Source organism: Plantibacter sp. MCCC 1A11337 (genome assembly GCF_013349365.1).
GTDB lineage: Bacteria > Actinomycetota > Actinomycetes > Actinomycetales > Microbacteriaceae > Plantibacter > Plantibacter flavus_A.
Genome location: NZ_JABJWX010000001.1, coordinates 1379181 through 1491021, shown reverse-complemented (window position 1 = coordinate 1491021; position 111841 = coordinate 1379181). Strand labels below are relative to the sequence as shown.

106 protein-coding genes (2 of these 106 only partly in view) are annotated in these 111841 nt (G+C 70.2%); 50 read left to right on the top strand and 56 right to left on the bottom strand.

Annotation, left to right across the window (positions count from 1 at the left end; all coding sequences use genetic code 11):
• Positions 1-2822, bottom strand: the 5' portion of a protein-coding gene (locus tag HOW07_RS06880) for an MMPL family transporter (protein ID WP_175116419.1). The gene continues 31 nt to the left of window position 1, outside the view; only the first 2822 of its 2853 coding nucleotides appear in the window; its start codon is at positions 2820-2822; its stop codon lies beyond the left edge, outside the window.
• A 151-nt stretch (positions 2823-2973) separates the two neighbouring features.
• Here HOW07_RS06880 and HOW07_RS06875 point away from each other — a divergent pair, with 151 nt between their 5' ends.
• Entirely contained in the window at positions 2974-3660 is a 687-nt protein-coding gene (locus HOW07_RS06875) for a TetR/AcrR family transcriptional regulator (protein ID WP_064294157.1), read from the top strand.
• Positions 3661-3662: 2 nt separating this feature from the next.
• On the opposite strand, the gene HOW07_RS06870 is transcribed toward HOW07_RS06875, so the two are convergent.
• The 5 genes from HOW07_RS06870 to HOW07_RS06850 form a co-directional block, all read right to left on the bottom strand.
• Positions 3663-4118, bottom strand: coding sequence for a VOC family protein (locus HOW07_RS06870; protein WP_175116418.1), 456 nt, complete (start codon positions 4116-4118; stop codon positions 3663-3665).
• A gap of 86 nt (positions 4119-4204) precedes the next feature.
• Entirely contained in the window at positions 4205-5416 is a 1212-nt protein-coding gene (locus HOW07_RS06865; RefSeq protein WP_175116417.1) for an ABC transporter permease, read from the bottom strand.
• Positions 5413-6144 (bottom strand): ABC transporter ATP-binding protein, encoded by a 732-nt coding sequence (locus HOW07_RS06860; protein WP_064294160.1) that lies wholly within the window; start codon positions 6142-6144, stop codon positions 5413-5415. The genes HOW07_RS06865 and HOW07_RS06860 overlap by 4 nt, the downstream gene beginning before the upstream one ends.
• A complete protein-coding gene (locus HOW07_RS06855; protein WP_175116416.1) occupies positions 6141-7205 on the bottom strand; it encodes a peptidoglycan-binding protein in 1065 nt (354 codons plus the stop codon). The genes HOW07_RS06860 and HOW07_RS06855 overlap by 4 nt, the downstream gene beginning before the upstream one ends.
• Positions 7202-7729, bottom strand: a complete 528-nt coding sequence (locus tag HOW07_RS06850) for a hypothetical protein (protein WP_175116415.1) — start codon at positions 7727-7729, stop codon at positions 7202-7204. Before HOW07_RS06850 ends, HOW07_RS06855 begins: the two co-directional genes overlap by 4 nt.
• 190 nt (positions 7730-7919) lie before the next feature.
• Between HOW07_RS06850 and HOW07_RS06845 the strand changes: the two genes are divergently transcribed.
• Complete coding sequence (locus HOW07_RS06845; RefSeq protein WP_064294162.1) at positions 7920-8582, top strand: response regulator transcription factor; 663 nt, start codon at positions 7920-7922, stop codon at positions 8580-8582.
• On the top strand, positions 8582-9916 hold the full coding sequence (locus tag HOW07_RS06840; protein ID WP_175116414.1) for a cell wall metabolism sensor histidine kinase WalK: 1335 nt from the start codon (positions 8582-8584) through the stop codon (positions 9914-9916). The genes HOW07_RS06845 and HOW07_RS06840 overlap by 1 nt, the downstream gene beginning before the upstream one ends.
• Here HOW07_RS06840 and pnuC read toward each other — a convergent pair.
• Both pnuC and HOW07_RS06830 read right to left on the bottom strand, forming a co-directional pair.
• Complete coding sequence (gene pnuC, locus HOW07_RS06835; protein WP_175116413.1) at positions 9847-10512, bottom strand: nicotinamide riboside transporter PnuC; 666 nt, start codon at positions 10510-10512, stop codon at positions 9847-9849. The two genes, HOW07_RS06840 and pnuC, sit on opposite strands and share 70 nt — an antisense overlap.
• A 134-nt stretch (positions 10513-10646) precedes the next feature.
• A complete protein-coding gene (locus tag HOW07_RS06830) occupies positions 10647-11333 on the bottom strand; it encodes a GntR family transcriptional regulator (protein ID WP_079001387.1) in 687 nt (228 codons plus the stop codon).
• Between the two features lie 182 nt (positions 11334-11515).
• On the opposite strand from HOW07_RS06830, the gene HOW07_RS06825 reads away from it, so the two are divergent.
• Entirely contained in the window at positions 11516-11956 is a 441-nt protein-coding gene (locus HOW07_RS06825) for an FCD domain-containing protein (protein WP_175116412.1), read from the top strand.
• A gap of 226 nt (positions 11957-12182) precedes the next feature.
• Here HOW07_RS06825 and purL read toward each other — a convergent pair whose 3' ends face one another.
• Positions 12183-14516 (bottom strand): phosphoribosylformylglycinamidine synthase subunit PurL, encoded by a 2334-nt coding sequence (purL, locus tag HOW07_RS06820; RefSeq protein WP_064294167.1) that lies wholly within the window; start codon positions 14514-14516, stop codon positions 12183-12185.
• A 241-nt stretch (positions 14517-14757) separates the two neighbouring features.
• Between purL and HOW07_RS06815 the strand changes: the two genes are divergently transcribed.
• The 6 genes from HOW07_RS06815 to HOW07_RS06790 all read left to right on the top strand — a co-directional run bounded on the left by HOW07_RS06815 (position 14758) and on the right by HOW07_RS06790 (position 17409).
• Positions 14758-15216 carry an Asp23/Gls24 family envelope stress response protein gene (locus tag HOW07_RS06815; RefSeq protein WP_079001390.1) on the top strand — a complete coding sequence of 153 codons (459 nt, stop codon included), beginning with the start codon at positions 14758-14760 and terminating at the stop codon, positions 15214-15216.
• Entirely contained in the window at positions 15213-15404 is a 192-nt protein-coding gene (locus tag HOW07_RS06810) for a DUF2273 domain-containing protein (RefSeq protein WP_056008790.1), read from the top strand. The genes HOW07_RS06815 and HOW07_RS06810 overlap by 4 nt, the downstream gene beginning before the upstream one ends.
• Positions 15401-15814: a hypothetical protein gene (locus HOW07_RS06805; protein ID WP_158596590.1), complete on the top strand. Its 414-nt coding sequence runs from the start codon at positions 15401-15403 to the stop codon at positions 15812-15814. The genes HOW07_RS06810 and HOW07_RS06805 overlap by 4 nt, the downstream gene beginning before the upstream one ends.
• Positions 15811-16419, top strand: a complete 609-nt coding sequence (locus HOW07_RS06800; protein ID WP_121291586.1) for a DUF6286 domain-containing protein — start codon at positions 15811-15813, stop codon at positions 16417-16419. Before HOW07_RS06805 ends, HOW07_RS06800 begins: the two co-directional genes overlap by 4 nt.
• Entirely contained in the window at positions 16416-17039 is a 624-nt protein-coding gene (locus HOW07_RS06795; RefSeq protein ID WP_121291587.1) for a hypothetical protein, read from the top strand. The genes HOW07_RS06800 and HOW07_RS06795 overlap by 4 nt, the downstream gene beginning before the upstream one ends.
• A 151-nt stretch (positions 17040-17190) precedes the next feature.
• Positions 17191-17409, top strand: coding sequence for a hypothetical protein (locus tag HOW07_RS06790; RefSeq protein ID WP_064294172.1), 219 nt, complete (start codon positions 17191-17193; stop codon positions 17407-17409).
• Between the two features lie 74 nt (positions 17410-17483).
• On the opposite strand, the gene HOW07_RS06785 is transcribed toward HOW07_RS06790, so the two are convergent.
• From HOW07_RS06785 to HOW07_RS06765, 5 genes are all read right to left on the bottom strand, one after another.
• Positions 17484-18266 (bottom strand): amino acid ABC transporter ATP-binding protein, encoded by a 783-nt coding sequence (locus HOW07_RS06785; RefSeq protein ID WP_147427132.1) that lies wholly within the window; start codon positions 18264-18266, stop codon positions 17484-17486.
• A complete protein-coding gene (locus tag HOW07_RS06780) occupies positions 18263-19234 on the bottom strand; it encodes an amino acid ABC transporter permease (protein ID WP_199687141.1) in 972 nt (323 codons plus the stop codon). The genes HOW07_RS06785 and HOW07_RS06780 overlap by 4 nt, the downstream gene beginning before the upstream one ends.
• A gap of 2 nt (positions 19235-19236) precedes the next feature.
• Positions 19237-20130: an ABC transporter substrate-binding protein gene (locus HOW07_RS06775; RefSeq protein ID WP_175116411.1), complete on the bottom strand. Its 894-nt coding sequence runs from the start codon at positions 20128-20130 to the stop codon at positions 19237-19239.
• A gap of 1 nt (position 20131) precedes the next feature.
• Positions 20132-21835, bottom strand: a complete 1704-nt coding sequence (locus tag HOW07_RS06770) for an amidohydrolase (RefSeq protein ID WP_121291588.1) — start codon at positions 21833-21835, stop codon at positions 20132-20134.
• A 213-nt stretch (positions 21836-22048) separates the two neighbouring features.
• Positions 22049-22906: an SDR family oxidoreductase gene (locus HOW07_RS06765; RefSeq protein WP_175116410.1), complete on the bottom strand. Its 858-nt coding sequence runs from the start codon at positions 22904-22906 to the stop codon at positions 22049-22051.
• Positions 22907-23022: 116 nt separating this feature from the next.
• On the opposite strand from HOW07_RS06765, the gene HOW07_RS06760 reads away from it, so the two are divergent.
• Positions 23023-23394, top strand: a complete 372-nt coding sequence (locus HOW07_RS06760; RefSeq protein ID WP_121291590.1) for a helix-turn-helix domain-containing protein — start codon at positions 23023-23025, stop codon at positions 23392-23394.
• On the opposite strand, the gene HOW07_RS06755 is transcribed toward HOW07_RS06760, so the two are convergent.
• From HOW07_RS06755 to gabT, 13 genes are all read right to left on the bottom strand, one after another.
• Entirely contained in the window at positions 23391-24644 is a 1254-nt protein-coding gene (locus tag HOW07_RS06755) for a four-carbon acid sugar kinase family protein (protein WP_175116409.1), read from the bottom strand. The two genes, HOW07_RS06760 and HOW07_RS06755, sit on opposite strands and share 4 nt — an antisense overlap.
• Before the next feature lie 6 nt (positions 24645-24650).
• Positions 24651-25661: a transketolase family protein gene (locus HOW07_RS06750; protein WP_175116408.1), complete on the bottom strand. Its 1011-nt coding sequence runs from the start codon at positions 25659-25661 to the stop codon at positions 24651-24653.
• Complete coding sequence (locus HOW07_RS06745; RefSeq protein ID WP_121291718.1) at positions 25658-26551, bottom strand: transketolase; 894 nt, start codon at positions 26549-26551, stop codon at positions 25658-25660. Before HOW07_RS06745 ends, HOW07_RS06750 begins: the two co-directional genes overlap by 4 nt.
• 80 nt (positions 26552-26631) lie before the next feature.
• Positions 26632-27960, bottom strand: coding sequence for an MFS transporter (locus tag HOW07_RS06740; protein ID WP_121291593.1), 1329 nt, complete (start codon positions 27958-27960; stop codon positions 26632-26634).
• A 47-nt stretch (positions 27961-28007) separates the two neighbouring features.
• Positions 28008-28892: an NAD(P)-dependent oxidoreductase gene (locus tag HOW07_RS06735; protein ID WP_175116407.1), complete on the bottom strand. Its 885-nt coding sequence runs from the start codon at positions 28890-28892 to the stop codon at positions 28008-28010.
• A gap of 146 nt (positions 28893-29038) precedes the next feature.
• Complete coding sequence (locus tag HOW07_RS06730) at positions 29039-29740, bottom strand: FCD domain-containing protein (RefSeq protein WP_175116406.1); 702 nt, start codon at positions 29738-29740, stop codon at positions 29039-29041.
• 109 nt (positions 29741-29849) lie between these two features.
• The gene (purQ, locus tag HOW07_RS06725; RefSeq protein ID WP_071262430.1) at positions 29850-30551 is read right to left on the bottom strand and encodes a phosphoribosylformylglycinamidine synthase subunit PurQ; all 702 of its coding nucleotides are present in this window, start codon (positions 30549-30551) and stop codon (positions 29850-29852) included.
• Complete coding sequence (gene purS / locus HOW07_RS06720; protein ID WP_175116405.1) at positions 30548-30808, bottom strand: phosphoribosylformylglycinamidine synthase subunit PurS; 261 nt, start codon at positions 30806-30808, stop codon at positions 30548-30550. The genes purQ and purS overlap by 4 nt, the downstream gene beginning before the upstream one ends.
• Positions 30809-30913: 105 nt before the next feature.
• Positions 30914-32491 carry an APC family permease gene (locus tag HOW07_RS06715; RefSeq protein WP_079001410.1) on the bottom strand — a complete coding sequence of 526 codons (1578 nt, stop codon included), beginning with the start codon at positions 32489-32491 and terminating at the stop codon, positions 30914-30916.
• Positions 32488-33384, bottom strand: a complete 897-nt coding sequence (locus HOW07_RS06710; RefSeq protein ID WP_064294184.1) for a universal stress protein — start codon at positions 33382-33384, stop codon at positions 32488-32490. Before HOW07_RS06710 ends, HOW07_RS06715 begins: the two co-directional genes overlap by 4 nt.
• A gap of 256 nt (positions 33385-33640) precedes the next feature.
• A complete protein-coding gene (locus tag HOW07_RS06705) occupies positions 33641-34999 on the bottom strand; it encodes an NAD(P)/FAD-dependent oxidoreductase (RefSeq protein ID WP_175116404.1) in 1359 nt (452 codons plus the stop codon).
• Positions 35000-35201: 202 nt separating this feature from the next.
• Positions 35202-36668 carry an NAD-dependent succinate-semialdehyde dehydrogenase gene (locus HOW07_RS06700; protein ID WP_175116403.1) on the bottom strand — a complete coding sequence of 489 codons (1467 nt, stop codon included), beginning with the start codon at positions 36666-36668 and terminating at the stop codon, positions 35202-35204.
• 166 nt (positions 36669-36834) lie between these two features.
• On the bottom strand, positions 36835-38199 hold the full coding sequence (gene gabT, locus HOW07_RS06695; protein WP_175116402.1) for a 4-aminobutyrate--2-oxoglutarate transaminase: 1365 nt from the start codon (positions 38197-38199) through the stop codon (positions 36835-36837).
• Between the two features lie 156 nt (positions 38200-38355).
• Between gabT and HOW07_RS06690 the strand changes: the two genes are divergently transcribed.
• Both HOW07_RS06690 and HOW07_RS06685 read left to right on the top strand, forming a co-directional pair.
• Positions 38356-39951, top strand: coding sequence for a PucR family transcriptional regulator (locus tag HOW07_RS06690; protein ID WP_175116401.1), 1596 nt, complete (start codon positions 38356-38358; stop codon positions 39949-39951).
• Between the two features lie 54 nt (positions 39952-40005).
• Positions 40006-42057: a bifunctional lysylphosphatidylglycerol flippase/synthetase MprF gene (locus HOW07_RS06685; RefSeq protein ID WP_175116400.1), complete on the top strand. Its 2052-nt coding sequence runs from the start codon at positions 40006-40008 to the stop codon at positions 42055-42057.
• A gap of 14 nt (positions 42058-42071) precedes the next feature.
• Here HOW07_RS06685 and HOW07_RS06680 read toward each other — a convergent pair whose 3' ends face one another.
• Entirely contained in the window at positions 42072-43502 is a 1431-nt protein-coding gene (locus HOW07_RS06680) for an alanine--tRNA ligase-related protein (protein WP_175116399.1), read from the bottom strand.
• A 58-nt stretch (positions 43503-43560) separates the two neighbouring features.
• On the bottom strand, positions 43561-44706 hold the full coding sequence (locus HOW07_RS06675; protein ID WP_371743595.1) for an alpha/beta hydrolase: 1146 nt from the start codon (positions 44704-44706) through the stop codon (positions 43561-43563).
• A gap of 262 nt (positions 44707-44968) precedes the next feature.
• Between HOW07_RS06675 and HOW07_RS06670 the strand changes: the two genes are divergently transcribed.
• The 7 genes from HOW07_RS06670 (at position 44969) to HOW07_RS06640 (ending at position 52900) form a co-directional block, all read left to right on the top strand.
• Positions 44969-45889, top strand: coding sequence for a phosphate/phosphite/phosphonate ABC transporter substrate-binding protein (locus HOW07_RS06670; protein ID WP_175116398.1), 921 nt, complete (start codon positions 44969-44971; stop codon positions 45887-45889).
• 138 nt (positions 45890-46027) lie between these two features.
• A complete protein-coding gene (gene phnC, locus HOW07_RS06665) occupies positions 46028-47023 on the top strand; it encodes a phosphonate ABC transporter ATP-binding protein (protein ID WP_175116397.1) in 996 nt (331 codons plus the stop codon).
• On the top strand, positions 47023-48780 hold the full coding sequence (gene phnE / locus HOW07_RS06660; protein WP_175116396.1) for a phosphonate ABC transporter, permease protein PhnE: 1758 nt from the start codon (positions 47023-47025) through the stop codon (positions 48778-48780). Before phnC ends, phnE begins: the two co-directional genes overlap by 1 nt.
• Positions 48777-50039, top strand: a complete 1263-nt coding sequence (locus tag HOW07_RS06655) for a TIGR03364 family FAD-dependent oxidoreductase (protein ID WP_371743594.1) — start codon at positions 48777-48779, stop codon at positions 50037-50039. Before phnE ends, HOW07_RS06655 begins: the two co-directional genes overlap by 4 nt.
• Entirely contained in the window at positions 50036-50833 is a 798-nt protein-coding gene (locus HOW07_RS06650; protein WP_371743593.1) for an HAD family hydrolase, read from the top strand. Before HOW07_RS06655 ends, HOW07_RS06650 begins: the two co-directional genes overlap by 4 nt.
• Before the next feature lie 23 nt (positions 50834-50856).
• Positions 50857-51984 carry a zinc-binding dehydrogenase gene (locus HOW07_RS06645; protein WP_079001432.1) on the top strand — a complete coding sequence of 376 codons (1128 nt, stop codon included), beginning with the start codon at positions 50857-50859 and terminating at the stop codon, positions 51982-51984.
• A gap of 211 nt (positions 51985-52195) precedes the next feature.
• Positions 52196-52900, top strand: a complete 705-nt coding sequence (locus tag HOW07_RS06640) for a hypothetical protein (RefSeq protein WP_139205499.1) — start codon at positions 52196-52198, stop codon at positions 52898-52900.
• Positions 52901-52913: 13 nt separating this feature from the next.
• Here HOW07_RS06640 and HOW07_RS06635 read toward each other — a convergent pair whose 3' ends face one another.
• On the bottom strand, positions 52914-53852 hold the full coding sequence (locus tag HOW07_RS06635; RefSeq protein ID WP_121291608.1) for a phosphoribosylaminoimidazolesuccinocarboxamide synthase: 939 nt from the start codon (positions 53850-53852) through the stop codon (positions 52914-52916).
• Between the two features lie 94 nt (positions 53853-53946).
• Between HOW07_RS06635 and HOW07_RS06630 the strand changes: the two genes are divergently transcribed.
• Positions 53947-54588 (top strand): PadR family transcriptional regulator, encoded by a 642-nt coding sequence (locus tag HOW07_RS06630; RefSeq protein ID WP_175116395.1) that lies wholly within the window; start codon positions 53947-53949, stop codon positions 54586-54588.
• A 90-nt stretch (positions 54589-54678) separates the two neighbouring features.
• Entirely contained in the window at positions 54679-56253 is a 1575-nt protein-coding gene (locus tag HOW07_RS06625; protein WP_175116394.1) for a DHA2 family efflux MFS transporter permease subunit, read from the top strand.
• Between the two features lie 29 nt (positions 56254-56282).
• On the opposite strand, the gene HOW07_RS06620 is transcribed toward HOW07_RS06625, so the two are convergent.
• The 4 genes from HOW07_RS06620 to purD are packed head-to-tail and all read right to left on the bottom strand — an operon-like array spanning position 56283 to position 59445.
• Positions 56283-56765 carry a 2'-5' RNA ligase family protein gene (locus HOW07_RS06620; RefSeq protein ID WP_175116393.1) on the bottom strand — a complete coding sequence of 161 codons (483 nt, stop codon included), beginning with the start codon at positions 56763-56765 and terminating at the stop codon, positions 56283-56285.
• A gap of 17 nt (positions 56766-56782) precedes the next feature.
• The gene (locus HOW07_RS06615; RefSeq protein WP_175116392.1) at positions 56783-57232 is read right to left on the bottom strand and encodes an MSMEG_6728 family protein; all 450 of its coding nucleotides are present in this window, start codon (positions 57230-57232) and stop codon (positions 56783-56785) included.
• Positions 57233-57289: 57 nt separating this feature from the next.
• The gene (locus HOW07_RS06610) at positions 57290-58168 is read right to left on the bottom strand and encodes an alpha/beta fold hydrolase (RefSeq protein WP_175116391.1); all 879 of its coding nucleotides are present in this window, start codon (positions 58166-58168) and stop codon (positions 57290-57292) included.
• Between the two features lie 11 nt (positions 58169-58179).
• Entirely contained in the window at positions 58180-59445 is a 1266-nt protein-coding gene (gene purD / locus HOW07_RS06605; RefSeq protein WP_064294202.1) for a phosphoribosylamine--glycine ligase, read from the bottom strand.
• 38 nt (positions 59446-59483) lie between these two features.
• Here purD and HOW07_RS06600 point away from each other — a divergent pair, with 38 nt between their 5' ends.
• The 3 genes from HOW07_RS06600 (at position 59484) to HOW07_RS06590 (ending at position 61960) form a co-directional block, all read left to right on the top strand.
• A complete protein-coding gene (locus HOW07_RS06600; protein ID WP_064294203.1) occupies positions 59484-59849 on the top strand; it encodes a sterol carrier family protein in 366 nt (121 codons plus the stop codon).
• A 21-nt stretch (positions 59850-59870) separates the two neighbouring features.
• The gene (locus tag HOW07_RS06595) at positions 59871-60872 is read left to right on the top strand and encodes a glycosyltransferase family 2 protein (protein ID WP_240555676.1); all 1002 of its coding nucleotides are present in this window, start codon (positions 59871-59873) and stop codon (positions 60870-60872) included.
• Between the two features lie 83 nt (positions 60873-60955).
• Positions 60956-61960 (top strand): NAD-dependent epimerase/dehydratase family protein, encoded by a 1005-nt coding sequence (locus HOW07_RS06590; RefSeq protein ID WP_175116390.1) that lies wholly within the window; start codon positions 60956-60958, stop codon positions 61958-61960.
• A gap of 7 nt (positions 61961-61967) precedes the next feature.
• On the opposite strand, the gene zapE is transcribed toward HOW07_RS06590, so the two are convergent.
• Complete coding sequence (gene zapE, locus HOW07_RS06585) at positions 61968-63113, bottom strand: AFG1/ZapE family ATPase (protein WP_175116389.1); 1146 nt, start codon at positions 63111-63113, stop codon at positions 61968-61970.
• 84 nt (positions 63114-63197) lie between these two features.
• On the opposite strand from zapE, the gene HOW07_RS06580 reads away from it, so the two are divergent.
• From HOW07_RS06580 to purF, 3 genes are all read left to right on the top strand, one after another.
• Positions 63198-63677: a DUF2273 domain-containing protein gene (locus tag HOW07_RS06580; RefSeq protein WP_071262414.1), complete on the top strand. Its 480-nt coding sequence runs from the start codon at positions 63198-63200 to the stop codon at positions 63675-63677.
• Positions 63674-64786: a phosphoribosylformylglycinamidine cyclo-ligase gene (gene purM / locus HOW07_RS06575; RefSeq protein ID WP_175116388.1), complete on the top strand. Its 1113-nt coding sequence runs from the start codon at positions 63674-63676 to the stop codon at positions 64784-64786. The genes HOW07_RS06580 and purM overlap by 4 nt, the downstream gene beginning before the upstream one ends.
• Before the next feature lie 72 nt (positions 64787-64858).
• Positions 64859-66316, top strand: coding sequence for an amidophosphoribosyltransferase (purF, locus tag HOW07_RS06570; protein WP_064294208.1), 1458 nt, complete (start codon positions 64859-64861; stop codon positions 66314-66316).
• A gap of 69 nt (positions 66317-66385) precedes the next feature.
• Here purF and HOW07_RS06565 read toward each other — a convergent pair whose 3' ends face one another.
• Positions 66386-67573, bottom strand: coding sequence for a 2TM domain-containing protein (locus HOW07_RS06565; protein ID WP_175116387.1), 1188 nt, complete (start codon positions 67571-67573; stop codon positions 66386-66388).
• Positions 67574-67705: 132 nt separating this feature from the next.
• A complete protein-coding gene (locus HOW07_RS06560) occupies positions 67706-67921 on the bottom strand; it encodes a DUF3073 domain-containing protein (RefSeq protein ID WP_064294210.1) in 216 nt (71 codons plus the stop codon).
• 207 nt (positions 67922-68128) lie between these two features.
• Here HOW07_RS06560 and HOW07_RS06555 point away from each other — a divergent pair, with 207 nt between their 5' ends.
• From HOW07_RS06555 to crcB, 4 genes are read left to right on the top strand one after another with little or no spacing between them, the layout of a single operon-like run.
• Positions 68129-68713 carry an HhH-GPD-type base excision DNA repair protein gene (locus HOW07_RS06555; protein WP_121291618.1) on the top strand — a complete coding sequence of 195 codons (585 nt, stop codon included), beginning with the start codon at positions 68129-68131 and terminating at the stop codon, positions 68711-68713.
• A gap of 4 nt (positions 68714-68717) precedes the next feature.
• Positions 68718-69242: a universal stress protein gene (locus tag HOW07_RS06550; protein WP_175116386.1), complete on the top strand. Its 525-nt coding sequence runs from the start codon at positions 68718-68720 to the stop codon at positions 69240-69242.
• A gap of 53 nt (positions 69243-69295) precedes the next feature.
• Positions 69296-69673: a CrcB family protein gene (locus HOW07_RS06545; protein ID WP_121291720.1), complete on the top strand. Its 378-nt coding sequence runs from the start codon at positions 69296-69298 to the stop codon at positions 69671-69673.
• Entirely contained in the window at positions 69670-70050 is a 381-nt protein-coding gene (crcB, locus tag HOW07_RS06540; protein ID WP_056008696.1) for a fluoride efflux transporter CrcB, read from the top strand. Before HOW07_RS06545 ends, crcB begins: the two co-directional genes overlap by 4 nt.
• A 69-nt stretch (positions 70051-70119) precedes the next feature.
• On the opposite strand, the gene HOW07_RS06535 is transcribed toward crcB, so the two are convergent.
• Positions 70120-70410: a hypothetical protein gene (locus tag HOW07_RS06535; RefSeq protein ID WP_079001460.1), complete on the bottom strand. Its 291-nt coding sequence runs from the start codon at positions 70408-70410 to the stop codon at positions 70120-70122.
• Positions 70411-70469: 59 nt separating this feature from the next.
• Positions 70470-72473: an APC family permease gene (locus HOW07_RS06530; protein WP_254628170.1), complete on the bottom strand. Its 2004-nt coding sequence runs from the start codon at positions 72471-72473 to the stop codon at positions 70470-70472.
• A gap of 261 nt (positions 72474-72734) precedes the next feature.
• Between HOW07_RS06530 and HOW07_RS06525 the strand changes: the two genes are divergently transcribed.
• The gene (locus HOW07_RS06525) at positions 72735-73241 is read left to right on the top strand and encodes a septum formation family protein (protein WP_285038356.1); all 507 of its coding nucleotides are present in this window, start codon (positions 72735-72737) and stop codon (positions 73239-73241) included.
• Between the two features lie 87 nt (positions 73242-73328).
• Here HOW07_RS06525 and HOW07_RS06520 read toward each other — a convergent pair whose 3' ends face one another.
• The 3 genes from HOW07_RS06520 to HOW07_RS06510 form a co-directional block, all read right to left on the bottom strand.
• Positions 73329-73958: a PadR family transcriptional regulator gene (locus HOW07_RS06520; protein WP_064294217.1), complete on the bottom strand. Its 630-nt coding sequence runs from the start codon at positions 73956-73958 to the stop codon at positions 73329-73331.
• Complete coding sequence (locus tag HOW07_RS06515; RefSeq protein ID WP_175116385.1) at positions 73955-74812, bottom strand: DUF4097 family beta strand repeat-containing protein; 858 nt, start codon at positions 74810-74812, stop codon at positions 73955-73957. Before HOW07_RS06515 ends, HOW07_RS06520 begins: the two co-directional genes overlap by 4 nt.
• A 170-nt stretch (positions 74813-74982) precedes the next feature.
• On the bottom strand, positions 74983-75597 hold the full coding sequence (locus tag HOW07_RS06510) for a hypothetical protein (RefSeq protein ID WP_175116384.1): 615 nt from the start codon (positions 75595-75597) through the stop codon (positions 74983-74985).
• Positions 75598-75802: 205 nt separating this feature from the next.
• Between HOW07_RS06510 and HOW07_RS06505 the strand changes: the two genes are divergently transcribed.
• The 3 genes from HOW07_RS06505 to HOW07_RS06495 are packed head-to-tail and all read left to right on the top strand — an operon-like array spanning position 75803 to position 78119.
• Positions 75803-76078: a hypothetical protein gene (locus tag HOW07_RS06505; protein WP_175116383.1), complete on the top strand. Its 276-nt coding sequence runs from the start codon at positions 75803-75805 to the stop codon at positions 76076-76078.
• Complete coding sequence (locus HOW07_RS06500; protein WP_175116382.1) at positions 76075-76470, top strand: hypothetical protein; 396 nt, start codon at positions 76075-76077, stop codon at positions 76468-76470. Before HOW07_RS06505 ends, HOW07_RS06500 begins: the two co-directional genes overlap by 4 nt.
• Positions 76467-78119, top strand: a complete 1653-nt coding sequence (locus HOW07_RS06495; RefSeq protein ID WP_175116381.1) for a hypothetical protein — start codon at positions 76467-76469, stop codon at positions 78117-78119. Before HOW07_RS06500 ends, HOW07_RS06495 begins: the two co-directional genes overlap by 4 nt.
• A 166-nt stretch (positions 78120-78285) precedes the next feature.
• On the opposite strand, the gene HOW07_RS06490 is transcribed toward HOW07_RS06495, so the two are convergent.
• Positions 78286-78993 (bottom strand): response regulator, encoded by a 708-nt coding sequence (locus tag HOW07_RS06490; protein ID WP_175116380.1) that lies wholly within the window; start codon positions 78991-78993, stop codon positions 78286-78288.
• Positions 78990-80648 (bottom strand): sensor histidine kinase, encoded by a 1659-nt coding sequence (locus HOW07_RS06485; RefSeq protein ID WP_175116379.1) that lies wholly within the window; start codon positions 80646-80648, stop codon positions 78990-78992. The genes HOW07_RS06490 and HOW07_RS06485 overlap by 4 nt, the downstream gene beginning before the upstream one ends.
• Before the next feature lie 199 nt (positions 80649-80847).
• On the opposite strand from HOW07_RS06485, the gene HOW07_RS06480 reads away from it, so the two are divergent.
• A complete protein-coding gene (locus HOW07_RS06480; protein ID WP_175116378.1) occupies positions 80848-82170 on the top strand; it encodes a cation:dicarboxylate symporter family transporter in 1323 nt (440 codons plus the stop codon).
• A gap of 107 nt (positions 82171-82277) precedes the next feature.
• Here the strand turns inward: HOW07_RS06480 and HOW07_RS06475 are convergent, their stop codons facing one another.
• On the bottom strand, positions 82278-82943 hold the full coding sequence (locus HOW07_RS06475) for a YitT family protein (RefSeq protein WP_175116377.1): 666 nt from the start codon (positions 82941-82943) through the stop codon (positions 82278-82280).
• Positions 82944-83006: 63 nt separating this feature from the next.
• On the opposite strand from HOW07_RS06475, the gene HOW07_RS06470 reads away from it, so the two are divergent.
• Together HOW07_RS06470 and HOW07_RS06465 are read left to right on the top strand one after the other, a co-directional pair.
• Positions 83007-84449: a PLP-dependent aminotransferase family protein gene (locus HOW07_RS06470; protein ID WP_121291631.1), complete on the top strand. Its 1443-nt coding sequence runs from the start codon at positions 83007-83009 to the stop codon at positions 84447-84449.
• Between the two features lie 144 nt (positions 84450-84593).
• Positions 84594-88523 (top strand): efflux RND transporter permease subunit, encoded by a 3930-nt coding sequence (locus HOW07_RS06465; RefSeq protein ID WP_175116376.1) that lies wholly within the window; start codon positions 84594-84596, stop codon positions 88521-88523.
• Positions 88524-88630: 107 nt separating this feature from the next.
• On the opposite strand, the gene hutH is transcribed toward HOW07_RS06465, so the two are convergent.
• Positions 88631-90247 (bottom strand): histidine ammonia-lyase, encoded by a 1617-nt coding sequence (hutH, locus tag HOW07_RS06460; RefSeq protein WP_175116375.1) that lies wholly within the window; start codon positions 90245-90247, stop codon positions 88631-88633.
• Positions 90248-90364: 117 nt separating this feature from the next.
• Between hutH and HOW07_RS06455 the strand changes: the two genes are divergently transcribed.
• Positions 90365-91117, top strand: a complete 753-nt coding sequence (locus HOW07_RS06455) for an IclR family transcriptional regulator (RefSeq protein WP_371743591.1) — start codon at positions 90365-90367, stop codon at positions 91115-91117.
• A 46-nt stretch (positions 91118-91163) separates the two neighbouring features.
• Here HOW07_RS06455 and HOW07_RS06450 read toward each other — a convergent pair whose 3' ends face one another.
• Positions 91164-91646, bottom strand: a complete 483-nt coding sequence (locus HOW07_RS06450) for a hypothetical protein (RefSeq protein WP_064294230.1) — start codon at positions 91644-91646, stop codon at positions 91164-91166.
• 150 nt (positions 91647-91796) lie between these two features.
• On the opposite strand from HOW07_RS06450, the gene HOW07_RS06445 reads away from it, so the two are divergent.
• Positions 91797-92714: an AraC family transcriptional regulator gene (locus tag HOW07_RS06445; RefSeq protein ID WP_158596593.1), complete on the top strand. Its 918-nt coding sequence runs from the start codon at positions 91797-91799 to the stop codon at positions 92712-92714.
• 26 nt (positions 92715-92740) lie between these two features.
• Here the strand turns inward: HOW07_RS06445 and HOW07_RS06440 are convergent, their stop codons facing one another.
• Positions 92741-93355 carry an antibiotic biosynthesis monooxygenase gene (locus HOW07_RS06440; protein WP_175116373.1) on the bottom strand — a complete coding sequence of 205 codons (615 nt, stop codon included), beginning with the start codon at positions 93353-93355 and terminating at the stop codon, positions 92741-92743.
• A gap of 65 nt (positions 93356-93420) precedes the next feature.
• Here HOW07_RS06440 and HOW07_RS06435 point away from each other — a divergent pair, with 65 nt between their 5' ends.
• Complete coding sequence (locus HOW07_RS06435) at positions 93421-93906, top strand: NUDIX domain-containing protein (RefSeq protein ID WP_071262396.1); 486 nt, start codon at positions 93421-93423, stop codon at positions 93904-93906.
• Positions 93907-93960: 54 nt separating this feature from the next.
• Here the strand turns inward: HOW07_RS06435 and HOW07_RS06430 are convergent, their stop codons facing one another.
• Positions 93961-95784, bottom strand: coding sequence for a glycoside hydrolase family 15 protein (locus HOW07_RS06430; protein ID WP_371743590.1), 1824 nt, complete (start codon positions 95782-95784; stop codon positions 93961-93963).
• Positions 95785-96067: 283 nt separating this feature from the next.
• Here HOW07_RS06430 and HOW07_RS06425 point away from each other — a divergent pair, with 283 nt between their 5' ends.
• Together HOW07_RS06425 and HOW07_RS06420 are read left to right on the top strand one after the other, a co-directional pair.
• Positions 96068-98431: a DEAD/DEAH box helicase gene (locus HOW07_RS06425; RefSeq protein ID WP_175116371.1), complete on the top strand. Its 2364-nt coding sequence runs from the start codon at positions 96068-96070 to the stop codon at positions 98429-98431.
• Between the two features lie 117 nt (positions 98432-98548).
• Positions 98549-99949, top strand: coding sequence for an exodeoxyribonuclease VII large subunit (locus HOW07_RS06420; protein WP_175116370.1), 1401 nt, complete (start codon positions 98549-98551; stop codon positions 99947-99949).
• Positions 99950-99984: 35 nt separating this feature from the next.
• Here the strand turns inward: HOW07_RS06420 and HOW07_RS06415 are convergent, their stop codons facing one another.
• On the bottom strand, positions 99985-101502 hold the full coding sequence (locus HOW07_RS06415; protein ID WP_121291636.1) for a carboxylesterase/lipase family protein: 1518 nt from the start codon (positions 101500-101502) through the stop codon (positions 99985-99987).
• A 67-nt stretch (positions 101503-101569) separates the two neighbouring features.
• Between HOW07_RS06415 and HOW07_RS06410 the strand changes: the two genes are divergently transcribed.
• A complete protein-coding gene (locus tag HOW07_RS06410; RefSeq protein ID WP_175116369.1) occupies positions 101570-101992 on the top strand; it encodes a GNAT family acetyltransferase in 423 nt (140 codons plus the stop codon).
• A 69-nt stretch (positions 101993-102061) separates the two neighbouring features.
• Here the strand turns inward: HOW07_RS06410 and HOW07_RS06405 are convergent, their stop codons facing one another.
• The 5 genes from HOW07_RS06405 to HOW07_RS06385 all read right to left on the bottom strand — a co-directional run bounded on the left by HOW07_RS06405 (position 102062) and on the right by HOW07_RS06385 (position 107422).
• Entirely contained in the window at positions 102062-103153 is a 1092-nt protein-coding gene (locus HOW07_RS06405) for an Rv2578c family radical SAM protein (protein WP_175116368.1), read from the bottom strand.
• Between the two features lie 47 nt (positions 103154-103200).
• The gene (locus HOW07_RS06400; protein ID WP_175116367.1) at positions 103201-104031 is read right to left on the bottom strand and encodes an energy-coupling factor transporter transmembrane protein EcfT; all 831 of its coding nucleotides are present in this window, start codon (positions 104029-104031) and stop codon (positions 103201-103203) included.
• On the bottom strand, positions 104028-105731 hold the full coding sequence (locus tag HOW07_RS06395; protein WP_371743589.1) for an ABC transporter ATP-binding protein: 1704 nt from the start codon (positions 105729-105731) through the stop codon (positions 104028-104030). Before HOW07_RS06395 ends, HOW07_RS06400 begins: the two co-directional genes overlap by 4 nt.
• Positions 105732-105776: 45 nt before the next feature.
• The gene (locus HOW07_RS06390) at positions 105777-106358 is read right to left on the bottom strand and encodes an ECF transporter S component (protein ID WP_175116365.1); all 582 of its coding nucleotides are present in this window, start codon (positions 106356-106358) and stop codon (positions 105777-105779) included.
• A 113-nt stretch (positions 106359-106471) separates the two neighbouring features.
• Positions 106472-107422, bottom strand: a complete 951-nt coding sequence (locus tag HOW07_RS06385; protein ID WP_175116364.1) for a pirin family protein — start codon at positions 107420-107422, stop codon at positions 106472-106474.
• 118 nt (positions 107423-107540) lie between these two features.
• Here HOW07_RS06385 and HOW07_RS06380 point away from each other — a divergent pair, with 118 nt between their 5' ends.
• The 5 genes from HOW07_RS06380 (at position 107541) to HOW07_RS06360 (ending at position 111485) form a co-directional block, all read left to right on the top strand.
• Complete coding sequence (locus tag HOW07_RS06380; protein ID WP_071259781.1) at positions 107541-108659, top strand: AI-2E family transporter; 1119 nt, start codon at positions 107541-107543, stop codon at positions 108657-108659.
• A gap of 47 nt (positions 108660-108706) precedes the next feature.
• Complete coding sequence (locus HOW07_RS06375; RefSeq protein ID WP_153303381.1) at positions 108707-109135, top strand: DUF3592 domain-containing protein; 429 nt, start codon at positions 108707-108709, stop codon at positions 109133-109135.
• 166 nt (positions 109136-109301) lie between these two features.
• Entirely contained in the window at positions 109302-109916 is a 615-nt protein-coding gene (locus HOW07_RS06370) for a hypothetical protein (RefSeq protein ID WP_175116363.1), read from the top strand.
• Between the two features lie 142 nt (positions 109917-110058).
• On the top strand, positions 110059-110826 hold the full coding sequence (locus tag HOW07_RS06365) for a YcnI family protein (protein ID WP_175116362.1): 768 nt from the start codon (positions 110059-110061) through the stop codon (positions 110824-110826).
• Positions 110826-111485 (top strand): copper resistance CopC family protein, encoded by a 660-nt coding sequence (locus tag HOW07_RS06360; protein WP_175116361.1) that lies wholly within the window; start codon positions 110826-110828, stop codon positions 111483-111485. Before HOW07_RS06365 ends, HOW07_RS06360 begins: the two co-directional genes overlap by 1 nt.
• A 256-nt stretch (positions 111486-111741) precedes the next feature.
• On the opposite strand, the gene HOW07_RS06355 is transcribed toward HOW07_RS06360, so the two are convergent.
• Positions 111742-111841 carry the 3' end of a fasciclin domain-containing protein gene (locus HOW07_RS06355; RefSeq protein ID WP_064294247.1) on the bottom strand. The gene runs 560 nt beyond the window's last position, so 100 of the gene's 660 nt are visible here — the last part of the coding sequence; its start codon lies off the right edge, out of view; it ends in the stop codon at positions 111742-111744.

The following is a 111841-nucleotide window of genomic DNA, read 5'->3' as shown; positions in this document are numbered from 1 at the left end:
GTGGGAGTGGACGTGGTGGTGGAGGCGGTGCGGTCGAGGTCGAACACCTCGGCCGTCGTGGTCGGCAGGACGTCGGCGAGCGAGGACGCGTCAGCGGTGCCGACGACGATCGTGAGCGGCCGGCGCGTGCGTTCTGCGGCCCTGGTCGCCGTCAGGAGGCGCTCGTACAGTCCGCGTCTCGTGTCGTCGTCCGGCACGGTGTCGACCCCGTCGAGGACGATGACGGCGGGGCGTTCGGCCAGCGCCGTGGCGAGTGTCCCGACGGGTTCGCCGTGGTCGAGACGGACGTACGCGACGCGGGACCGCACCGCCCCGGCGCGGACCGGCAGGACCAGACCGGCGACCTTGAGGCGGCCGTGGTCGGGTTTGAGGCGACCGGCCAGTGTCAGCAGGAGGGCGGTGACCGAGACCGGGCGCGTGCCCTGCACCGCGAGCACGCCGCCGACGGCGACGGTCGTGTCGACGTCCTCGTACAGCGGTCCGTCCGCACCGGCCAGGGTGACTCCCGCAGCGGCGATGGCGACCTCGTCACCGTTGCGCCACTCGCGCAGCTCGAGTTCGCGCTGCAGCCCCTCGCCCTCGACGTCGAAGGACGGCAGGATGCGGTCGAGCCACTTCGGCAGGTACCAGGCGTGGTCGCCGAGGAGCGCGAGCACCGCCGGCACGAGGGTCATGCGCACGATGAACGCGTCGACGAAGACGCCGACCGCGAGCCCGAGGGCGATGGGCTTGATGTTCGTGTCGCCCTCGGGCACGAAGGCGGCGAAGACCGCGAACATGATGACGGCCGCGGCGGTGACGACCTTCGCCGAGCCGAGGAAGCCGGTCTCGACGGATCGCTTCGCGAGTCCTGAATGGACGAAGTCCTCGCGCATCCGGGAGACGAGGAAGACCTCGTAGTCCATCGCGAGCCCGAACAGGACACCCATGAGGATGATCGGCATGAAGCTGATCACCGGACCGGTCCTCGCGACGTGGAGGGCCTCGGCGAACACGCCGTGCTCGAAGACGAGGGCCACGACGCCGAACGACGCGGCGACCGACAGCAGGTAGCCGAGGGTCGCCTTGATCGGGACCCAGATGGAGCGGAAGACCATCGTCAGGAGCACGAGCGAGAGGCCGACGACGATGAGGCCGAAGGGGAGGAGGGCGCCGCCGAGGCGGTCGGAGATGTCGATGCCGATGGCCGTGAACCCGGTGACCTGGAGGTCGACGCCGTACTCGTCCTGGAAGTACTGGTGCAGTCCCCGGATCTCGGCGACGAGGTCCTTCGTCGCCTGGGAGTCGGGACTGCCGCTCGGGATGACCTGGATGATGCCGGTGTCGGCCGTCGCGTTCGGGGTGGCGAGCGGGACGGCGGCGACGCCGTCGAGTCCCTCGATCTCCTGCTTGAGGTCGGCCATGAGTCCGAGCGGGTCGGTACTGCCGATGATGCCGCCGGTGACGATGAGCGGCCCGTTGAAGCCCTCACCGAAGTGCTCGGAGACGAGGTCGTACGTCGTGCGGGCTCCGTCGCCCTCCGGCAGCGAACCGGCGTCGGGGAGCGCGAGTCGGAGCGACAGGGCAGGGATGGCGAGGGCGCCCAGGACGGCGACGACGGCGACGATCGTGACGATGGGGAGTCGCGTGACGCCTCGCACCCAGCCGAGGAAGAAGCGGTTGGGGTGCCCTTCGACAGGCTCAGGGACCGCGTTGTGGTGCTCAGGGACCGCGTTGTGGTGCTCAGGGACCGAGGCCTGTGGGACGTCGACCGGCTCGGCGGCGCCCCGGGCCGCCGCGCGCTTGGCGGCCCGCCTGGCCTTCGGCCGGAGGCGCTCGCCGGCGAAGCCGAGCATGGCCGGGATGAGGCTGAGCGAGATGACGACCGCGATCGCGACGCCGACCGCCGCGGCGACACCCATCGTCGTGAGGAACGGGATGTTCGCGACCGCGAGCCCGAGGAGCGCGATGATGACCGTGAGGCCCGCGAAGATGACGGCGGAACCGGCCGTCGCGGTCGCGCGGGCGGCCGACTCGGCAGGGTCGAGCCCGCTGCGCAGGCCGTCCTGGTGTCTCGAGATGATGAACAGCGCGTAGTCGATGCCGACGGCCAGGCCGAGCATGAGCGCGAGCATCGGCGTCGTGGAGGAGATCGGCCCGAAGACCGTCGCCACGAAGATGAGCGCCATCGAGATGCCGACCCCGAGCAGGGCGGTGATGAGCGGCATGCCCGCGGCGAGGAAGGAGCCGAAGGTGAGGATGAGGACGACGAGCGCGACGACCACGCCGACGAGCTCGATGACACTCAACGTCGGGAGGCTGTTGCTGAAGAGCTGCCCGCCGAGGGAGGCCTCCGCTCCGGCCGGGAGCGCCTTCGCGAGGCTCGCCTCCGCGTCCTCGACGTCACTGATGGTGGCGGCGGTGATATCGGTCTGCGCCCCGTCGAACTGGATCGAGATGAGCGCCGCCCGCTGATCCTCCGAGACCGCCCCCGTCACGTTCTCGTCGAAGGGGGAGACCGCCTGCTCCACCTGCCCGATGTCGCCCAGGGCGGTGACCGCGTCGTCGATCGCCGTTCGGACCCCGGCGTCCTCGACGGTGTCGCCTTCCGGTGCGACGACGATGATCTGCGCCGAGGCACCGGCCACCTGCGGGAAGGTGTGGTCGAGCGAGTCGAGCGCCTCCTGCGACTCCGTGCCGGGGATGGAGAAGGCGTTGTCGGTGCCCTGGTTGAAGAGCAGCGCGCCGCCACCCGCGAGGGCGAGCACGGCGATCCAGAGGATCAGCACGAGCTTGCGGGCGCGGAACGCCCAGCGGCCGAGGGTGTAGAGCAGTGAGGACACGCGTCGCTCCTAGGGAGGTCGGCGCTGCTTGCAGGCGAGCCGACGGAGAGGTTCGGACAGGATCGATACAGCGGTGTATCCGATACACGACTGTATTGGATACAGTGGTGTATCGGCAAGAAGTCGGTCGAGCTGTCAGTAAGGTGTCAGGATGCGCGTGCACGAAGCGGTCGAGTCCCCGGGCGACGAAGCGCCGGTCGAGTCCGCGCGTCGGCAGCGGACGCGCGAGCGGCTCGTCGACGCCGCCTACGAGGTCTTCGCCGAGTTCGGCGTGCACGCCGCCTCCGTCGAGCAGATCAGCGAGCGCGCAGGCTTCACCCGCGGCGCCTTCTACTCCAACTTCGACTCGAAGGAGGAGCTGTTCTTCGCCCTCGAGTCACGCGAGAACCAGCTCCGACTCGACCGCCTGGAGGCTGGACTGCAGGCGGTCAGCCCGTCGCTCCTCGACGCAGCGGGCCGCTACACCGAGGGCTCGCTCGAGGCCCTGATCCGTGCCTTCCTCGAGCTCCAGCCCGATGACCGCCGCTGGTGCCTCGTCCAGTCGGAGTTCCGGATGCTGGCGATGCGCGACGCCGACGTCGCCGCTCGCTACCTCCAGCACCAGGAGAGCGCGGGCCGGCAGCTCGCCGCGTGGCTCGACCAGGCGGCCGGACTCGCGCACGTCCGGTTCACGATCCCGACGCCCGACATCGCGAACATCGTCGTCGCCCTCTACGAGTCGGCCATCCAGACGGCCGTGCTCATGGACCCGGACGGCGACGAGGGCTCACCGCGCGAGCTCGCAATGCGCACGCTCCCGGCCATCGTCCGCGCCCTCACCGAGTCGATCGCCGACTGACCTCAGGCCGACTCACCGGGCCGATCCGGCTGCAGCGCCTGGGCCAGCATGACGATGATGCCGCTCGGCCCGCGCACATAGCTGAGCTTGTAGACGCCCTGATAGTCCGCCACGCCGCGGAGCGGGTGGCAGCCGTGTTTCGCGGCGATCGCGAGCGCCTCGTCGATGTCGTCGACGGCGAATGCGACGCGGTGCATGCCGATCTCGTTCGGCAGAGTCGGCTCGGTCTCGATCGCGTCCGGGTGGAGGTACTCGAAGAGTTCGAGGCGACCGTGACCGTCCGGGGTCTGGAGCATGGCGATCCTGGCGTGGTTGCCGTCGAGGCCCACGGCCGTGTCGGCCCACTCGCCGCTCACCGTGTCCCGGCCGACCACGGTGAGGCCGAGGTCCGTGAAGAATGCGATCGTCGCCTCGAGGTCGCGGACCGCGATCCCGACGTTCTCGAGTCTGATGTCCATGGGCTGCACGCTACCCGGCCGCGCGGGCCCGATCCAGGGTCTCCAGGAACGGGCCCGCGTCGGAGCGGTTCGTCCTCCGGCCCGACTCAGCCGCTGAGGGCCGAGGTCGGTGGCGTCCTGGCCGCGCGGATCGCCGGGTAGAGGCCGGCGATCGCGCCGATCACCAGGGTCGCGCCGACGCCCGCGAGCAGCACTCCCGGCGGTACGGCGGTCGGCCAGTCGTTCACCGCGGCGACGACGCTCGTCACGCCCGTACCGATGAGCGCACCCGCGACCCCGCCGAGGGCCGAGAGAAGGAGTGCCTCGGTCAGGAACTGGGACCGGATGTGCCCGCGGGTGGCGCCGAGTGCCCGGCGCAGGCCGATCTCCCGGCGGCGCTCCAGCACGGAGATCACCATCGTGTTCGCGACCCCGATGCCACCGACGAGCAGAGCGACCGAGCCGAGGCCGAGCAGGAGTCCGGTGAACGCCTGATCGGCGGCGTGCTTGGCGGCGAGGGCGTCGGAGGGTCGGGACACCTCGACCTCCTCGGGTGCCGCCGGGTTGACGGTGCGGGGGAGGAGCGCCCGCACGTCGCCGACGCGCTCGTCCGTCGACCGTTCGTACACCATCGTGGGTTTGCCGTCGTAGCCGAAGCGTTCGGCGGCGACGGCCTCGCCGATCATCGCGCTCGTGTCGAGCTCGGGCGCGAGGTCGATCGGTTCCAGGATGCCGACGACGGTGAACGGCTGCTCGCCCACCTGGATGACCGAGCCGACGGTGGCGACACCGAGTCGCTCGGCGGCCTTCGACCCCAGCACGACGGTGGGATAGCCACTCGTCGCCCGGTTCAGCCAGTCGCCGGCCGCCAGGGTGCCGCCGACGACGTCGAGCAGTCCCTCCGTCACGGCCGTCACGGCGAGGCCGCCGCTCTGGGCCCGGTCGATGAAGCTGCTCCGGTACACGAACGCGCCGTCGATGGTCGCAGCGCCGCCGACCTGTTCCACGCCCTCGATGAGCCCGACCTTGCCGACGGTGCTCTCCGGGAGGGCCGCGTCCTGGCCGAAGAGGCTCTTGCCCGCCTGCACGGTCAGGAGGTTCGTCCCGAGCTCCGAGAGCTGCGACTGGAGTTTCGCCTGGCTGGAGGAGGAGATGCCGACGACGGCGATCATCGCGGCGATCCCGATCGCGATCCCTAGAGCGGACAGCACCGCGCGCGTCGGGCGGGCGCGGAGCCCGGTGGTCCCGAGCCGCAGGATGTCGCGACCGAGCAGGCGTGATCGACGGTCGTCCTCGATGCCGCCGGTGCGGTCTCTCATGCCGCCCTCCCTGAGTCGTCGACGATGCGGCCGTCGCGGATCGCCACCTGACGGGGCAGTCGGGCTGCGAGTTCGGCGTCGTGGGTGATCACGACGATGGTCGTCCCACCGCGGTGGAGCTCGTGCAGCAACTCCACGATGCTCGCGCCGGAGACGGAGTCGAGGTTGCCCGTCGGCTCGTCGGCGAGCAGCAGGGGCGGGTCTCCGACGACCGCGCGTGCGATGGCGACGCGTTGCCGCTCACCACCCGAGAGCTGCGAGGGCCGGTGGTCGAGCCGGTGGCCGAGTCCGACGCGTTCGAGCGCGAGGTGCGCCCGTCGTCGGCGTTCTGTCCGCGGTACTCCGGCGTAGATGAGGCCGTCGGCGACGTTGTCCACCGTGGTCACGCCGTCGGCGAGGTGGAACTGCTGGAAGACGAAGCCGATGCGGTAGGCGCGCAGGGCCGACAACTTCGCGTCCGAGAGGCGTCCGACGTCCGAGCCCGCGATGCGGGCGGTCCCACTGGTGGGTCGGTCGAGCGTTCCGATGAGGTTGAGCATCGTCGACTTCCCGGAGCCACTCGGCCCCACGATGGCGACGAACTCGCCCTCCTCGACCGTGAGGTCGACACCCGCGAGCGCGAGCGTGGGTGGCTCGCCGTACTCCCGGGTGACCCCGTCGAGGTGGATGATCGGTGGTCCGGCCGGCTGCGTGAGTGCGGCTGCCGATGCCGTCGTGGTGTCCGTCATGAGACCGGCACCACGACGTCGAGACCTTCGCGGATGCCGTCGCCCGAGACCTCGACGCGACCGTCGGCGAACAGGCCCGTCGTGACGGGGACCTGCCGGTGCTTCCCCTTCCCGTCGAGGACCTCGACGCCGAAGTGCTCGTCGTCGATCGCGATGAGCGCTTGGACCGGGACGGAGAGGACGTTCTCGCGTCGTTCCGTCGGGAAGCCGACCGTCACGGTCGCGCGCTGCAGCTCGGCTGCCGCCGCCGGGTCGTCCAGGGTGATCCCGACCGGGATCGTGACCTTCTTCTGGCCGTCCGCATCCGATTCGGTCGGGACACCGACGTCGGTGACCGTGCCGGTCGTGCGCTGCCCGCCCGGGAGGTTGACGTCCACCTTCGTCCCGACGACGCCGAGCCGCTGATCGGCGAGCTTCAGCGGGACGTCGATGCGCTTCACGAGGGACGAGACGGTGACGATCTTGTCCGAGGCGGTGGTGCCGACCGCGGCGTCGACCGATGCGATCCGCACGTCGCCCGGCAGGAAGACGACCGATCCGAGCTCGAGGCGTCCGGTCTCCTCGACGCCGAGGGCTTTCTGCCACCGCTCGATGGCACGCGCGGTGGACGCGGCGAACTCGCCGTCCGGTTCGCGGTCGAAGTACCCGAGCGCGGCGAGGCTCTGTTCGAGCTGCTGGACGTCCGGTCCGTCGCTCATCCCGGATTCGAACGTGCGCCAGGCGGGCAGCGGTCCGTGGAGCAGGGTCACCGGGACGTTGGCGACCGCGTACAGGGTGCCACCGAGCGACACCGTGCTTCCCGGGGCCGGGGTGCTCGTCACGATGCCGGTCCCACCGCCGATGGTGCGCTGGTCCGCGTAGTCGAGGGTGCCGCTCGCCTGCGTCGTGCCCGCGAGGTCGCCGGCGGTGATCGGAGCGGTGCCGGTGCGGATGCTGCTGACCGGCTCCTCCTGGTTCGTCCCCTGCGTCGGTGCCAGCGTGACCGCCGCGACGGCGCCGCCTGCAAGCAGGACGGCGCCGACGCAGACGGCCACGACGACCCCGCGTCGTCGGTTGCTCATCGGCCGGTGGAGCCGAGCGGCGCGCTCGAGTCGGACGAGAGACCGCAGGCTTCCATCACCTCTTCCGTGACGTCGGAGGGGATCTGCATGGCCTGCCCCTTCACCGGGTCGGCCATCTCGTATCCGTGTTCGCGGAAGCACTCGGCCATCTCGAGCTGTTGCTCGAAGGCGTCGGCGACCGCGGGGTTTCCTCCGGCGGGTGCCGGAGGCGTCCCGAGACGGTCGATACAGGTCGCGGAGGCGTCCTGGAAGGCATCCTGGTCTCCGTCGCCGAGGGTCACGGACGTACCGCCGGAGCCGTTCTGCTCGGGGTCGGGCATGTCGACCCCCTCATCGCGCATGCATGAGGCGAAGGCGACCTGCCAGTCGTCGAACGACTGCACAGCCTTCGGGGTCTTGCTGCTCGGGTCGGGCGAGCCCGAGCTGCAGGCCGCCAACGATCCGATGAGGAACGGGATCGCGATGAGGGCGGCGAGTCTGCCGGCCGGACGGCGGACGGAACGGGTGATGGTGATGTCGGACATCTGCACTCCTCAGTGGGTGGGGCTGACTGGTGACGACCAGTCCACTCGGCGGCGCGTTGTCCGGGCGTCAAGGAAAACGTTGACGTTCTCTGAACGTCCCGAACGGCACGATAGATAACCGACACTCGGGGGTTGCTCGATCGGCGTCCGTACGATCCCGGAGTCACCACACCCCATCGAGAGGAACATCATGCGCGTCCTGGTTGCCGAGGACGAGGTCTACCTGGCCGAGGCGGTCCGAGCCGGCCTCCGGCAGGAGGCGATCGCCGCGGACGTCGTCCACGACGGCGACGCAGCGCTCGAGGCGCTCACGATCAACGATTACGACGTCCTGCTCCTCGATCGGGACCTGCCGGGCACCCACGGCGATGACGTGTGCCGAACGGTGGTCGCCGAGCATCCCGGTGTCCGCGTCATGATGCTGACGGCGGCACGTCGACTCGACGACACCGTGTCCGGCCTCGGCCTCGGCGCCGACGACTACCTGGTGAAACCGTTCGAGTTCCCGGAGCTCGTGGCCAGGCTCCGCGCGCTCGCCCGGCGCACGGCGGAGTCGCGCCCTCCGGTCCTCGAGCGCGCGGGGGTGCGACTCGACCCGTTCCGGCGGGAGGTCTTCCGTGACGGCGTGTACGTGAAGCTGTCGCGGAAGGAGTTCGCGGTCCTCGAGCAGCTGCTGCTCGCCGACGGCGGCGTCGTGAGCGCCGAGACCCTCCTCGAGAAGGCCTGGGACGAGAACGTCGACCCGTTCACGAACACCATCCGCGTGACCATCTCGAACCTCCGCCGACGCCTCGGCTCGCCGTGGGTGATCACGACCGTCCCGGGCGCTGGCTATCGGATCGAGGGCGACTGATGCCCCGTTCCGACGCCGCGGGGTTGCTCAGCCGCCCGAACCGCTTGACGGTGCGCATGCGCTTGACGCTGACGTACGCGCTGCTGTTCGCCGTCGCCGGCTCGATCATGCTCGCCCTCATCTACGCCTTCATGCGGTACGTCCCGACGTACGCGATCACCGCGGTGCGGGCCGATGCGGCCATGGACGGCGCGACCCGGCTGCAGGCGACCGTGCCGACCGAGGTCGCCGGGGCGGCCACCTACCAGCCGGCCGAGGGGCTGACTTCGACGAACGGTACCGCGGCCCTCGTCGTCTCGGACCAGAGCGACATCCTGAACACGCTTCTCGTCTGGTCGCTCATCGTGCTCGTCGTCCTCGCGGCGGCGAGCGCGTGGGGCGGATGGATCCTGTCGGGCCGGCTGCTGCGTCCGCTGCACGAGATCAACGTGGCCGCGCAGCGGGCGGCGACCGGATCCTTCGACCATCGGGTCGCCCTCGCCGGCCCACGGGACGAGATCACCGACCTCTCCGACACCTTCGACCACATGCTCGAGCGGCTCGACCGCTCGTTCAGAGCCCACCAACGGTTCGCCGCGAACGCCTCTCACGAGCTGCGGACCCCGCTCGCGACGACTCAGGCGATGCTCGACGTCGCGGCGACCAGCGACGACCTCGACGAACAGACCGTCCGGGGACTCATCGCCCGACTCCGTGAGACGAACACGCGCAGCATCCAGACCGTCGAGGCCGTGCTCGACCTCGCCGACCTCGAGCACTCGGAGCTGCGGGGTGAGACCGTGGCACTCGGAGAGCTGGCCTCCGACGCCTGCGTCGCCGCGGCCTCAGCGGCTCGAGCGCTGGGGATCGACTGCACGGCCGAGGTACAGGACCTCGCGGTCTGGGGCGACGAGGCCATGCTGCATCAGCTGTGCGGGAACCTCCTGCAGAACGCCGTCCGGCACAACGTCGACGGCGGCTTCGTGCACGTCTCGGTGCGTCGGTCGGGCGGGCCGTCGGGCGGCGCGGTGGTCCTGCGGATCGAGAACTCCGGGGAGCCGATCCCGGCGGACGTGGTCGCGAGGCTCACCGAACCGTTCTACCGCGCCGGCGGCCGGGTCGCGCGCGGTCCGGAGCGGTCACGCGGGCTCGGACTCGCCATCGTGGAGAGCATCGCCGAGGTGCACGGGGCGTCGCTCGAGCTCACCGCACGGTCGGAGGGTGGGCTGGTGGTGACGGTCACGTTTCCGCCGCACCGCCCGGACATGGATGCAGCGTCGTCGACTCAGCGCGCCGTGACGCCGCGCTCGCCGCGGGCCCACACGAAGAAGCCGGCGAGGGTGAACGCCCCGTAGAACAGGTACATCGACGCCGAGACCCAGTACCCGGCGCCGAACAGGAGTGGCACGCCGACCAGGTCGACCGCGACCCAGATGAGCCAGAACTCCACCCAACGTTTCGCCATCCCCCAGGTGGCGAGGAGGGATCCCATGAAGATCCAGGCGTCGGCCCAGACCGGCTCGTAGGAACCGAGTGCCCGGAACACGGGGATCAGGAGCAGCGTGCCGCCGAGCAGGAGGCCGACGAGGACGAGCCGCACCCGCCAGCCGGCCCAGCGGGGTCGGATCACGGCGACCGGACCGGTCGTCGCCTCGACCCGTTCGACCCGTCGCCACTGCACCCAGCCGTAGATCGACACGACGATGAACATGAGCTGGCGGCCCGCCTGTCCCAGCAGGTTGGTCGGGTTCGGCGTGTGGAAGACCGCGCCGAGGAAGACGGTCAGGAGGAGCGCGTTGCCGATGATGCCGACGGGCCAGGCCCAGGCACGGCGACGCATGCCTCCGAGGGCGCTCGCCAGGCCGAACAGGTTACCGACGACCTCCCGCCAGAGGACCACCTGGTCGCCGACTCGGAACGTCGCATCGAAGAGCCAGAGCAGGATCCCCACTGCAGTGCTCCGATCAGGTCCATGGCCAGATGATGCGCGGTCACGCGACCGACGGTCCACCGTACAACGTGCAAAGCCGCCTCCCGATCGGGAGGCGGCTCTGTGACGGTCCGCTGTTCGACAGCGTTCGCCGGCTAGCTCTCGGCGGGCAATGCTCCGCCGGCGGCGATGACCTGCTCGAGGAAGGCGTCGGTGGCCTCGGCCTGCTTGCGCATGACGCGCTCGGCGTCCTCGGCGCTGCGTGCCTCGGCGGCCGCGACCAGTCCGGTGACGTACGCGGCGAAGATGTCCCACTGGAAGAAGTCGATCGTCGGCAGCGAGGTGTAGGTCACCCGGGTGTTCATCTGACGGGCCACCTGCTGCAGCAGCGAGTTGCCCGAGCGCTCGACCATGAAGTCGGCGAAGGCGGAGGACGACCGGAGGACGTGCTTGTCACGCGCTTCGATGTCCGCGAGCACCGCGTCGCCGAGCTCGCGGAACGCCGCGACGTCCTCGTCGGTGAACTGCGGGATGCTCCACCTCGCGCTGAGCTCGTGGAATCCGTTCAGGAGGCGCAGTGCTTCCGCGTACTGCTCGGCGGTGGGCTTCGCGACGCGGGTGTACCGCTGCGGGGCGGTCTCGACCAGTCCGATGTCGGCGAGCTTGCTGATCGCTTCGCGGATCGGGGTCCTCGAGACACCGAGCCACTTCTCGAGCTCCTCGTCATTGAGGCGTTCCCCGGGCTCGAGGGTGCCGTCCTCGATGGCGGTCAGGAGCTGCTCGAAGACGATGTCGCGCAAGAGCTTCCGAGGGCTCGTCTCGACGGTCTTGGGAACAGGCATGGGACTCCGATCGTCGAGCTGGGATATGACCAGTTCAGAATACCGATATCCAAGGTGTGTTGGATAGTTTTGTGCCTCATGTGTTGTAGAACATGCCGGATGCACAGGGTGTCGTCGGGCGCGCTGAGCCTTGCTATCCTGACGCGCACGGGTTGACCTGGAACGGCAGGAAGGTGGGACGCATGTCGACGGATTCGGCGGCGAGCAGACCCCGCCATCGGCGGATCCATCTCTTCCAGACGCTCGGGGCGCTGCTGGGCGGTGTGACGCGCGTGACCGTGCCCGTCCTCGAGGACGCCGACCGAGCGGCGCTCGTCGCCGAGTTGGACGAGGTGTCGCGAGTGATCGGCTCGCAGGACCCGGTCGCCTACGCCGAGCTCTCGTGGCCGCTCATGGACCATCTCGTCGCTCTCTGCCCGAATCGCATCCTGGTCACGACCGCTCGCGACGCACTCGCGCTACTGTCGCCGCAACTCGAGGTCACCGCCGACACCGACTGGCTCGATTGGCCGTCACTCGCGGTGGACTTCCCGCTCCTCCGGGACGCGGTCGCGGAGGGCGACGCGATCGCCGCGGAACTGGCCGTGGAACGACTGTGGGGGATGGCCGCGACGCTTCCGTGAAGCATTCCAAATGCTGATATGCTGAAGTAGTCGCTTGCGACACCACTGCCGGAGACGCCGGTCAGGACATTCGGGTTCCTGGCCTGAGCGCCCGGTGGTGAGTCGGGTGGGTGGGTTTCGGGTATCCGCCCACCCGGCGTATCGAGCCCCATCCGATAACGACACAGCCCCGACAACGACACAGCCCCACGCCGTCGGGCGCAGGGGCTGTGTGGAGTCGGGTCGCTCAGCCGATGACCGGGCCGAACCGCTCGGGGAGCACGCTCTTCGACACCCGACGCAGTTCGGAGACCGGGATGGTCAGGACGTCCTGGATCTCGAGGGCGGGCTCGGTCGCGTCGCCGACGGCAGAGGCGTCGGTCACGCCGATGCGGAGCACCGGGTAGCCGCGGCCCTCGCACAGGCCCTGGAACTTGACGTCGTCCTCGCGCGGCACCGAGACGATGACGCGTCCGGTGGACTCGGAGAAGAGCGCCGTCGTGAGGTCGACGCCGTCGCGCGCGAGCAGCTCACCGAGGAAGACCCGGGCACCGACACCGAAGCGCATGACGCTCTCCGCGAGCGCCTGAGCGAGACCGCCGTCGGAGAGGTCGTGGGCGGAGGACACGAGGCCCTCCTTGGCCGCGGCGTGCAGCAGCTCGGCCAGCGTCTTCTCGCCGGCGAGGTCGACCTTCGGCGGCAGACCACCCAGGTGGTCGTGGATCGTCCCGGCCCAGGCGGATCCGTCGAGCTCGAGTGACGTGGTGCCGAGGAGGTAGAGGTTGTCGCCCTCGTCCTGCCATCCGCTCGGGATGCGGCGCGCGACGTCGTCGATCACGCCGAGGACGCCGACGACGGGCGTCGGGAAGATCGGGACGTCGCCCGTCTGGTTGTAGAACGACACGTTGCCGCCGGTGACGGGCACGCCGAGCTCGAGGCAGGCGTCCGACAGGCCGGCGACGGCCTCGGAGAACTGCCACATGACCTCGGGGTTCTCCGGCGAGCCGAAGTTCAGGCAGTCGGTGACGGCGGCCGGGACGGCACCGGTGACGGCGACGTTGCGGTAGGCCTCCGCGAGCGCGAGCTGTGCACCCTGGCGCGGGTCGAGCTGGCAGTAGCGGCCGTTCGCGTCGGTCGCGATGGCGAAGCCGAGGCCGGACTCCTCGTCGACGCGGATCATGCCGCCGTCGTCGGGGAAGGACAGCGCGGTGTTGCCCATGACGTAGTAGTCGTACTGGTTGGTGATCCAGCTCTTGTCCGCGAGGTTCGCCGATCCGAGGAGGGAGCGGAACTGCTGCTCCAGCTCGGCAGGGGCGTCGGTGCGGGGGAGGGCCGAGGCGGAGTCGGCCTGCAGTGCGTCGATCCAGGTGGGGTAGGCGACCGGGCGCTCGTAGACCGGGCCGTCGACCGCGACGGTCGAGGGGTCGACGTTGACGATCTCCTCGCCGTGCCAGTTGATGACGAGGCGGCCGGTGTCGGTGACCTCACCGAGCACGGAGGTCTCGACGTCCCACTTGTCGGTGACGGCGAGGAACGCGTCGAGCTTGCCCGGCTCGACGACGGCCATCATGCGCTCCTGCGACTCCGACATGAGGATCTCCTCGGGCGTCAGCGAGGGGTCGCGCAGCAGCACGTGCGACAGCTCGACGAACATGCCGCCGTCGCCGTTGGCCGCGAGCTCGCTCGTGGCGCAGGAGATGCCGGCGGCACCGAGGTCCTGGATGCCCTCGACGAGGCTGTCGCGGTAGAGCTCCAGGCAGCACTCGATGAGCACCTTCTCGGCGAACGGGTCGCCGACCTGGACGGCCGGACGCTTCGTCGGGCCGTTCGCGTCGAAGGAATCGGACGCGAGGATGGAGGCGCCGCCGATGCCGTCGCCACCGGTGCGGGCACCGAAGAGGACGATCTTGTTGCCGACACCCGAGGCGTTGGCGAGGCGGAGGTCCTCGTGACGCAGGACGCCGACCGACAGGGCGTTGACCAGCGGGTTGCCCTGGTACACCTTGTCGAAGTAGGTCTCGCCACCGATGTTCGGCAGGCCCAGGCAGTTGCCGTAGGAGGAGATGCCGGCGGTGACGCCGTGCACGACGCGTGCGGTGTCGGGGTGGTCGATGTCGCCGAAACGGAGCTGGTCCATAACGGCGACCGGTCGGGCACCCATCGAGATGATGTCGCGGACGATGCCGCCGACGCCCGTGGCCGCACCCTGGAAGGGCTCGATGTAGGAGGGGTGGTTGTGGCTCTCGACCTTGAAGGTCACGGCCCAGCCCTCACCGACGTCGATGACACCGGCGTTCTCGCCCATGCCGACCATGAGGTTCTTCTTCATCTCGTCGGTGACCTTCTGGCCGAACTGGCGCAGGTAGATCTTGCTGGACTTGTAGGAGCAGTGCTCGCTCCACATGACCGAGTACATGGCGAGCTCGCCGCTCGTGGGACGACGGCCGAGGATCTCGCGGATCTTCGCGTACTCGTCGGCCTTCAGGCCGAGGGCGCCGTAGGGCTGCTCGCGGTCCGGTGTCGCGACGGCGTTCTCGACGGTGTCGGCGACGGCGGAGCTGGTGGGGGTGGTGGTCGTCACGAGGGCAGGACTCCAAAGGAAGTGGTGGGATGCCGGACCCACCAATCTTAGCGGCGTGCAGCGACGAACAGATGCTCGGATGGGCGTCGGAGGTCGACGCCCATTCGTCACGGTGCGGTGCAGGATTCGAGGTCTCTTCACGAGCTTCGAGATCGACCGTGACGATCGGTGCGATGGTTGCGTCCTATCACCAACGAAGCGATCAACCGCTCGCTCGAGACGAACCAGGAAGGGCAACACCATGTCGAACACCACCAACTCCCCGAAGCCCACCGTCACGAAGGGTGTCGTCGGCGAGAACAACGCCGCCACGCAGACGAACACCCACGGCAAGACGGTCATCGACAACGGCGTGGTCGCGAAGATCGCCGGCATCGCAGCCCGCGAGGTCCGCGGCGTGCACGCCCTCGGTGGTGGCGCAGCCCGTGCCTTCGGTGCCATCCGCGACGCCATCGGCTCCTCCGACCTGTCGCAGGGCATCCGTGTCGAGGTCGGCGAGACCCAGGTCGCCGTCGACGTCGTGATCGTCGCCGACTACCCGGTGGACCTGCAGGCCGTCGCGAGCGAGGTCCGCGCCTCCATCATCCGCGCGATCGAGCAGTTCGTCGGCATGGAGGTCACCGAGGTCAACGTGACCGTCAGCGACGTCTTCATCCCGTCCGACGACGAGGACCAGAACGCCGAGGCGCGAGTCCAGTGACCGCCACCAACACCGGCATCCTGATCGGAGCCGTCCTCGCACTCAGCTGGGTCGCCTTCGGGTTCTGGGCGTTCGTGTTCGTCGCGGTCGCGATGGGGATCGGCGCCCTCGTGGCCCGCATCGTCACCGGCCAGACCGACCTGAACGCGATCGTCGACGCCGTCCGCGGGAAGCGCGTCTCGTCATGACCACCGCCGTCCTCGACCGGGGAGTCCCCTCGGTCGCCGAAGCGCCCGTCGTGCACCCGCACGGCGGGCCGGGCCGGACGCGGATCACCGCGAAGGCCCTCGAGCACGTCGCCGTGAACATCGCGGCCGAGTCGCTCGGGGTCCCGGCGGGACGTGTGAAGGTCGAGCTCGCCGACGACCAGGGCGCGCTCGCGCTCATCGTCACCTCGCCGATGCGTGCGATCCCACTGTCGCGCGTCTCGGCCACCCCCGACGCGCTCCAGCGCTCAGGGGGCTCCATCGTCGAGCGCGTCTCGGCCGCCACCGGTGCCATCGCCGCTCGCGTCGAGCAGCTGTCCGGTTCGAGCGTCTCGCGCGTCTCCATCCGCGTGAGCGGACTCGAGATCGACCAGGAAGGACGCGTCTCATGACCGCCACCGCAGCCACGACCCCGGCCGCCGGCCCGACGAGGGTGCTCCGGCGCCTGGCTCGCCGCGAACTGCACTCGCCGCGCTCGACCGCCGCGATCCTCCTCGCGGTCCTGCTCGTGCTCGTCGCGCTCTGGATCGCCGTGGAGACGGTGCTCGCCCTCATCGGCGTCCGCCCGCTCCTCGTCGCCCCGGGTGAGATCCCGGGAGCCGCGGCGAGCCTGCCGTCGACGCAACCGGTCATCCTCGGTGTCGCGGGGGCACTCGTGCTCCTGCTCGGAGTGGTCCTCATCGGGATCGCGCTCGGACCGGGACGTCGTCACCGCCATCTGTTGTCGACCGGGCGCGTACTCGCGGTCGTCGATGACGAGGTCATCGCGTCGGCCCTCGCGCAGCGCGCTTCGACGACGGCTGCCACGCATCCCGACGGCACCTCCGTGGCCGTCGGGCGGCGGACCGCAGCGATCCGGATCACCCCGGCCAGCGGCATGCGCGTCGACCGGTCCGAAGTCGACCGCGCCGTCGCCGCAGACCTCGATGCGTTCGGCCTGCAGCCGTCGCTCCGGGCGACCACCTCCATCTCGTCGAACGGGAAGGTCGGACAGTGAACTCCACCAACCGCGGACTGAACCGTCTGCTCATCCTCCTCATCGGACTCGTGTTCGTCGTGATCGGGGCGGCGGCGCTCGCCGTCGTCACCGTGCCCGTCGTCGCCGACTGGTGGCGCGACAATCGGGCCGCCGTGCTCGACACGATCGACGGCTGGTTCGCCTGGAACCCGTTCGCAGCGGTGTCCAGCGCGGACGCCGGTCAGACGGCCTCGGTCCTCGTCCCGATCGCCGGCATCGTGCTGCTCGTGGTCGTCGCCGCCCTGCTCATCTCGTTCGTCCTTCGCCAGGGGCGCGGCCGTTCCGGCGTCGTGCATCGCGCGACCGTCGAGCACGGCGACATCGTGCTCGAGACGGACGTCGCGGCCAATGCCCTCGGCGATGCCCTCGACGACACCGAGGCGTTCTCGTCCGTCCGCGTCTCCGCCTGGGACGTGAACCGGGCGCAGGCGCTCAAGGTCGCCGTCACCTGCCGGCGTGGCGTCTCACCCCGCACGGCGGTGGAGACCGTCAGCACGGCGGTGGAGTCGCTTGACCGCCTGCTCGGCGTCGAGCTCCCCGTCCTCGTCGAGGTCGGCGGCGGCTTCCGCGCCGCCAAGCCGAAGCGCGTCCTCCAGTGACCGTCACTGATCCGGACGTGCCGGTGCAATTGCAAGCCCCCGTCCGAATCGGCTGATCCGCAGCCGCGCGTCGCAGAATGCCAGTGTCGCGGGATGAACCATCGGGACACATCAACGCCCCACGGCGATCCGTGGGAGAGGGAGCAACATCATGGGTAAGAAGATCCTCCTCATCATCGTCGGCCTCATCGCCTTCGGTGCCTACACGCTCGGCGCGAAGGCCGGACGCACCCGGTACCGCGAGATCAAGCACGCCGCAGAAGAGTTCTGGAACGACCCTCGCGTCGAGAAGGCGCGCAAGAAGGCCGTGAAGAACGCGAAGAAGGCCACGGCGAAGGCCCAGAAGGAAGTCCAGAAGAAGCTCCACTGAGTTCTTCGATCGCCCGTCCGCGGACGAAACGCCGCCCGCTCGCCCCAGTCTGGGAGAGCGGGCGGCGTTCGTGCTCACAACACTTTCGACAGGAACGCGCGTGTCCTGGCGTGCTGCGGATTGGCGAGCACCTCGCGGGGCGCTCCCGTCTCCACGACCACGCCGCCGTCCATGAACACGAGCGAGTCGGCCACCTCTCGGGCGAACCCCATCTCGTGCGTCACGACGATCATCGTCATGCCGTCCTTCGCGAGCCCCTTCATGACGTCGAGGACCTCGCCGACCAGCTCCGGATCGAGTGCCGAGGTCGGCTCGTCGAACAGCATGAGCTTCGGATCCATCGCGAGGGCCCGCGCGATCGCGACCCGCTGCTGCTGACCGCCCGACAGGTGACCGGGGTATGCAGCCGCCTTGTCGCTCAGACCGACCCGGTCCAGGAGTTCCCGGCCGCGCTGCTCGGCGACCGCTCGCCGTTGACCCTTCACCTGCATGGGCGCCTCGATGATGTTCTCGAGCGCCGTCATATGCGGGAACAGGTTGAACCGCTGGAACACCATACCGATGTCGCGCCGCTGCTTCGCCGCCTCCTTGGGCTTCAACTCGTAGAGCTTGTCGCCTCGCTCGCGGTAGCCGATGAGGTCCCCCTCGACGAGCAACCGTCCGCCGTCGACCCGCTCCAGGTGGTTGATGCAGCGCAGGAAGGTCGACTTGCCGGAGCCCGACGGCCCGACCAGGCACATGACCTCGCCGCGTCGTACCGTCAGGGAGATGTCCTTGAGGACCGTGTTCGAGCCGAAGGACTTCACCACGCCCTCCGCGTGGACCATGTCGATCGTGTCCGTGTCCGTGATCGTCATCGTCGTTCTCCGCTCTCGCCGTCGGTTGGGCTCTGCTTGGCGCGCGCCTCCGCCTCCTGGACCTGGATGGCCTCGGTCGTGACGGGTGCCCCCGCGTCGATCCGGGTAAGGCCGCGCGCGAATCGCTTCTCCAGGAAGTACTGCCCCACCATCAGGATCGAGGTGAACAGCAGGTACCAGAGCGACGCGACGATGAGCAACGGGATCGGGTTGAACGTCTCGGACGAGATGTCCCGCGACCTCGTGTAGAGCTCCTGCGTGAACGGGACGGCCGTCACGAGCGACGTGGTCTTGAGCATCGAGATCACCTCGTTGCCGGTCGGCGGGATGATGATCCGCATCGACTGCGGCAGGATGACCCGCCGCATCGTCTGCGCCCAGCTCATCCCGAGCGCCGTCGACGCCTCCTCCTGTCCGCGGTCCACCGACAGCAGACCGGCGCGCACGATCTCCGACATGTAGGCGGCCTCGTTGAGTGCCAGCCCGATGACGGCGATCCAGAACGTGTTCAGCGCGGCATCGGTCGGCAGCTGCGCGATCGGCGGGAGGAAGGGCAGTCCGATGTTGAGCGTCGGATAGATCGTCGCGAGCAGGCCCCAGAAGACCAGCTGCACGTAGACCGGCGTCCCGCGGAACAGCCAGACGAAGCCCCACGCGATGGCCTTGAGCACCGGGTTCGGCGACAGCCGCATGATCGCGAGCACGACGCCGAGGACGATGGCGCCGATCATGGAGTACACCGTCAGCTGCAGCGTGATGAGCGCTGCCATGGTGATCCGCCGGTCGAAGACGTACTTGCCGACGGCCGGCCAGTCGTACGCCGGTCGCGTCGCCGCGTCGACCACGAACGCGACGAGCAACAGCACGATGATGACGGCGAACACGTTCCGCCAGGGATGGCGGAGCTTGACGACCTTCAACGGCACCGGGGGCGCGGACGCCGTCCCGGTGGTTCTGGAGTCGCTCACGGTCAGCTCGTCGCGCCGTTGATGTCGATCTTGTCGATGGCGCCGGACTCGACGCCCCACTTGCTCAGGATCGAGCCGTAGGTGCCGTCGTCCATGAGGGACTGCAGGGCGGCCTGGAGGGCCTTGCCGAGGTCGCCACGGTCCTTCGCGATCGGCATGCCGTAGAGGAACGTCGAGTAGACGTCACCGGAGAGTTCGAGCTTGCCGTCGCTCTGCTGGACGGCGTACTGCACGACCGGGGAGTCGGCGGTCATCGCGTCGGCGCGGCCGAGTGTGACTGCAGCCGTGGCCTCGTCCTGCGTGTCGTAGCCGAGGGCCTCGATCGCCGGCTTACCGGCGTCGGTGCAGGCCTGCGACTTGGCGGGGACGTCGTCGAGGGCCTCCGTCGTGCCGTTCTGGACGGCGACCTTCAGCCCGCAGGCGTTGTCGGGGTCGACGGACTTGCCCGCCAGGGTCGCCCACTGGATCCCGGCCGTGAAGTAGTCGATCATGTCGACCTGCTGCTGACGCTCCTTGGTGTCGAAGAACGACGACAGCCCGACGTCGTACTTGCCACCGGTGATGCTCGGGATGATGTTGTCGAACTTCGCCACCTGGTAGTCGGTGGTGAGGCCGAGCTTGCCGGCCATCGCGTCGGCGAGCTCGATCTCCCAACCGATCGGGTCGCCGTTCGCGTCCTTGAACTCATTGGGCGCGTAGGTCGCGTCGGTGCCGAGGATGAGCTTGCCGACCTGACGGATGTCGTCGGGGAGGAGCGCCTCGGCGGCCTTGTCGACGGTCACCGCGGCGGTAGAGCCGGTGGCGTCGGGCGTGGCGACCTCGTTGTTGACGCAGCCGGTGAGCAGCAGCGCGGCGGCGGCCGTGAGTGCGGCCGGGAGCAGGTATCGGTTCTTCATGTCAGGTTCCTTGCTCGGTTGATGTGGTGGTGGAGGTGAAGACGCGGCGTCCGGCGATCCAGGTCCCGACGGTCCTGGTGTGCGCGATCTCGGTGGTGGGGCCGGCGAACGGGTCACGGTCGACGAGGACGAGGTCTGCGACGGCGCCGACCTCGATCACGCCGGTGTCGTCGCGGTGGTCGATCCGGTTGGACCCGTGCGTGTACGCGGCGATCGCCGCTCCGAGCGTCAGCGACTGTCCTGGGTTGAGCGGTTCGGGGTGGTGGTCGGGATCGTCGGCCGGCAGCGTGCGGTTGACCGCCACATGCAGGGCCTGCCACGGGTCGGGGGTCGTGACGGGCCAGTCCGATCCGGCACAGAGCAGGGTGCCGAGTCGTGCCGCATCGCCGAACGGATACTGCCAGGAGGCGCGTTCGTCGCCGAGCAGCGGCAGGTTCAGCTCGACCATCTGGGGCTCCCACGTGGCCCAGAGCGCCTGCATGTTCATCGTGACGCCGAGTCGGGCGAACCGCGGCAGGTCGTCGGGATGGACGATCTGCACGTGCGCGATGTGGTGCCGGTTGTCGCTCTCGCCGTTGCGCGCCCGCGCGGCCTCGAGGGCGTCGAGGCACTCGCGGACCGCCCGGTCGCCGATCGCGTGGAAGTGGACCTGGAACCCCGCGGCGTCCAGCCTCGTGACCGCCTCGACGAGGATCGCGGGCTCCAGGAAGGAGATGCCGCGTTCGGGCGTGGTGTCTCCGCAGTGACAGGTGCGCAGGTAGGGGTCGATCATCGCGGCGGTCCGGTTCTCGGGGATGCCGTCCTGCATGATCTTGACGGTGCCCGCGGTGAAGCGCCCGGTTGTCGTCCCGAGGGCCGCGGCGCGGCGTGCGATCGCGTCGCGGCGAGCGATGAGTTCGTCGATCTGCTCGAGTCCACGATCCCGGTCCCACCAGAGCGCCCCCACGACGTCGCTCATGAGCAACCCGTCCGCCATCGCTTGCAGGTAGGCGTCGCTCGTATCGGTGTGGCTGCCGTAGTCGCCGACGATCGCGTCCTGCCAGCCGGTGACGCCGAAGCCGTGGAGGGTCTGCTGGGCTGCGACGAGGGCGGCCGCGACGTCCTCGTCGGTGTCGACGGGGACGAACCGGGACACGAGCGAGCGGGCACCCTCGTGGAGCATGCCGTTCGGGGTGCCGTCCGCGTCCCGTTCGATTCGGCCGTCGGCGGGGTCCGGTGTGGTGTGGTCGACGCCGGCGAGGCGGAGCGCCTCGGTGTTCACCCAGGCTCCGTGGTGATCGCGGTTCTGGAGGAAGACGGGCCGGTCCGGCACCACTCGGTCGAGCTCCGCGGCGGGCGGGGTGCCGCCGGGGAAGGCGGCCTGTTGCCAGCCGCCGCCGACGATCCACGGGCGCTCGGGGTGTGCCTCGGCGTAGGCGGCGATCGTGGCGAGGTATCCCTCGGGGGTGCGCTCGCCCGACAGATCGCACGCGAGCTGTTCGAGTCCGGCCTCGATCGGGTGGACGTGCGCGTCCACGAAGCCGGGGAGCAGGAGACCGCCTCGGAGGTCGACGATCTCGGTGTCGGGACCAATCGCCGCGTGTGCGTCGGCGTCGAGGGCGACGATCCGGCCGTCGGAGACGGCGACGGCACCGTTCTGCGGCGTGAGCAGGGCGTTCCGGAAGACGGTGCCTCCGGTGAAGACCGTGTCCGCGTTGCTCGTCATATCACCTGCTCGAAGCGTCGGTGGTGCCGTCTGGCCGGCGCGTCATCCTCGGCGCGCTAGCGGTATCGAGAGCATAACCCGGATCGAGGTGACGGATTCGTGCGTCGGATCGCGTTTCTGCAACGGAATCCTTCAGCCGGAGTGTCAGTGCACGCGAACGGGCCCGGAGCGTACGCTCCGGGCCCGGCTGATTGCAGGAGATGTCGACGCGGCTCAGGCGACGAGCGTGCGCAGCCCCTCGACCAGCGGCGTCGTGGGGTGGCCGATCAACCGGCTGAGGTCGCCGCTCGTCTCGGCGAGCAGGCCGTCGCGGGTGTTGCCGTCGAGCGCGACGACGAAGCCCGCGGTGCCCTCGTCGAGACCGGCCGCCAGCAAGGCCTTCATGTGGTCCTCTGGGGAGAGGTCCTGGTAGACGACCTCTCGGCCGACGACCTCGCCGATCGCCTGCGCCAGCTCGGGGTGCGACCATGCGACGTCGCCGGCGAGCTCGTAGGCCTTGCCCTCGTGGCCGTCGGTGGTGAGGACGACGGCGGCCGCCTCCGCGTAGTCGGTGCGAGACGCGCTCGACACGAGGCCGTCGCCGACGCTCCCGACGAACGATCCGGTCGCCTTGGCCTGGTCGACGGACTGGCCGTAGTTCTCGGTGTACCAGCCGTTGCGGAGGATGGTGAAGGGGAGGCCGGACGCGCGGATGAGCTCCTCGGTCGCCTTGTGCTCGGGGGCGAGGATCAGCGGGGAGGTGTCGGCCCGGAGCGCGCTCGTGTAGACGAGGCGGGCGACGCCGGCACGCTTTGCGGCGTCGATGACGGCGGCGTGCTGGGCGACGCGCTGGCCGACCTCGCTCCCGGAGACGAGCAGCAGGGTGTCGCCGGCCTCGAGCGCGGCGTCGAGGGTGGCCGGGTCGGTGAAGTCGACCTTCGCGGTGCGGACGCCCTGTGCGGCGAGATCGGCCAGTGCCTCGGTCCGGCGGCCGGTGGCGACGATGGTGGCGGGGTCGGTGCCGCGGGCGAGCAGGTGCTCGACGACGAGGTGGCCGAGGTGGCCGGTGGCTCCGGTGACGACGAGAGACATGTGAGGGTCCTTTCGATGGGGTTCGCTGAGGAGGAACCCGCTTCCGATCACATTACTTCCCGATCTGCAGTACCCACTTTGAGGTAAGCTACTGTCCGACGAGTAAGGAATGAGCCATGACGAGCGTGGACACGCAGCTGGGAAGACGCCCTGGATTCACCGACGGCATCCTGCCTGCCGCATGCCCCTCGCGCACGGTGCTCGACCACGTCACCAGCAAGTGGGGCGTCCTCGTCCTCCTGGCGCTGTCCGACGGCACCCATCGCTGGGGTGAGCTGCGACGGGTGGTCCAGGGCATCAGCGAGAAGATGCTGGCCCAGACGCTCCGAACGCTCGAGGAGGACGGCCTCGTCATCCGCGTCGCGCACCCCGAGATCCCGCCCCGTGTCGAGTACAGCCTGAGTGACCGCGGTCGCGACCTCAACGAGCACCTGATGCCCTTGATGGCGTGGATCGACCACAACGCGTCGGAGATCCTCGGGCGCTAGGCGGTCCGGCCGAGCGCGGTGAGGACGTCGACGAGTGTCGACGGGTCGCCGACGTTGCCCGGGACGACCACGTAGAGCTTCTCCTCGTGCTCGGGTGTCACCACACTCCACACCGAGACCCCGGGCAGCACCTGTCCGAGGACGCGAGCGCGCCGTGCACCGAGTCCGACCCGGGCGACCTCGGCGGAGGTGATGCCGCCCTTCGACACGACGACCTCAACCGATCGTCGGAGCGCAGCGGTCGCCGACGTCAGGGCGATCATCACCCGCTCACCGTGGTCGAGCGTGTTGTGCGAGGCGTCCCGTTCCCGCTCGGACGAGATCGCGGCGAACCCCGTCGCGGTGAGTCTCGCTCGAGCGGCCTCCGCCACGGCCCGCCCGGTGGCGACGGCATCCTGGAGGGCGTCGCTCGTGGGGACGATCTCGGCGGGGCCGAACGCCGCCTCGACGGGCGCGAGCTGTCGCGTCGCACCGATGGTGTGGGAGCCGCAGACGAGGAGCGCGGCGACCGGCTCCGCGACGAGCGGCGAGGGCAGGAGGCCGTCGCTCTCGACGCCCGCGATGGCTGCAGCGAGGGGTGACGCGGACCGGACGACCACGTCGGCTCCGTCGGCCCACGCCGCCGTGATGGCCTGCGCGATGATCCGCACGTCGTCTCCGGTCTCCGCGTCCGGAAGGAGCACCGTTCCGGGAACGGCATCGCGGAGAGCTGCACGGAACCCGGCGGCGCCGTCGCGGAGACCCGCCAGGCCGAAGTGGGCGGCCTCCCGACCGGACTGCTCGCGCACGTAGTCCGGCAGGTGTCCCGAGCGGAACGGGAACACGGGGTCCTGGGCGTACTCCGTCTCGTGGGCCGGCAGCGTCTCGTCGCCGATGCGGACGTAGTGGGTGCCGTCGATCGTCGTGCGCCCGCCCTCCGGGAAGGCCGGGACGAAGACGATGACGCTGCGGTCTCCGGTGAAGACGGCGGTCTCGGGGAACACGTGCCCGCGCAGGGTCGAGTCGCCTCGGAGGACGACGTGCACCCGTTCTCCGAGACGGCGTCCCGCCTCCTCCGCTTCGGCTCGAGTGCGTTCGAGGAGCGCCACTGCCTCCCCCTCGGGGACGGCGCGGGTGTTCGTGAGCAGGTAGACCGCATCGGCTCCGCCGAGCATCTGCTCGATGAGATCGGCGTCCCATTCGAGGAGGACGTCGACGCCGGACGCCGACTGCGTGCCGGTGGGGTCGTCGTCGAGGATGATCGTCTTCATATCGTCCTAGGCGGTGTCGTCGCGACGAAGTTCGGTGAGCACGCGCTCGACGATACCGCTCGTCGCGAGACCGTAGCGTTCGTGGAGGGTCGGGAGCGCGCCGGCGTCGAGGAACGCGTCGGGCAGGGCGATCGGAACGACGCGCTTCCCGAGCCCGCGGCGCACGACCGCGCTCGCGACCGTCTCGAACAGCCCACCGACGACGGTGTGATTCTCGAGGGTCACGGCGAGGCGCGGGGTGTCGATCTCGGCGAGGACGGTCGCCTCGTCGAACGGCTTGATGGTCGGCGTGTGGACGACGGAGACGTCCACACGGTGCGCGGCCAACGCCTCCGCAGCCTGGAGCGCGCGCATCGTCATGAGCCCGCTGGAGATGAACACGACGTCGTTCCCGGGACGGAGGACCGCGGCCTTGCCGAGTTCGAAGCGGTAGTCGTACTCGTCGAGGACGAGCGGCACGTTCCCGCGCAGGAGGCGGAGGTAGGTCGGACCCTCGTGCGCGGCGAGTTGTGGCACGGCCTGCTCGATGTCGAGGGCGTCGCAGGGGTCGACGATGGTGAGGTTGGGCATCCCCCGGAAGATCGCCATGTCCTCGGTCGCCTGATGGCTCGGTCCGTATCCCGTCGTGAGGCCGGGTAGGCCACCGACGACGTTGACGTTGAGGTTGGGCTCGGCGATGTCGAGGCAGATGAAGTCGTAGGCGCGACGCGCGGCGAACACGGAGTACGTCGAGGCGAACGGGATAAAGCCCGTCTCCGCCAGGCCGGCAGCGGTGCCGTACAGCAACTGCTCGGCCATGCCCATCTGGAAGAACCGCTCCGGGTGTGCCTTCGCGAAGACGTGCATGTCGGTGTACTTGCTGAGGTCTGCTGACAGACCGACGATGCGTGGGTCCGTCTCGGCGAGGGCGGTGAGAGCTCGACCGAAGGGAGCCGGGGAGGTCCGCTGACCGGGGTCGGCGAACGACGCGATCATCGCCGACGTCTTGAGCCTGGGGCTCGTGGTGGTGGTGCTCATGCCTGGTCCGTCCCGTCGAATCCTGCGGTCAGTTGGTCGCGGCACAGCTGCCACTCGTGCTCGTCGATCTTCATGAAGTGCGCCTTCTCCCGCTGCTCGAGCAGTGGCACGCCGCGTCCGACGAGGGTGTCGCACAGGATCACCGCCGGAACCCCCTGGGCCTCCGCTGCGGTGGTCGCGCGGTCGACCGCGTCGAGGAGCGCGTCGACGTCGTTGCCGTCCACGCGCTGCGTGAACCAGCCGAACGACGCCCATTTCTCGTGGGCGGGCTCGATCCCGAGGACGCCGGCCGTCGGTCCGTCGGCCTGCAGGGCGTTCATGTCGACGAACGCCAGGAGGTTGCCGAGACGGTGGTGGTGCGCGCCCATCGCGGCCTCCCAGGTCGAACCCTCGTCGAGCTCACCGTCGGAGAGGAAGTTCACGACGCGGGCGTCGTTGCCCTGCAGACGGAGGCCGAGGGCCATGCCCACGGCGACGCCCAGCCCGTGGCCGAGGGAACCGCCGGAGATCTCCATCCCGGGGGTGTAGCTCGCCATACCGGACATCGGCAGGCGCGAGTCGTCGGAGCCGTAGCTCTCCAATTCCTCGACCGGGATCACCCCGGCCTCCGCGAGTGCGGCGTACAGGCCGATCGCGTAGTGCCCCGTCGACAGCAGGAAGCGGTCGCGACCCTCCCAGTGCGGATCGGACGGGCGGAGACGCAGGAGGTCCGCGTAGGCGACGGCGAGGATGTCGGCGGCCCCGAGGCCCTGGCCGACGTACCCCTGGCCCTGCACCTCGCCCATGTCGAGGATGTGGTGGCGGATGCGATGTGCGGCCGCCCTGACCGCGGTGCTGCGTGACGACCGGGTCGTCGGCTGACCGGCGGTGCCGGTGATGGTGGAGGTCATGCTGGATTCCTTCCGGATCGGATGGTGCCGACGTCGGTCGCCGTCGGCCGACACCACCCGGTGGATCGTGGGGCGGTCGGTCAGCGGCGGACGAGTTCGGCCGGGCTGGTGTCCGCAGCGGTCAGTTGCCCTGTCTTGATCGGCGCGGTCTCGCGGGCGGTGAGCGCGCAGAGCGTGGAGACGACGCCCAGCGCGCTGAGGAGTACCGCCGGACCGACCCAACCGATCCAGCCGTACAGTGCCGTCGCGATGAAGGGCAGCAGTCCGGCGACGACGCTCGCGCCGTTGTAGCCGAGCGAGATGCCCGAGGAGCGGACGTTCCGGTCGAACTGCTCGGAGAACCACGACCCCTCGACCGCGAAGATCGGGTCGTGACTGAGGATGAGGCTCAGGGTGACGGCGACGATGATCATGATGATCGCGCCCGTGTTGATCAACAGGAACATCGGGACACCGAAGAGGATCGTGAAGATCGAGCCGATCAGGAAGACGTTCCGACGACCGATGCGGTCACTGAGCGCGCCGTAGGCCAGATGGGTTCCGAGGCCGAGCGCCGAGCCGACGAGCGTGCCGTACAGGACGTACTGCTTGTCGGAGATGCCGGCGAGCACCACGTACGACAGGGCGAAGCTCGTCGTGATGTAGTACCCGCCGGTCTCGGCGAGCCGCAGACCCATGATGCGGAGGATGATCCGCCAGTCCTGCTTGATGACCTGGATCGCCGGGCGCTTGTGGATCTCTCCGGCCGCCTTCATCTGCTCGAAGTCCGGCGACTCGTGGATGCCGAGACGGATCCAGAGGCCGATGGCGACCATGACGATGGAGAACAGGAACGGTACCCGCCACACCCAGTCGCCTTCGAAGAGTGCGGCGCTGAGGAGGAATGAACCGTTCGCCAGGAGGAGCCCGGCGGGAATGCCGATCTGCGGGACCGCGCCGAAAAAGCCCCGGCGCTTGAGCGGTGCGTGTTCGACCGCCATCAGGACGGCGCCACCCCACTCGGCCCCGTACCCGATGCCCTGGATCGCGCGGAGCAGGATCAGCAGGATCGGTGCCAGCACACCCACCGTCCCATAGGTCGGGAGGAGGCCGATGAGGAAGGTCGCGACCCCCATGATCGACAGCGCCCAGATGAGGATCGTCTTGCGGCCGATGCGGTCGCCGAAATGCCCCGCGAGGTACCCGCCCAATGGACGGAAGAGGAAGCCGATCGCCAGGGTGGCGAAGCTGGCCAGGACGCCGACGAAGGCGTTCTCGGCGTGGAAGAACGCCGTCCCGAAATACGCCGCTGCCGCGGTGCCGTAGATGAAGAAGTCGTAGCTCTCGACGGCCGTCCCGATCATCGAGGCCGTCGAGACCTTGATCGGGTTGTCCTTCACCGGAGCCGGTGCGGGGGTGGGGTGTGCCATGGGTTCCTCCTTGAACGAATGGTGCGGGGTCGTGCGGTCGAGGTCGCTCAGACGCTCGGGCGATAGGTCTCGATCACGCGGGAGTCGTCGCGGGTGCCGAGGCCGGCCTCGGCCGCGGCCAGGTACCGCTCGCGGGCGGCGTCGAGGACGGGCGTCGACGCCCCCGCAGCGCTCGCCGCATCGGCCACGAGCCCCGCGTCCTTGACGAAGATGTTGATCTGGCTCGTGACCTCGACGTCGGTGCCCTGCAGCATCCGCGGCCCGCGGTCGGAGAGCATCCAGGACGCGGCGGCACCCGACTCGACGAGGGGGAGCACCGTGGCCGGGTCGAGGCCGAGCGACTCGGCGAGGGCGAGCGCCTCGGCTGCGGCGACGATGTGCACGGCGCAGAGGTGCTGGTTGACCACCTTGATGCCCTGGCCGTCGCCGACGGCGTCGCCGACGATGCGGACGGTCCCGAGTGCCGCGAGCACACTCGACACGGCGTCGGTCGCCGCGCTGGGGCCGGACACGAAGAGGGTCAGTTCGCCGGTGCGTGCCCGGGCGACGCCGCCGGTGACGGGTGCATCGACCACGGCCGCCCCGGCATCGGTGAGGCGGGCGCCCTGCTCGGCGACGGATGCGGGGCCGACGGTGCTCATGACCACCCAGGTCTGCCCGGCGACGTCCGTGGCCTCGAGCGCCTGGTCGACGAGGGTCGACAGCTGGTCCGGCGTCGCGACCATCACGATGACGACCTCGGCCCGGGGTGCTTCAGCGATCGAGGACACGGCGTCGACGCCGACGGCGGAGGCGCGCTCGTGCGCTGAGGGGAACGGGTCGACGCCCGTGACGCGGTGGCCGGCCGCCGCGAGCTGGGCGGCCATCGGGAGCCCGATCGCGCCGATACCGACGAAGGTGAGCGTGGTTGCGGGCTGTGGCGTCGTCGCCATGGCGTCCTCCATCGGTGCGCGGGGTGAGCGGATGATTGGTTGAACCAATCTGCTGGGGACGATCGTATGGCGACCCTCTCGCGCTTGTCAAGTATTGGTTGGACCAATGGGAGACCGCAGCGGCATCCAGGCGTGGGCCGCGAGGGTCAGTGCGCGTCGACGCCGAGCCGCAGCCAATCGACGAAGTGCTGGTGCATGGCTCGGCGCGCGGCTTCGGGGTCGCGGGAGACGAGGGCGTCGACGACGGCGTAGTGGACGCTGTCGGTGTTGCGGACGCCGTGTTCGTCGGGCTCCTCGACGGCGATGGCCTGCAGTCGCCTGGTGCGGATCGCCTCGCGGAGGACGTGGCTGAAGCCCTCGTGCATGAGCCGGAAGATCGGATCGTCGACGATCGCGTTCAAGCGGCTGTGGAACGTCACGTCCGCTTCGAGGGCGGCCTCGTGGTCACCAGCTCGCGTTGCCTCGATCATCCGGTCGACGTCGGAGCGGAGGAGGGCGATCTGTTCATCGGTCACCAGACCGGCCGCGGCCTCCGCGACGGTCTCCTCGAGGAGCATCCGCGAGCGGGCGAACTGCTGGTCCGTCAGATGGCCGAGCTGGCGGGAGATCGTGAACCAGCTCCGGACGAAGTCGTCGCCGGGGGCGTCCAGGTAGGTGCCGCGTCCCTGCGTCCGGTACAGAAAGCCCAGTCGCTCCAGCACGGCGAGCTGTTCGCGGAGCGCGCCGCGGCTCATCTCCAGTGCCTCGCCGAGTTCGCGCTCCGGGGGGAGCCGTCTCGCCGTCGTGTCCGGCTCCGGGGTGGAGAGCTCGATGAGGCGACTCACGAGCGCTTCGAGCGGTTCAGCCACATCCGCCCCCTCGATTGCTCCGACCAGCTTCGATCGTAGCCGGTGCGTTCGTTCGCCCGAAGATGGGCGAACGAACGCTCCCTCGCCCGAAGATGGGCGAACGAACGGGCTAGACGGCCTGGAGGGCCTGGACCGCGCTCGTGAAGAAGGCGAGACCGTCGACACCGGAGCGCATGGCGACCGGGGTGTCGGGGCCGAAGCCGGGCTCGATCGCGTGCTCGGGGTGCGGCATGAGTCCGACGACGTTCCCGGCCGGGTTCGTGAGGCCGGCGATGTCGTCGAGCGAACCGTTCGGGTTCACGCCCGCGTAGCGGAACGTGACGAGACCCTCGCCCTCGACGCGTGCCAGGGTCTCGGCGTCGGCGATGTAGCCGCCGTCGGCGTTCTTGAGCGGGATGGTGATCTCCTGCCCCTTCGAGAACTGGTGCGTCCACGCGGTGTCGGCGTTCTCGACCGTGAGCAGCTGGTCGCGACGGATGAACTGCTGGTGGGCGTTCCGGATGAGGCCGCCGGGCAGCAAGTGGGCTTCGACCAGCATCTGGAAGCCGTTGCAGATCCCGAGGATCGGCATGCCCTTGCCGGCGGCGTCCTTCAGCTCGGTCATGATCGGCGAGACCGCGGCGATCGCTCCGGCGCGGAGGTAGTCGCCGTAGCTGAAGCCACCGGGCAGGATCACGGCGTCGACACCCTGGAGGTCGTGGTCGCCGTGCCAGAGCGCGACGGGCTCGGCGCCCGCCATGCGGACCGCGCGCTGGGCGTCGCGGTCGTCCAGCGAACCGGGGAAGGTGATGACACCGATACGGGTCGTCATGCCTCGGAGCCCTCGGGGTAGTGGATGGCCACGACGTCCTCGATCACGGCGTTCGAGAGGATGTCGTCGGCGATCTGCTGCACCGTGGCGCGCGTGGCGTCGGTGATGGGGCCGTCGACCGTGAGCTCGAACCGCTTGCCGATGCGGACATCGGTGAACTCGCTCTCGCCGAGACGCGCGAGGGCGCCGGCGACGGCCTTGCCCTGGGGGTCCAGCAGTTCGGCTTTCGGCATGACTTCTACGACGATGGTCGGCACGGAGGTCTCTTTCGTTGCGACGCGGCGGGGATGCGAACAGTCTAGCGCCGAGCACACGACGACCGTCCGACGGCGGGGCGTCGGACGGTCGTCGTGGTCAGCGGATCATTCCGGGAGGGCGGCGTCCGCTTCGTTCGCGTCGCCGGCGATGCCGCGGGCGAGCGTCTTGTTGCGGAAGAAATCCGGTCGGAGCTTCGCCTGGATGAGCATGATGACGATGCCCGCCACGATGATGATCATGCCGAGGATGAACACGAGCCCGACACCGCCGATGTTCGACCCGCTGCCGTAGTCGGGGTCCGCGCTCTCGATGATCGTGGTGAAGAAGAGCACGCCCAGGATGAGACCGCCGACGAGCGGGGAGAAGAACTGGAAGAAGAAGTTCCGTGCGCTCGAGAACCACTGCTTCCGGAAGTACCAGACGCACGCGAACGCCGTCAGGCCGTAGTAGAAGCAGATCATCATGCCGAGGGTCGTGATCGTGTCCCAGAGCACGTCCTCGGAGATGAAGCGCATGACCGCGTAGAACACCGACGCGACGACACTCGAGACGATCGTCGCGTAACCGGGCGTGAAGAACTTCGGGTGCACCTTCGAGAACTTCGGCGACAGCGCGCCGTAGTGTCCCATCGCGAGCAGGGTCCGCGCAGGGGAGACGAACGTCGACTGCAGCGAGGCGGCCGAGGACGACAGCACCGCGATCGACACGAGGATCGCGAGCGGGCCGAGGATGGGCCCCGCGAGCGAGAAGAACACGTTGCCCTGGATGTCCTCGTTGCCGAGCCCGAACTCGCCGTCGCCGACGCCCGCGTAGTTGATGAGCGCGACCGACAGGAACAGGTAGAGGACGACGATGATGATGACGGTCGCCGTGGCGGCCTTGCCCGGCGTCGAGCTCGACCCCTTCGTCTCCTCGCTCATCGTCAGCGTGACGTCCCACCCCCAGAAGATGAAGATGGAGAGCGAGAGGCCTGCGGCGAAGGCGCTGAACGACCCGACGGCGAACGGGTTGAACCAGTCGAGCGAGATCGGGAGGGCGTCGAACGCGTCACCGCCCGCCACGTGCGCGAAGGCGACGATGCCGAACAGCACCATCACGAGCAACTGGAAGCCCACGAGCACGTACTGCAGCTTCTGCGTCGTCTGCATGTCGCGGTAGGAGATGAGCGTCGCCCCGAGCATGAACGCCAGACAGGTGATGACGTTGATGAACGGGTTCGACGTGAGGCCGGCGATGTCGGGGTTCTGGAAGATCTGCGACAGCATCAGGTAGAAGAAGTCGACCGCGATGCCCGCGAGGTTCGAGAGCACGACGATGGTCGCGGCGATGAGGCCCCAACCGGCCATCCAACCGACCCACGGGCCGAACGCGCGCGTCGCCCAGGTGAACGAGGTGCCGGAGTCCGGCATGCGGCTGTTGAGTTCCCGGTAGCCGAAGGCGACGAGCAGCATCGGGATGAAGCCGACGAGGAAGATGGCAGGCACGTGGGTGCCGACCTCCGCGACCGTCGGACCGAGAGCGCCGGTCAGGGTGTACGCCGGGGCGATGCACGAGATGCCGATGACGATCGCACCGATGAGGCCGACGGTGCCGGCGCCGAGGCCCTTCTTGGAGAGGGCGCCCGTCGCGGTCGTCTCGGGGTGGGCGACGTCGCGAGGCGGGGTGGTTTCGGGAGGGGTCATGTCGGGTCTCCGAGGGTCAGCACGGAGTCGCGGGGCACGACCACCATGGGTACGGGGAGCTCGCGCAGCATCTTCGCTGCCGTGGAGCCGAGGAAGAGATGCTTCGGGGTGGCGAGTCGGCTGGAACCGACGAGCACGATCTCCGCGGGCTTCCACTCGAGGTTCGAGACGGCGTCCTCGATACGGGTGCCAGAGGCGATCTCGGTGGTCACGTCGATGTCCTTCGGCAGGTGCTCGGTCGCGTAGGCGAGGACCTCCGCCGCGTGCGACTCGGCCCTGGCGGTCGCCTCGGGGTGCTCGGCGCCCTCTGGCTGGTCGAGCGCGACGAGCGAGACCAGCCGGAGCGGGATGACCGCGTTCTTGGCGACGACGATGGCCGCGTCGAGCAGCTGGTGCGCGCCGGCACGGGTGCCGATCGCGCAGGTGATCCGGCTGACCGTGCCGCCGGTGGGCTGGGCCTCGAGGAGGTCCCGGCTGCCGACCGGAGCGAGGGCGACCGGGACGACCGCCGAGTGCAGGAGCGTGTTCGCGACGCTGCCGAGCGTGAACCGCCCGAGGAGTCCGCCGCGCGCCGCACCGATGATGATGAGCCCGCCCTCGAGGATGCGGGAGGCCTCCAAGAGGCCCTCGGCGAACGACTCGTCGTACACGAGGTGCGTCTTGGCCGTGATGTCGGCTGGGACCGCGTCGAGCGCCTCGGCGAGCCAGCGTTCGGCCGTCTCACGGAGGAACCGTTCGTACCCGGGATCGGCCGGGGTGATCGTCGGGCGTTCCTCGTTGGCGAGCACGAGGACGATGTCGAGCCGGGCTCCGGTGGTCCGAGCGATCCGGATGCCGAGCGCGAGCGCGTCGCGTCCCGCCGGCGTATCGGTGTAGCCAACGATGTATCTCATCTGGTGTTCGCTTTCGATCGGGTGCGAGCGTGTGATGGCGGTTCCTGAGCCTGTCGAAGGGCGGGACCGGGACCAGGATGCACGGCGGTGTGCGGGTGTTTCGTTGGTGCAGGGTATCGACGGGGGTGGCCCTTCGACAAGCTCAGGGACCGGAAGTGGTGCTCAGGGACCGGAGGCGGTGGGCGGGGAGTGGAGCGCCCTTCGACACGCGGTTCCTGAGCTTGTCGAAGGGCAGGGACCGAGGAGGTCGGAGACGTTACGCCTGGTGGCGGGCGATGATCGCCTCAGCGGTGTCGGTGCCCTTGCGGATCGCGCCGTCCACGTGCTGGTAGCCCTCGGCGGCGAGGTCGCTCGTCGACCAGAAGATCGGACCGACCGGCGTCGACTGCATGGCGCCGTAACGCGAGAGGCCGCCGAGGTCGAAGCTCGCCGCGTACGCGCCTCGCGTCCACTCCTCGCTGCCCCAGTCGCTCTCGTAGTAGACGACGGGGGAGAGGGCCTGCTCGCCGTAGTAGTGGGAGAGCGAGGTGAGGATCCGCTCGCGACGCTCCTCGGCGCTCAGCTTGAAGACCTCGTCGGCGCGCTCGTCCGAGACGAACCCGACGAGCGTGCCGCGCGGGTCCTCGTGGTTCGTGTTGTCGTAGGCCTCGTGGACGAGCTCGTACGGGCTGAACGCGGTGGCCGACAGGCCGTCCTCGCGCCAGAACGGCGTCTCGTACACGGCGTGGACCTTGATGACGAGCCCGAGCGACATGTGCTGGTGCATCTGGTGGCTGAGGCGCGGCAGCGGCGGCTGGAAGTCGATGCGGGAGTAGAGGTTCGGCGGAACGGCGACGATCGCGTACCGCGCGTTGACCGTCACACTGTCCGCCTCTGCCGAGACGCCGGTGTCGGACCACTCGAGGCGACGCACGGGCGAGGACAGGTGGACGTCGTCGCCGAGGGCCTCGGCGAGCTTGATCGGGACCTGCTGCAGGCCGCCGACGACGCGCTTGTCGAGGATGAAGTCGGCCTCGACGAGGTGGGTGAAGCTGCCCGCGGACGCCGCCATGAGGAGCGCCTGCAGGAGCGAGAAGGAGTGGGAGGGCTTCGTGAGCATCGCAGCGGCGATGAAGAGGGCGATGTTGTCGCGCGCCTCGACGTCGTCCGTCTGCTCGGCGAGCCAGGCGCTCCACGAGATGCGGTCGTACTCCTTCGCCCGGGCGTGCGCCCACGGCTCGGTGACGCCGACCTCCTCCACGAGCTCGTCGAGCAGGGCGATGAGCCGCTCCATCTCCGCTGCGGTCGACTCGGCGACGGGGAAGATGTCGCCCGTGAAGCGGGTGCGCACGCCCTCGGCATCGACGTAGACGCTGTCGCCCTCGCGGTAGCGGGAGTAGGTGTCGAGCCCGAGTTCTTCGAGCGTGGCGAGCAGCGCGGTCTGGTCGGGGGAGACCCACTGACCGCCCAGCTCGAGCATGGCTCCGTCGATGTGGTTCGTCCAGAGGCGACCACCGACGCGGTCGCGCGCCTCGAGGACGGCGACGGACAGGCCCGCCGCGCGGAGCTTGGTGGCGGCCGTGAGCCCGGAGGCCCCGGCGCCGATGATGACGACGTCGCGTTCGATAGCGCTCATGAGGTGTCTTCCTGTTCGTGGCCCTTCGACAAGCTCGGGGACCGGGGTGGTGCTCGGGACCGGGGTGGTGCTCGGGTGGTGCTCGGACCCGGCGCCGATAGTCGAGTATGGCGGATCCGGCGGTCGGATGGAACCGAGGATGGCGAGGTCGCCGGTCGGATCGGTGATCGACGACGGTTTCCGTTGTGCCGACCGAGGTGGATCAGCCGATGGGTGTCATGGTGTACTTCGTGTACAGGTACTCGTGGATGCCCTCGAGCCCGCCCTCGCGTCCGATGCCCGACTGCTTGACACCACCGAACGGTGCGGCGGCGTTCGAGATGACGCCGACGTTGAGGCCCATCATGCCGGTCTGCAGGCGGCCGATCATGCGCTGTCCGCGGGCGAGGTCGGTGGTGAACACGTAGGAGACGAGCCCGTACTCGGTGTCGTTCGCGAGCCGCACGGCCTCATCCTCGTCGTCGAACGGCACGATCGCGAGGACCGGGCCGAAGATCTCCTCGCGGAGGATGTCGGACCCCGGTACGACCCCGGTGACGACCGTCGGCTGGAAGAAGGTGCCCGGTCCGTCGACGGCCTCGCCGCCGGTGAGGACCTCGGCGCCGCGCTCGACGGCGTCGCCCACGAGGGTCTTCGCCTTCGTGACCGCGCGGTCGTCGATGAGCGGACCGATCGTCACGCCGTCCTCGGTGCCACGACCGATGCGGAACGCGTTCACCTTGTCGGTGACGCGCTTCGCGAACTCCTCCGCGACGTCGCGGTGGACGATGAAGCGGTTCGCCGCGGTGCACGCCTGTCCGATGTTGCGGAACTTGGCGGCCATCGCGCCCTCCACGGCCTTGTCGAGGTCGGCGTCCTCGAACACGACGAACGGGGCGTTGCCGCCGAGCTCCATCGAGGTGCGGAGGACGTTCTTCGCGGACTGCTCGATGAGCTTCTGACCGACGGCCGTCGATCCCGTGAAGCTCAGTTTGCGGAGCCGCGGGTCGGCGATGATCGGGCCGGAAACCGCGGAGGAGCTGGAGGTGGTGATGACGTTCACGACGCCTGCGGGGAGCCCGGCGTCCTCGAGCAGCTTCACGAAGTACAGGGTCGTGAGCGGGGTGAGCTCGGCGGGCTTGACGACGACCGTGCAGCCGGCTGCGAGCGCCGGGGCGATCTTGCGGGTCGCCATCGCGAGGGGGAAGTTCCACGGGGTGATGAGGAAGCACGGGCCGACGGGGTGCTGCGAGACGGTCATCATGCCGGTGCCCTCGGGGTTCGACCCGTAGCGTCCGGAGATGCGGACGGCCTCCTCGGAGAACCAGCGGAGGAACTCACCACCGTAGGTGACCTCGCCGTTCGCCTCGGCGAGCGGCTTGCCCATCTCGAGCGTCATGAGGAGGGCGAACTCCTCGCGACGCTCCTGGAGGAGGTCGAAGGCCTTCCGGAGGATGTTGGAGCGCGTGCGGGGAGCGGTCGCCGCCCACTCGTCCTGGGCTGCGACCGCGGCGTCGAGGGCCGCCGTGCCGTCGGCGACCGAGGCGTCCGCGATCGTCTTGATGACGTCGCCGGTGGACGGGTCGCTCACGTCGAGCGTCGCGCCCTCCGTCGCGTCGCGCCAGACGCCTCCGATGAACAGGCCGTTCGGGACCTTGGCGAGCAGATCGGTTTCACGTGCGTCGGTCATGGGTGGAGCTCCTTGGTGGTGTCGGTGCCGTCGGTCACAGTGTTTCAGCGTGCATGCCCCTCGACAAGCTCAGGGTCCGGGGTTGTGCTGCGGGGGCCGCCTCGGTCCCTGCCCTTCGACAGGCGGTTCCTGAGCTTGTCGAAGGGCGGGACCGGCGGGTGTGGTGTCAGTTCGCGGCGAGCGCCTCGAGGACGACGTCGAGTCCTTCGTCGAGCAGTTCGAGGGGGATGGTCAGTGGTGGGAGGAAGCGGACCACGTTGCCGTAGGTGCCGCAGGTCAGGACGATGACGCCGGCCTGGTGAGAGGCCTTCGCGACGCGTGCCGTGAGGGCGGCGTCGGGCTCGCCGGTGGCCGGGTCGACGAACTCGACCGCCATCATGGCGCCGCGCCCGCGGATGTCGCCGATGCGGGGGTCGGAGGTCTGCGCCGCGGTGAAGCGGTCGACGATGCGGGTTTCGATCGCCCGGGCCGAGGCGGCGAGGTCCTCCTCCTCGTACGCTTCGATCGCCGCCAGGGCGGCGACACAGGCGAGTGGATTGCCACCGTAGGTGCCGCCGAGCCCGCCGACGTGCGGGGCGTCCATGATCTCCGCGCGTCCGGTGACGGCGGAGAGGGGCAGGCCGCCCGCGATGCCCTTGGCGGTGATGATGAGGTCGGGCACGATGTCGAAGCGCTCGGACGCGAACATCGCACCCGTGCGGGCGAAGCCGGTCTGCACCTCGTCGGCGATGAAGACGACGTCGTTCGCGCGGGCCCAGTCGAGCAGGGCCGGCAGGAAGCCGTCCGCCGGGACGATGAAGCCGCCCTCGCCCTGGATGGGTTCGACGATGATCGCCGCGAGGTTGTCTGCGCCGATCTGCTTCTCGATCTGGGTGATCGCGCGCTGCGCCGCTTCGGGGCCGGTGAGCCCGCCGTCGCGGAAGGGGTAGGACAGCGGTGCGCGGTACACCTCGGAGGCGAAGGGACCGAAACCGCTCTTGTAGGGCATGGACTTCGCCGTCAGGGCCATCGTCAGGTTCGTGCGGCCGTGGTACGCGTGGTCGAAAGCGACGACCGCCTGCTTCTTCGTGTGGCTGCGGGCGATCTTCACCGCGTTCTCGACCGCTTCGGCGCCCGAGTTGAACAGTGCCGTCCGCTTGGCGTGGTCGCCGGGGATGAGGCGGTTGAGCGCCTCGGCGACCTCGACGTAGGAGTCGTAGGGGGTGATGGTGAAGCAGGTGTGGGTGAACTCCTGCAGCTGTCGCGTGACGGCCTCGACGACGCGCGGGTTGCTGTTGCCCACGCCGGTCACGGCGATGCCGGATCCGAGGTCGATCAGGGAGTTGCCGTCGACGTCGACGAGGACACCACCGCCCGCGCCGGCCGCGAACACCGGCATCGTCGTGCCGACGCCGGACGCGACCGCAGCGTGTTTCCGGGCCATGAGTTCCTCGGAGATCGGTCCGGGGATGGTGGTGACGAGGCGACGTTCCTGGGGGAGCGAGGGTCCGCCGAGGATGGAGGGTGCGGGGGCTGCGGTGCTGCTCGTCATCGGTACTCCTTCGGCTGCCGCGTCCGGCGGGGGCGCCGAGGTCGTCCGCGAGCAGTGCCACCAGGCTAGGCAGCGGTCCGCATCGGTACATTCGACAGTCTGTCCATACCAGCGGCTTCAGTTGGACGATCCGGCATCCCTGCGTAGACTCGCGCCATGGCACCGACGCTGCAGGACCTCCTCGACCACCGTGCGCTCGGCCTGAAGCTCGTGGTGGCAGGAACCGAGGGCGCCCTCGACCGCCAGGTCGCCTGGGTCTCCGGGTCGGACCTGCCGGACCCCACGCCCTTCCTCCTCGCCGACCAGGTGCTGCTCACGACGGGCACGCAGTTCGGGACCGCCGTGTCGACGACGCAGGTCGAGGCGTACGTCGCCCGCCTCGCCGACGCCGGTGTCGCCGGACTGGGGTTCGGTACCGAGGTGATCACGGCCGGGACACCGCCGGAACTCGCCGAGGCCTGCGCGGCGCACGGGATGCCGCTCGTCGAGGTCCCGTACCGCACGCCGTTCATCGCCGTCATCCGGTACGCGGCCGACCTCCTCACCGAGGCGGCTCGGGCGAGGGACGCCTGGGCACTGGGCGCCCAGCGCGCGATCGCGTTCGCCGCGCTCCGCCCCGACGCGACGGTCGCCGTCGTGACCGAACTCGCGCGGTCCCTCGGCGCCTGGGTCGTGCTCTTCGACGCGCACGCGACCCCGGTGGCGATCGCGGGCGACGGGCCCACCGCCGCTCCCGAGGCCGAGCGCCTCCTGGAGCGGGTGGCCGGCGAGGCCACCATGCTCCTGAGCCGCGGACAGCGTTCGGGGGCGACGCTCGCGAGCCGCACGCGGACGGTGTCGCTGCAGACCCTCGGCCGACGCGGCGACCTCCGGGGCGTGCTCGCCATCGCCGGGACCGACGGCCCGTTGGACGCCGCGGCCCAGAGCGTCGTGACCTCGGTCGTCGCCATCGCCGGGCTCACCCTCGAGCAGGGCGGCGCACTCGGACGGGCGGGGCGCTCGCTGCGCACCGGTGTCTGGCAGCTGCTCCGCGCCGGACAGACCACCGCGGCGCGCGAGGTCGCCGAACAGCTCGGCACGCCGTTGCCGAGCGGAGCGGTTCGTGTCGGCGTCTGCTCCGGGCCGACCGACGGGCGCGAGGCGCTCCTCACCGAGCTGGAACGGGCCGAGACGCTCGGTCCGGGTTCGCTCTTCGTCGCCGAGCAGGACGGACGGCCCGTCCTGCTTCTCGCAGCGGCTGAAGGGGACACCGAGACGGACGTCGATCGGGCGGTCGAGGCGGTGATCGCAGCGGCCCCCGCACGGCGGCTCGGACTCTCCCGATCCCTCGCGCTCGCCGATCTGCCGACGGGGATCGAGCAGGCGGTCTCCGCGCACGAGCACGCCGTCTCCGCAGGCGAGGCCGTCGTGCGGTTCGGGGCGCTCGCCGCGGCAGGGATGGCAGGGTTGCTCGACCCCGTCCGCGCCGCCGCCGTGGCCGAGGAACTGCTCGAGCCCGCGCTCCGCGTCGACCGCGAGGAGGGCTCCGACCTCGTGCCGAGCCTCCGCGGCTGGCTCGAGGCGAACGGCCAATGGGAGCCCGCCGCGCGGCGACTCGGGATCCATCGACACACGCTCCGCAACCGCATCACCCGGGTGGAACAGGTGCTCGGGCGACCGCTCGACACCTTCGCCGCTCGGGCCGAACTCTGGCTCGCGCTGGCCAGCCTGCCGGACGGGGATGCGTTGCGGTCCCGCGAGGCCGTTCTGTAGCCTCGACCGCACGGCGCGCGTGTGCTCCGTGGAACCACGAAGGGGGCGGCGCGCATGAGGATCCGAACGGTGGTCGCCCGGGTGCCGGTCACGATCGCCCTGGTGCTGGTCGTCCTCGTCGTGGGTGTCGTCGGGCGTGGCCTCTGGGAGTCGACGACGGCGCAACCGTGGTGGGACGCGGTCGCCTACGGCCTGCCAGCCTTCGAGGCCGGGCGCTGGTGGACTCCCGTCACCGGGACGTTCCTCGTCGTGGAGCCGTGGGCCTACGTGTTCGCGGTGATCGGGTTCGCCTGGGTCGGCCTGCTGGAGTGGTGGCGGGGATCGAAGGCCGCGCTCATCACCTTCGCCGCCGGTCAGCTCGTCGCCGTCCTCGCCACCGCCGGGTTCCTCTGGGCCGCGAGTCAACTGCCCTGGCCGTGGGCGACGAGCCTCGCCGGGATGCTCGACGTCGGTCCCTCCGGCGGGACGATGGCCTGCTTCGCCGCGTGCGTGTCGCTCTTCGCCTCTCCGTGGCGGCAGCGGGGCTGGATCATCGTCGCGTCCTACGCCGCGATCGGGGTCCTCTTCATCGGGTCGCTCGCGGACCTCGAGCACGCCTTCGCGGTGCTCTTCGTCCTCGCGGTGAACCGTTCCTTCCGCATCCAGCGGGCCAGTGTGCGCGAGCGCCGACTGCTCGCGTTCACGACGAGCGTGGCTCTCGGCGTCGTCCAGATCGTCGCCCTGCTCGTGCCGACCAACGGCCCGTTCGGCCCGACCGCTCCGGCGGAGGGCCCGTGGCTCGACGTCGCGATCGACACGGTCGTGATCATCCTGGTCGCCAACGGCCTGCGGCTCGGTCGTCGCTGGGCGTGGGTGCTGAGCGTCGTCTGGGCGATCCTCAACGTTCTGGTCGCGGTCCTGTACCTGGCGCTGTCGCCGCTCGATCCCGCCGACCTCCCGATCGACTGGGGCGACACCGACGTGTTCCTGGCGACGTCGGTGCTCTGGCTCGCCTTCCTCGTCTACCTCGTCGCGACCCGCAGCGCGTTCTCATCCCACCGACGCCGACAGCTCGGCGTCGGGCGCAAGCAGCAGCAGGACCTGCCGTCGGCGGACGACGCCCGCGCGCTCATCCGGACCGAAGGCGGCGGCTCGCTCTCCTGGATGGCCACGTGGGACGGCATGGAGTACTTCCGCACCTCGGTGGGCCTCGTGCCCTACCAGAAGCACGCCGGTGTCGCGATCGTGCTGGCCGACCCGCTCGGCCCACCGGATCACCTGCAGGCGAGCGTCGCGGAGTTCGTCCAGGCGGCCGAGCGCGACTCCCTCATCCCGTGCTTCTTCAGTTCCAGCCAGGGGACGAAGGACGCGCTGCCCGAGGGATGGCGCGACCTCATCATCGCGGACGACACGATCGTCGACCTTCCCGGTCTCGCGTTCACCGGCAAGGCCTGGTCGAACATCCGCACGGCGCTCAACAAGGCCGAGCGCGAGGGGATGGTCTTCCGGATGGGCACCTATGGCGCCGAGACGTGGGGCGTCCGACAGCAGATCCGTGCCATCTCCGAGGGCTGGGTCGGCGACAAGGGGCTGCCGGAGATGCGGTTCACCCTCGGGACCCTGCAGGAGGCCGACGACCCCGAGGTCCGTCTGGCACTCGCGATCTCGCCGGACGGCGACGTCGACGGCTTCCTCAGCTGGCTCCCGGTCTTCGGCCCCGACGGCGAGCACCGCGGATGGACGCTCGACCTCATGCGGCGCCGCGAGGAGGGCTTCGGTTCGGTCATGGAGTTCCTCATCGCCTCCTCGGCCAAGGTCTTCGCTGAGGAGGGAGCGCAGATCCTCTCGCTCTCGGGTGCGCCGCTCGCGCACCGGGTGGAGGACGACGAGGGCCGCATCGCGCACCTGCTGGGTCAGCTCAGCGGCATCCTGGAGCCCGTGTACGGCTTCTCGTCCCTCCACCGGTTCAAGCAGAAGTTCAACCCGCGATCGGAGCCGATCTACCTCCTGTACCGCGACGAGGGCGACCTCACGCGGATCGCGGCGGCGCTGACCCGTGCGTTCCTGCCGGACGCGACCCTCCGGCAGTTCGCCGGCGCCGGCATCGACATGCTCAAGCGCGACTGAGCGAGGCCTACCCCTCAGGCGGTGTCGCCGCCCGGGAGTCCCGCGGCGCCGAGGTGCGTCGCCCCGCGGGACCGCGCACGCTGCTCGGCGAGGGCGGCGGCGAACTCCGTCTCCCAGTCGGAAGCGACCTCGATGCCGAGGCGCCCGGCCTCCTCGATGGTCAGCTCCTTCGGGAAGCCGTTCGTGTCGGACAACCGGAACACGTCGTGTCCCGTCATGACCCGCCCGGCGTACCCCTGGACCATCTGGAGCCCTGCGCCCAGCGTGCGCCGGAACGACTGCTCCTCCTTGACGAGGACGGCGACGACCTCGTCGCGGGCGGCGGCCACCTCCGGGTAGTCGTCGGCGTACAACCCGGCGATGACGGGCACGATCTCGCCGAAGAAGTTCTCGTGCAGATCGAGCGAGAGCGCCAGCCTGATCGCCCGTCGGAGCAGTCGTCGCATGACGTAGCCCTGCTCCTTGTTCGACGGACGCACACCGTCGACCGCGAGAAAGGTCGCCCCGCGGAGGTGGTCGGCGATGATGCGCATGGCGGTGGTCTCGTCCTCGTAGCGTCTCCCGGTGAGCTCCTCGAGGCGCGCGACGATGGGCCAGAGCAGCGAGATGCGGAAGACGTCGTCGGAGTCGATCGACGCGGCGGCGATGCGTTCGAGGCCGCCGCCGAAGTCGACGTTGCGTCTGGCGAGTTCCTCGAACGAGCCGTCCTCGCGCCGTCGGTACTGCATGAACACCTGGTTGCCGATCTCCATGAACCGTCCGCCGTCGCTCGCGGGATGCGCGAGGCCGTACGACGGGTCCTGGTACTCGGGGCCGAAGTCGTAGAACACCTCGCTGTCGGGGCCGCACGGGTCGCCGATCGGGGTGCCCTCGAGTGACCCGCCGCGGGACCACCAGTTCTCGCCGCCGTCGTAGAAGAAGATCCGCTCACCGGGCCGCACCCCGCGGGCGTCGCCGTCGGCCTGGGAGCCGATCTCCGCGATCCCGTTGGAGACCCCGCGCTCGGCGAACACCGACGCCCAGATCGAGGCGGCCTCGTCGTCGCGCGGGATGCCGTTCGCGGGATCGCCGATGAAGCAGGTGACGGAGATCCGCTCCGGATCCAGTCCGACGATGTCGACCAGGAAGGTGAAGAACTGCCGGATCTGCGTCTCCTTGAAGTAGTCGCCGAGCGACCAGTTGCCGAGCATCTCGAAGAAGGTGGTGTGCCGGTTGTCGCCGACGTCCTCGATGTCCTGGGCCCGGACGCACGGCTGGCTGTCGGTCAACCGCCGTCCGTCGGGGTGATCCTCACCGAGGAGGTACGGCAGGAGCGCCTGCATCCCGCTGCCGTTGAAGAGGGTGCTCGTGTCGCCGCGCGGGACGAGCGGAGCCCGCTTGATCAACGCGTGGCCGTTCCGTTCGAGGAAGTCGAGGTAGGCGTTCCGGATGTCGTGGGCGTCCATGCCGACACGATTCCAGCTTTCCGGTCCGAGGGGAAGCCGCTGGGCGCGGCGACCCGACTCAGTCCGCGTCGTGGAGTGACCGCAGGGCGGTCACGACGTCGTCGTGCCAGCGGCGGGCCGCCGGGAGCACGCCGCCGAAGATCGGGGTGTCGTGCGTCGCGCCCAGGTACATCGTCCCGCTCGCGTCGACGCCGTCGGCCCGGAGCGCGGCGAGGTAGGACGCACCGTCACCGCGGAGGGGGTCGTACTCGGCCGTGAGGATCACGGCGCGGGGGAGGTCCGCGTGCGACCGGGCGAGGAGGGGCGACGCGTGCGGCTCCTTCGCCTGACGTCGGTCCAGGAGGTAGGTCTTCGCCACGGAGCGCAGTTCCTTGATCGCGAAGATCCTCGGGATGCCCATCTCCCGCACGGGACGGAGGTCGATGTGGCCGCCGGTGAGGTCCGTGACCGGCACCTCGAGCAGCTGGAGTCGGATGGGCAGCCGGCCGCGTTCACGGTTCGCGAGCGTGAGCGCCGCCGCGATGCTGCCGCCGGCGGACACCCCGGCGACGGCGATCCGCCCCGTGTCGATCCCGAGCGTCGTGGCCTGGGCGAACAGCCACTCGAGCGCCGCGTGGGCCTGTTCCAGCTGGGTCGGGTACCGGTGCTCGGGAGCGAGCGCGTAGTCGACGGCGGCGATGACCACGCCGGCGTCGGCCGCCCGACGACGGAACCCCGCGTCGGTCGTCGGGTAGTCGATCCCGCCGATGCGGAACGCCCCACCGAAGAAGGACAGGACCGCGGGCACCGCCTGGTCTCCGTTGGCCGTGGGCGGGTGATAGAGCCGGATCCGGACGTCGGGGAAGCCGGCGACCGGGATCGTGTGCTCCTCGATGCGCAGCTCCGGGCCCGGGACACCGACGGTCGCGAGCTCCTTCTTGTCCCAGTTCCGCGCGGCCTTGCGGTGCTGTGCGCGTGTCTTCTTGCGGCGGGGTGCGGCGGTGGTGGCCTTCGCCGTCGGGCTCGAGGGCTTCGCCTTCGGTCCGGTGGCCTTCGGGGAGGTCGCCTTCGGGTCCGCGGCGGGAGCGGGCTTCGGGCGCGCGACGGTGGTCGTCTTCGGCCGCAGGAAGAAGGCCTTCGCCTGCTCGAGTGCGGTCGAGATGAGGTAGGCGCGGTGCGTCCGCGCTCGTTCGACGAAGATCGGGTCGAGAGGCAAACGACTCACCTGCCTTGCTGCTCGGATGGGCGGATCCCAGCAGTCTAGGCGGGCTCGGCAGACGACGACCGTGGCTTGCCCGATCGATCCTTCCGCGCGGCTTCACCTCCTGTTCACCGGGAGGCCCGGCCCTGTTCGGGTGCCGCTCGTAGCGTGATCACACGTACGGCACACAGCAGTGCCCGCGTCGGTCACTCGCGGTTCCGCTCCACCGGAGCCACGCGCGGAGCGGGCGGGTGCATCGGTCCTTCTGAAAGGTACGTCCCAGCACATGAAGCTCTCCCTCACCCGCGTCGCTGCGCTCGGCGCCGCCGCCCTCCTCTCGATCGGCCTGGCCGCCTGCTCGAGCGCCAGCGCCACCGACACCGGTTCAGCCGCGGCCGGGACCTTCGCGGTCGACGACCAGACCCTCGTCTTCGGCGTCGTCCCCGACTCGGTCGACACGCAGACCAATTACCAGCCGCTCATGGACTACATCGCCCAGGAGACCGGCAAGAATGTCGAGTACCACGAGTCGACCGACTACGCGGCCCTCATCGAGGCGGCCGTCGCCGGCAAGATCGACGTCGCGTCCTTCTCCGGGTTCACCTACGTGACCGCGCTCAACAACGGGGCCAAGATCACGCCGATCTCGTCGATCATCACCGCCGAGGGGCAGGAGCCGGGCTACTACTCCGAGGCGATCGTCCCGAAGGACTCGTCGATCACCAAGATCGAGGAATTTAAGGGCAAGAAGGTCTGCTTCGTCGACCCGTCCTCGACGTCCGGGTACCTCTTCCCGAGCTACAACCTGCTCGAGGCCGGCATCGACCCCGAGAAGGACATCACCCCGGTCTTCGCCGGCAAGCACGACGTCTCGGTGACGAAGACCGCCGAGGGCGTCGAGTGCGAGGCGGGCTTCGCCGAGGACTCCGAGGTCGAGAAGAACGACGGCGTGAAGGTCATCGACCGCACGATGGTCCCCGGTGCGCCGATCGTCGAGTCCGACTCCCTGCCCGCCGACGTGAAGGAGAAGCTCGAGAAGGCCCTCTCCGAGGTCACGATCGACCAGATCATCGACTCCGGCGTGAAGAGCGCCGACAGCGACGCCTTCCGCGCGACCTTCTACGGCACCTCGCCGGTCGACGACGCGTACTACGACACCATCCGCGACATCTGCAAGAAGACCAACGCCAAGCAGTGCCAGGCCTGATCTGAGCACCGGCACCGCCCTTCGACAAGCGGTTCCTGAGCTTGTCGAAGGGCAGTGACCGGTGTTCCGGTTCCCGGTCACCGAGCCCGTCGCGGTGCGACGTCCGCATCACCACCAACCTCACGAGAGGCAGCAGTCATGAGCGTCACCGAGCAGCAGGCGCGTCACACCGCACCCGACGGAGCGGAACCGCTCGTGCGTCTCCGCGGGGTCACGAAGCGCTTCGACAGGACGGTCGCCCTGGAGCGCGTCGACCTCGACATCCGTCGCGGTGAGATCGTCGTCCTCCTCGGTCTGTCGGGATCCGGCAAGTCGACGCTCCTCCGTCACCTGGACGGTCTCGAGCGGCCCACCGCCGGGTCCGTCTCGGTCCTCGGCGACGAGGTGCCGGCCCTCGGGCAGCGCGCCCTGCGCCGGCTCCGCGCCCGCGTCGGGTTCGTCTTCCAGCAGTTCGAGCTGGTCCCGTCGCTCACCGTCCTCGAGAACGTCCTGACCGGTTCGCTGGCGGGCGTCCGCGGACCACGTCTCGGCATCCTCGGCTACGGCCGCAACCTGAAGATGAAGGCGCTCGGCCACCTCGACCGCGTCGGCCTCCTGGAGCGCGCCTACCAGCGCGCCGACACCCTCTCCGGTGGTCAGCAGCAGCGCGTGGCCATCGCCAGAGCGCTCATGCAGGACCCCGAGATCCTGCTCGCCGACGAGCCCGTCGCCTCCCTCGACCCGGAGTCGAGCGAGCAGGTGATGGCCCTCATCCGCGAGATCGCGATCGACCGTGGACTCACCGTCGTGTGCAGCCTGCACCAGGTCGACCTCGCGCTCTCCTGGGGCGACCGTATCGTCGGTCTCCGGCACGGCGAGGTGGTCCTCGACACCACGACCGACGGCCTGTCGAAGACCGAGGTGATGGAGATCTACGGCCGGGTCGCGACGAGCACCCGTGAGCTGCAGGCGATCGCCGTGGAGTTGGAGACCGACGAGCTGCTCGGCGACCCCGACGACGACCTCCGCGGCCTGCTCGGCGTCGAGGAGCGCGTGGGCGAGGACGAACTCCCCGACGAACCGGAGTGGGAGTTCGACGCCGATATCGACGGCCGCGAGCCCGACGAGCTCCGTCGACCTGGCAGGACCCGCTGATGGTCGTCACCGCGCCCGCGAAGACGGCACCGCCCGCCGACCGCCCGCCCGGACTCTCCGGACCCGTCCCGGTCGGTCGGCTCCGCCCGCAGACGATCGCCGCCGTGCTCACGCTCGTCGCGCTGCTCGCGTTCTCGGTCTACTCGCTCCTCGAGGTCGGGATCTCGATCCCGAACATGGTGGCGAGCTGGGGCAACGCGGTCAACTTCTTCAACCGGGTGGGGACGATCACGTTCCCGCCGGCCGGGGAACTGCTGTCGCTCACCGCCCTGACCCTGGGGATCGTGATCTCCGGCACCGTCCTCGCTGCGGTGCTCTCGATCCCGGTCGCGTACCTCGCAGCCGCCAACACGACCCCGGGACCGGCCTGGCGCGCAGTCGGTCGGTTCATCGGCGTGCTCAGCCGTGCCGTGCCGGACGTCGTCATCGCGATGATCCTCGTGCTCATGTTCTCGCTCGGCTCACTGCCCGGCATCATCGCGATCGGGCTGCACTCCGTCGGCATGATCTCGAAGCTCTTCGCGGACGCGATCGAGCAGGTCGACGAAGGGCCGCGACTCGCGATCCGGGCGGCCGGCGGCTCGAAGCTGCAGGAGTTCACCTCGGGCGTCCTGCCGCAGGTCCTCCCGTCCTGGGTGGCCACGGTCCTCCACCGCGGCGACATCAACCTGCGCGGTTCGGTCCTGCTCGGCTACGTCGGCGTCCTCGGCCTCGGCCGTGAACTGTCGCTCGCGTTCAAGTCACTCGACTACTCGCTCGGCATCGGACTCGCGATCGTCATCTTCGCGCTGTGCGTCGTCATGGAGATCGTTTCGAGCACCGTGCGCACCGTGATGCTCGGGGTGCAGCCGACCGGACGCGGACTCGGTGACCGCGTCGTGCGTCGGGTGGCCGCGGGTCGGGACGCGCGTCGCGCGGTGAATGGGAGCAGTCGGACGACCGCTGCTCCGAGCGCCGAGTCCCGGATCGCCGCTGCAGCGAGGCGACCCTGGACGCCGGCCCGCGTCCGTGACACCGTCGGTGCCTGGCTCGCCGTGGCGGTCGTGGTCTGGGGCGTCGTCGTGTCCGACATCCAGTGGGGCGACCTCGTGACGTTCTGGGCGAAGGCGCCCGACGTCCTCGCCCGTCTCTGGCCGCCGTCGTTCGGCATGCGCACGACGGAGCAGATGGTCGAGGCGATGTTCGAGACCGTCGCGATCGCCTTCGCGGCGACCCTCATCGCCCTCGTCTGCTCGATCGTCATCGGGTCCCTCGCCGCACGGAACGTCGCCCCGAACCGTGGTGTCCGCACCGGCGCCCGGTTCGCGCTCGTCGGCATCCGCGGCATCCCGGAGCTCATCCTCGCGATCCTGCTCATCGTCGTCACCGGGCTCGGTGCCCAGGCGGGGACGCTCGCGCTCGGCATCTGCGGGATCGGCCTCCTCGGCAAGCTCATCGCCGACTCCTTCGAGGAGGTCGCGCCCGGACCGGAACGGGCGCTGATCGCCGTCGGTGCGACCCGACCGCAGGTCTACGCCGCCGCGACCCTCCCGCAGGGGGCCCGCGCACTGGTCGGGCACACCTTCTACACGCTCGACACGAACATCCGCGCCGCGACCATGCTCGGCATCGTCGGCGGAGGCGGCATCGGCTACTACCTGATCCAGGCGGACCAGGGCGGGAACTACGACCAGGTCACGGCCATCGTGCTGATGATCCTCGCGGTGGTCCTCGTCGTCGAGGGCATCGCCATGTGGATGCGGAGGGTGTTCTCGTGAACGGACGACGGATGAGCGGCGGGGTGTCGGCGGCGCGGGTCGGCCTCGGCGTCGGCTCGCTGGGTGCTTCGGCCGATCGCGCCGACGTCGTGATCGTCGGAGCCGGCATCGTCGGGCTGTCGGCGGCGCTCGCCGCCGTTGACGCCGGTGCCGAGGTCGTGGTCGTCGAACGCTCGGCCGAAGCCCAGGGCGCGTCGGTCCGCAACTTCGGCCACCTGGCGGCGACGCCGCAGGCCGGGCTCGCCTCGCGCCTCGCCGCGCGTTCGGCCGAGATCTGGCAACGACTCGAGCAGGACGCGGGGCTGTGGGTCCGGCGTTCGGGCACGCACGTGGTCGCCCGGCACCTCGACGAGCTGCGCGTCCTCGAGGACTTCGCGGCGTCCCGTGCCCAGGCGGGTGCCGCAGCCGACGTCCGCCTGTACGACGCGGCCGAGTTCCTGCAGCAGGTGCCGATCAGCGCCGACGACGTGGTGGGCGGCGCCTGGCTGCCGCGCGACCTCCAAGTGAACCCGCGCCAGGCGCTGGGCGCCGTCACGGCGTACCTGGAACGCCGCGGTGTCGAGTTCCGACGCCGGACGACCGTGACCGGACTGCGCTCCGGCTTCGTCGACACCAGCCGCGGCGTCATCGCCGCAGGCCTCACCGTGGTCGCGGTGAACCACGACATCGACACGCTCCTCCGCGAGCTGGCCGAGCGGGCGGTCGTCCGTCGATGCGCGCTCGACATGGTCCGGGTGCGCGCCGAGCTCCCGATGCCGATACCGGCGCCGCTCCTGACCGGGTGGTCGCTCCTGCGCTACGCGGGATTCGCCGACTCGCCCGCCATCCCGGCACTCCGCGAGCGACTGCAGCAGGACCACCCCGGGCTCGCTTCGCTCGACGTCAACCTCATGGCGACCCAGCTGCCGGACGGGTCGATCATCCTCGGCGACACCCACAGCCGCGGCGAGGCGGTCTCCCCGTTCCAGTCCGAGCACGCCTTCGACGAACTCCTCCGGGCAGGAAGCGCGCTGTTCGGGACGAGGCTCGACGTCCTCGAACGCTGGCAGGGCGTCTACGCCACCGCCCCGGAGGAGCTGCTCATCGACGAACCGACCCCGGGCGTCCGCGTGGTCGCCGCGACGACGGGCATCGGGATGACGACCGGACCCGCGCTCGGCGAGCTGGCCGTCGCCGAGCACCTCGGCCCGACCTTCTCGCCCGCGCAGCCGACCAGCATCCGTGCCGCATCAGCCCACCTTCAGAAAGGCCTCTCGTGACCAGCATCGATCGACCCCAGCAGGACAGCACCGCGGCGCCCGACCTCGACGACGTGGAGACCGACCTCGACGACCTCGACGAGCTGGAGGACGGGTTCGACGACGCACACGAGGACGACCTCCTGCTCGAACTGGTGGTCCTGGACCTCGCCGGGACGACGGTCTCGGACGACGGCGTCGTCGAGGACGCCTTCCGCGTCGCCGCCGAGACGATCGGCATCGACACCGAGGACGCGCTCGACGCGGCCATCGAGCTCATCCGCGACACGATGGGCCAGTCGAAGCTCGACGTGTTCCTCATGCTGACCGACGGCGACGAGGCTCGAGCCGCTTCCGGCAACGCCACCTTCGAAGCGGCCTACGAGCGCCTCGTCGGCGAGGGTCGCGTCGAGGCGATCCCCGGAGCCGAGGACACGGTGCGGCGGCTCCGTGAGCTCGGCGTGGGGGTCGTGTTCACCACCGGGTTCGCCCCGGCGACGCGCGACGCACTCCTCGCGAGCCTCGGGTGGTCCGAGCTCGCCGACGACGCCCTGTCACCCGCCGACGCCGGCCGAGGGCGTCCAGCGCCCGACCTGCCGCTGACGGCGCTCCTCCGGTTCGGAGCGAGCGCCGTCGACACCGTCGTCGTCGTCGGCGACACGGCAAGCGACATGCTGTCCGGGGTGAACGCCGGCGCGGGGCTCGTCGTCGGGGTGCTCACCGGAGCGCACGACGAGGAGACGCTGCTCGCGGCGGGCGCCGACGAGACCATCACGAGCATCGCCGAGCTGCCCGCGCTCCTCGGTCTCGACTGAACGACCGACCGACCGGGGGAACCATGCACACGACGCTCACCGCGCACGCGGGCAACGACGTCTTCATCAGACCGTCGCCGATCGCGATGGTCTGGCAGGGGCCCGGGCACCCGCACCAGGCGATGGCGGTGCCCGGGGTGACGCTCGGGCCGGGGGACGTCCTCGTCGAGGTGGAACTGGCGACCGTGTGCGGCTCCGACGTGCACACCGTCCTCGGGCACCGTGACGCCGCCACACCGCTCGTCCTCGGGCACGAACAGGTGGGACGCGTCGTCGCGGTCGGGGGACCGGTCACGGCGGTGGACGGCACCGTCCTCGTCGCTGGGATGCGGGTCGTGTGGTCGGTCGTCGTGAGCTGCGGCGTCTGCGACCGCTGCTCCGCCGGCCTGGAGCAGAAGTGCCGCCGGCTCGCGAAGTACGGGCACGACCGGGTGCACCGCGGGTGGGAGTTGAGCGGTGGGTTCGCGACCCACGTCGAACTCCTCGAGGGCACGGCCATCGTCGTCGTGGGGGAGACGCCGCCCGCCGCCGTCTTCGCGCCCGCGTCCTGCGCGACGGCCACCGCGATCGCCGCACTGGATGCGGCCGGGCACGACCTGCCCGGCACGGCGGTGCTCGTGACCGGCGCCGGAATGCTCGGGCTGACCGTCGCGGCCATGGCGGCCGATGCTGGGGCACGCGTCGTCGTGAGCGATCCGGACCCCGCCCGCCGGCTGCTCGCCGGCCGTTTCGGGGCCATCGCGACGGTCGACCCCACCATCGGCGCCGCCGAGCACCTCGACGCCGCACACCTCGCGGCGGGTGTGGAGGGCTTCCCCGTCGCCATCGAGATGTCCGGCGACGCCCGTGCAGTGGACGCCGCCATCGCGTCGCTGTCGATCGGTGGAACAGCTGTCCTCGTCGGCAGCGTGTCGCCCGGTGCGCCGCTCGGCATCGACGCCGAACGCATCGTCCGACGCCTCCTCACGGTGCGCGGGGCACACAACTACCGACCGCGGGATCTGGCCCGCGCGGTCGACTTCCTCACCGGTGCGTGGCGTCGGTATCCGTTCGCCGAACTCGTCGGCCCGGAGTTCCCCTTGCAGGACGTCGACGACGCGCTCGCCGCAGCCGCGTCGGGCGCCTTCCCGCGCGTCGGGGTACGACCCTGAACGGACCACGGGGTGCGCTTCGACCTGGCGCGGATCGTCCGATGAGCCAGGCGGGGTCCCGACGACGGCTCGGCGACGTCCCGCCAAGGCGGCGTGACCCCTTCGGGCGCCCCCATTCCGGGGGCCACCGCGGTCGATCCGCCGCGGATTTCCGCCGATCTCGGCTCGTGAATCCCGCCGCATGACCCACCTTGTGGGGTATCCTCGGGCCATGACGGTCACGACTCGCCACCCCGGGGTGGTCCGTGTCGGTGGTCGCCTCATGGTCGTGGATCCCTTCGCGGAACGAGGCGAGCTCACCGAGGGTCAGCAGCGCGGTCACCAGCTGCGGCGGAGGATCACCCTCCTGCTCGGTGCCTTCCTCCTCCTCACGGGCTTCGTCCTCGGTGCGACGGCGGGCGTGCTGGTCGAGTGGTGGCTCGTGCACGACGAACGCTCGTCCGTGTCACTCCCCGGCTTCGACCCGGATTGGGCGCCCGGGCTCGACGTCGTCGGCGCCTTGCTCGGTGCGATCCTCGTCGCCGTCCTCCTGCTCGCGTCGGCCGAGCGACGCAACCGCCGCCGCCGACTGGACGGCGGACACCAGCCGTCGCGGTGGATCGATCCGCTCAACGATCACCTCATCGGGCTGAGTGACGACCTTCCGTGGACCTCGCTCTGGACGCTGACGCGCATGTACGCCACTGCGGAGCGGCTGCAGCGGGAGCTCGTGGAGCGCAGCGGCACACGCAGCGAGGTGGGCAGTGACGATTCATGCGATCTCGTCGAGGCACGGCTCGCGGCCGACGATGCACGCGACGCGCTCGAGAAGACGGCCACGCTCATGGGTGTCATCGTGCCGGAGGGGCCGCTGCCCGATGCGCAGGCCATCCTGGCCGACAGCGCTCGGCTCCGTGCCCGTCGGAAGACGAGCTGACCGGTACCTTCGATCAGCGACCGGTGCCGGTGAGGCGCTCGAGGAGTTCGCGGTAGCGGGCGGCCGTCTGCGTGACGATCTCGGCAGGCAGGGTCGGTGGTGTGGGCGTCGAGGCGTCGTCCTGGTCCCAGTTGTGGGCCAACCAGTTGCGGACGATCTGCTTGTCGAAACTCGCCATCCGTGCGGTGGGGTCGTCGCTCGTCAGGTAGACGTCGCGGTCCCAGTATCGGCTGGAGTCGGAGGTGAGCACTTCGTCGCCGAGCGTGATGACGCCGGTCGCCGGGTTGCGGCCGAACTCGAACTTCGTGTCGGCGAGGATGACGCCGTGACGCTCCGCCGTGAGCGCTGCCGTCTCGTAGATGCCGAGTGACAGGTCCTTCAGTGCGACCGCGTCGTCCTCGCCGATGAGTTCGACCATGCGGCTGAACGAGATGTTCTCGTCGTGCTCGCCGAGCGGCGCCTTGTACGCGGGGGTGAACAGCGGCTCGGGCAGGCGATCGCCGTCGCGCAGACCGTCGGGCAGCGGGATGCCGCAGACGGTGCGGTTCGCGACGTACTCCTTCCAGCCGGAGCCGGTGAGGTAGCCGCGGACGACGCACTCGACGGGGAACATGTCGAGCTTGCGGACGAGCATCGCGCGCCCGGCGAACTCCACCGGGATGCTGGACACCGCGACGCCCGCGGCGTCGAGCTCATGATCGGGCACGAGGTGGTTCGGCACCTCGCGGAGCTGGTCGAACCACCAGAGGCTCAGGCTGGTGAGCAGATCGCCCTTGCCGGGGATGCCCGGCTCGAGGACATGGTCGAAGGCGCTCACCCGGTCGCTCGCGACGACGAGCAGGAGGTCGTCGGGGCCGGCGGCCGGCTCGTACAGGTCGCGGACCTTGCCCGAGTAGACGTGGTTCCAGGCGTTGGTCTCCGAGGGTGCGCTCACTCGTTCATTATCGCGCATGGCCTCCTCTCTGGCCGATCGTCGGCCTTGCGTCAGCGTCGACGGCAGCGTATATTCCATGTGGAATAGTTCGAGCGGAACGATGGTGGGGGTCATGGGCAAGGTCAAGCCGCTCGGTCCGCTCGCCGTCGCCGCGCTCGGGTATCTGGCCGAGCGACCCATGCACCCCTACGAGATGTACCAACTCGCGCTCCACCGCCAGGAGGACCGCGTCGTCAAGGTGAGTCCCGGCTCGCTCTACCGCGCCGTCTACGGACTCGAGGCCGACGGCCTCGTGCTCGCTTCCGGGACCGACCGCGAGGGAGCCCGTCCCGAGCGCACCACGTTCGAGATCACCGATCTCGGTCGGCACCTGCTGGGGGAGCGGCTGCGCGAGCTGCTCAGCACCCCCACGAACGAGTACCCGGAGCTCGGGCTCGCGCTGTCCGAGGCCCACGAACTGGGCGCCGAGGAGGTGCGGATGCTGCTCGAGACCCGTATCCTCCGGCAGCAGGCCGAGCTCGCCGACCTCGATCGCCGCATGACGTGGGCGCTCGAACGCGGGATCCCGCGCGTGTACTGGATCAACGTCCCCTACTCGGCCGCCATGGTGCGCGCCGAGATCGCCCACCTCGAATCGCTCCTCGCCGAGATCGCCGACGGTGCACTCGCCTGGCACGTGCCGGGGACCCGTGCGCCACTCCACGAGCAGGCGGCGACCCCGCCCGTGTCAGCTCAGCCGACACCCTCCACCTGAACCTCCGGGACGACCGACCAGTCCGGCCGGCGGTCCCGCTCATCCTCGCGTCCCGAACGCGAACCCGTCCTCCATGCAGAAAGGGACATCATGTCCGCATCCTCCACGCCGCCGCCCGCCGGCGTCCCGTCTCCTGCGAAGGGGGCGGTGCGCCCCTGGCCGGCGCTCTGGTCGCTCGTCATCGGCTTCTTCATGATCCTCATCGACACGACCATCGTGTCCGTGGCGAACCCCGCGATCATGCGCGGCCTCGACACCGACATCAACAACGTCATCTGGGTCACGAGCGCCTACCTGCTCGCCTACGCCGTGCCGCTCCTCATCACCGGTCGTCTCGGCGACCGCTTCGGCCCGAAGAACCTCTACCTCACCGGTCTCGTCGTCTTCACCCTCGCCTCGCTCTGGTGCGGCCTGTCGGGCTCCATCGAGATGCTCATCGTCGCCCGCGTCGTGCAAGGTCTCGGTGCGGCGCTCATGACCCCGCAGACGATGGCCGTCATCACGCGCATCTTCCCGCCGGATCGCCGTGGCGCGGCCATGGGTCTCTGGGGAGCGACCGCCGGTGTCGCGACGCTCGTCGGCCCGATCCTCGGCGGCGTGCTCGTCGACGGCTTCGGGTGGGAGTGGATCTTCTTCATCAACGTGCCCGTCGGTGTCATCGGCTTCATCATGGTCTGGCGCAACGTCCCCGCGCTCGCCACGCACCCGCACAAGTTCGACGTGCTCGGGGTCGTCCTCAGCGGGCTCGGGATGTTCCTCCTCGTGTTCGGCATCCAGGAGGGCCAGAGCTACGACTGGGGCACGATCACCGGTCCGATCACCGTGTGGAGTCTCATCATCGCCGGTGTCGTCGTCCTCGGCCTGTTCGTCGTGTGGCAGGCCGTCATGAAGGGTGAGCCGCTGCTCCCGCTGGCGTTGTTCCGCGATCGCAACTTCTCGGTCGGCAACCTCGCGATCTCGACGATCGGGTTCACGATCACGAGCATGTCGCTGCCGCTCGTCTTCTTCTACCAGACCGTCCGCGGCCTGACCCCGACGCAGTCCGCGCTCATGCTCGTCCCGATGGCCGTGCTCTCCGCCGGCCTCGCGCCCGTGGTCGGGCGGGCGATCGACCGCGTGAACCCGAAGTGGTTCGCGCTCGCGGGGCTCCTCCTGCTCGCCCTCGCGCTCGGCTGGTACTCGATCCTGCTCACGCCGGAGCAGCCGATCCTCATGCTGCTCCTCCCGAGCGCCGTCCTCGGTCTCGCCAACGGCTTCATGTGGGGCCCGGTCTCCAATCTCACCACCCGGGGGCTCCCGCAGCACCAGGCCGGCGCCGGCTCAGGTGTGTTCAACACGACCCGTCAGATCGGAGCCGTCCTCGGCAGCGCCGCGATCGCAGCGCTCATCCAGGGACGCCTCGCGGCCGAGCTGCCCGCCGCTCCCGGTGGGGCGACCGGGGGCGTGAGCGAGGTGACGGGCGGCGAGCTGCCCGAGTTCCTGCACGCCGGCTTCACCACCGCGATGGCCCAGTCGCTGCTCCTGCCCGCAGCGTTGGCGCTCGTGGGCGCCGTCGTGGTGCTGTTCTTCCAGAAGCCGAAGGCGGCGTCCTGGTCGACCCCGGAGACGCAGCACGGTCAAGCGACCGCAGCGGCCGAGGCGGCGAGTCGCGCAGTCGCCGAGTGACGCGTTCGGAGCGACGACACCGGGTCGGCTCAGGGATCGACGAGGTCGCTGACCGTCCTGGTGCCGCCGTTCCAGAATCGGAGGCCGAGGACCCGTCCGTCCGGGAGCGGGCCGATCGCAGCCAAGGTGTCGAGCGCTGTGGCCGTCTGCTCCCGGGTCAGCCGACGGGAGAGCGTGACGTGCGGCGTCCAGAACCCCGGCCGAGTGTGGTCGAAGGCGCCCTGGACCAGCGCGGCGATCCGGTCGTGCAGCTCGAGCAGCGCCACCCCTGGGACGACACCGAGCGCGAGGACCGCGCCCGACCGACGAGGGAAGGACAGCGGGGCGCCGAGGCGGACGGGGAACGGTCGGAAGTCGGGTCGTCCCTGCAGCTCCAGCGTCGCCCCGGCGGCCAGGGTGACGTGCGGACGGTTGCTGGCACCCTGGTGGGTGGACAGGCTCGGTAAGCCGGCCTCGGTCAGGGCGCGCCATCGAGCCCGGACGGCCGCGTCGAGCTCGTCGTCGAAGGTCACGTCGACACTGTCCGTCATCAGTCGGTCGGCACCGGCCAGACGTAGTCGAGCGTCGCCGGGTCGTCGGGGAAGATCCCGCTGTAGAGCTCCGGCGCTTTGGCGAGGAGCTTGGACCGGTGGGAGCGATGGACGTCGGCCCGCCCGAGCCACGGCGGCAGCTCGAAGTCGTCCGCCTCGTAGGCTTCGCGGTCGTCCGGAGCGTCGGCGAGTGCCAGCAGGGTCTTCTCGAGGCAGGTGTCGGCGTGACCTCGGCCGACCCAGACCGCGCAGGTGGCGACCTGGTAGTCCATGAGCGCGGGCCGATACCCTCGCCACATCGCCGTCACCGGATGATGCTGCCAGCCGTACCCCGGGACGATGAGCGCCTTCATCACCTGCAGCGTCTCCACCCGCTGCTTGCCCAACCGCTTGTCGTCGAGGACCGCGGCACTCGCCAGGAAGTCGGGGTAGGGGAGGAACGTCTGCACCCTCCCAGTCAACACGGTGGCAGCGCCCGTCGACAGGGCTTGCGGTCCTGGACCGCCTCAGTCGACGGGGAAGAACGGGGAGACGGCCGCGGCGAAGGATCGCGGCTGCTCCACCCAGGGGTAGTGTCCGCACCCGTCGAGCACGATCGCCTGGCCGAGGGGGAACCGCTGCGCGAGGGCGACGACGGGCGCGAGTCCCGTCAGGCCGTCCTCGGAACCCGCGACCACGAGCACGGGTGCCGTGACGGTTCGGAGGGCGTCGCGGATGTCCTCGACCTCGTCGATCGTGGGGGTGTGCACGAACGCGTCCTGCGCGGCCGGGTGCCAGGCGCCCAGACGCTCGTGTTCGCGGGCGGTGTCGTCCCACTCGCCCCAGGCGATGGGCGCCACCGCCGGAAACAAGCGGTTCCCCGACGCGGAGTCCGGCGCCGCGAGCAGCGCGGGCAGCGCCTCGAGGAAGCCGGGGTACCAGTCCTCCGCCGCGTGCCGGGCGATGATCTCCGCGCTGTCGTCGTCCGTGTCGACGAGCCAGGTGGCGGGTGGCGTGATGAGGCACAGGCGGTCGAGCCGGTGCGGGTAGCGCGCGGCGTAGCTCACGGCGACGCGGGTACCGGCGGAGTGCCCGAGGAGTTCGAGGCGGTCGACGTCCAGCCAGCGACGCACGGCCTCGACGTCCTCGGCGAGTTCCGGCCAGCTGGCCGCAGCGGTCGACGATCCGCTCTCGGAGCGTCCGACCCCGCGCTGGTGCAGCAGGATGAGGCGACGCCTGGTGCTCAGGCCCGCGAGATCGCCGAGGTAGACCGGGTGACGCGCCGGACCGCCGGCGAGGACGACGAGGGGCGGCAAGGCGTCGTCGCCGATCACGTCCACGTGCAGCCTGGTGCCGTCGTGACTCTCGACGACGGCCGACGACCCGGTTCCCGCTGCTGCGCTCATCCGGGCCGCGATCAGGAGACGCGTGCGGCGATGTCGGTGCGGTACTGACCGCCCTCGAGTTCGATGCGCGACAGCGCCTCGTACGCACGTCCGCGTGCCTCCGGGAACGTGGATCCGAGGGCCACGACGTTGAGGACGCGGCCGCCGGTGGCGACCAGGCCACCGTCGACGTCGGCCGTGGCCGCGTGGACGAGGTGGACCCCCTCGACGGCGACGGCGGCGTCGAGGCCGGTGATGCTCCGGCCGGTGACAGGCGTCTCGGGGTAGTTCTGGCTCGCGAGCACCACGGTCACCGCGCTCGCCTCGGCGAACGCGGGCCGTGGCTGCTGGTCGAGCGTGCCGGTGGCCGAGCCGAGCAGGAGCGCCGACAGCGGGGTGACGAGCCGGGGGAGGACGACCTGCGTCTCCGGGTCGCCGAAGCGTGCGTTGAACTCGATCACGCGGATTCCGCGTTCCGTGAGGATGAGCCCGGCGTAGAGGAGCCCCTGGAACGGGTTGCCCTCCGACGCCAGCTGCCGTACGACGGGGACGGCGACGGTCTCCAGGACCTCGTCGACGAAGGCCGTCTCGCTCCCGAAGCGGTTGTCGAGCCAGGGCAGCGGGGAGTAGGCGCCCATCCCGCCGGTGTTCGGGCCGGCGTCGCCGTCGAGCAGTCGCTTGTAGTCCTGCGCGGGGGAGAGCGGGAGCACCGTCTCGCCGTCGGTGATGAAGAAGAGGGAGACCTCCTGGCCGTCGAGGAACTCCTCGACGAGGACGCCGCCGTAGCCCAGCCAGTTGGTGGCGTGCTGGATGGCCGCGTCGCGGTCGTGGGTGACGAGGACGCCCTTGCCCGCCGCGAGGCCGTCGGCCTTGACGACGTACGGGGCACCGAAGTCGTCGAGCGCGGCGATCGCTGCGTCGAGGTCCTCGGCGCGGACCGCGCGACCGGTGGGCACGCCGGCTTCGTCCATGATCCGCTTCGCGAAGGACTTCGAGCCCTCGAGCGCGGCCGCCGAGCGGTTGGGGCCGAAGACCGGGATGCCGGCGGCGCGCAGCTTGTCGGCCACGCCGGCGACGAGCGGGGCCTCGGGCCCGATGACGACGAGGTCGACCGCTTCGTCGCGGGCGAAGTCACGCACGATCGAGGGGTTCTCCTGGTCGATGCCGACCACGGTCACGTCGCCCGCGATGCCCGCGTTGCCGGGGGCGGCGATGATGTGGTGCCCGGCCTCTTCGGAGAGGAGAGCCTTGATGATGGCGTGCTCGCGAGCACCGGAACCGAGGACGAGGATCTTCACCCGTCTAGCTTAAGGCGCAATGGCCTAGCCTCGAATGCATGGCCAGACCCAGGATCACGGACGCCGTCGGTCGCGCTGCCCTGGAGCAGGCGCTCGGGGACGCACCGGCGTCGCGCACGGACACGGCGACAGCGGTCCGCTACCTGTTGGAGCTCCTCGTCGAACGGGCACCCGGCAACACCGTCGAGGTGCGGGTGCCGCCGTTCGGCGCAGTGCAGTGCATCGAGGGCCCCCGCCACACCCGAGGCACGCCGCCGAACGTCATCGAGATGGATGCGCCGACCTGGCTCGCCCTCGCCTCAGGCCGCATCGACTGGACCACGGCGATGGCCGGCGGCACGGTGCACGCGTCCGGCCAACGCGCGGACCTCACGGGCCTCGTGCCACTGCTGCTGCCGCGCTGACGTTCCGGGTACATTGGTGCGGTGACCTCCGACATCGAAGCCCCTGCCGAGACGACGCTCGACGCGACGATCGTCATCCCCACGTACAACGGCGAGATGTACCTCGAACAGATCCTCTCCGCCATCGAGGCCCAGGAGTACGACGGCACCTTCGAGACGCTCGTCATCGACTCGGGTTCCACGGACCGCACGCTCGACATCGTCGCCGCCCACCCGGACGTCCGGCTGCATGTCATCCCGAACAGTGAGTTCGGCCACGGCCGGACCCGCCAGCTCGCCGCTCGCCTCGCCCGCGGGAAGTATGTCGCGTACCTCACGCACGACGCCATCCCCGGCGACTCGCGATGGCTCCATGAGCTCACCGCGCCGCTCGACCCCGACGGCATGGACGTCGTCGCCGTCATGGGCAAGCAGATCGCCCGCCCGACCTGCTTCCCGCTGTTGAAGTACGAGATCCACGACGTCTTCCACAACTTCGGGCCCGACTTCGGTACGACCGTCTTCGCGAACGACGGCTTCGCCGACGGCAACGGCGGACTGCTCGACGCCCTCGCGTTCTACTCCGACGTCAATTCGGCGACCCGCCGCGAACTCCTGCTCGGCGACATCCCGTACCGCGACCTCCCGTACTCCGAGGACATGGCGTTCGGCGCCGACATCATCGCGGCCGGCCTGCGGAAGGCGTACGCGCCCCGGGGCTGGGTCATCCACTCGAACGACCTCACCCTCGACGAGTACCGCAAGCGCATCTTCGACGAGACGACGGCGCTGCGTCGGATCGGCAAGCCCGTGGCGCGGCTCCGGCGGTCCCGGCAGATCGGCTACACCGTCGTCGGCGCCATCCGTGATGCGAAGCGGATCGTCCGCGACAAGGAGTACGGCTGGAAGCGCCGGGCGTACTGGTTCGTCATGAACCCCGCGTACCACGCGGCCAAGTGGAGCAGCTACTACACGGCCTCACGCGTCGACCTGAACGACGAGGCCGCCATGCGGGCCGGGTCGCTGGAGCACAGTCGCAAGTAGCCCGCACGCGACGCTCGACTCGGGCCCGCTGCTCCCAGCGAACCGGGGTGGTGCATCACCGCCTCGTGCGCTGTGATGGAGGCATGAGCACGAAACGGCTGTTGGTCCTGGGCGGTACCGAGTTCGTCGGGCGAGCGGTCGTCGACGAGGCCGTCGCCGCCGGCTGGGAGGTCACCGTCTTCCATCGCGGCACGAACCGGTCCTCCTCGTCGGACGCCGTCAGCGTGCTGCACGGCGACCGGACGCTGCCCGGCGGACTCGACGCGCTCCGGGTCGGGTCGTGGGACCTCGCCGTCGACACCTGGTCATGGGCTCCGGTCGCCGTCCGCGACGCGGCCGCGCTGCTGGCCGACCGGGTCGGGAGCTACGTCTACGTCTCGAGCCGTTCCGTCTACGCCGACCCGCTTCCCGCCGGAGCTTCGGAGGACGCGCCGGTCGTCGAGGGATCGGCGCACGACGAGGGCTTCGCGGACTACGCCCGTGCCAAGCGCGGCGGTGAGCTGGCCGCCGTGCAGGCGTTCGGTGACCGAGCGGTTTTGGCGCGAGCGGGCCTCATCCTCGGCCCGCACGAGAACATCGGGCGGCTTCCCTGGTGGCTGGCGCGGATCGCCGAGGGCGGTGCGGTGCTCGCCCCCGGCGCCGCCTCCGACCCCATCCAGTACATCGATGCGCGGGATCTCGCGGCCTTCCTCCTCACGGCCGGTTCGACGGGCGCGAGTGGTGCGTTCAACGTCGTGAGCGAGCCGCGGGCGGCCACGCTGGGCGATCTGCTCGACGCCTGTATCGCCGCAACCGGGTCAGGTGCGACCCTGCGCTGGGTGGATCAGGAGCGGGTGCTCGCGGCCGGGATCCAACCCTGGACCCAGCTCCCCGTCTGGCTTCCGACTGGACCCCACGCGGACGCGATGCATCACGGTGACGTCTCGCGTGCGATCGCGGCGGGTCTCCGTCGTCGTCCGCTCGCCGAGACCGTCGCCGACACCTGGGGTTGGCTGCAGGCCCTCGGCGGTGTGGCGCCGCAGCGTCCGGACCGCCCCGTCGTCGGACTGGACCGTGCCCTCGAGCGGGCCGTGCTCGCCGGAAGCTGAGCGCCTGTCAGCGGACCTCGCGGAGGAGGGCGAGCCGACTGCGCGTCCTGACCGCGTCGCGGGCGAAGCCGCCCGGCCCGAGGGCGGGGTCGGTCACGAAGGTCTCCCGGTCGGTGGCGGCCACGACGTGGAGTTCGACGCCGAGATCGCACAGGGCGTCGATGAGCAGGACGAACCGGGCGCGCGCCTCCCTGGTGAGGGCATGGGATTCGGGCAGGGCGTCGAGCACCCACCGGTCGTAGTCCGCCGCCCAGGCGAGGTAGTCGCCCACGGAGGTCGGACGTTCGATGAGTTCGGCGCTGGCGAACCACACCCTGCCGTCGCGCGCGGCGGCCGCGTGGAAGGTGTGGCCACTGATCGTCAACGTCGTCGCATCGCCCGGCCCCGGTCGGTGGAGGCCGAGGGTCGCGAGGCGGGCGTCCGCGGCCTCGCCGGCGAGGGACCAGCTGCCACGGGCGAAGCCGTCGCGGTGACTGACCGGCGAACTGCGACGGTGGTCGGTCGAGCCGGCGAGTTCGAGCACCTGCATGTTCGCCTCGATCAGGGCGATGCCGGGCTCGAAGACGTGATGGTACGCCGGGTCCGGCAGGAGGTCCTGCGGCCGGAAGTTCGAGCTCGTCAACAGGGTCACCTGTCGGGCGAAGAGCGCGTCGAGCAGCCGGATCATGAGGGTGCCGTCGCCGGGATCGTGCACGTGGAACTCGTCGAAGAGCACGACGTCCACGTCGGCGAGCAGCTCGTCGACGGCTTGCTCGACCGCGTTCGTCACCGCTCCCGCCGCCGCCCGGGACGCGGCGCCCGGCTCGCCCGTCGCGCGGGCCGCGTCGGCGGCCTCCGCGCGGACCCGGTGGATCGCGGCGTGCAGCCCGCGGAAGAAGGAGTGGAAGTGGACGCGACGCCTCCGCTGCGTCGGGAGCGCTGCGAGGAACGCGTCGAGGAGCCAGGTCTTGCCCCGCCCGGCCGCACCCCACAGGTACAGGTGTGCGGGTCGATCGTCGGCGATCCGGAGCGATGCCAGGCGCCTCGCCACCTCCAGCTGCTCCGGTTCGAGCGTGAACCCGGCGTCGGCGGCGGCGGACTCGACCGCCGCGAGCAGGGCGTCGTCGGGCGGGATGGGAGCGGGATCGGTCGTCTCGGTCCCCGTCGTGTCCACCGCTCGATCGTACCCGTCGGCTCGTCGACCGCGGCCGTTCACCATCGGTTCACGATGCCCAGGATCGTGGGGGAGAATGGAGGCATGACAGACGCCACCGGGCAGCCAGCACCGGAAGCTCAGCACCCATCCGAACCGACCGGTCCGACGCCCTCGACCGAGCCCGACACCGAGGTCGCGACCGTGTACTCCTCCGGTTCGGTCTCGGTGCGCCGGTCACCCCGCTACTGGCGGTTCCTCGTCATCGGTGCCTTCGTCGGTGTCATCGCCGCACTCATCCTCACCTTCGCGTTCCCGGGGAGCGCCGACTACTCGCTCACCCAGGTGTTCGGCTTCCTCCTGCTCGTGTGCGTCGTGGTCTTCGGCGCGATCGCCCTCGTCGTCGGTCTCCTCATCGACCGCTCCATGGCGCGACGGACGCGGATCGTCGCAGCGGATAGAGTTGACGTGCATCCAGCCGGGACCCCCGCGGCCGACGCGGAACCGACCGGTTCCGTCAGTGCCGAGCCAGGTGAGTCCGGCCCCCCGAATCCACCCATCGCAGAAGGTTCAGGACGGTCATGACCTCATCCACCAGCTACCGGGAGGCCGGTGTCGACACGGCGGCCGGTGACCGCGCCGTCGAGCTCATGAAGGCCGCCGTCGCGAAGACGCACGGCCCGGAGGTCTTCGGCGGCTTCGGCGGGTTCGCCGGCCTGTTCGACGCCTCGGCCCTCACGGCCTTCCGTCGGCCCCTGCTCGCGACGTCGACCGACGGCGTCGGCACGAAGGTCGCCATCGCCCAGGCCATCGACAAGCACGACACCATCGGCCAGGACCTCGTCGGCATGGTCGTCGACGACATCGTCGTGGTCGGTGCGAAGCCGCTCTTCATGACCGACTACATCGCCTGCGGCAAGGTCCACCCGGAGCGCATCGCCTCCATCGTCGCGGGCATCGCCCGGGCCTGCTCCGACACCGGGACGGCGCTCATCGGCGGCGAGACCGCGGAGCACCCCGGACTCCTCGGGGTCGACGACTACGACGTCGCCGGCGCCTGCACCGGTGCGGTCGAGGCCGACGCCATCCTCGGTGAGCACCGCGTCGAGGACGGCGACGTCGTCCTGGCGCTCGCCTCCTCGGGCCTGCACTCGAACGGCTTCTCCCTTGTGCGGCACATCCTCGCCCAGGCAGGCGTCGGCTACACCGACCACAGCGACGAGCTCGGCACGACGTTCGGCGAGGCCCTCCTCGAGCCGACGCGGCTCTACACCCTGCCCCTCCTGCGGCTGCTCGACGCCCCGGCCTTCGCGGGTGGCGTCCACTCGCTCAGCCACGTCACCGGCGGCGGGATCGCCGCCAACCTCGCGCGCGTCCTGCCCAAGGGGTCCTGGGCCGAGGTCGACCGCTCCACCTGGAGCCCGTCACCGGTGTTCCACGCCCTGAGCGAGCTGGCCGGATCCTCGCTCGAGTCGAGCGAGGGCACCTGGAACCTGGGCGTCGGGTTCTTCGCCGTCGTCTCGCCGGCGGTCGCCGACGGCGTCACGGCCGCCCTCGAGGCCGACGGGATCGCGACCTGGCAGGTCGGCACCGTGCACCTCGGCGACGACGCCGCAGACCTCAGCGCGTTCGAACAGGGTGCCAAGGGGGTCGACGGCGGCGCCGTCCGCCTCGTCGGCGCCTACCGCGACTAGTCCCGCCGCTCTCCGGCCCACCTTCCTCCGTTTCGCCACTCGCCCAGCACGAACCCCAAGGAGTCCCCACGCATGTGCGGCATCGTCGGCATCGTCTCAACCGAGCCTGCCAACCAGCAGGTCTACGACAGCCTCCTGCTCCTCCAGCACCGCGGTCAGGACTCCACCGGCATCGCCACCGCCGACGGCAGCACCTTCCACATGGTCAAGGCCAAGGGCCAGGTGCGTGAAGCCTTCCGCACCCGCGACATGCGCTCGCTCCTCGGCAACATGGGCCTCGGCCACGTGCGCTATGCGACGAAGGGCGACGCCGCCAACGAGAGCGAGGCGCAGCCGTTCTACGTGAACGCGCCCTACGGCATCACGCTCATCCACAACGGCAACCTCACGAACACGCGCGAGCTCAGCAAGGACCTGTTCCACGTCGACCGTCGTCACGTGAACTCCACGAGCGACACCGAGCTGCTGCTCAACGTCCTCGCGACGGAGCTGCAGGGTCAGATCAGCGGCCTCGACCTCGATCCCGACCAGGTGTTCAACGCCGTCGAGAACGTGCACGAGCGGGTCGAGGGCTCCTACGCGACGATCGCCCTCATCGCCGGTCACGGCCTGCTCGCCTTCCGCGACCCGTTCGGTATCCGCCCGCTCATCCTCGGCAAGCGCCAGACGGGCATGGTCGGCAACGACTGGGTGGTCGCCTCGGAGTCGCTCGTCCTCGAAGCCGGCGGCTACGAGATCGTCCGTGAGATCGCCCCGGGAGAGGCCGTCTTCATCACCGCGTCGGGCGAGCTGTACTCGCGGCAGTGCGCGAAGAACCCGCGTCTCGTGCCGTGCTCCTTCGAGTACGTCTACCTCGCGCGCCCCGACTCCGTCATGAACGGCATCTCGGTCTACGAGGCCCGGCTGCGTCTCGGCAACCGGCTCGCCGACACCATCGCCGAGTACACGCCGATGGGCGACATCGACGTCGTCATGCCGATTCCGGACTCCTCCCGTCCAGCGGCCATGCAGGTCGCGCAGAAGCTCGGCATCGAATACCGCGAGGGCTTCTACAAGAACCGGTACGTGGGGCGCACCTTCATCATGCCGGGCCAGGCGCAGCGCAAGAAGAGCGTCCGTCAGAAGCTCAACGCGATGGGCTCCGAGTTCAAGGGCAAGAACATCCTCATCGTCGACGACTCGATCGTCCGCGGGACGACGTCGAAGGAGATCGTCGACATGGCGCGTCTCGCCGGTGCCAACAAGGTGACCTTCACCTCCGCCGCACCGCCGGTCCGCTACCCCCACGTGTACGGCATCAACATGCCGTCCCGCCAGGAGCTCGTCGCACACGGTAAGAAGATCCCCGACATCGCGCGTGAGTTGGGCGCTGACAACCTCATCTACCAGGAGGTCGCCGACATGAAGGCCGCCATCCTCGAGGGCTCCGGCATCAGCGACCTCGAGATGAGCTGCTTCACCGGCGAGTACGTCACCGGTACGGTCTCCGAGGAGTACCTCGAGTGGGTGGAGCGCTCACAGCTCTCCTGAGCCCTGCCTGAACGACGAAGCGCGCGAGCCCCGAGGGGATCGCGCGCTTCGTCGTTCAAGAACCGACTGCTACTCCGGCGTACCGGGCTGCTCGAGCGGTGCCGGCGTGGCCGCGGGGGCCGCCTTCGGCTTCGTCGTGCGCGGCTTCGCCGGTGCCTTCGCGTTGGCCGGCTTCGCTGCGGCGCCCGTCGTCTTCGTCGTCGGTGCCTTCGCGGCTGCGGTCTTCGGCGTCGTGGTCTTGGCCGCTGCCGCCTTGGGCGTCGTCGAACCGGTGGTGGCGCGCGTCGAACTCGTCTTGCGGACGGTGGTCCCCGCGGCCGTCGCCGTGGTCGTCTTCGCGGCGGGCTTCCGAGCCGTCGTCGAACGCGTCGTCGTCGACCGGCTGGTCGAGGTGCGTGGCGCGCTCACGGCCGCGGCCGGTGCGGTGGCCGACACGGTCTCGTCGCGTCCGGTCGTGTCGGCGGCTCCGGTCTCGTCGCTCGCGAGGCGCGCCTCGGTCTCGTCGGCGGCGGCTGCGACGGTCTCCGCGTCGCCGGTGGACGTCGACTCCAGGACGATCGACTCGGCCGGTTCGGCGGAGGTGTTCGCTGCGGCGGCGGCCTCGGGCGCGCGGTCGGTGCCGGAGAAGACCGCGGCGAACTGCTCGGTCGGGGTGGGCCCGGCGGCGCGCACCCAGTCCGAGGTGGGCTCCGCGGCCGGAGCCTCAGCGGTCGGAGCCTCGGTCGACGGTGCCTGGTAGGCGCCGTACTGCTGCGTCGCCTGGGAGCCCTGCTGGGTCTGCGTCGTGCCGTATCCGCCGGTCTGGCCACCGGCATACTGCGAGGTGTCGTAAGCGGTGGTCTGTCCGTACTGTGCGGGGTCGTACACCGGCGCCTGGCCGGTCTGGCCCGCCTGGTAGGGGTGCTGCTCGTAACCGTTCTGACCGGCGTACGGTGCCTGCGTGGAGTTCGGCTGCGAGGCGGCCTCGCGAGCGGCAGCGCGCTGCTGCTGCTGGTTCACGAGGCGCGCGACCTCGGCGTCGATGGCGTCCTCGGTGATGTGCTTGGACGGACCGTAGGCGTCGAGTCCGACGAAGACCAGGGCGATGCCCATCACGAAGATCGGCCAGATCGGCCAGAAGTACCCCCAGGCGCCGGTGAGGAGCCAGATGACGATCAGGAGGACGGAGACCGCACCCCAGACGGCGAGAAACTGCTTGAAATCGTGCTGCGCCTTCAGGCGCTTCTTGGCGGCAACGCGGAGTTCGTCGGTGTTCATCCGTCCAGGCTAGTCTCCGCCCAGCGAGAACTCCATTTGCCGACATTCGTCTGGGAGATCACCCGGCCGAGACGTGCCGGAGCGATGGCGAACCGCTGATGCAGACGCGCCGGAACGGTGAGAAGGACGCGCCTACGCGCCCTTCGCCTCACCGTCGGCGTACTTCTCGGCGTACTCAGCCCACTTGGCGATCTCGTCGTCGTAGCTCTCGTCGACGCCCGTGCCCGGGTGGTCGACGGAGTGCCCCGTGAGCTCGCGCTCGAGCGCGTTGTAGTTCACGTCCGGGCTGAACGACTTGAGCTCACGAGCGATCTTCGTGTGCTTTGCCTTTTGACGGCCACGACCCATGCGAGACCCCCTCATGATTTTCTGACCGGCCGCGCTTGCGGGGCGTCCGGGGCTTTCGCCTACCAGGGAACGATAAAGACTAGCGTTGAGCTTACCATGCCGCCCGTGGACGGGGCGCTCGTACGGGGACGGTCCGGCGCTCACCGCTGCCGACACCGCGACGGAACGGGGCTGGGCCAGCACGCCGAGTGGTGGGACGATGGACCCATGACCGGAACCCTGCACATCACCGGAGATGCGGACGCCGACCGCCTGTTGTCGACCGACCCGCTCGCCCTCCTCGTCGGCATGCTGCTCGATCAGCAGGTGCCGATGGAGACCGCGTTCGCCGGCCCGCTGAAGATCAGCGACCGCCTCGGTTCCTTCGACGCGGCCACCATCGCGCGGGAAGAACCCGAGGCGTTCGCCTCGCTCTTCAAGACGAGTCCCGCCGTGCACCGGTTCCCGGGTTCCATGGCCGGCCGGGTGCAGGGGCTCTGCGCCGCGATCGTCGACGATTGGGACGGCGACGCTGAGGCGATCTGGACGCGCGACGCGCCCGACGGCCCGGAGATCCTGAAGCGCCTGCTCGCCCTGCCGGGGTTCGGTGAGCAGAAGGCGAAGATCTTCCTCGCACTGCTCGGCAAGCAGTACGGGCTCGACGCCGCCGACTGGCGGGAAGCGTCGGCGCCCTACGGCGAGGACGGCAGCCTCCGGTCCGTCGCCGACATCGTCGACGCGGAGTCGCTCGCGCAGGTGCGGGCGGCGAAGCAGGCGGCCAAGGCCGCCGCGAAGCACGCGAAAGGGGAGTGAGGACATGAGCGAAGCGCAACGGTCGGCCGCGATCGTGGTCGGTGTCACGCCGGGGCAACCCGACACCGTGCTCGTCGAGGCGGCGTCGTTCGCGCAGGCCTTCGCCTGCCGGCTCGTCCTCGCCCACGTCGACGCGAGCCGGTTCGTCGTGGTCGAGAACGTCGACGGCACCGTCACGTCACTCCCGTTCGACGCCGATCTGCACGACTTCGATCCGGAGCCCGTCGATCCCGGCCTGGAGGCGACGGCGCATCGCCTCCTCGACGACACCGGCGTCGCCTGGGAACTGACCCAGCTCGCCGGTGATCCGGCACGTGCCCTCGGTCGGCTCGCCGATTCGGTGTCCGCCCGGGCGATCATCGTCGGGACCCGGGAGCGGGGCCTCCGGAAGGGCATCCTCGAGTTCTTCAACGGTTCCGTCGCCGCGACGCTGGCCCACCGGCAGGCGCGTCCGGTGGTCGTGGTCCCGCTCGCGCCGAGCGCCACCGACGAACCGCTCTGGGACGCCCCCGCCGGCGACCTGCGGTGACGGCCGCTCCGACGGGGACGCGGGCTCCGCACCTCCGGCCCGCCACGATCGCGATGGTCGCGCTCGGAGGCGCGATCGGGACGGGCGCCCGCGAGGCGATCTCCCTCGCGGTCCCGCCCATCGGCGGTGTCCCCGTGGCCATCCTCGGCATCAACGTCGTCGGCGCCTTCCTGCTCGGCCTCCTCCTCGAGTCGCTCCTCCGACGCGGACCCGACGACGGCCGTCGACGCGATCTCCGCCTGTTCCTCGGCACCGGCGTCCTCGGCGGCTTCACGACGTACAGCGCGCTCGCGGCCGACAGCAGCGTCCTCCTCATCGAGGGGAACGCTCTGGTGGGGGTGCTGTACGCGGTGGGGAGCGTCGTGCTGGGCTTCCTCGCGAGCTGGGGCGGCATCGTCCTCGCCCGACGGATCGGCGATGGCCGCTCATGACGCCCTGGCTCTTCCTCGCGATCGCGGCGGCCGGCGGTGTCGGCGCCGCTGCTCGCTTCGTCGTCGACGGCCTCATCCGGTCCCGCGTGGGCGGCGCGTACCCCTGGGGCACGACCGTCATCAACGTCAGCGGGTCGCTTCTGCTCGGCCTCGTCACAGCGCTGGCCCTCGGCGGGGTCGTCGACGAGGCGTGGCGGCTCGTCCTCGGGGGCGGGCTGCTCGGTGGGTACACGACGTTCAGCACCGCGAGCATCGAGACCGTCCGGCTGCTCCACGACGGACGTTCCCGGGCCGGACTGACGAACGCGTTGGGCATGCTCGTGGCGTCGGTCGTCGCAGCCCTGGTCGGCTACGGGCTCGGTTCGTTGCTCGCCTGACCGCCCATTCGCCCAAAGATGGGCGAATGAGTATTCGTTCGCCCGAAAATGGGCGAACGAATACGGCGGCTACGCCTCGAAGCGGCGGTTGTGCCGGAGGTTCAGCACGATCGGGATCCCGAGGGCGACGACGAGCAGGAGGATGCTCCAGAAGCCGATCTCCGACCACAGCAGGAAGACCCCGAAGACCCCGAGCCCACCCGACAGGCCGCGCAGGATGATGGTGAACTGCGGGAGTCGCTGCGGGCGGCCCTGCCACATCGGCAGCGGCGAGTCGGGGTTCGCGGCGATGAGGCGGACCATCGACAGCGTCCCGAAGACGGCCGCGAGGAACAGCAGCGAGAGACCCCAGGTGAACATGTCCCCAGTCTGTCAGCCGGCGGCCGACCCCTCACGCCGTCGCCGGAGTGCGAGGCCGATCAGGAGCGCGGCTGCCCCGTGTTGCGGTCGATGTGCGGCTTCCGCTCGATCGGCTTCTTGACGCGGACGATCTCGCCCCGTCGCTCCTGGCCGGGCAGCGGCCGTGACCGACGCCCGTAGATGAGCTCCGAGGAGTCGAGCAGCCAGGGCACGAGGGCGACGGTCACGCCGTGGACGAGCATGATCTGGTTGCGGATCCGCGACGCCCGCCGGTTGTGGAGGAGGCTCTCCCACCAGTGCCCGACGATGTACTGCGGCATGTAGACGGTCACGACCTCGGCGCCGTGCTCAGCACGGTGCGCCTTGATGTACTTCGCGAGCGGCATCGCGAACTCGCGGTACGGCGACTCGAGGATGACGAGCGGAACGTGGATGTTCTGTTCGATCCACTGCTGTTCGAGGAGCTTCGTGGCCTCGGGGTCGACCGACATGTGGACCGCTTCGAGACTGTCGTGCTTCGCGGCGATCGCGTAGTCCAGGGCCTTGAGGATCGGCTTCTGCATCTTGCCGACGAGGACGATCGCGTGGTCGCCGGTCGCACCGAAGGTCGTGGTCGGGTCGACCTCGACCTCCTTCTCCACGTCGCGGTAGTAGCGGTTCACGCCGAGCATGAGGATGAAGAGGATCGGCATGAGCACGAAGACGAGCCAGGCGCCGTGGGTGAACTTCGTGATCGTGACGACGATGAGGACGCTCGCGGTGAGCAGGGCGCCGAACGCGTTGATCGCGAGTCCGCGGTAGACGGAGCCGCGGTTGTCGCAGCCCTCCCGGAGCATCCGCAGCCAGTGCTTCACCATGCCCGTCTGGCCGAGCGTGAACGACACGAACACCCCGATGATGTACAGCTGGATGAGCTGGGTGAGGTTCGCCTGGTAGACCACGAGGATCGCGCATGCGGCGAGACCCAGGATGATCATGCCGTTCGAGAACACGAGGCGGTCGCCGCGGGTGTTGAGCGACTTGGGGGCGTAGGAGTCGCGCGCGAGGACCGCACCGAGCAGCGGGAAGCCGTTGAAGGCCGTGTTGGCTGCGAGGAGGAGGACGCACGCGGTCGCCGCCTGGATGAGGAAGAACGGGATGCTGTTCGCGCCGAAGACCGCGGTCGCGACCTGCGCCATGAGGCTCGGCTGCGGCGTCGTCGCGCAGTCCGCGAACCCCTCGAGGTGACAGGCGTTCTCGGCGTAGTGCACGCGTGAGATGAGGGCGAGTGCGGTGAGGCCGACGAACAGCACGATCGCGGTGCCGCCCATGAGGACCAGCGTCTTCTGGGCGTTCTTGATCTGTGGGCGGCGGAACGCGGGCACACCGTTCGAGACCGCTTCGACACCGGTGAGTGCGGAGCAACCGGAGGAGAAGGCGCGCAGGAGGAGCAGGATGAACGCCGCCTGGGTGAGGCTCTCGCCCTGCACGGTGAACTCGGCGCTCGAAGCGACCGGGGCGTCGCCCATGAAGGTGCGGGCGAGTCCTGCGACGATCATGACGAGCACGCTCGCGATGAAGAAGTAGGTGGGGATCGCGAAGGCCTTGCTCGACTCCCGGACACCGCGCAGGTTGACGGCCATGAGGACGAGGACGAATCCGACGGCCAGCTCGACGCGCCACGGGTTGAGCCCGGGGATCGCGGAGATGATGTTGTCGACGCCCGAGGCCACCGAGACGGCGACCGTCAGGACGTAGTCGACGAGGAGAGCGGAGGCGACCACGAGGCCGGCCTTCTCGCCGAGGTTCCGGTGGGCGACCTCGTAGTCGCCACCGCCCGACGGGTACGCCTTGATGAGCTGCCGGTAGCTCGCGACGACCACGACGAGGAGGATCACGACGCACGCGGCGACCCACGGCGCGAAGCTCAGGAAGGCGAGCCCGCCGAGCGTCAGGATCATGAGGAGTTCCTGCGGTGCGTACGCCACACTCGACAGTGCGTCGCTCGCGAAGATCGGCAGCGCGAGCCGTTTGGGGAGGAGCTGGCCCTCCAGGTTCTCGGTCGGCAGCGGGTCCCCGATCAACCAGCGTTTTGCCGATCGTGGTTCTGTCCCGGGCTCTCGACCCTCAGTTGTCACGAGCGGCGATATTACTCCTTCGGGAACCGGAGTCAAGCGGGGATGAGCTGGATGGACAGGCATCGTCACCCGACCGTGACGCAGCGTTCATCGACCGGGGGAGTGGCGGACCGGAATGGTCGACCAATATCCTGATCGACGGCTGTTGCCTGGCTGTGAGCCCGGACAGTCGCTCGTGATCGACCACCCACCTCAAGGACCCTCATCGTGACCGCTCGCCGTCGTCTCCTCCCGCTCGCCCTCGCCGCCCTCGCCGCGACCCTGACGCTCTCCGGGTGCAGTGTCGTGGAGGGCATCCTCCCGAAGCCCGCCGAGACCCGGGACGCGCAGTCCGGCGAGATCGTCGGTGGAGGTACGACGGACGTCTTCACCCTTTCGGTCGGCGACTGCCTGAACGACGAGTCGTCGTCCGACGAGGTCACGGAGGTGCCGACCGTGCCCTGTTCCGAGCCCCACCAGTACGAGGTGTACGGCGAGGTCACGCTGACCGGCGACGAGTGGCCCGGCGAGGAGGCCGTCACGCAGCAGGCCGACGACGGTTGTTACGCGCAGTTCCAGGCGTTCGTCGGGATCGTCTACGAGGACTCCAACCTCGAGTTCAACTACTACACGCCGACCGAGGCCAGCTGGAACGGGGTGGACGACCGTCTCGTCACCTGCGTGATCTACGACTCCGAGGCGACCACGGGCTCGCTGGCCGGGGCCGCACGGTAGCTCGACCGCGCGCGCCGCGCCGACGGAACCGCCCGACTCCAGCAAGGGGTCGGGCGGTTCCGTGTCTCGGCTCGCATGGCGGGGCGATCAGCCCTGCAAGCGCTCCCGCAGGCGGTCGCGGACGGCGACGAGGTCGGCACGCAGGGCTGACACGGTGTCATCGTCCAGCGCGCCCCCACGGGCGACGTGCTCGCGGAGTTCGGCTCGGACCGCCTGTCGGAACTCGTTGATCGACACATCGGTCTCGTGGAGCGCCAAGCGACCCTGCACCTTCTGATCGGCGCTCTCCTCGGCGGTCGACGTCCAGCTCGGACCGGGCTTCGCGGACTGCTTCGCCTCGCGCGCGGCGGAGGCGAGATCGGCCCGGAGGCTCTTCATGGCCGCCGTGACCCCGCTGCGGACCTCGTCGGCGATACGGCGGACGGAATCGGTGAGCTGGTCCTCGATGCCGTCGAGCTCACCCGCCCGTGCCGCGAGCTCGGCCCGGCCCGCCTCGGTGATCTCGTAGACGGTCTTCCGGCCGTCACTCGTCTTCGTGACGAGTCCCTCCTCCTCGAGCTTCGCGAGGCGCGGGTAGATGGTGCCGGCGCTCGGGCTGTAGGTGCCACCGCTCCGGTCGGTGAGCGCCTGGATGAGTTCGTAGCCGTGCTTCGGCGACTCGTCGAGCAGGCTCAGGAGGTACAGGCGCAGGCTGCCGTGGGCGAAGACGGGGCTCATGCGCCTGCCTCGCTCCCTGCGGTGGTGGCCGCGCCCGCCGGCTCGGCAGCCGGGCGGCGGAGGACGGTCACCGCGCCGCCGACGGTGTTCATGCGCACCTCGGCGAACTGTCCGGAGAGGGCGCCCGTGTGCGAGTTGTACCCGCCACCGCGCAGTCCCTTGAGGACGACGCCGTCGATCGCCAGGCGGCCGCCGACCGAGTTCGCCGTGTAGCGTGCGGCGAGTTCCTCGTCGAGACGGACCGTGATCGCGCCGCTCACGGTGTTCAGGTCGAGCTGCTCGCACGCACCGTGGATGTCGAGGAGCAGGTCGGAGGAGACGCCGTCGATCGAGGCGCGCGTGATGTCGCCGGAGACGGTGACGTCGCCCGAGACCGTGTGCGCCTGGATGCGACCCGTGTGGTTCTGGACCGTGAGCTCGCCGCTCACGGAGTTGAGGTCGAGTCGTCCGGTCATCCGGTCGGCCACGAGGTCGCCGGACACCGTGTTGAGTTTGGCGTCCGCGGTGAGGCCTGCGACCAGTCCGCTGGCGCTCACGACGCCGAGCGTCAGGGCGATGTCGCGGGGGACGAGGACGCTGGCCTGGGCCGTGGCGCGGTTGGCGCCGAAGTTCGAGAACACTTCGAGGAAGTTGTCCCACCGCAGCTGCGGGTGGTCGATCTCGGCGACGTCGCCGTCGATGGTGATCTTGAGGTCCTTGCCGGTGACGGCCCCGACCTCGATGCGGGCGCCGGGCTCGTCGTGTCCGATGATGTCGACCTGGCCGCCGATGAGGCCGACCTTGAGCCGTCTCACGAGTTCGAGGTCGATGATGCGGCTCTCGCCGGGAGCGATGATCCACTTCTCCTGTGCCATGGTGCGGTTCCTTCCGAGTGATCGCGATATATCGCGTTGAACTGAAGTTCACGATATATCGCGTTTTGGTGCATGGCAACCCCCGGAACCTGCGGGATCACCCTGAGTCGACCCTGGGATCGGCGGCCGCTCGGTCGCGGCCCCACACGTCCGGCCGGACCGGCCGTCGCTCAGTACCAGGGAGCGATGGCCAGGTCGTCGGGGACGGACCCCTCGTCGGCCGGCGGCCCACTGCCGTCGAGGCAACTCGATCCGGCGGGGACCTCCGAGTGGGCCGACCACGGGTCGTCGGCCTCGGCATGGAAGGGCACGTAGCCGACGAGCTTCGAGGACGGGGGCCTCACCACGGCCTCGAGCGCAGCGGTGAAGTCGCCGAACTCCTTCGTGGCGAACACCGTCGCTCCCTCCAAGCCCGACGACCGATCCAGCTCGCACGAGACGGCCACCGGCCGCCAACCGGCTTCCCGCAGCTGGACCAACATGGCGGTGGCGGCAGGCCAAGCGGGCCCGCTCGGTCCCGGTTCCGCGGTCACGTCCGACGGCCAGAGGCCATCGACCGTGATCGCCCCGCGTTGCACGCTGACATTGGCGGAGGTGTCCGGAACCTGCGGCCCGCTGACGCTGCCGTCCGTGAAGAGCGGATCATCGGCAAGCGCTGCGAGCCGGGCGTCGTCGGTCCCGTCAGCGACGACAGGTTTCGCCGACAGGCCGCATCCCGTGCAACAGAGCGCGGCGACGAGGATGCTCAGCGACACGGTCGCGAGGCGGCGATGGATCTGCTGCATGACGGCCCCTTCCGCGGCGCCCGGGCGGACGCGTCACCCTCACCGTAACCGACGCCCCGGCGTGTGCCACGTCCGACGCCCGACGGGTGATGGGTAGTGCTGCCCATCGTCTTCCGGTGCTGGCGGGGACAGGGTGGAACCATCGGATCAGGCGCATCACCGGGATCGACCGGCAAGCGCGAACAGCATCGGAGAGCGGGGACCCATGAGTGGCACGATGCAGGTGGACGACGCGGGCCTGACGGCGGTCGTCCAAACGGTGGGTGGGGCGGCCACGAGCGCGACGGGGATGTTCTCCACGTGCCTCGACACGTCGTTCCTCGACGAGCAGGTGGCCGCGAACGCCGCCGCCTTCGAACTGACGTGGCGGACCGAGATGACGGAGGCGGGCAAGACGCTCGACGACTTCGCACGGTGGATGCAGCACGTCGCGGACACCATGGCCGGCACGGACGTGGCCCTCGCCGAGGACGCCTCATGACCGCGCCGTCGCCGCAGGCTCCGCCATCCACGGTGGTCCCGTCCGATCGGCGTGACGCGTCCGAGCGGGCCGCGACCGGCGCACGGGTCGCGTCGCTCGCCGCGGAACTCCGCGGGGCCGGTGTCCCCGCCAGCGTCACCGGACAGGTCGCGAGCGTGGTCCGCACGGCCGGTCTCGACGCCGTGATCGACCTCGGTGCCGGCATGCTGACGGACGAGCAGGCGGGGGTCGTCCTGCTCGACGCCCTCCTCGACGCGCGTCGTCGAGGTGCCGGCAGCGCTGAGACCGCCGCCGAACTGCGCGCGGTCGCCCGATTGCAGACCGTCGTCCGGCAGCTCCTCTCCGGACTCGCCATGACCACGCGCACCGCCGGGATCGGAGACCGCTCGTGAACCTCTCCGAACTGCGCACCAAGAGTTCAGCCGAGATCGATGTGCTCGCCACCTTCATCGGTTCGCTGAGCGGCGACCCGATGAGCTTCATCACCTCGATCGGATCGTTCGTCGATCGTGCGGTCGGGCTCATCCCCAGATCCTCCACGTTCGCGGACACCCCACCGCCGGGTGATCCGGCCACCATCGACGGGCTTGCGGAGCAGTACGAGCACGCGGCGCTCGCCGCCGAGACCATCCAGACCACGCTCTCCACCGTCACGGCGTCGAGCCTGCCGGACGCCTTGGTCGGGGTGACCGGCGCGAGCGCGGCACACGTCCTGGCGTCCGTCGACACCCTCGTCGGCAGTGAGATCGAGGGGCTCCGGACCGGGGCCACCGGTCTGCGCGACTACGCGGACGCCATCACCGCGGCCCGCAGCGCTCACCATCCGGGTGCGGACACCATCCGCGACGGTCAGCGGACCATCGGGAACATCTCCGTGAACCCATGGGCGATGACCAACCCGATCACCGGAGCCGGAGAGGTCGCCGGGGTGATCTCGGACCTCATCCGCGGGGCCGGCCAGATCCTCGACGGCGTGTCCGTCTGCCACGACGCCTACGACGACGCATGGGCGGCCGGTGAGGCGCTGCAGCGGGCACTGTCGGACTCCGAGGGCCACGCCGTGCTCGCGGGCGTCGAGGTGCCCGTGGGTCAGACACGGCTGGACGTCCTCGTCTCGCGGACGCAGTTCCCGAACGGCGACCCGGACGGTTCGGTCCTCTCCGAGACGGAATGGGCGAACTACGTCCAGAACTGGAACGCGATGAGCGACGACGAACGCGAACGCATCCTCGCGGCGATGGAGGAGTCCGGCGATCCCGCCGTCAGCGCCCTCCTCATGAGCGCGATCGCCACCGGCGCCGGCAGTTCCTCCGTGCTCGCCCTCGCCGACGCGATCAAGAACGCTCCGCCCGGCGAACGTCAGCGCATGATCGACGAACTCACGAACCTCGGCGTCGGCGACAACGGGGACGCCACGGTGAACGGCGAGACCTTCGACCAGTACAACAACAAGACGTGCGGATCGACGACGCTCATCACCCTGGCCGCCCAGTCCGATCCGTTCCTCGCGTACTGGCTGCGGACCGGCGAGCTCCTCGACGGACATGTGCCCGACTACCTCCGGGGACTCGACCTGGCCGACGCAGCCGGTCTGGACACCGAGGATCGGATGACGTTCCTGCAGCAGGCCGTCCAGGACCGCGCGAACGACCTGTTCCCCGGCCCGGTCGACTACCCGAACGTCGCGGGTACGGCACCCGGCGGCGCGGTCGACGAAGCCGACCGCACCGGCACCGACTACCACATCGACTGGACCAACCTCCTGGGTGGCGACTCCGGCAGAGGGGCTGCGCTCACCGAGGCGGCGGTCGCCGCGAACGACGGGACCCCCGTCCCGCTGCTCGTCGGCCCCGGCGACAACACCATCCCGCAGCACTATGTGCTCATCATCGGCTTCCACGACGGCGACTACGAGATCTACGACCCGTCGACCGGCGAGACGAACTCGGTGGACGAGGACATCATGCTGAACGGCTCGGATGAGCCGGTCACGGGCTTCGCGAACTGGAACCAGATCTACGCCGTCGTGAACCCGAGCTGACCCTTCGACAAGCTCAGGGACCGGGGGGTGCTCAGGGACCGGGGGGTGCTCAGGGACCGGGGGGTCGGGGAGCGGGTTGGGTGGTTCAGGGAGCGGGTGGGGTGGCTCGGGGACCGGGTGCGGCTCCGGGGCCGGGGTGCGCGACCGGGTGGAGACCGACGTCCGCTCACCGCCAGCGGTACTCGAGCTCCGGGCGCCCAGGCGTGCCGTAGCGCGGCGAGCGCTCGACGGCGCCCGTCTCGGCGAGGTACTCGAGGTAGCGCCTCGCCGTCACCCGCGACAGGGACCCGGCGGCCGCCGCCTCGCTCGCCGAGAGCGGTCCGGCCGCCTGCCGGAGGAGGTCCGAGACCAGACGCAGGGTGTCCTCCGAGAGGCCCTTCGCCAACTGCGGACGGGAGGACGGCGCTCGCAGCGTGGCGAGGGTGAGGTCCACCTCGTGTTGGCTTGCGACCGAGCCCTCCGCCGACATCGTGTGCCGGAAGGAGCGGTACGCCTCCAGCTTGTCGGCGAACGCGGGGAACGCGAACGGCTTGATGAGGTATTGGACGATGCCCGCCGAGACCGCCGCCCGGACGATCCGGAGATCACGGGCCGCGGTGATGGCGATGACGTCGACGTCGATACCCGCCGTCCGGATGCGTCGGCACAGCTCGAGACCGTGCGCGTCCGGCAGGTTGAGGTCGAGCAGGACGAGGTCGATCCGGTCGTCGGGGGAGCGACCGGCCGCAGTGGCCCGAAGCGCCTGCATCGCGGTGGCCGCATCGCCCGCCACACCGGCGAGCTCGAAGCCCTCCACGCGGCGCAGGTAGGACGCGTGGGCCTGCTGGGCGATCGGTTCGTCCTCGACGACCAGGACCCGGATGTGCCCGCTCATGTGCCTGCCTCGTCCCGGACCCCGACCGCGGCCGGCAGCGTCACGACGAACGCCGAGGACGGCTCGCGGACGACCTCGATCGTGCCATCGAGCCGTGTCACGGCCTGCTGGACCAGCGCGAGACCGAACCCCCGACCGTATCGGCCGGGCTCCTTCGTCGACCAGCCGCGCGCGAACGCGACGTCGAGCGCCTCCGGGGGCAGGCCCGGCCCGCTGTCGGTCACCTGGATCACGAGCTCCGTCGTCTCGGCGTCGGCGGACCGCCCGGCGCCGAGCTCGTCCGGCAGCCCCTGTCCGAGGTAGACCTCCACCCAGGGGCGATCGCCGGCCGCCGCGTCGATCGCATTGTCGATGAGGTTGCCGAGGATGGTGACGATCACGGCCGGGTCGACGCGCACGCGTCCGAGCGCCGGGTCGCTCTCGAGGTGCAGCTCGACCCCCTGCTCGGCCGCCTGCGCCGTCTTGCCGAGCAGCAGGGCCGAGATCACCGGCTCGTGCTCCGCCGCGAGCACGCGGTCGGTCAACCGCTGACTGGCCCCGAGTCCCTGCGCCGCGAGGTCGAGCGCCTCCTCCCGCCGGTCGAGCTCGATGAGCGAGACGATCGTGTGCAGCCGGTTCGCGAACTCGTGGGTCTGCGAGCGCAGGGCGTCGCTCATCGTCCGCATGGACGCCAGTTCGCCGCTCAGGTGTTCGATCTCGGTGTGGTCGCGCAGCGTCATCACCCAGCCACGCGGGTGCGGGCCCGCCGTCTCGCCCGGACCGACCGCCGACTCCTGGTTCACGACGAGCACGTGCTCGCGTGTGAGGTGGATCTCGTCGACGGCCTGACGCCCGCTCGCGAGGAGCTCCCGCAGGCCGGCGTCGATCGGCAGCTCGTCGACCGGCACCGCGCCCGGGGAACGCTCACCGAGCGGCAGCCCGAGCAGTTCGGCCGCCTGGTCGTTGACGAGCACGAGACGCCGGTGTCGGTCCACGAGGACGAGCCCCTCGCGCACCGAGTGGAGCACCGATTCGTAGTAGTCGAACATCCTGGCGAGGTCCTCAGGTCCGCGCGACCCGGTGACCCGCGCGAGGTAGCGGCGGAGCGTCCAGGAGCCGATCGCGCCGACGACGAGCACGAGCAGGGCCGTCCCGAGCAACCACGGCACCCGGGTCTCGAAGGTCTCCGACACGTTGCTGACCGTGACCCCCGCGGCGACGAGGGCGACGACCTCGCCGGCGCCGTCACGGATCGGTGCGACGGCGCGGACCGAGGGGCCGAGCGTGCCCGTGTACGTCTCGGTGAAGGTCCCTCCCTCGAGCGCCGGTCCGATCGTGCCGATGAACGGCTTGCCGATCTGGTCGCGCTCACGGTGCGTGTACCGGGTGCGGTCCGGAGCCATGATCGTCACGAAGTCGACGCCGGTGTCGCGCATGAGCGCCTCGGCGTACGGCTGGAGCGCGTCCGACGGGCGTTCCGAGCCGAGCTGCGCGACGACGTAGGGGTTGTCCGCGACGCCGTTCGCGACGTCGAGGCACTTCGCGACCGCGCGGTCCTCGGTCTCGGTACGGGCCTGGAACCAGAGCAGGACACCGGCGACGAGTGTCATCGCGACGACCGCGACGAGCTGCACGAGGAAGAGCCGCGAGGCGATGCTCCTGGACCGACCGGCCATCGCGTCACCTCCGTCTGCTCCGTCGCGTCGACCCCTCAAGTATCGGGGGTGACGAGGGCCTCAGGCGTCGCCGACCGCGACCAGTACGACCACAAGCGGCCACTACGACCACAACCCGGCCGATCCGCCGACGTGGTCGCAGCATGGGTCGATCGACCACCCGCTGCCGCACTGACGCGGCCGACGAAACGGATCCGGAATGGCAATGACGCTCTCCTCCCTGAAACGGCTGGACAAGACCCACTACCTCTACCTCGCGGTGATCGTCGCGGTGCTCGCCGGCATCGTCGTCGGCCTCGCCGCCCCGGAGTTCGCGAAGGGACTCAAACCCATCGGCGACGCCTTCGTGGCGCTGATCAAGATGATGATCGCCCCGGTCATCTTCTGCACCATCGTGATCGGTGTCGGGTCGATCGCGAAGGCCGCGACCGTCGGCAAGGTCGGCGGGCTCGCGCTGCTGTACTTCATCGTGATGTCGACCTTCGCGCTCGCGATCGGCCTCGTCGTCGGCAACCTCATCCAGCCGGGCGCCGGCTTGAACCTCGCCGAGACGAGCTATCCGGTGGAGGGGGAGGCCAAGAGCACGACCGAGTTCATCCTCGGCATCATCCCCACGACGCTCGTGTCATCGCTGACCGGCGGCAACATCCTGCAGGTCCTCTTCGTCGCCCTGCTCGTCGGCTTCGGCCTGCAGAAGATGGGCGCGACGGGTGAACCGATCCTGCGCGGTGTCAAGCTCATCCAGGCGCTCGTGTTCCGGGTGCTCGCGATGATCATGTGGATCGCCCCCGTCGGCGCCTTCGGAGCGATCGCCGCGGTGACCGGGTCCGCCGGTGCGAGCGCGCTCGTCGGGCTCGCCACGCTCATGATCGCGTTCTACATCACCTGTGCGTTGTTCATCGTCATCGTGCTCGGCGGGGTCCTGCGCCTCGCCACGGGCTTCAACATCTTCAAGCTCATGAAGTACCTCGGCCGTGAGTACCTCCTGATCGTCGGCACCTCCTCCTCCGAGGCTGCGCTGCCGCGACTCATCGCGAAGATGGAGCACCTCGGTGTCTCCAAGCCGGTCGTCGGCATCACCGTCCCGACGGGCTACTCCTTCAACCTCGACGGCACCGCGATCTACCTCACCATGGCGTCGATCTTCATCGCCGACGTCATGGGTGTCCCGATGAACCTCGGGGAGCAGATCTCGCTCCTCGTGTTCATGATCATCGCGTCGAAGGGCGCCGCGGGCGTCACCGGCGCCGGTCTCGCGACCCTCGCCGGCGGGCTGCAGGCCAACCGACCCGACCTCGTCGACGGGGTCGGCCTCATCGTCGGCATCGACCGCTTCATGTCGGAGGCGCGTGCGCTCACGAACTTCACCGGCAACGCGGTCGCCACGATCATCATCGGCACGTGGGTGAAGGAGGTCGACCGGGTGCAGGTCGGCGAGGTCCTCTCCGGTCGCTCGCGGTTCGACGAGGCGACGATGAGCGTCGACGATCACACAGGCGCAGTCGCGGTGGCGAAGCGCTGAGGCTCCGGCACGTCGACAGGCTCAGGGGCCGGACATCCGGTCCCTGAGCCTGTCGCTCCCGGTCCCTGAGTCTGTCGCTCCCGGTCCCTGAGCCTGTCGAAGGGTGCTCAGTTCGCAGGGGAGTCGACGATCGGCTTCGTCGGCGGGGTGTCGCCCTCGAGCACCGCCTCGTCCACGGCGGTGGTCGACCGTTCCGTCCGCGGAGCGATCCGGAACAGCGGGATCGTGTAGCCGCAGATCGGGCCGATGAGCACGGCGAAGACCACCGTTCCGATGCCGACGTTCCCGCCGAGCAGCCACCCGACACCGAGGACGACGAGCTCCACGCCCGTGCGCCCGACCCAGATCGGCCACCCGGTGACGCGGTGGATGCCGGTCATGAGGCCGTCCCGCGGGCCGGGGCCGAAGTTGCCGCCGATGTAGAGGCCCGAGGCGACGCCGAGGAGGAGCAGTCCACCGGCGAACAGCAGGATGCGCGCCCACAGGTCGAGGTCCGCAGGGATGAACGCCAGCCCGATGTCGGCCGAGGGCCCCACGAGGAGGACGTTGAGGACGGTGCCGACACCCGGCCGCTGCTTGAGGGGGATCCAGGCGAGGAGCACGAGCCCGCCGACGATGATCGTGATGAGTCCGAAGCTCAGGCCCGTCCGCAGATTGAGTCCCTGGGTGAGGACGTCCCACGGGGCGACCCCGACCGCACCGCGCACGATCATCGCGATGGCGATGCCGTACAGGAAGAGGCCGATGAGGAGTTGGAGCACACGACGGGTCATGGTGGACAATCCAATTGCACGATTGGCTTTGGCGCTAGAGGCCAATCCGGGTATCGTGGTTCAATGGCTTCCATCACCCTGAGTGCCCGATCGCTCGCCGCCCTGCTCGGGCAGTGGAAGACCGCTGCGCCCGCCTACCGCGGTCTCGCCGACCGCATCCGACTCCTCGTCCTCGACGGACGCATCCCGGTCGGCACCCGTCTGCCGGCCGAGCGGGAACTGGCGGATCGGCTCGCGCTGAGCCGCACCACGGTCACCGCGGCGTACCGCGAACTCCGGGAGGCGGGCTACCTCCGCAGCATCCGCGGTTCGGGCAGCGTCACCCTGCTGCCGTCGGCGCCCACTGCGCTGGCGCCCGTGCCACAGGGCGGGTTCCTCGACTTCAGCAAGGCGGCCGTCCCGCCGTGCCCTGAGATCATCGACGCCGTGGCCACCGCCGCCGCAGAGCTGCCGCGGTACATGCACGACTTCGACTACGACCTCGTCGGCATGCCCGAGCTCCGGCAGGCCATCGCCGACCGCTACACCGCGCGCGGTCTGCCCACCGACCCCGACGAGATCATGGTGACCGTCGGGGCCCAACACGCGATCGCCCTCATCGCCCGCACCCTGCTCAGCCGAGGTGACCGCGTCCTCGTCGAGATGCCGAGCTATCCCCACGCCTACGAGGCACTCCGGGCGGCCGGGGCCAGACTCGGCGCGGCGACCGTGTCCTCGGAGACCGGTTGGGACGTCCGCGAGCTCGAGCAGTGGTTCGAACGCACGAGCCCCGCGATGGCCTACCTCATGCCGGACTTCCACAACCCGACCGGGGCGTCGATGCCGCTCGAGACCCGCCGACGGGTCGCCGCAGCCGCCGAGCGGCACGGGACGGTGCTCGTGATCGACGAGACCACGGCCGAACTCGACATCGACCGGCCGACGGACCAGGGGCTCGACGGCACCCCGTTCGCCGCACTCGAGGGCGCGCCGGCGTCGATCATCACGATCGGCTCGGTGGGCAAGACGATCTGGGGCGGCCTCCGCATCGGGTGGATCCGGGCCGAGCGCGGCACGATCAGGAAGCTCGTCTCGGCGCGCTCGCTGGGCGATCTCGGCACGCCGATCCTCGACCAGCTGACCGTCCAGCAGTTGATGCCGGCGATGGACGGCATCGTCGCCCGGCGCGGTGTCGCGCTCGGCGAGACCCGCGACCGGCTCGTCGACCTCCTGGCCGATCGCCTCCCCGAGTGGACCGTGCCGCGGGTCGACGGCGGGATCGCCACCTGGGTGAACCTCGGCGAGGCGGCGTCATCGCAGCTCTCGCTTGCGGCTCGGAGTCACGGGCTCGTGATCGTCGCCGGGCCGCGGTTCGGGATCGACGGTGCGTTCGAGCGCTACCTGCGCATCCCGATCAGCTATCCGTGGGCCCAGACGGAGCAGGCGGTCGAGCTGCTGACGCAGACGTGGCACTCCGCGATGTTCGGGCACGTGCCGGCCCTGGACTACCTCGAAGACGTCGTCTGACCTCGTCGCCGACGAGCGTGACGCCGCTCCACACGCAGTGCTCGTGCGAGCCGTGTCCAGCCTCCGCGCGAGACCGCCGTCGGACGGGTGCGCGGTGACATACTTGCAGAGTCGGCACCTCTCGCAACAACCGAAAGCGGCTCCGTGCACCTGCTCTCCGTCCTCAGCATGAAGAACCGCGCGTTGATCGCGCTCGTCACCATCGTGGCAGCCGTGTTCGGCGTCCTGGCGGTGGGCGGCCTCAAGCAGGAGCTCATCCCGTCGGTCCAGTTCCCGCAGCTCGCGATCATCACGAGCTACCCGGGTGCGGCACCCGAGGTCGTCAACGACGACGTCTCGACCCCGATCGAGACCGCGATCCAGGGCGTGCCCGGTATCGAGTCCACCTCGGCGACGTCGAGCACGAACTCGAGCCTCGTCAGCGCGACCTTCACCTACGGCACGGACCTCGCCACCGCCGAACAGAAGATCACCCAGGCGATCAACCGCATCAAGTCGACCCTGCCCGACACCGTCGACCCGCAGGTGGTCAGCGGCAGCATCGACGACCTCCCGGTCATCCAGATCGCCGTGTCCGGTGCGGCCGACCAGGACTCCCTCGCCGAGGTGCTCTCGAGCTCCGTGGTCCCCGACATCAAGGACGTCGACGGCGTCCGCGACGCGGCGATCGTCGGCGAGGTGGGCAAGCGGGTCACGATCACCCCCGACGACGCCAAACTGGCCCTCGCGGGGCAGACCAGCCGGGTCATCGGGACGACGCTGCAGCAGAACGGCTCCCTGCAGCCCGCGGGCGACATCACCGAGGGCGACAAGACGTTCTCCGTCCAGACGGGCACGAAGCTCACCTCGGTCGACGACATCGCCGCCCTGCCGATCACGGGCGCCTTCGCCGCCGACGGCTCCGTCCTGACCATCGGCGACGTCGCGACGGTCGCCCTGAGCGACGACCCGATCACCTCGATCTCCCGCGTCGACGGCGAGCCGGCGCTCACCATCGCCGTCACGAAACTGCCCGCGGCGAACACCGTCGAGGTCTCCCAGGGCGTGCGCGACATCCTCCCCGAGCTCGAGCGCACCATCGGGTCCGACGCCAAACTCACCGTCGTCTTCGATCAGGCGCCCTACATCGAGCAGTCCATCGAGGCCCTGACGACCGAGGGCCTGCTCGGTCTCGTCTTCGCGGTCCTCATCATCCTCGTCTTCCTCCTCGATGTCCGGGCCACGCTCGTGACGGCGATCTCCATCCCGACGTCCGTGCTCATCACCTTCATCGGTCTCCAGGTCGCCGAGTACTCGCTCAACATCCTCACGCTGGGTGCGCTGACGATCGCCATCGGGCGGGTGGTGGACGACTCCATCGTCGTCATCGAGAACATCAAGCGGCACCTCTCGTTCGGCGACAACCGCACCGGCGCGCAGCGCGCCGGGTCCATCCTCAGCGCCGTCCAGGAGGTCGCGGGCGCGATCACCGCCTCGACCATCACCACCGTGGCCGTGTTCCTGCCCATCGCGTTCGTCGGCGACGTCACCGGCGAACTCTTCCGACCCTTCGCCCTCACCGTCACGATCGCCCTGCTCGCCTCGCTCCTCGTCGCGCTCACCATCGTGCCCGTGCTCGCCTACTGGTTCCTCCGCGCCCCGAAGGCCCAGCGGCTCGCAGCCGCAGCCGCAGCGGAGGAAGCGCCGTCCGACGCGACGACCGGACCGGTCCGGAGCCGACGCGAGCGTCGCGTCAGCGTGCAGGACGAGGACGACCTCGAGAAGCCGTCACGGCTCCAGAAGGCGTACCTCCCGATCATCCACTGGACCCTCAAGCACTCGGTCACCACGCTGCTACTGTCGGTGCTCGTGCTCGTCGGCACCTTCGCGCTCACGCCGTTCATGAAGACCAACTTCCTGGGTGACTCCGGCCAGAACACGCTGACGGTCACGCAGACCCTGCCGGTCGGCACGAGCCTCGACGCCCAGGACGCGGCGGCGAAGCAGGTCGAAACGAAGCTGCGCGACATCGACGGCATCGACACCGTCCAGCTCTCGATCGGATCGAGCGGAAGCTCCCTGCGCGACGCGTTCTCGGGCGGCGGCGGTGGAGCCATCACCTACTCGATCACGACCAGCGAAGACGCCGACCAGACGGCACTCCAGAAGACGGTCCGCAAGGACCTGTCCGGCCTCGACGACGTCGGCGAGATCGAGGTCGCCGCGTCCGCGGGCTTCGGTGGGTCGAGCGACATCGAGATCGACATCACCTCCGCACGGCAGAGCGACCTCGCGGAGGCCGCCGACGCGATCCAGCAGGCCGTCACCGGCCTCGACGGCATCGACCAGGTCACGAGCAACCTCAGCGAATCGCGACCCTACGTCCAGGTGGCCGTCGACCGCGACGCCGCTGCCGCTGCGGGGTTCAGCGAGGTCGCGCTCGGCGCGTACGTGTCGCAGCTCATGCAGCCGACGACGGTGGGCTCGATCGTCATCGACGACACCACGCTCACCATCTACGTCGACGCCCAGGACCCACCGACCACCATCGACGCCCTCGCGGCGACGGAGGTCCCGACCGCCACCGGCCCGAAACGTCTCGACGCCCTCGCGACGGTCTCGCAGGTCGACGGACCCGCGACGATCTCGACCGTCAAGGGGCTTCGCTCGGCCACGATCAGCGCGACTCCGGGCAGCGACAACCTCGGCACCGCCAGCGCCGAGGTGCAGACGGCGATCGACGACGTCAAGCTGCCCGCCGGCACCACGGCGACCCTCGGGGGTGTCACGGCATCGCAGAGCGACGCGTTCGGACAGCTGGGCCTCGCGCTCCTCGCAGCGATCCTCATCGTGTACGTCATCATGGTCGCGACGTTCCGTTCGCTGCGGCAGCCGCTCGAACTCCTGGTGTCGGTACCGTTCGCCGCAACCGGCGCGATCGGGCTCCAGATCATCACCGGCGTGCCGCTGGGCGTCCCGTCCCTCATCGGCGTGCTGATGCTCATCGGTATCGTCGTGACGAACGCGATCGTGCTGGTCGACCTCGTGAACCAGTACCGGCGACGCGGCATGACGGTCGTCGAGGCCGTCGAGCACGGTGCTGCACGCCGGCTCCGCCCGATCCTCATGACGGCGCTCGCGACGATCTTCGCCCTCACCCCGATGGCACTCGGCATCACCGGACACGGCGGCTTCATCTCGCAGCCGCTCGCGATCGTCGTCATCGGCGGGCTCGTCTCCTCGACCATCCTGACGCTCGTCGTGCTCCCCACCCTCTACAACCTCGTCGAGGGGTTCCGGGAACGTCGCGAGCAGCGGCGGGCTGCAGCCGAGCCGAAGCCGACAGCGCGCACGGTCGCCGCGATCGAGGGGCCGCGGGCCGCGACGGTCCCTGCTGAGGAACCGGCTCTCGTCGGCGCCGATGGTGGAAGCGCTGCGACCACGGCGACCGCGCCTGACGCGGCCGTTCCGTCGGATGCTGTGGACGTGACTCCGGTCGACGCGGCTCCAGATGCCGCCGCTCCCGCTGGCGCGGAATCGACGGAGGAGGCCCCGATCGATTCGGTTCCCGCGGACGCCGGACCGGCCGATGCGGTTCCCACGGACTCGGGTGCGGCACCCGAGACGCAGGTCGCTGCGCCGAGTGAGCCGGCGGTGGATCGACCGATGACGCGCCCGGCTGCGCACGAAGCTCACGAAGCCCACGAGGTGCACGGGGCGCATGTGGCGACGGGTGACGAGCTGCCGCGCACCGAGGCGATCACCCTCCCCGACGCGGTCTCCGACGCCCCTGCGGACGAGGTCGCGCATTCCGGCGAGCACGCCGCCCCAGCGGCGGAGCCTGAGCCAGACGCGCAGGCTGATGCTGATGCGGTCGCTGAGCCGGTCGCTGAGCCTGAGCCGGCCCTGGAGCCGGGGCCAGCGGCGGAGTCCGAGCTCCCTGCTGAGTCTGAGCGAGCTACCGAGTCCATGCCGACGACCGACGCCGAATCGACGCCAGCCGCTGAGTCGACGCCCGGTGCCGATACGGCACCCGGTACGGAAGCGTCATCGGGCACCGAACGGCCGAAGCGCCGCCGCGCGCAGTGGCCGTGATCGACCACCTGCCGCTCGGTCGCTGAGCTGCGGCTCACGCGGATCGACACGAAGCCCTCGGAAACGCCGACACCGGCGCCCGAGGGCTTCGTCGTGTGACGCCCGACTCAGCGGAGATCGCCGACCGCGCCGGTGACCGCCCGCACGACCTCACCCGACTGCACCAGCGCGGTGACCGCCTCGATCTCGGGGGAGAGGAACCGGTCGGGACCGGGACCCGTGACCTGCTCACGCACCCGGCGGAGCACCGCTCCCGTGCCGACGGCCGGCTCGAGCGGGCCGCGCAGGTCGAGGCCCCGGGCTGCCGTCATGACCTCGATCGCCAGCACCCGGCTGAGACCGTCGATCGCCCTCCGGAGCTTCCGCGCCGCCGCCCAACCCATCGAGACGTGGTCCTCCTGCATCGCGGAGGACGGGATCGAGTCGACGGACGCCGGGTGCGCCAGGCGTTTCAGCTCGCTCACGATGCCGGCCGCCGTGTACTGGGCGATCATGAGGCCCGAGTCGACACCGACCTCGTGTGCGAGGAACGGCGGGAGGCCGTTGCTCCGGCTCCGGTCCAGGAAACGGTCGGTGCGGCGCTCCGACATGGACGCGACATCCGCGACGGCGATCGCGAGGAAGTCGAGCACGTAGGCGACCGGGGCACCGTGGAAGTTCCCGTTCGACTCGACGCGTCCGTCCGGCGTGAGCACCGGATTGTCGACGGCACTCGCGAGCTCACGCTCGGCGACCATCGCGGCGTGGTCGACCGTGTCCCTGGCGGCACCGTGCACCTGCGGGGCACAGCGCAGCGAGTAGGCGTCCTGCACCCGGGTGCACTCGGGACCCCGGTGGCTCGCGACGATCGGGGAGCCGTCGAGCAGCAACCGCAGGTTCGCGGCGCTCTCGGCTTGACCCGCCTGCGGGCGCAGGGCCTGCAGGTCCGCGGCGAACACGGCGTCCGTGCCGAGCAGGCCCTCGACGCTCATCGCCGCGGCGACATCGGCGGTGCGCAGGAGCATCCGCAGGTCGTCCACGGCGAGCGCGAGCATCCCCAGCATGCCGTCGGTGCCGTTGATGAGCGCGAGCCCCTCCTTCTCGGCGAGCTGTACCGGGACGAGGCCGGCGTCGGCGAGGGCGTCGGCTGTAGGACGACGGCGTCCGTGCGAATCGGTCACCTCGCCTTCACCCATCACCGCCAGCGCGCAGTGCGCGAGGGGCGCGAGGTCGCCGGAGCAGCCGAGCGACCCGTACTCGCGCACGACCGGGGTGATGCCGGCGTTGAGCATCGCCGCGTAGGCGCGGACCGTCTCGACCCGCACCCCGGTGCGGCCCGTCATGAGCGTCGAGAGCCGCAGCGTCATCAGGGAACGCACGACCTCCCGCTCGACGACGTCACCGCTGCCGGCGGCGTGCGAGCGGACGAGACTCGCCTGCAACTGCGAGCGGCGTGCCGGCTCGATGAACGTGGTCGCGAGCGCACCGAACCCGGTCGAGATCCCGTAGTGGGGCTCGGGGTCGGAGGCGAGCGCTTCGATGATCCGACGGGATGCGGCGACGTCGTCGAGGGCCTCGCCGTCGAGGTCGATCCGAGCGCCGTGCCGGGCGACGGCGACGACCTCGGCGATCGACAGCGGTCCGGTGCCGAGGGAGACCGAGGTCGGATCGACGGGCTCGGGATGCGGGCGACCGGAGGTCGTCGGGTCGCTGGTGGTCGGGGTCGCGCCGGGCTGGATGTCCATGTTCCGATCGAACACCCGGACGCCGACCGCGGCGGTGCGCGTAGAGTCGTCCGTGTCTGGGATGACAGACGTGGACGACCAGGCGGCCGCGTCCGAGCCGCGGAGACGAGGTCAACGGTGAGTCAGGTCCCGGCAGCCGACGCCACTCTGCGCGTGCTGAGCCATCTCGCCGGAGCCCGCGGCCCGCTTCCGGCCGCGGCCATCGCCTCGGCACTCGACCTCCCGCGATCGACGGTCTACCACCTCCTCAGCGTGCTGCAGGAGCACGGCTTCGTGGTCCACCTGCCCGAAGCCCGTCGCTACGGGCTCGGGGTCGCCGCCTTCGAGCTCTCCGGCGGATACGCCCGGCAGGAGCCGCTCAGCATGCTCGGGCGCCCGTTGCTCGCCGAGCTGGTCGACCGGGTGGGTGAGAGCGCGCACCTCGCCGTGCTGCACGGCCGGGACGTGCTCTACATCGTGGACGAGCGTGCCCCGCGTCGGCCGCACCTCGTCACCGATGTCGGTGTGCGCCTCCCGGCTCACCTGACCGCCAGCGGCTGCGCGATCCTCGCCTCGCTCCCGGCCGGCCAGCTGCGCGCCCTGTTCCCCGACCAGGCGGCGTTCGTCGACCGCACCGGCCACGGGCCGAAGCGGTACCGGGAGCTCCGACAGGTCCTGACCCAGACGACCCAGGACGGGTATGCGCGCGAGGCGGGCGGGGTGACGCTCGGTCTCGCGAGTGTCGGGGTGGTCGTCCGCGACCACACGGGGTGGCCGGCGGCGGCGATCGCGGTCACCTACGACGCCGACGCGGGACTCGATCCGGCGTGGCTGGCCCGCGAGATCCAGCCGGCGGCCGCCGAGCTGTCGCGGCGGATCCGAGGTCGCTGAGCGCTCGGCGGAGCGGGCGGGCGGTGCGGCGGCTCAGGAACCGTGGTCAGGCGACCGAGCGCAGGATGAGCTCGAGCAGTGCGGTCGCATACGCGTCGGGCGCCGTCGCGGCGCTGAACCGTCGCAGTTCGCCGCCGAGCTCGACCACGACGGTGTACGCCTCGGCGTCGCCCAACGACAGGAGGACGTCGAGTTCGTCGTCGAGCGTCGGCTCGCCGTCGGTCGGCGCAGCCGGGGACACCGCGCGTTCGAGCGACCGGAACGAGCCGCGCAGCAGAGCGCGCAGCTGGTGCTCCGACGGCAGCCAGAGCGTCTCCTCCTGGTCGACGGAGTCCAACGCCCACTCGGTCGTCCCGTTGAAGCCGAAACTGCGGCCACCCGGGTGCTCGTGCACCTCGACGGTCATCTCGCTGACCGTGAACACGTCGCCGGCGAGCTCGCCGCCGTCGATGGTGAAGCGGTCGCCGGGTTCGGGGGTCCAGCGCAGGCCGGCGGTGCGGAGCGCTCGGGCGAGGTCAGCGGAGATCATCAGTCCAGTATCGCCGACCACCGTGCGATGCGGCTGGCAACCCCTCGTTTCGGACGGAACCCTGTGCGAGGGTGGATGGACTCTTCGAAGGGTCCGATGATGCCCGCACCTGATGATGGCCTATCCGGTCGCTTCCCTGCGCGCGGCCGCGTGACCACACGACGGTTCGAGGGGACGACCGGGATGCAGGAGGCGTCTGGCGCGCTGCGATTCGTGGACGTGGACCCCGATCGGTTCTCGATGACCGTCGACTCGGTCATGCTCGGCGAGTACGTCCTCCATCGCAACACGGTCGGGCCCGGGACGTTCGACGTCCTCGCCGACGCCTACGGGCTCGATGAGCCGGTCGCCACGATCGTGATGCTCATCGAGGGTGCGGCCAGCCTGGTCCACGGCCGACAGCAACTCGAGCTGCTCCCCGGGACCGGAACGCTCACGGAGGGCGCCGAGACGTATCGGACGACGATCCACGACCACGCGACCTATCTGTACGTGTTCGTGCCGATGCGTGCGCTTCGCCGCCTCGGCATCGCCCCGACGAGCGCCCTCGGCCCGTTGGCGCCGTCGCCGCTGCTGCGGGGGAGCGCCGCGTTCCTCGTGGAGGTCATCTCCGCGTTCGAGCCGATCGGCGGCGCCGCGCAGCTCAGACTCTGCCGGGTGATCGACACGATGCTCGCGACGCTCTACGCGGAGAACGACCTCTTCCGGGCCGAGGGGGAGGCCGGACGGGTTCCGCTCCGGCTCCGGATCATCGAGCACATCGCCGCGTCCTTCGCCGAGCGGGAGCTGCGACCGGAGACGCTGGCGCGTCGCTTCAACATGTCGACCAGGTCCCTGCAACGGGTGTTCGAGGGCTCGGGAACGAGCGCCGCGGGCGAGATCGCCGAGCGGCGGGTGCAGCTCGCGCTCGCCCTCCTCTCGGACCCCGATCACCGAGGCCTGTCGATCGCCGAGGTCGCGGCCCGCTGCGGCTACCACTCGCAGGCGCACCTCCGTCGAGCGGTCGTCGCGCACACCGGGCTCAGCCCGAGCCAGTTCCGGGAGCAGACGAAGGCGGAGGACGCCTGACGTCGCAGCGTCGTCAGGCCGCCGGATCAGCCTGCGGTACGCCTGCTTCGACGCGGGGCCGTCAACCATGGACGCAGCAGCCTCGTGACGAGCGGCAGGAGCCAGTAGGTCATGATCGGCGTCAGGATGAGCGTCGAGATCAGCACGTGGAGGAACACGCCGAGCGGTTCCCAACCGGGCACGAGTGCCGTGACGAGGAGGGTGAAGACGAGGTTGAGCGGGAAGAAGCCCAACCAGATGCTCACCGCCTGCTTCCAGCGCGGCGGTGCCGGCGGGATCGGGTCCGGGTCGCCGGAGAGCTCGGCCTCCTCGACGCGGAGGATCCCGTCGGGCGCGTCGAACCACCCCTCGATCCCGCTGCGCCGTTCGACGCGGGACGGCTCCATGAACTCGCGGCCGCTCGAGAGCCACCAGGCGCGTTCCTTCGACTCCTCCCAGTCGGTGAGCGTCTGTTCGTCCGCGAAGCGGTACAGCATGTACCAGACGTCGCTCTCGGCACCCGCGCGCACCCAGCCGGAGCCGAGGAAGCCGGGGTACCGGTTCGCCAGGTTGATGCCCGCCTGGACCCAGATGGTGGCCTCGGAGATCGACGCCGGGTTGACGCGTCGCTCGATCGAGACGGTGATGGGATCGTGTTCCATACGCCCAGTAGACCGCACTCGTGTTTCGATCTCGTGTCCCACCGCAGCCCCCGTAGAGTCGAGGCATGGCGACTCCTGACTTCGTACTGGCCCTCCGCGAGCGGATCGGGCACGCGCCGCTCTGGTTGACGGGGGTGACCGCGGTCGTCCTCCGCGGTCTCGGGACACCCGAGGCCGAGGTCCTGCTCGTCCGGCGACAGGACAACGGGGCGTGGACACCCGTCACGGGGATCATCGACCCGGGCGAGGAACCCGCGGTGGCGGCGGAGCGCGAGGTCCTCGAGGAGGCGGCCGTGGTCGCGGTCGCCGAGCGTCTCGCCCAGGTGCAGGTGCTCCCGCAGAACGTCTACGACAACGGCGACATCACGCAGTACATCGACCTCGTGTTCCGATGCCGCTATGAGTCGGGCGAGCCGTATCCGGCCGACGGCGAGAACTCCGAGGCGCGGTGGTTCCCGCTCGACGCCCTGCCCGAGCAGGTCTCACAGAACTTCCGCACCCGGATCGCGCTCGCCGCCTCCGACGAGCGCGAGGCCCGCTTCACCCGCTGACGTCGCCCCACCTGCCCGCGAACTGTCACGTGAGGCTCGTTCCGGGGCCTGTGACTAGCGTTCGGTGACAGTTCGCGGGCTGGAGGGGGTGGCTGCGGCTGCGGCGATGGCATCGGCGGCTCGGACGAGGGTGAGGTGCGAGAGCGCCTGCGGGGTGTTGCCGACCTGCCGCGCCTGCTGCACGTCGTACTCCTCGGACAGCAGGCCCAGGTCGTTGCGGAAGGACAGCAGCCGGTCCATCAGCTCGCGGGCGTCGTCGAGTCGGCCCGAGGCCGCGTACTGCTGCACGAGCCAGAACGAGCACGCGAGGAACGGGTGCTCGTCGCCCGGCAGACCGTCGACCCCGCTCGTGGTGCGGTAGCGCAGGAGCAGACCGTCCTGGAGGAGGTCCTCCTCGATGGCCGCCACCGTCGCGAGCATGCGCGGGTCGTCGGGCGCCACGTAGCCGATCTGCGCGAGGACGAGCAGGGACGCGTCGACCTCGGTCGTCCCGGCGTGCTGGACGTAGCACCCGCGTGCGTGGTCGACGTTCTCGCGCTCGATCGTCTCGCGGAGGGTCTCGCGCAGGGCCTCCCAACGCTCGACGGGCCCGTCCAGGCCGTGCTCGCGGACCGCGCGGACGCCGCGGTCGAGCGCCGCCCAGATCATGGCGCGCGAGTGGGTGAAGTGCTGCTCGTCGCCCCGTACCTCCCAGATGCCGCGGTCGGGGCGGTTCCAGTGCTCCTCGAGGACGCCGAGCAGGGCGCGCTGGAGGCTCCACGAGAAGTCGTCGTCCGCGAGACCGACGGAGCGCGCCTCGTCGAGGGCGATCATCACGGACCCGAAGACGTCGCCCTGGTACTGCGTGTAGGCGCCGTTGCCGACGCGCACGGGGGCGGCACCGAGGTAGCCGGGGAGGCTGTCGAGCTCCTCCTCCACGAGGTGGCGTTCGCCCGCGAGGCCGTACATGATCTGCAGGTCGTTCGGATCACCGGCGATCGCCCGGAGGAGCCACCTGCGCCAGTCGTGCGCCTCCTCGGTGAAGCCGTGCTGCATGAGGGCTTCGAGGGTCAGCGAGGCGTCGCGCAGCCAGACGTAGCGGTAGTCCCAGTTGCGGACGCCCCCGAACGACTCCGGCAGGCTCGTGGTCGCGGCGGCGACGATGCCCCCGGTGTCCTCGTGTGTGAGCGCGCGGAGGACGAGCAGCGACCGCACGACCGCGTCCTCGTACTCGTCGGCGGGATCGCAGCGGGACGCCCAGTCGCGCCACCAGGCGATCGTGTGGTCGATCCGCGGACCGACGTCGACCGGGTCCGGCACCTCGCGGTGCGAGGGGTACCAGGTGAGGGTGAGGTCGACGGTGTCGCCCGCGGAGACCTCGACGGTCGCCGAGTGGGCGTGATCGGAGGCCGTCAGGTGCACGCCGCGGACCACGACGGCGTCGGGGCCGGCGACCGCGACGATCCCGGATCCGTCCGGGAGCTGCCGCACCCAGGGGATCGCGTCGGCGTACCCGAAGCGGAGGCGCACCTCGACGTCGACCGCGACGGTGCCGCTGAGTCCTTCGACCCGGCGGACCACATCCGCCCGGCGGTCGCCGTGGGGCATGAGGTCCGTCACGCGCACCTGACCGTCGGGGGTCGTCCAGACGGTTTCGAGGACGAAGGTGTCGTCGAGGTAGGCGCGGCTCGCCGTCGCCCGAGCGTCGGCGGGCCGGACGGTCCAGCAGCCGTGGTCCTCGGTGCCGAGCAGCGCGCCGAACATCGACGGCGAGTCGAAGCGGGGGAGGCACAGCCAGTCGATGCTGCCTTCCGACGAGACGAGCGCGGCGGTGTGGCAATCACCGATGAGGGCGTAATCCTCGATGGGGCTGGGCATGCACCCATGCTGCCACGCCACCGTGCGCGTGCCTGGGAGCGATGCTCCGTGACTTCTCAGGGGGGATCGGGTAACGTAGGTGAGTCGGCTCGAGACACCGCGTTTGTACCGCGGAGGGTTATGTCAGTCTGGTGGGCCGGTTTCGTCGGAGAGAACTCCGCGAACACACACATGATGTGGACGGCCCCGGCCAGTGATCGCCCGGGTATGAGCATGCCGCAGCGCAGCCGAGGTTTCGGATGGCGCTGTGTGAGTCATGCAGGTTGTTCATGCGAACGAGTTATAACCCGGAAAGCATTTCTCCATGCCCAAGAACAACACCCCCGCCGGCAAACGCCCGGCCAAGAACTTCGACCCCAAGTCCAAGTACGGTGAGAACAAGCGGCCCTTCGGCTCACGCCCCGGCGCGAAGTCCGGCAGCAAGAGCGAAGGCCACCGCGGCTACCGTCCCGACGCCGGTGGAGCGCCGCAGAAGTCCCGCTGGAACGCAGACGAGCGTGCCGAGCGCGCCGCCCGCTTCGAGTCTGAGGAGCGCGGCGACCGCGCACCCCGCGGCGACCGCAACGAGCGCCCCGCGTACAACCGTGGTGGCGACCGCAATGAGCGTCCTGCGTACAACCGTGGTGGCGACCGCAATGAGCGTCCTGCGTACAACCGTGGTGGCGACCGGAACGAGCGTCCTGCGTACAACCGTGGTGAGCGGACTGAACGTCCGTCCTACGGCGACCGGAACGACCGTCCCGCGTACAACCGTGGTGGCGACCGGAACGACCGTCCTGCGTACAACCGTGGTGGCGACCGGAACGACCGTCCTGCGTACAACCGTGGTGGCGACCGGAACGAGCGCCCGTCGTACAACCGCGGCGAGCGGTCCGAGCGTCCCTCCTACGGCGATCGGAACGAGCGCCCGTCGTACAACCGCGGCGAGCGGACCGAGCGTCCGTCCTACGGTGACCGGAACGAGCGCCCGTCGTACAACCGCGGCGAGCGGACCGAGCGTCCCTCGTACGGCGACCGGAACGAGCGTCCTGCGTACAACCGTGGTGGTGACCGGAACGAGCGACCTGCGTACAACCGTGGTGAGCGGTCCGAGCGTCCCTCGTACGGTGACCGGAACGACCGTCCCGCGTACAACCGTGGTGGCGACCGCAACGAGCGCCCGGCCTACAACCGGGGTGAGCGCACGGAGCGTCCCTCCTACGGCGACCGCACCGAGCGTCCGTCCTACGGGGAGCGCCCGGCTCGCCAGGGTGACCCGCGTCAGGCGAACCGCACCGACCGCCCCGCGCGTTCGTACGACGACCGCCCCAAGCGGTCCTTCGAGGAGCGTCCGGCGCGTTCGTACGACGACCGCCCGAAGCGCTCGTTCGACGACCGCGGCGCGTCCGACGCCGGCCGTGGCAGCGACTACTATCCGAAGCGCGACGCCGGCTCCTACACGCCCCAGGACGACGTGGTGCTCGAGCGCCTCGAGGCCGACGCGATCCAGGCCGGCGACGTCGAGGGTGTGACCTTCGAGAGCCTCGGCCTCGGCGGCAACATCGTCCGTGCGCTCGCCGAGCTCGGCGCCGACAGCCCGTTCCCGATCCAGGCGGCGACCATCCCGGATGTCATCGCGGGCCGCGACGTGCTCGGACGTGGCCGCACCGGCTCCGGCAAGACCATCGCCTTCGGTGCCCCGCTCGTCGAGAAGCTCATGGAGAACGGCGGCGGCAAGAACCGCAAGCCGGGTCGCAAGCCCCGCGCCCTCATCCTCGCCCCGACGCGTGAGCTCGCCCTGCAGATCGACCGCACCGTGCAGCCCATCGCGCGCGCCGTCGGCCTCTTCACCACGCAGATCTACGGCGGTGTCCCGCAGGGTCGCCAGGTCGGCGCACTGCAGCGCGGCGTCGACATCATCGTCGGTACGCCCGGTCGCATCGAGGACCTCATCGAGCAGGGTCGCCTCGACCTCTCGCAGGTCACCGTGACCGTCCTCGACGAGGCCGACCACATGTGCGACCTCGGCTTCCTCGAGCCCGTGCAGCGCATCCTGCGTCGCACCGCGCCCGACGGCCAGAAGCTCCTCTTCTCCGCCACCCTTGACAAGGGTGTCGCAGCCCTCGTCAACGAGTTCCTCCCGAACCCGTCGGTGCACGAGGTCGCCGGTGAGGACCAGGCGTCCTCCACGATCGACCACCGCGTGCTGGTGGTGGAGCACAAGGGCAAGGACCGCCTCATCGAGGAGCTCGTCAACCGCACCGAGAAGACCCTCGTGTTCGCCCGCACCCGGGCGTACGCCGAGCGTCTCGCGGAGCAGCTCGGCATGGCGGGCATCCCCGCCGTCTCGCTCCACGGCGACCTCAACCAGGCGCGCCGCACGCGCAACCTGGAGAAGCTCACCTCGGGTCGGGTCAACGTGCTCGTCGCCACCGACGTCGCCGCCCGCGGCATCCACGTCGACGACATCACGCTCGTCGTGCAGGCCGACGCCCCGGACGAGTACAAGACGTACCTGCACCGTGCCGGCCGCACCGGTCGTGCCGGCAAGATCGGTCGCGTCGTCACGATCATCCCCAAGGCCCGTCGCCGCCGGATGACCGAACTGCTCGACCGCGCTGAGATCGAGGCCGCATTCGACGACGCCGCCCCCGGTGACCAGCTCGTCGAGGACATCGCCACCGCGTAGTCCGTACCGCAGCAGGAACGCCCGCCGAGCTCACGCTCGGCGGGCGTTCTCGCGTTCCGGTCGGCGTTCTGCGGCATCGCTTGAAGCGGCCGATGGTGACGAGTAGGCTCAAAATATATGAGTGAATCCTGCGAAGCCATCGTCGAAGCAGCAACCGAACGCGTCGTCGATGCCGCGCGGAGACCGCTGGGCCGCCGACCGGTCGACGTGAGCCATGGCGCAAGGCTCTACACCGATGCAGTTGCGGCGATCGGGACCGTGGCGCTGGTCGGCGAGTGCCGAGCCGCCCAGACATCGGCCGACCGGCGCACGGCCTGGTTCGACCTCGCAGATCCGCGAGGCGAGTGGACCTCCATGCTGGTGCTGCCGCATGAGCGGAAGCGGATCGAGGGTTTCCTCCGCATGGACCTCCTCGAATTCCTGACCGAGGGCAAGGTCCTCGCGGTCAGCGGTCGCTTCGTGCCGGGGAGACGAAGCGGCGAGCGACAACTTCGCGTGGAGAAGATCAGTACGACTGCTGTCGCGGACGCAGGAGCCGCCTTCTTGGCTCGAGCGGAGGCTCAATCCTTCCTCGAGTCGGCCTTCGCGCAGGATCCTGAACGGTACGGCGCGAGGGATGCCACTCGTCCGTACCGAGGCCGTGCCAAGGATCTCGCACCGCTGCTCTCCGCTCGAGGGGTGCGGGTGAAGCGGGTCATCACCTTGCGGCCGGCCAGCTCCCAGACGCAGGACGAGTTCGCTCGAGGGTTCGCTCGAGCAGGGCTCCTCGAGGAGCAGCGGTCCGTGCCGTTCGACCCGACAGGTCTCTCCGCGGCGCTCGACTCGATCGAGCCGGCCGACGACGTCGTTGTGGCGATCCATCGGGGAGGTGGCCATTGGAGTGACCGCTCGGCGCTGGACGACGTCCAGGTCGTCCGATCAATCCTCGAATGTGCGGCCCCCGTGTTCACCGGGGTGGGTCACTGGGCAGATGAGACCGTCGCGGATCGAGCGGCCTTCGCTTCAGCGGCCACGCCGACCATGCTCGGAAGTCTGATCACCTCGCTGGCGCGTGAACAGGCTCAGGAGCGTTCGCCGCGCTCAGCGCGGAGCGCTGCTCAACCATCCACCTCAGCGCCGGTTGCGAGGCCGAGGCCAGACGAGGCCGTTCGTACCGCGCAGCAGTCCGCGGATTGGCAATTCCGCCGACGTATCGACGAGGCGAAGGCCGCGGCGCTCTATCGCGTGCGGATGCGGGGAACGATTCTGGCGATGCTCTGGGCGGCGCTCACGTTCATCCTCGCCGGTTCAGCGCTGGCGGTGCTCGAGAACGGCCTGGCCGCAGCAGCGACCTGGGGCTGGATGGCACTGGCGAGCCTCATGCTGACGGTGTGGAACATGTCAGCCCAGCGGCGCGCGACCCGGGTGACCGCTAGGCAACGGAAGCGAGGCTGGCCGCCGGTCGATGACGAGTCGTGGTTCGTCACCGCGGCTGGGGTGCGAACTCCAGGGCAATTCCGCCGCCATTTCGCCGCTTGAGTCGTCTCGTGGACCTGCCGCCCGGCAGGTGACCGCTAGGGGGTGAGGGCCGCCCGCTCGTCGTCGCGCGGGGCGAGGACGACGGCGTCGTCGACCCCGTCGAAGGTCCGGACCGGGCGGGTGGCGTCCCAGCGCTGCCAGCCCGGGTCGCCTGCCTTCGCGAACGCGACCCAGGCGTCGTGCATCGCGGTCGCGAGCGACTGCGGGGCCGAGCGGCCAGCCATCCGGACGGCCTCCGGGGAGTCGAGGTGGTCGAAGACGAAGCCGATCTCCATCGCGTGGGCCGCACCGAGCTCACCTTCGCCGTCCCCGCCGACCGGGCTCCGCCAGGCGAACTCGTACACCCAGGTGTCCGAGCCGTTGTCGGCGCGTGCGTCCGCGAGTTGATTGAGCGGTACGCGGAGCAGGATGTCGGTCGCGATCGCCCCGAGGATCTCCCCGGACTTCGCCTTCGGACGGTTGCGGCGGAAGGTGCGCACGGCCGAGGCACTCACCCCGAAGCGCAGTCGCGCCGCGAACAGCTGGAGACGCGTGATCCGCCGGGAGATACCGGTCGGGACGAGGAACAGGCGGTGCTCCTCCGTCGTCGTCCCGATGAGCACGGGGATGTCGGCGGAGCCGCCCGACACCAGGGCATCCAGCGGACTCAGCGGCGCGAGTGGTGACGACGTCGTGATCGAGAACCCCGGACCGCCGGTCAGGGGGTTACCGCCACCCATGACCCGTTCCTGGGCCCCGACGAGTCCCTCGGGCGGCACACGGCGGAAGCCGGCCCTGGTGGTCGGCACGCCGAGGTCCTTGGCCATGAGCTTCGAGATCCGGCCGGAGCGCTCTCGGGGTTCCGAGCGCAGCGGGCCGCTCTGGATGATCGCCCGTCGCATCACGGACGAGGCGTCCGGGTGCGCGAGGAGCGCCGCGACCGAGGCTCCGCCCGCGGACTCTCCGAAGACGGTGACGTTGTCGGGGTCACCGCCGAAGCGGGCGATCTCGTCCTGCACCCACGTCAACGCGGCGAGTTGGTCGGCGAGACCGAGGTTCAGCGGGACGTCGTCGAGCACCGAGAACCCCTCGGACCCGAGGCGGTAGTTGACGGAGACGAGGACCACGCCGTCGCGCGCGAACGCGGTGCCGTCGTACGAGTCGAGTGCGTTGGAGCCGTGCACGAGCGAGCCGCCGTGGATCCACACCATGACCGGGAGCGGGGTGTCGGACCGCTCGGCCGGGGTCCAGATGTTGAGGTTGAGGATCTCGTTGCCCGGCACCGTCACGGTGGCGAGCAGCTCGCCGACCGCGCCGGCGTAGGGCGGCTGCGGGGCGGTCGCACCGGGACGGGTCGCATCGCGGGGGTCCTCCCAGGGGACGACCGGCTGGGGGAGTCGGAAGCGGTCGTCACCGAACGGAGCTGCCGCGTACGGAATACCGAGGAATCGGGAGACACCGGCTTCGGTGAGCCCGGTGATCGGGCCGCTGCCGGTGGCGATGGTGACCGGTGTCGATCCGTCAGGCGCCGGGATCGGTTCGCCGGTCGGTTCCAGGCCAGGGTCGATGCTCATACGGGTCCGTTCGTCGATGCTCGGGTGACCAACTGTATCGACGCCGCGCGTGCGGAAGACTGGGCTGATGCAGATCCGTCCCTTCACGCCGTCCGACACCGAGGCCGTCATCGCCCTCTGGCACGCTGTCGGGCTCACCCGACCGTGGAACGACCCGGCGAAGGACATCGAGCGCAAGTCGACGACGCAGCCCGAGCTGTTCCTCGTCGCGGCGGATGCCGACGGCGCCCTCGTCGGCACCGCGATGGTGGGGTACGACGGCCACCGCGGTTGGGTGCACTACCTGGCGGTGTCGCCGGCCCAGCAGGGCGGCGGGCTCGGACGGCAGCTCATGACCGAGGCCGAACGCCTGCTCACCGAACTCGGGTGCCCGAAGATCAACCTCATGGTCAGGACGGGTAACGACCGGGTGATCGGCTTCTACGAGGCGCTCGGCTACGGCACCGACGAGGTCGCGCTCCTCAGCAAGCGCCTCATCCCCGACGCCTGACGCCGGTTCGTTCGCCCATTCTTGGGCGAGGGAGTTCTCGTTCGCCCGAGAATGGGCGAACGAACGGGGTCAGAAGAGGGTCGGCTGGACCTGCAGGCCGGTCGTGACGAACTCCGGGGCGCGCTTGCGCAGCTCGGCCCGCTCGCCGTACCCGTCGCGCAACATGCCGAGCGCCGACGAGCGGACACCTCCGGTGGCGGGGTCTTCGATGCCGCGCTCGAGCCCGTGCTCGCGGATCATCGGGCGGATGCGCGCGGCGAGCCACTTCCGGTACTCCTTCGGGGCGTAGGTGCCGTCGGCGTACATCGAGGTGTAGCGGTCGACGAGCTCGGGGTGCTCCCGCGACAGCCACTGCATGAACCAGGGTTTGACGCCGGCCTTCAGGTACAGGGTCGAGAAGAGGACGGTGCTCGCGCCGGCCTCGCGGATGCGCGACAGGGCGAGGTCGAGGTGGTCGACGGTGTCGGTCAGGTAGGGGAGGATCGGCATCATGAAGACCCCGACGTCGAAGCCGAGGTCGGCAGCAGCGCGGACCGTCGCGAGTCTGGCCGCCGCCGTCGGGGTTCCGGGTTCGATCGACTGCTGGAGCTCGTCGTCGTAGATGGCGATCGACATGGCGAGGTCGACGGGTACGCGCTGAGCGACCTCGGCCAGAAGGGGCAGGTCTCGCCGGAGCAGCGTGCCCTTCGTCAGGATCGAGAACGGCGTCCCCGAGTCGGCGAGGGCATTGATGATCCCCGGCATGAGCCGGTACTTGCCCTCGGCGCGCTGATACGGGTCGGTGTTCGTGCCGAGCGCCACCGGGTGCCTGCCCCAGCTCGCCTTCGCGAGCTCCTTCTCGAGGACCTCGGCGACGTTCACCTTGACGATGAGCTGCGAGTCGAAGTCCTTCCCGGCGTCGAGGTCCAGATACGAATGCGTCGGTCGGGCGAAGCAGTACACGCAGGCATGCGAGCAGCCCCGATAGGGGTTGATGGTCCACCCGAACGGCATCACGGACTGGCCGGGTACGCGGTTGAGCGCGGACTTCGCGAGCACCTCGTGGAAGGTGATCCCGGCGAACTCCGGCGTCTGGACGCTGCGCACGAGGTTGTTCAGCTTCGCGAGGCCAGGCAGCGCCGACGTCGTCTCAACCCCGAGTTCCTGTCCGCTCCACCGCATGCCTCCATTAGAACATATGTTCGAGTCATCAGGGTGACTCCGGACGGTCAGTTCCGGGCGACGGGACCCGGACCGGCGGCGAGGCTCCACCAGAGGAGGGCGGCGCTCACGAGCCAGAAGGCGACCATGAAGCACCAGTCGCGGGTGCGGAAGGGGGTGCGGGTCCGCTCCGTGCGCTGCGGATGGGCTCCGAAGGCGCGGGAGTCCATGGCGAGCGCGACCCGCTCCGCGTGACGGATGGCGCCGGCCAGCAGCGGCACGACGGTGCCGGCGGCGCGGCGGACGGCGGCGATCGGTCCGCGACCCTCGGCCATACCGCGGACCCGGTGGGCGGAACGGATGACCTCCAGCTCGTGCCCGAACCGCGGCACGAACCGGTAGGCGGCGAGCGCCGTGTACCCGATCCGGTAGGGCACGTGCAGCTGCTGGATCATCGCGCGGACGAACTCCGGACCGGTCGAGGTGAGGCCGCCGATGCAGGCGAGGACGAGGAGGGCCGCGAGCCGCAGGGCCGTCGCGAGGCCGACGAGCAGCGCCCCGAGGAAGAACCGGTAGTCGCCGACCTGGAACAGCAGGACGGATCGGTCGACGCGGCTCGGGTCGGTCCACAGGCCGAAGCTGAACGACATGATCGCGACGAGGAGCGGCAGCGCAACGAAGAGCAGGAGGGCGACCGTCCGCGTCAGGCTGGCTCCCACGAGGATGACGACGACCGCGAGGGCGATGAACAGCGCCGGCGTGACCGGGTCCCTCGTGAACGCCAACAGGATCATCGCCGGGAGCGGAGCACCGAGCTTCGCCAACGGGTTCAACCGGTACAGGAATCGACCGGCCGGTGCCGCGCCCGAGGCGTACGGGTCGATCGTCGTGGCGCTCATCGGGCGGCCGCCCCGGGCAGGTCGTCGAGTCTCGACAGGTGCCGCCAGTCGGGGTGGTTCGCCAGCGAGCGCATCGCCTGGGCGAGCGGCGGTGGCCGGAGCCCCGCGTGGCGCAGGAGCTCGTCGTCGCCGAGGACCGCGGCGGTCGTGTCGTGGGCGAGCAGGCGACCGCCGGCCATGACCGCGACGTGACTCGCGTGATCGGCGACGAGCTGGAGGTCGTGGGTCACGACGAGGACCGTGGTGCCCTGCGCGTTGAGGCCGGCGAGGAGGTCCAGGAGCTCGTTCGCCCGCGCCCGGTCCTGACCGAAGGTCGGTTCGTCGAGCGCGAGCACCGGAGCTCCGGCGATGAGGGCGCTCCCGACGGACAGCCGGCGCTTCTGGCCGCCGGACAGGAGGAACGGGTGCACGTCGCGAGCGGATTCCAGGCCGAACCGCCGCAGCAGGTCGTCGACGCGCCGCTCGATCCCGGTGTCGTCGACGCCCCGGATCCGCAGGCCGTGCGCGAGTTCCTCGTGGACGGTGTGGGCGATGAACTGGTGCTCGGGGTTCTGGAAGACGAAGCCGATGTGTGCCGCGATCGTCCGGACCTCGCTGCGCCCCGGGTCGATCCCGCCGACGTCGATGCGCCCGCGGGGAGGTCGGACCACCCCGGCGATCGCCTGGAGCAGCGTCGTCTTGCCGGCGCCGTTCGTCCCGATCACGGCCAGGAAGTCGCCCGCAGCGACCTCGAGGCTCACCTCGTGGAGGATCGGGGTGCGCCGGCGGCCCCGACCGCGTTCGACGCCGAGCCGGTCGACACGGACCGCGACCGACCGTTCGGCGGTGATCGGGGCGACGGGTGCCGTCGGCGGCGCCGGCAGTGCGGTCGCATCGAGTGCGGCGGTCAGCTCGGCGGGTGTCAGGGGGAGGTCCGGCAACGTGACACCGGCCGACCGCAGGCGCAGCGCGGCGAGCGTCGCGACGGGGAGCCAGACGCCCATGGCGAGGAGCTCGTCGAGGTGGCCGAGCAGGACCTCGCGGGTCGGACCGTCGAAGGCGAGCCGCCCGTCGCGATCGAGGACGACGACCCGGTCGACGAGGTCGATGGCGGCGTCGAGGTTGTGCTCGACGAGCAGGATCGCATGCCGCTTCCCGGCGTCGTCGGGTCCGGAGACGAGCGAGCGGAGGGCGGCGTAGACCTCCTCGATCCCGGCCGGATCGAGGTTCGCCGTCGGCTCGTCGAGGACGAGGAGGTCGCTGCCCATGGCCAGGGCGCAGGCGATCGCGAGTCGCTGTCGGCCTCCGCCCGAGAGGCGGTCGGGGTTCTCAGCCCGGCGCTCCCAGAGCCCGGCCTGCCGGAGCGCCCGTTCGGCGCGGGACAGCACCTCCTCGACGGGGAGCAGGAGGTTCTCCGGACCGAAGCACACCTCGTCGAGGACCGTTCCGGTGACGATCTGCGCGTCGGGGTCCTGGAACACCATCGCCACGTGCTCGCTCAACTGCGCGACCGTCGAGGTGGCCGTGTCGAGCCCGCCGGTGATCACAGCCCCCTCGAACTCGGCCGGGACGGCGTGGGGGACGAGGCCGTTGAGCGCTAGAGCGAGCGTCGACTTCCCCGAGCCGCTCGGCCCGAGCAGCAGGACCACCTCACCGGGCGCGACCTGGAACGACACGTCGTCCGGGGTCCACTCCTCGCGCTCGTCGTGACGGATGCGCACCCGCCGGACGACGGTGGCGGGGTGAGTCGGCGGTACGAGGTCCACTCAGGCCCGCGTGCTGGCCGAGCCGCGGTCGCGCTGCAGCGGTTTCGCGATGGACCGCCCCACACCGGCTCTCGCGAGGGCCGCTGCGACCGCCCGCCCGAGCGCGGTGAAGGCGATCGGGCTCAGGACGAAGAGCGCGATGTAGACCGTCTGGGCGAGGGGCGCGAAGTGCTCGATCCCGAGGACGACGAGCACGGAGCCGCCGAAGACGAGTCCAGCGATGCCCGCAGCCAGGTAGAAGACCCAGGCCTTCCAGACGCGGTAGCGCGACACGGCGAAGGGGATCTCCTGCAGGAGCCCGATCGCGAGGCCGGTGCCGAAGTAGCGGAAGAACCACTGCGGGCTGAACGCCGCCGAGACGAGGCCTGCGGTGAGCCCGGTCATGAGGGCCACTCCACCTCGTCGGAGAAGTGCCTGCGAGACGACGCCCGGCAGGAAGTACACGCCGATGATCAGGCCGTAGAGCACGGGGGCGGTCGCGGAGATCGTGCCGCCGACGTACCCGGAGACGACGAAGACGAGGCCGCCCCCGACGCCGATGGCGGCGCAGGTCAGCAGCAGTCGCGTACTCAGACGTTGCATGAGCCCACCTTCACGAGCAGCCGATCTCCTGAGGACAGCCTATCCTTTATCAGCCCATGGAGACGCCGACGGAAACCGCTCGGAACGGGGTCCCGAGCACCCGATCCGGGCGATCAGATCGAGCGTCGGCGCGGGGTCAGTCGGACGTTCGGCAAGGGCGGCGCCGGGATGCGTTCCGTGCCGTGGCCGGCGACCGACCCGAAGCGCGGCGACCCCGCCTCCCAGTCCTCCCGGGCGGACGCGATGTCCTCGTGAGTGCGACCGACGAAGTTCCACCACATGACCAGTTCCTCCGGGAACGGCGTCCCTCCGATGAGCACGAAGCGGGCACCGGTCGCGCTCCGGAACCCGAGGCGATCGCACCCGGGCGCCAGGTAGAGCAACGGGCCCGAGTCGAGTTCGACGCCGCCGACCTCGAGCACCCCGTCGAGCACGAGGACGCCGTGCTCGAAGGCCGGATCCACCGGCACCTCGACGACGGTGTCGGCCTCGAGCGTCACGTCGGCACCGAGCAGGGGCGAGTGGACGGTCGCGGTCGACGTCGCCCCGCCGAGCGTGCCGACGAGGACGGTCGCCTCCAGTCCCGGAGCGCGGTGGACGGGCAGGTCCGTGTGCTGCTCGAACGCCGCCGGCACCGAGGCGGCTGCCTCCGGGAGCGCCACCCACAGCTGGAGGCCGTGCATGGCGGCCGTCTCCTCGCCCACTGAGAACTCGGAGTGCGACACGCCGCGGCCGCTCGTCATGAGGTTCAGCTCGCCCGGGCGGACGACCACGTCGCTGCCCACGCTGTCGCGGTGGCGGATGTCGCCGACCAGTGGCCACGTCACGGTCTGCAGGCCGGTGTGCGGATGGGGCAGGACGCGCATCAGCGAGCGGTCCTCGTCGAAGCGGTCGAGGAAACACCAGGCGCCGATCATCGGCAGCTCCCGCTGCGGGAGGGTGCGGTGGACGCTCAGGCCGCGGACGCCGCCCAGGGGGACCTCGCGGGCCTCGAGGAGCCTCGTCCCGGATCCGTCAGGTGCGTGGCAGACGCTGGGGACCGGGTCGGCGTCGAGTCTCGTCATGAGCGCCTCCTTATCACGGACAACGCTACTCCCGCTCGGCCTGACCTCGGCCCGCACCGACGTGGTTGACTGGGCGCGGGGCCCGTCCGGCTCCGCCGCTGCCGAGATTGGGGATCCCATGGGCCTGTTCGACAAGCATGAGGACGCACCGGAGCCGCTCGCCCGCGGCCTCTGGCACGACCGCATCGGCACGCTCGCGACCCGGAGTGTCCAGACGCTCGCCATCGTCGCGGTCGCCGCGCTGATCGTCTTCGCGCTGACCCAGCTCTCGCTCGTGATGATCCCCGTCGTCATCGCACTCATCCTCGCCTCGGCGATCTATCCGCTCATGCGGTGGATGCGGTCGAAGGGGCTCCCGTCGATCCTCGCCACCTGGATCGCCCTCGTCTCGATCCTCGTCGTCCTCGGCGGCATCGGGTGGCTCATCGTCTGGGCCGTGCGCAGCCAGTGGGACGACCTCGTCGACTCCGCCTCGAAGGGCTTCGGTCAGCTGCAGGACTGGCTCGGCACCCTGCCGTTCGACATCGACGAGAAGCAGATCGAGGACGCCAAGCAGACCGCGGTCGACTTCCTCACCTCGAGTCAGTTCGGCAGCGGGGCGCTCGCCGGCGTCTCCGCGACGGCGAGCTTCCTCACCGGCCTGGTGCTCATGGTCGTCGTCCTGTTCTTCTTCCTCAAGGACGGGCCGCGGCTGTGGGAGTTCCTGCTCCGCCCCTTCACCGGAACCGCATACGACCGTGCCAAGCGCATCGGCGGTAAGACGGTGGACACCCTCGGCGGGTATGTGCGCGGCACGGCGACCATCGCGGCCGTCGACGCGATCGGTATCGGTATCGGCCTCGCGATCATCGGGGTCCCCCTCGCCCTCCCGCTCAGCGTCATCGTGTTCCTGACCGCCTTCATCCCGATCGTCGGTGCGACCGCCGCGGGCATCCTCGCGGCCCTCGTCGCGCTCGTCGCCAATGGTCCGGTCGCCGCCCTCATCGTCGTCGGCATCGTCGTGCTCGTGAACCAGCTCGAGGGCAACTTCCTCCAGCCCGTCGTCATGGCCCGCTCGCTCAAACTGCACGCTCTCGTCGTCCTCCTCGCCCTGACCGCCGGCACCATCCTCGGCGGCATCGTCGGCGCGGTCCTCGCCGTCCCGATCGCCGCGGTCGCGTGGGGCATCATCGGCGTCTGGAACGGTCCGGACCAGCCGGCCGAGCCCATGCGACAGAAGCGACCCGAGTCCGTCTGAGGGAGGCCGTCCGAGTCGTGGGTCCGCCCGCCGGATAGCATGTGATCGTGGACCCCCACGATCTCCTCGGCCTCGTCCTCGAGGTCTTCACCTGGATCGGCTTCGGCAGCGCCGTCGTCGTGCTGCTCGTCATGCTCATCGCGCGGGCCGCAGACGGCAGCTGGGTGGAGACGCACGGGGTCATCGTGGACCTGCCGGACGACGCGGACGGCGGGCAGGGGCGCGAGGTCCGCTGGATGACCGAGTCGGCCGAGCTGTACTCACGACCCGTCACGGACGCGGAGTTCGACGCCCTCCGCGACCCCGAGGAGCCGAACGTCTTCTACGCCCGCCGGGAACCGTCGCGCGCACGCTTCCGCCGGACGGCCGATCACACGAGAGCGCTCCGGCTGCTCTTCGGCGTGACCTTCGGCATCGGCGTCGTCTGCTCCATCGCTTCAATCGTGCTGCTGTTCGTCGCCGACACCGGGGCCTGACCACCCCTCCCCGGTCCCTGACCACCCTCTCCCCGGTCCCTGACCACCCCTCCCCGGTCCCTGAGCACCCTCTCCCCGGTCCCTGAGCCTGTCGAAGGGCGGCGCTCGGGTAGGCTGTGAGCACGAGCGTCGACACCTGGTCCGCTCGTTCTCCCGGAGGCAGCGCATGACGGAACGGTGGGCCCGTGTCGCCCGCGGCACCGCCGCAGCCGCATTCGCCACCTTCGCCGCCGCCCTCTCGCACACGATCGGTGGGGCCGCCGCGCCGTCCGCGTTCGTGCTCCTGGTCGGTGGAACCTTCGCCGTCCTGGTCTGTGTCCTCCTCGCCGGCCGTCGCATCACCGCACTCGGGGTCGTCGCCTCCGTGCTCGTGAGCCAGCTCGGCTACCACGCGCTCTTCACCCTCGTCCCGAGCACCGTCAGTGCCACGGTCGCCTCCGGCGGCGCGGCGGGCCCCGCCGACTGGCACCGGCACGGGGTCGTCGAACTCGCGACCGGCGGCGTCACCGCGGCACACTCCCACGGCGACACCACGATGTGGGCGGCGCACCTCGTCGCGGCCGTCGCGACCATCGCCGCCATCCTGTTCGCCGAACGCGCGACGCTCGCCGCGCTCGCCGCGCTGACCGTCCGGATCCTCGCCCGCCGTGCAGCACCGACCCACCTCGTCCCCGCGCCCCGTCGGGTGCGCTGGGTCCGGGTCAACCGTCGCCCCCGCAACCTCGGGGTGGTCCTGCTCCACCTGCGACACCGCGGTCCGCCGGCGCTCGCCGCCGCCTGACCGACGCATCACCCTCCGACCGGGACGGGTGCCGTGCGTGGCCGGGTCGGCCCAGCGCAGCAGCACCCTTCGGCGCGCCATCCGGCGCGACCATCCCCATTCCGCACGCTCGACGCCGTGCGGATCAGTCGACAGGACGATCATGAACGCAACCACCCCCCGCCCCACCTTCCGCAAGCCCGCCGTACTCGGTGCCGTCGCCATCGGCGCCGGAGCGCTCCTCGCGGTCGGCGCACCGCTGGCCGCCAGCGCCCACGTCAGCGTCACGCCGACCTCCACGGCCGCCGGCTCCTACACGGTGCTGAGCTTCGCCGTCGGTCACGGCTGCGACGGCTCGCCCACGACGAGTCTCTCCTTCGAGATCCCCGAGGAGATCAACGCCGTGACGCCGACGGTCAACCCGAACTGGACCATCGACAAGCAGATGGCTCCGCTCGCGAAGCCCATCACCGACAGCCACGGTGAGCAGCTCGCCGAGCGTGTCGGCACGGTCGTCTACACGGCCAAGACGCCGCTCTCCGACGGCTACCGCGACACCGTCTCCTTCCAGGTCCAGCTGCCGGCCGACGCCGAGGGCAAGACGCTCGTCTTCCCGGTGACGCAGACCTGCGAGGTCGGCCAGACCGACTGGACCGACGTCGCGAAGGACGGTCAGACCGAGGACGACCTCGAGTCGCCGGCGCCGGTCGTCGTCGTGACCGCTGCCGAGGCCGGCGACCACCACGGTGGTGCCGCCACGGACGACGACGGTGACGGCGACCACACCGAGGCCGCCGCCGCGACCGACGCCGGCAGCACCGACGTGCTGGGCCGCGTGCTCGGCATCGCCGGTCTCGTCGTCGGTGCCGCCGGCATCGTCATCGCTGCCTCCGCACGCCGCGCAGCGTCCGACGCGAAGCGCCAGGCCTGATGACGGTCTCCCGTCGTCGCCGTCTCGTCGGCACCGCTGCGACCGCGTTCCTCGCGGTCGCAGCGGTGCTCGCCGTGGCCCAGCCGGCCTCAGCGCACAACAGCATCATCTCGACGACGCCGGCCGAGGGGTCGACGATCACGGAGCAGCCGGAGCAGCTCGTCATCACGACGAACGACAACCTGCTCGACCTCGGGGAAGCCGGCCAGTCCAACCAGATCCAGGTGACCGGTCCCGGTGACGAGCGGCTGTATTACGGCACCGCCTGCGCAGCCGTGAACGGCCCGGCGCTCGTCATGCCGCTGCAGCTCGGGCAAGCCGGCGAGTACACCGTCGTCTGGCAGCTGGTCTCGACCGACGGCCACCCGCTGTCGGGCAGCTACACCTTCGAGTGGGCGCCGGCCGAGGGCCAGGAACTCGCGGCGGGGAGCGCGAAGCCCGCGTGCGCGACGAGCGGTGCCTCCACGGTCGAGCCCTCGTCGGAGGCGGGCGGTGTCGAGCCGCAGTCGTCATCCGACGGCGGCTTGAGCGGCGATGTGTGGTGGATCGTCGGCGCGATCGGCGTCGTCCTGATCGCCGGCATCGGCGTGCTCCTCGTGACCCGGCGGAAGCCGGAGCCCGTCTCGGACGACCAGGGCACGGACACCTCCGCGCCCTGAGTCGCACCCCGCCCGGACTCTGGGCGCCACCCGCCCGGTCCCTGAGCTTGTCGAAGGGTGGTCCGGTCGGTGGCGCTCTCGGCTGGTGGGGTGTCTCGTGGGCACTTCGACAGGCTCAGTGACCGGGGGTGGTGACACGTTCCGGTCCCTGAGCTTGTCGAAGGGTCCCGACACAACGGAACAGCCCCGCCATCCTCGAGAGGATGACGGGGCTGTCGGTGTTACCGGTGTAGCGTGCGGGTGAACCCGCGGTCGGCTACTTTGCCGGCGGCATCAGCACCGAGTCGATGAGGTACACGGTCGCGTTGGCGGTCTTGACGCCACCGCAGATGACCTTGGCACCGTTGACGGTGATG

What these genes read in the sequence shown, in the direction of transcription:
- HOW07_RS06600 (WP_064294203.1), top strand. Translation starts at nt 59,484, where the DNA reads ATGGCCAGACCCAGGATCACGGACGCCGTCGGTCGCGCTGCCCTGGAG.
- HOW07_RS06825 (WP_175116412.1), top strand. Translation starts at nt 11,516, where the DNA reads ATGTCGACGGATTCGGCGGCGAGCAGACCCCGCCATCGGCGGATCCAT.
- HOW07_RS06390 (WP_175116365.1), bottom strand. Translation starts at nt 106,358, where the DNA reads ATGCAACGTCTGAGTACGCGACTGCTGCTGACCTGCGCCGCCATCGGC.
- HOW07_RS06735 (WP_175116407.1), bottom strand. Translation starts at nt 28,892, where the DNA reads ATGGCGACGACGCCACAGCCCGCAACCACGCTCACCTTCGTCGGTATC.
- HOW07_RS06380 (WP_071259781.1), top strand. Translation starts at nt 107,541, where the DNA reads ATGGGCCTGTTCGACAAGCATGAGGACGCACCGGAGCCGCTCGCCCGC.
- HOW07_RS06870 (WP_175116418.1), bottom strand. Translation starts at nt 4,118, where the DNA reads ATGGACATCAGACTCGAGAACGTCGGGATCGCGGTCCGCGACCTCGAG.
- HOW07_RS06690 (WP_175116401.1), top strand. Translation starts at nt 38,356, where the DNA reads ATGGCACCGACGCTGCAGGACCTCCTCGACCACCGTGCGCTCGGCCTG.
- HOW07_RS06415 (WP_121291636.1), bottom strand. Translation starts at nt 101,502, where the DNA reads ATGAGCATCGACCCTGGCCTGGAACCGACCGGCGAACCGATCCCGGCG.
- HOW07_RS06625 (WP_175116394.1), top strand. Translation starts at nt 54,679, where the DNA reads ATGTCCGCATCCTCCACGCCGCCGCCCGCCGGCGTCCCGTCTCCTGCG.
- HOW07_RS06485 (WP_175116379.1), bottom strand. Translation starts at nt 80,648, where the DNA reads ATGGCCGGTCGGTCCAGGAGCATCGCCTCGCGGCTCTTCCTCGTGCAG.
- HOW07_RS06680 (WP_175116399.1), bottom strand. Translation starts at nt 43,502, where the DNA reads ATGGACGCCCACGACATCCGGAACGCCTACCTCGACTTCCTCGAACGG.
- HOW07_RS06520 (WP_064294217.1), bottom strand. Translation starts at nt 73,958, where the DNA reads ATGAGCCCCGTCTTCGCCCACGGCAGCCTGCGCCTGTACCTCCTGAGC.
- purF (WP_064294208.1), top strand. Translation starts at nt 64,859, where the DNA reads ATGTGCGGCATCGTCGGCATCGTCTCAACCGAGCCTGCCAACCAGCAG.
- crcB (WP_056008696.1), top strand. Translation starts at nt 69,670, where the DNA reads ATGACGCCCTGGCTCTTCCTCGCGATCGCGGCGGCCGGCGGTGTCGGC.
- HOW07_RS06420 (WP_175116370.1), top strand. Translation starts at nt 98,549, where the DNA reads ATGAGTGAATCCTGCGAAGCCATCGTCGAAGCAGCAACCGAACGCGTC.
- HOW07_RS06505 (WP_175116383.1), top strand. Translation starts at nt 75,803, where the DNA reads ATGAGTGGCACGATGCAGGTGGACGACGCGGGCCTGACGGCGGTCGTC.
- HOW07_RS06715 (WP_079001410.1), bottom strand. Translation starts at nt 32,491, where the DNA reads ATGACCCCTCCCGAAACCACCCCGCCTCGCGACGTCGCCCACCCCGAG.
- HOW07_RS06545 (WP_121291720.1), top strand. Translation starts at nt 69,296, where the DNA reads ATGGTCGCGCTCGGAGGCGCGATCGGGACGGGCGCCCGCGAGGCGATC.
- HOW07_RS06560 (WP_064294210.1), bottom strand. Translation starts at nt 67,921, where the DNA reads ATGGGTCGTGGCCGTCAAAAGGCAAAGCACACGAAGATCGCTCGTGAG.
- HOW07_RS06700 (WP_175116403.1), bottom strand. Translation starts at nt 36,668, where the DNA reads ATGACCGACGCACGTGAAACCGATCTGCTCGCCAAGGTCCCGAACGGC.
- HOW07_RS06785 (WP_147427132.1), bottom strand. Translation starts at nt 18,266, where the DNA reads ATGACGATCACGGACACGGACACGATCGACATGGTCCACGCGGAGGGC.
- HOW07_RS06475 (WP_175116377.1), bottom strand. Translation starts at nt 82,943, where the DNA reads ATGACCCGTCGTGTGCTCCAACTCCTCATCGGCCTCTTCCTGTACGGC.
- HOW07_RS06470 (WP_121291631.1), top strand. Translation starts at nt 83,007, where the DNA reads ATGGCTTCCATCACCCTGAGTGCCCGATCGCTCGCCGCCCTGCTCGGG.
- HOW07_RS06755 (WP_175116409.1), bottom strand. Translation starts at nt 24,644, where the DNA reads ATGAAGACGATCATCCTCGACGACGACCCCACCGGCACGCAGTCGGCG.
- HOW07_RS06385 (WP_175116364.1), bottom strand. Translation starts at nt 107,422, where the DNA reads ATGACGAGACTCGACGCCGACCCGGTCCCCAGCGTCTGCCACGCACCT.
- HOW07_RS06830 (WP_079001387.1), bottom strand. Translation starts at nt 11,333, where the DNA reads ATGCCTGTTCCCAAGACCGTCGAGACGAGCCCTCGGAAGCTCTTGCGC.
- HOW07_RS06410 (WP_175116369.1), top strand. Translation starts at nt 101,570, where the DNA reads ATGCAGATCCGTCCCTTCACGCCGTCCGACACCGAGGCCGTCATCGCC.
- HOW07_RS06750 (WP_175116408.1), bottom strand. Translation starts at nt 25,661, where the DNA reads ATGAGCACCACCACCACGAGCCCCAGGCTCAAGACGTCGGCGATGATC.
- HOW07_RS06845 (WP_064294162.1), top strand. Translation starts at nt 7,920, where the DNA reads ATGCGCGTCCTGGTTGCCGAGGACGAGGTCTACCTGGCCGAGGCGGTC.
- HOW07_RS06790 (WP_064294172.1), top strand. Translation starts at nt 17,191, where the DNA reads ATGGGTAAGAAGATCCTCCTCATCATCGTCGGCCTCATCGCCTTCGGT.
- HOW07_RS06630 (WP_175116395.1), top strand. Translation starts at nt 53,947, where the DNA reads ATGGGCAAGGTCAAGCCGCTCGGTCCGCTCGCCGTCGCCGCGCTCGGG.
- HOW07_RS06610 (WP_175116391.1), bottom strand. Translation starts at nt 58,168, where the DNA reads ATGAGCGCAGCAGCGGGAACCGGGTCGTCGGCCGTCGTCGAGAGTCAC.
- HOW07_RS06765 (WP_175116410.1), bottom strand. Translation starts at nt 22,906, where the DNA reads ATGTCTCTCGTCGTCACCGGAGCCACCGGCCACCTCGGCCACCTCGTC.
- HOW07_RS06425 (WP_175116371.1), top strand. Translation starts at nt 96,068, where the DNA reads ATGCCCAAGAACAACACCCCCGCCGGCAAACGCCCGGCCAAGAACTTC.
- HOW07_RS06640 (WP_139205499.1), top strand. Translation starts at nt 52,196, where the DNA reads ATGACGGTCACGACTCGCCACCCCGGGGTGGTCCGTGTCGGTGGTCGC.
- HOW07_RS06480 (WP_175116378.1), top strand. Translation starts at nt 80,848, where the DNA reads ATGGCAATGACGCTCTCCTCCCTGAAACGGCTGGACAAGACCCACTAC.
- HOW07_RS06670 (WP_175116398.1), top strand. Translation starts at nt 44,969, where the DNA reads ATGAAGCTCTCCCTCACCCGCGTCGCTGCGCTCGGCGCCGCCGCCCTC.
- HOW07_RS06450 (WP_064294230.1), bottom strand. Translation starts at nt 91,646, where the DNA reads ATGATCTCCGCTGACCTCGCCCGAGCGCTCCGCACCGCCGGCCTGCGC.
- HOW07_RS06510 (WP_175116384.1), bottom strand. Translation starts at nt 75,597, where the DNA reads ATGCAGCAGATCCATCGCCGCCTCGCGACCGTGTCGCTGAGCATCCTC.
- HOW07_RS06860 (WP_064294160.1), bottom strand. Translation starts at nt 6,144, where the DNA reads ATGACGGACACCACGACGGCATCGGCAGCCGCACTCACGCAGCCGGCC.
- HOW07_RS06565 (WP_175116387.1), bottom strand. Translation starts at nt 67,573, where the DNA reads ATGAACACCGACGAACTCCGCGTTGCCGCCAAGAAGCGCCTGAAGGCG.
- HOW07_RS06850 (WP_175116415.1), bottom strand. Translation starts at nt 7,729, where the DNA reads ATGTCCGACATCACCATCACCCGTTCCGTCCGCCGTCCGGCCGGCAGA.
- HOW07_RS06760 (WP_121291590.1), top strand. Translation starts at nt 23,023, where the DNA reads ATGACGAGCGTGGACACGCAGCTGGGAAGACGCCCTGGATTCACCGAC.
- HOW07_RS06370 (WP_175116363.1), top strand. Translation starts at nt 109,302, where the DNA reads ATGACGGAACGGTGGGCCCGTGTCGCCCGCGGCACCGCCGCAGCCGCA.
- HOW07_RS06500 (WP_175116382.1), top strand. Translation starts at nt 76,075, where the DNA reads ATGACCGCGCCGTCGCCGCAGGCTCCGCCATCCACGGTGGTCCCGTCC.
- HOW07_RS06875 (WP_064294157.1), top strand. Translation starts at nt 2,974, where the DNA reads ATGCGCGTGCACGAAGCGGTCGAGTCCCCGGGCGACGAAGCGCCGGTC.
- HOW07_RS06590 (WP_175116390.1), top strand. Translation starts at nt 60,956, where the DNA reads ATGAGCACGAAACGGCTGTTGGTCCTGGGCGGTACCGAGTTCGTCGGG.
- HOW07_RS06490 (WP_175116380.1), bottom strand. Translation starts at nt 78,993, where the DNA reads ATGAGCGGGCACATCCGGGTCCTGGTCGTCGAGGACGAACCGATCGCC.
- HOW07_RS06535 (WP_079001460.1), bottom strand. Translation starts at nt 70,410, where the DNA reads ATGTTCACCTGGGGTCTCTCGCTGCTGTTCCTCGCGGCCGTCTTCGGG.
- HOW07_RS06705 (WP_175116404.1), bottom strand. Translation starts at nt 34,999, where the DNA reads ATGAGCGCTATCGAACGCGACGTCGTCATCATCGGCGCCGGGGCCTCC.
- HOW07_RS06550 (WP_175116386.1), top strand. Translation starts at nt 68,718, where the DNA reads ATGAGCGAAGCGCAACGGTCGGCCGCGATCGTGGTCGGTGTCACGCCG.
- HOW07_RS06800 (WP_121291586.1), top strand. Translation starts at nt 15,811, where the DNA reads ATGACCGCCACCGCAGCCACGACCCCGGCCGCCGGCCCGACGAGGGTG.
- hutH (WP_175116375.1), bottom strand. Translation starts at nt 90,247, where the DNA reads ATGGACATCCAGCCCGGCGCGACCCCGACCACCAGCGACCCGACGACC.
- HOW07_RS06515 (WP_175116385.1), bottom strand. Translation starts at nt 74,812, where the DNA reads ATGGCACAGGAGAAGTGGATCATCGCTCCCGGCGAGAGCCGCATCATC.
- HOW07_RS06580 (WP_071262414.1), top strand. Translation starts at nt 63,198, where the DNA reads ATGACAGACGCCACCGGGCAGCCAGCACCGGAAGCTCAGCACCCATCC.
- HOW07_RS06555 (WP_121291618.1), top strand. Translation starts at nt 68,129, where the DNA reads ATGACCGGAACCCTGCACATCACCGGAGATGCGGACGCCGACCGCCTG.
- HOW07_RS06365 (WP_175116362.1), top strand. Translation starts at nt 110,059, where the DNA reads ATGAACGCAACCACCCCCCGCCCCACCTTCCGCAAGCCCGCCGTACTC.
- HOW07_RS06745 (WP_121291718.1), bottom strand. Translation starts at nt 26,551, where the DNA reads ATGACCTCCACCATCACCGGCACCGCCGGTCAGCCGACGACCCGGTCG.
- HOW07_RS06405 (WP_175116368.1), bottom strand. Translation starts at nt 103,153, where the DNA reads ATGCGGTGGAGCGGACAGGAACTCGGGGTTGAGACGACGTCGGCGCTG.
- HOW07_RS06710 (WP_064294184.1), bottom strand. Translation starts at nt 33,384, where the DNA reads ATGAGATACATCGTTGGCTACACCGATACGCCGGCGGGACGCGACGCG.
- gabT (WP_175116402.1), bottom strand. Translation starts at nt 38,199, where the DNA reads ATGACGAGCAGCACCGCAGCCCCCGCACCCTCCATCCTCGGCGGACCC.
- HOW07_RS06865 (WP_175116417.1), bottom strand. Translation starts at nt 5,416, where the DNA reads ATGAGAGACCGCACCGGCGGCATCGAGGACGACCGTCGATCACGCCTG.
- HOW07_RS06840 (WP_175116414.1), top strand. Translation starts at nt 8,582, where the DNA reads ATGCCCCGTTCCGACGCCGCGGGGTTGCTCAGCCGCCCGAACCGCTTG.
- HOW07_RS06805 (WP_158596590.1), top strand. Translation starts at nt 15,401, where the DNA reads ATGACCACCGCCGTCCTCGACCGGGGAGTCCCCTCGGTCGCCGAAGCG.
- HOW07_RS06775 (WP_175116411.1), bottom strand. Translation starts at nt 20,130, where the DNA reads ATGAAGAACCGATACCTGCTCCCGGCCGCACTCACGGCCGCCGCCGCG.
- HOW07_RS06855 (WP_175116416.1), bottom strand. Translation starts at nt 7,205, where the DNA reads ATGAGCAACCGACGACGCGGGGTCGTCGTGGCCGTCTGCGTCGGCGCC.
- HOW07_RS06645 (WP_079001432.1), top strand. Translation starts at nt 50,857, where the DNA reads ATGCACACGACGCTCACCGCGCACGCGGGCAACGACGTCTTCATCAGA.
- HOW07_RS06360 (WP_175116361.1), top strand. Translation starts at nt 110,826, where the DNA reads ATGACGGTCTCCCGTCGTCGCCGTCTCGTCGGCACCGCTGCGACCGCG.
- phnE (WP_175116396.1), top strand. Translation starts at nt 47,023, where the DNA reads ATGGTCGTCACCGCGCCCGCGAAGACGGCACCGCCCGCCGACCGCCCG.
- HOW07_RS06400 (WP_175116367.1), bottom strand. Translation starts at nt 104,031, where the DNA reads ATGAGCGCCACGACGATCGACCCGTACGCCTCGGGCGCGGCACCGGCC.
- HOW07_RS06815 (WP_079001390.1), top strand. Translation starts at nt 14,758, where the DNA reads ATGTCGAACACCACCAACTCCCCGAAGCCCACCGTCACGAAGGGTGTC.
- purQ (WP_071262430.1), bottom strand. Translation starts at nt 30,551, where the DNA reads ATGACGACCCGTATCGGTGTCATCACCTTCCCCGGTTCGCTGGACGAC.
- purM (WP_175116388.1), top strand. Translation starts at nt 63,674, where the DNA reads ATGACCTCATCCACCAGCTACCGGGAGGCCGGTGTCGACACGGCGGCC.
- HOW07_RS06635 (WP_121291608.1), bottom strand. Translation starts at nt 53,852, where the DNA reads ATGCGCGATAATGAACGAGTGAGCGCACCCTCGGAGACCAACGCCTGG.
- HOW07_RS06685 (WP_175116400.1), top strand. Translation starts at nt 40,006, where the DNA reads ATGAGGATCCGAACGGTGGTCGCCCGGGTGCCGGTCACGATCGCCCTG.
- HOW07_RS06740 (WP_121291593.1), bottom strand. Translation starts at nt 27,960, where the DNA reads ATGGCACACCCCACCCCCGCACCGGCTCCGGTGAAGGACAACCCGATC.
- phnC (WP_175116397.1), top strand. Translation starts at nt 46,028, where the DNA reads ATGAGCGTCACCGAGCAGCAGGCGCGTCACACCGCACCCGACGGAGCG.
- HOW07_RS06770 (WP_121291588.1), bottom strand. Translation starts at nt 21,835, where the DNA reads ATGACGAGCAACGCGGACACGGTCTTCACCGGAGGCACCGTCTTCCGG.
- HOW07_RS06435 (WP_071262396.1), top strand. Translation starts at nt 93,421, where the DNA reads ATGGCGACTCCTGACTTCGTACTGGCCCTCCGCGAGCGGATCGGGCAC.
- HOW07_RS06440 (WP_175116373.1), bottom strand. Translation starts at nt 93,355, where the DNA reads ATGGAACACGATCCCATCACCGTCTCGATCGAGCGACGCGTCAACCCG.